Here is a 115343-nt window from a genome sequence, read left to right as displayed (position 1 = left end):
TTAAATAAAGAGGATTATGAAATCGAATTTGAGGCGGCTGACTGGAATGAAGGCAAATTGGCCTTTGAAAAGCTGCTTCAGAAATTCAGTATTCCTCTGCGAGAAACCAAAAATAAAATTCAGCGTTTTTATGAAGAAAAACGAAAGTCTATATAAGGTGGAATGACATAGTGAACGTAACGAATTGGGCGGCTCTCCTTCAGCTTCAGGCATTACAGTCTATATCAAATGCAAGCAGCACGGGCAGTCAGAGCACTGAGAGCCCGCTGTCAAACTTCAGCTCCTTGCTCAGCCAATATACAAATGGACTGTCCCAGCAAACACCTGTGTCAACAGCATCTTCAAGCCCGATCAGCCAGGTGAACAGCGCTTACGGGACATCGCCGTCACTGCTTTCAGCTTACGGGCTTAACTCCTATTCAAACGACAATGTCGGCCAATTTACAAAAGCGAGTGAAAGCACTGAAACAGCTGCTGTTGATGCCTCCTCAAACAAACAAGAGGATAAAAACATCAGCTCGGGTGACTTCTCAATCGACAGCGCTATAAAAAAAGCCTCTGACAAATACGGAGTCGATGAAAAACTAATCCGCGCTGTCATCAAACAGGAATCCGGCTTTAATGCAAAAGCCGTCAGCGGTGCAGGCGCAATGGGTTTAATGCAGCTGATGCCGTCAACAGCAACCTCACTTGGCGTTTCCAATCCGCTTAATCCGCAGCAAAACGTTGAGGGCGGAACGAAATATTTAAAACAAATGCTGGATAAATACGATGGCAATGTATCCATGGCGTTAGCAGCTTATAACGCCGGCCCGGGAAACGTTGATCGATACGGAGGCATTCCGCCTTTCAGAGAAACTCAAAACTATGTAAAAAAAATAACAGCAACCTATTACGCGTAACCGGAGCGGCACTTGCCCTCCGGTTTTTTTGCGGAGTGAAATCTTACACATTCATGATTTGTATGTGATATGATATGAAATACAAACCCGGCGCTCAGCCGAACCCTGTCTTCAAGCGCATAAAAAGCGCTTAAAAGGCAGTTTGTTTGTAGAAATGATGCCTTGTTGCTAAAATAATTCATAGATGAATTGAAATAAATACAGAAAATAACTTTTTGCAATAGGAATTATGATTCCTATTAGCCATATTTAAAGGAGTAGTCAACATGGGACAATCGTTTAACGCACCTTATGAAGCGATTGGAGAAGAACTTCTATCGCAACTTGTTGATACTTTTTATGAGCGTGTCGCGTCTCATCCTTTGCTTAAGCCCATATTTCCGAGCGATTTAACAGAAACGGCCAGAAAACAGAAGCAATTTTTGACACAGTATTTAGGCGGGCCTCCCCTTTATACCGAGGAACACGGCCATCCCATGCTCAGGGCAAGGCATCTTCCCTTTCCGATTACAAACGAGAGGGCCGATGCGTGGCTCAGCTGTATGAAAGACGCAATGGACCATGTAGGACTAGAGGGCGACATTCGTGAGTTTTTGTTTGGCCGGCTGGAGTTGACAGCAAGGCATATGGTGAATCAAACAGAAGCGGAGGATCGATCATATTGACAAACTATCAGCATGAGCAATACTTCGCCCATTGCCACGGCCATCCAAAAAAACCGCTGGAAATCTACATGTTTGTTGACCCTTTATGTCCCGAATGCTGGTCCTTAGAGCCTGTCATAAAAAAAATGAAAATTAGATACGGACGTTTTTTTACCTTACGCATCATAGCTTCCGCAAGCCTTACAGCGTTAAATAAGAAACGTAAAAAGCATCTTCTGGCAGAAGCCTGGGAAAAGATCGCAAGCCGCTCTGGTATGCCGTGTGACGGCAGTCTATGGTTTGAGCAAGATCAGCCGCTCTCTTCTCCATATATGGCTGCTCTCGCATTTAAGGCAGCAGAACTTCAAGGAAGAAGAGCCGGTATGCAATTTCTTCGGAATATGCAGGAGAGTCTGTTCGTTTCGAAGAAGAACATTACGGATGAAAACGTGCTTTTGGAAATAGCGTCAAAAACAAGCCTGGATCTAGAGGAATTTCAAAAAGACCTCCATTCCCAAAGCGCTGTCAAGGCGCTTCAATGCGACATGAAAATCGCGGCTGAGATGGATGTTACAGCCACTCCGACGCTGACGTTCTTTAATACGCAACATGACGACGAAGGACTTAAAGTCCCCGGCAGCTATTCATACCATGTGTATGAAGAAATCTTATTTGAGATGCTTGGCGACGAGCCTAAGCCCTCGGAAACACCGCCTCTGGAATGTTTTATTGAATATTTCCGTTTCGTTGCCTCTAAGGAAATCGCTCTTGTATATGATTTGAGTCTTGAAGAGGTAGAAAAGGAAATGAAAAAATTGGCGTTTGCTAAAAAAGTTGCCAAAGTAGAGGCCAAGCACGGAATGTTTTGGCAGTCCCTCACCAGCAGTTCTGATGAATACCAATCATGTGAAAAATAGCCGCAGGCATGTATATGCTTGAGGCTATTTTTTTGCACAAAAATCAAACATATGTTCTGCACAAAGCACTAAAGAAACCGCGCCGGGATAAGCGCGGTTTCATATGTCTTAACGACAACAAAGGGGATGGGAGAAATTTTTCACGGTCAAACAAAGGGGTAATGTTTGTTTGTGATCAATTTCACATCCTTATCATATCAAAAGTTGTCGACTGTTGACAACCATTAAGTTTAATGTTCATATTTTTGTCACAAAACATAACTGACAGGTTTCATTCATATGCTTGTAAGGAACAAGGACGAGGAGGATCGCCATGCTGTTTAATGTGATCTCAATTGTATGCATTGTTGTTTTTTTCTGTTTAAATTTATTAGCTATGATGCATATGCTGCCTCTTTACATTACGTCCCCTCTGCTGTTTCTGTCTATTCTGTTTACCTTGTACCGTCTGAATCATCGGAAAACCTTTAAAGGATTTTAAAAAGCCTGTGCATCATTTATGCACAGGCCATTTTTTATTAAGACTGCTTTACTTTCAGCAGCAGTTCTTCCATTTCATCAAGCTTTTCCTCAAACATTTTGCACGCAGCTTCAATCGGTTCTGGTGACGTCATATCAACGCCGGCTTTTTTCAGGATGTCGATCGGATATTGTGAGCTGCCCGCTTTCAGGAAGTCAATATAACGGTCAACCGCAGGCTTGCCTTCCTTCAAAATTTGGCTGCTTAACGCCTGTGCAGCACTGTACCCTGTCGCATACTGATACACATAGTAGTTGTAATAGAAATGCGGAATCCGTGACCATTCGAGTCCGATTTCTTTATCAATCACCATGTCGTTTCCGAAATACTTTTTATTCAGATCATAATATACATTGGTCAGAAGCTCAGGTGTCAGCGGCTCCCCTTCTTGCGCTTTTATATGGATAAGATGTTCAAATTCTGCAAACATCGTTTGTCTGAAGACGGTTCCTCTAAAGCCCTCAAGCATGTGGTTGAGAATATATAAACGCTGTTTTTCATCCTCTAAATTGTTCAGCAAATATTCACCAAGCAGTGCTTCGTTTGTCGTAGAAGCAACTTCCGCGACAAAGATGCTGTAATTGCCGTAAGGATATGGCTGGTGTTTTCTCGTATAATAGCTGTGAACAGAGTGGCCGAACTCATGCACTAGCGTAAAGAGATTATTGACGTTATCATGCCAGTTCATTAAAATATACGGATTTGTGCCGTATGTTCCTGAAGAATAAGCGCCGTTGCGTTTCCCTTTATTCTCATAAACATCAACCCAGCGGTTTTCAAGCCCCTCTTTTAAGATAGAGTGATATTCCTCTCCTAAAGGTGCAAGCCCCTTTAGCATATAATCCTTAGCTTGCTCGTACGTAACCTTCATTCCCGCATCCTTCACAAGCGGTGTATACAGATCATAGATATGCACTTCATCCAGCTCAAGCACTTTCTTTCTCAGTGCAATATAACGATGCAGCAGCGGAAGATGCTTGTTAATCGTTTTGATGAGATTGTCGTATACCTCTTCAGGAATACTGTTGTTAGAAAGCGCAGCTTCACGTGCTGACTTGTATTTTTTCATTCTTGCGTAGAAGTTGTCTTTTTTCACAGTCCCGCTCAAGGTAGTCGCCATTGTATTTTTATATTGGCCGTATGTTTTATATACAGCGTCAAACGCATTTTTGCGGACTTCACGGTTTTCACTTTCTAAGAAATTAATAAAATTGCCGTGAGTGATCTGTTTTTCATTTCCCTCTTCATCTTTAATAGATGGGAATGTAATATCGGCATTATTTAACACGCTGAACGTATTTGACGACGATGACAGCACCTCAGAAGCTTCAGCCAGCAGCGCTTCTTCCTTCTCGCTCAGCACGTGCGGGCGTTCCTTTGTGATTTCTTCAATGGCATGTGAGTAAAGCTTCAGCTCTTCTTTTTCAAGAATAAACTGCTGCAGTTTGTCTTCCTCTATGGATAAAATTTCCGGAACAAGATAAGCTGTTGCGCTTGCGGCCTGTGTATACAGATTTCCAGCCTTATCATTAAGTCCCTGATAAAAGGAGTTCCCTGTATCTTGGTCTGAGCGCATATGCGCGTATGTGTAAAGTTTGCCCAAACGCTCCATCACCTTATCCTGGTAAGTAAGGGCTTCGTATAAATGATCGGCTGAATCAGCCAGCTTGCCTTTATACTTAGATAAATCCGGTATTAATTCTTTAACAGCTTGAAATTCTTTATTCCAGGCCTCATCACTAGGAAAAATATCCTCAAGTCTCCATGTGTCCTCTACCTTTACCTCACTTCGGTCAGGCAGTTGATTTGCTTTTTTTTCCTCAGCCATGGTGATCCCCCTCGTTTTCTTTAATTCAAGCCAATTGAAAAAACGGTTGTTTCTCAATAAACTTGTGTTGTGAATATCTTCCGGTTTTTCACTACCATTTGTCAAATCATATGCAGTTATGAAGAGAACGAATGCCAAAAAAGCAGTAAAAACACGAAAAACCTTTCCTTTTGTGCTTTTCACAACCAGCCCACCACCTTTGTCTTAGGGTGAGCCAAATCAGGAAAACTCATTCGATAAAACAGCTTCTGTCTTTTTCAATGAGATCCTGTAATGATTGGCTGCGCTTTGCGGGCTGATTCAGCACATATACTTCTTTCTGAGTCTCTCTTAAAAATCCCTTCTTGCACAAAAATTCAATGTACTGTTTAACAGCCTCACTGAGACCCTGATCGCTGTATTCTCCTCTGAGTAGAATGTTCTTTTTATGAATGTGTAGTTTGCAGTGCTGCAAAATGGCTGAAAAGCGAATGGGCGCATGTTTATACCCCAGATCCGTAATAAACAGATAAAGATAACCCTGCCATACAAAAACGGGACTCTTGAAAACGGCTCCTTTCTGTACAGGAACAAACACCTCTGTCGGAAGAAAAGAGAGAGGCGTTTGCCGTTTTTCATAAAACAAAAGCCTAAGCCGATTTATATCTTTAGAGAGAAACCGATGAGTTTTGCGGCGAAAACGGAGAATGGCTCCTGTCCAATCTGTGTGCTTAAACGATGAATCCGATTCAGTGAAAAAGAGATCTTCTGCCGCTGCCTGACGGACTGGAATCGTTTGGACGGAGCAGTAAAAATGGGTTGTGTAAAACGGGATCATGTGGCTGAGCCTCAGGAAAGAATGTGTTTTGGGGCAGTAACATAACAGATCGCTGTTCTGACTGGTATTGATAAACTGCCAATGGAAAGCGGACAGCTGGTAAAAGGATGAAGATGTCCGTTTTAAGCGGCTGCCCCCAAGAATCCACCGCGGTATCATTCCTGCTTGTTTGAAACCGGCTGTTCTTTTTTGAAAGACATCAGGAGGGAGAGTCGCGCATTGGTATTCAACAGCAAGCGTATTCCCCTTAACTTTCGCCAAGATGTCGGGCCTTTGTTTAATCTCTCGGACATACGGCTCTAAGAGCGGTGAAGCCTTTTGCGTTTTCAGCCATACATATAGCTGCCGTTTTCCTTCTAAGTGATAGGCGCTCTCAGGTTCTATGTCTATCGTGCAGGACTTGTTCTGTTTATGGGCAAAATGCGGCGCTTTCTGAGACCCTAGCTTCACATCGAGCTCCTCTGCACACACCGGGCAAAAAAACCTGGTCTGCTTTAATTTTTCTCTGCTCTGCCTGCCTATGAGGTGAAAAACTTGACCGTCTTCTGTCACAGCACTAAACAATTGTCATCTCTCCTTTCCAGATTCATCACTCTTTCTGGAAATGACCGATGAACTCCTGTTTGCTGATGTTTTGCCTATATGTATGTTTTTGATTTTCCAGCTTCAATATGTTGTTTTGAAATAGAAAAAAACCGATTTCCGGCAAGAAATCGGTCTGCTATGATGCAAAGTGTTTTTTTATCGTTTCAAGAGCCTGCTCTGACACAACCAGCTTGCCGTATTCTTCAAGTCGGTGTATGCTGATTGAGGATTCAGACGCATACTCCAACAGGATGCTTAGCTGATTTTCAACCTCTTCATCAGTCAAATTGTAAAAATCCACATATAAATAATATCGGTTCTCAAACGAATATAAAGTCGTTTTACTTCCGTTAACGTTTAATTTAGATAGAGAAATTACATCTTCGAAGTCATCAAACCGCAAGACAAATTGTAGCTTTTGTTCCTTCTCTTCCTGATTGACTTCTTGCTCTTCTTTTTGGAAATCATCCAGCAAGGCGTCAAGATCCTCAGATGCTGGTTCTTGCTTTTTATCCTCAGGAATCGGCAGTTCGAGCTTTTGTCCGTCTTTGGAAAGCTGGGCTTTGGTGACGATAATTTCTAATCCTTTGTCCATTGCCTGAACTTGAATCCAAAGAGGGCCTTCAACAGCGAATTCCTCTTCCTCATGAACTTCATCCATAACTTCCCAGAACAGTTCTTCACTGCGCTCACGGTTATACCAAATTTCTTCTCTGTCAAAACCGCGATCTTCAATATCTCCATAAGACATATAAAATTTTACTGTATGCTCGTTTATTCTTTCAATTTCCATTTGCCAACCTTCCCTTCTATATAAGATGTTGAAGGGACATCTAAGCTCCCGATTAATAGTACTTTACTACACTTTACCCATTCCGTCCACATCTTAACCTTGAACCAAGGCAAGTGTGAATTCCTTTGTATTTCTATTTTATGATAAATCAGTCACAAAAGAAATAAAAATGCATCTTCGCCCAAAAAATGGCTTGTCTTCCGGCACCGCTATCATAAATTGCATCCCGCTTCATATATTAGTGGTACAAGCGATGGAACGAAAGCGAGGTGCCGATGCATGGAGCATGACTATCTGATTTCACTGCTGCTTATCGTCGGAATTGATCTGATTCTCGGCGGCGATAATGCAGTCGTGATCGCCATGGCCAGCCGAAATTTGCCGGACAAGCAAAGACAGCAAGCCATTATTCTCGGAACATTTATCGCCGTTGCGATGAGAATCGGATTAACAAGTGCAGCGGTTTATCTTTTGAATATTCCTTTCCTGCAATGTACCGGGGGAATATTCCTTCTATATTTGGGATACCAGCTATTAATTGAAAAAAAAGACGCCCAGCACGTCAAAAGCAGCACCTCTCTATGGAAAGCCATACGAACGATTGTACTCGCAGACCTGTTTATGTCATTGGACAATGTTATTGCTGTCGCAGGAGCGTCGCACGGTGAGCTTTCTCTCGTAATGATAGGTCTGTGTGTATCGGTGCCGGTTATAATTTGGGGCAGCAAACTCATCCACATCGCGCTTGAGAAAATACCGTTATTAATTTATGCGGGAAGCGGATTATTGGCTTATACAGGCGGAGAAATGATTGTCCGGGATCAAAAGCTGTCTGTTTTTATGGCTCAGCACGGCACCGTTGAAGCGCTTCTCCCCATTTTAACTGTCGTCTTTGTGATCCTTGCCAGCATTTATTATCAGCAGGTTGAAAAATAAAAGAAGGCTGATGTCTCAGCCTTCTTTTTAACGTGCGATCTATTAGTTTGCCAAACGCTGTGCTTCTCTTAATTGGAAAGAGCGGACTTTTCTTGGCAAGAAACGTCTGATTTCGTCTTCGTTGTATCCGACCTGCAAACGTTTTTCATCGATGATGATCGGACGGCGAAGCAAACCTGGGTGCTCGTTGATCAAGAGGTACAAGTCTTGCAACGGCATTGATTCAACGTTCACATTCAATTTTTGGAATACTTTTGAACGGGTTGAGATGATCTCATCTGTTCCGTCCTCAGTCATTCTTAAGATTTGTTTTATTTCATCAATTGATAAAGGTTCAGAGAAAATGTTTCTTTCTACGTACGGAATCTCATGCTCCTCGAGCCACGCTCTCGCCTTTCTGCATGAAGTACAGCTTGGTGATGTGTATAATGTAACCATTCATCTTCACTCCTCTAATTAGTAGGATGAACATCTATTTTATTCTTAAATTGAAATTACTCTAAAAAAGGAATCTTTATAGGTATTATACTATAAAAAAGTAAGTGTGAACAGTGTCCTAAGAAAAAAATGTGTCAATCCAGCAAATTTTATTTTATTCATGTGTTTGCATTCTCAATTAGCTTAACTCATCGAAAATATTTTTTTGCTTTTCTTCATCAATGAGTGTCAGGACTTCATCCGTTTTTTCGTATGATTCCCCGTACCATTTCTCATCTTTATAAGTATGAATGTTTTCATATGTCTGTTTCATGGCTTCAAGAATCTCTTCTTCTGATTCTGTTTTCGGTGACCAGTACAGAATCTCCATCTTATTGACTTCATTCGTAGCCAATGACCGGCGCCGGTACCCAATTGACTGAGCATGCTTAAAATGCTCTCTTTGATAGAATCTCAGGCGTTTTTCTGTATCAGCATCATCTTCATCCACAGGCTCCACCTCAAGCAATATCGGCTTATTTTTCTTTTTCAGCTTGGCAATCAGTTTGCCGCCAAGCCCTTGCCCTCTTGCATCTTTTGACACATACAGATAATCAACGAAGATAAAAGATTCAAATTCCGCAAACATTAAAATATGATGCTTGCCTTCATCTTTATGATAAATATCGCTTCGCTCTTTCAAAAGAGCTTCCATATGCGCTTTTGATTTCAATTCTTCAATTGGAAAGTACTCGCTAAGCTTTTCGTACCAGTTCATTGATTTGCTCCTTATGAGTTCGTTGTCTTCATACTTTTAGATATACCCCATTTCTTCTTGTTTAAACAGCCTTACATCTATAAAGACGTACGAACTTTCCGCATGGTTTCATTTTTTTTCAGCAAGTAAGGCAATTCGTCGTTCCAACGGAGATGTTTGATCATGCTCAATTCGCGTGTCTCTCCCGTTTGTAATGACACAGGCCGGGCTGCGCCAACGCAATCAAAAAAGTCATGCCATATAATACAGCCGCCGAAATAAAAGCTGTTTTTGCACCGGCAGCATCAGTCAGCAGCCCCATGATGGAATAGGTAACACCAGACCAAGGAGTCAACAGCGCGTTTTTGGCAGCCATTATCCCGATGCGCTTATGTGCCGGAATGACCTCCTGCAATACAGTTTCCTGACAAATATCTCTGACTTGATAAAAAGGCCCCATCGCCGCGCAAGCCAGGGCGCATAAAAACGGCAAGGGAGAAACCGCAAAGAGGAATGTCAGCACTGCCATCACAAGTGAGCTGAATATAATCGCGTACCCCATATTTTGCTCAAAACATGCAGAAAAATGGATGGCGATGACACTGCCGATCATAGCACCAATAAAATAACAAGCGTTAAAGATTCCCCACCACACTTCTGTTTCATGCAGAACCGCCACTGTAAAAGCCAATAGAATAGCGGATGACCAAACTGAGCCGGCAAGAGCTTCTATCATGTCCATTGCAGTGATGTCTCTTACAATCGGGGTTGTCATCAAATCCTTCCATACACTTCTTGCAGATGCTGTTTCAGCTGTTCTTTTCGTTCTTGCATCGTTCACATGAAGCAGGCTGATGACAGCTCCGGAAAAGACAAACAGGCAAATGGCACTCCCGACAACAAACTCAAAAGGTGCAGCAAATGTCAGAAGACCTCCAAGTCCCCAGCCAGCTGTTAAAAACAATTGATTAGCGAGTGAAATCACACTGTTTGCTTCCATGTAATGCTCTTTTGAAACAATAACAGGCAGCAGCGCGAACCTTGCCGGCTGAAAAAAGGCGCCAGAAAATGAAAAACAAAAAACAAACAGCAGCGTCATGATATAGAAGGCAATTCCATCTTGGCTGACACTGTATGCGATTAGCAATGCAAAGACCGCTCTCAGCAGACTTGCACCGGCAAGCACCTTTTTAAAACCAAGCTTATGGAGTACACCCGAAATGCAAAAGCTTGCCGCAACACTTGCAAACGACATGAAGGATAAAATAAGACCCGAAAAAAAGACAGAGTCGGTCATTTGATAGACCCTTACCATTAAAACGATTGTCACCAGGACTCCAGCTAAAGATTGCAGAGATTGCGACAGAAGCAGTGCAAAGACATTTTTCTGACGAAGAATTTGAATAGTGTCCGCCTCCGTTTTTCCTCTAATTGTAAAAGATGTGACTCTTACTTTCTATCATCCTATAAAAAAAATCCTTCAAAACATTTGTTTTGAAGGATTTTCAACTTATGAATAGGCTTTAAATTCCTCTTCCGTGCACATAACAAAATGACCTGGTTTTACTTCACGGAATTCCATCTTTTCTCCATCCTTTAACCGATGCACGGATACATCGTATTTTTGGCGGACACGATTTCTCTCATAATCCGGATCAGGAAGCGGAATGGCAGAAAGCAATGATTTTGTATACGGGTGTAGCGGGTTTTCGTAAAGTTCATCTGCCGGCGCAAGCTCAACCAGCTTACCGAAATACATCACTCCGATACGGTCGCTGATGTATTTGACCATCGATAAATCATGGGCAATAAACAGGTATGTGAGCCCTTTTTCTTTTTGCAGTTCTTTCATTAAATTCACGACCTGCGCTTGAATGGATACATCCAAAGCGGAAATTGGCTCATCTGCAATAATGAATTCCGGATCTACAGCAAGAGCTCTCGCAATCCCGATTCTTTGCCGCTGACCGCCGGAAAATTCATGCGGATAACGGTTGGCATGCTCCTTGTTTAAACCGACTGTTTGCAGGAGCTCATGAACCCGCTGCATACGCTCTTTCTTCGTTTTCGTCAGCTTATGAATATCAAGGCCTTCTGCAATAATGTCTGCGACTGTCATTCTCGGATTCAGCGATGCATATGGGTCCTGGAAAATCATTTGCATTTTGCGGTTGAATTCGAGCAGCTTTTTACGGGATTTTTTACCGTGAACATTTTCACCGTTAAACAGCACCTCGCCATCGGTTGCTTCGTATAGCCGAATGATACTTCGGCCTGTTGTCGATTTACCGCAGCCGGATTCACCAACCAGACCTAATGTTTCGCCCCTATAGATATCAAACGACAGGTCATCTACGGCTTTAACCGTTCCTCTCGGCGTAACAAAGTGCTGTTTTAAATGTTTGATTTCTAATAGTTTCTCAGTCAATTTATTCACCTTCTCTCACTAAGACAGGTTTTTGATACGTATTCGCCAGCGTCCGCATTTTCGCTTTAACCGCTTCAGGCGGCTCTACCTTTGGCGCATCAGGATGAAGCAGCCACGATTTCACATAATGAGTATCGGAAACCTTAAACATTGGCGGCTCCTGTTCAAAATCAATTTTCATCGCATATGGACTCCGGAGCGCAAAGGCATCTCCTTTTGGAGGATTTGTCAAATCAGGCGGCGTGCCAGGGATTGCTGTCAGCTGTTCGTCTCCTGAGCTTTCAAGTGTCGGCATGGACGCCAGTAGCCCCCAAGTATACGGATGTCTCGGATCGTAGAAAATTTCGTCTACCGTTCCGGTTTCTACAATCTGTCCCGCGTACATGACAGCGACCCGGTCAGCAACGTTAGCCACAACACCGAGATCGTGAGTGATAAAGATAATGGAGGTGTCAATTTTCTTTTGCAATTCTTTCATCAATTCAAGAATCTGCGCTTGGATGGTCACGTCAAGAGCAGTTGTCGGCTCATCGGCAATTAACAGCTTCGGATTCGCCGCAAGTGCCATCGCAATGACGACACGCTGTCTCATCCCGCCTGAAAACTCGTGTGGAAATTGGTTGACCCGTTTTTCCGGCATTGGGATACCTACTAAATCCAGCAGCTCAACAGCACGCTTTTTCGCAGCTTCCTTTGAAATGTTTTCGTGTTTAAAAAGCACTTCTGTAATTTGCTTGCCGACTTTCATTGTCGGATTTAAAGAGGTCATCGGATCTTGGAATATCATTCCGATCTCTTTCCCCCGTACATTTTGCATCTCTTTTTCGGAAAGCGGCACTAAATCCTTGCCGTCAAATAAAATCTCACCGCGTTTAAAATAACCCGGAGGCATCGGAATCAGCTTCATGATTGCTTGAGATGTCACACTTTTTCCAGAGCCTGACTCCCCGACGATTGCCAATGTTTCTCCTTTATCCAGATGGAAATTCACTCCGCGGATCGCCTGGACCTCTCCGCCGTATGTTTTAAATGAAATCGCTAAATCTTTTACTTCTAATAGGCGTGTCACCCGTATCACTCCCTTATTTACGTAACTTAGGATCCAATGCGTCTCTTAATCCGTCGCCGACAACGTTAAAACCAAACATGGTAATGCAGATAAAACCGGCAGGGAAAAACAAACGCCACGGATAATAGGTCAATGCAGGCAATCCGTCAGAAGCCATCGTTCCCCAGCTTGCAAGAGGAGCCGGAACACCAAGTCCTAAATAGCTTAAAAAGGCTTCTGTAAAAATTGCGGTTGGAACAGTTAGTGTCATCGTGACTAAAATAGAGCCCATTGCGTTCGGGACGATATGTTTAAACAGCAGACGGGATGTTTTCGCCCCGAGTGTCTGCGACGCAAGCACGTATTCCTGATTCTTCAGCTGCAGCACTTGGCCGCGGACGATTCTGGCCATGTTAATCCAGCCCGTAATCGTCATGGCAATAATAATCGTTAACAGCCCTTTCGGAAGAACAACCATCAGCAGGATAACCATTAATAATGAAGGAACAGCCCAAAGGATATCTGCGATACGCATCATAATCTCATCTGTTCTGCCTCCGCGGAACCCTGAAATACTGCCCCAAATCACGCCAATCAGCAAGTCAAGAACAGCGGCTGCGACACCGATAAAGATTGAAATTCGGGCACCTACCCATGTACGGACGAAAATGTCCCTTCCAAGATCATCAGTCCCGAACCAGTGATCTTTTGAAGGCGGCTTATCCGCATTTAAGAGATTGGTAGTCGAATAATCATATTTTGAGAAAATAGGTGCAAAAATCGCCATTAGAATAATGAGAATAATAATAACAAGCCCGACCATCGCAAGCTTATTGCTGCGGAAACGTAGCATCGCATCTTTCCAGAGGGAAAGGCTCTTTTTACTTATTTTCTCAGCATCGCCGGCATTCGCTGCGGCTGGTTCAAACATGTTTTTTGGAATGTTCTGCATGGCCTAGGCTCCTTTCTTTGCTTTGGAAAGCTTAATTCTTGGATCAATAATGCCGTATAACACGTCTACGATTAATACACATAAAAGCAGGATGACACTGAAGAACACCGTTACACCCATAATGACTGTATAATCACGGTTTGTAATACTGTTAACAAAGTGTGCACCAAGCCCCGGGATACCAAAAATGGTTTCAATGATAAAGCTTCCGGTTAAAACTTGAGCGGCCATAGGGCCCATATATGTAACGACTGGCAACAGCGCGTTTCGGATGGCGTGCCGCACTGTAACTGCTGGACGCGACAGCCCTTTCGCTTTTGCTGTGCGAATATAATCACTGTTTAATACTTCGATCATGCTTGAACGGGAAAGTCTGGCAATAAACGCCATCGGCATGGAAGCAAGAGCGATGGAAGGCAGAAAGGTGTATGCCCAGGACTCCCACCCCGCGACCGGAAACAGCCCAAGCTTCATGGAGAACACATATTGCAGCACAGCCGCCATGATAAAGCTCGGAACTGAAATACCAAAGATCGTTAAAATCGCGACGGTATAATCCTGCCACTTATTATGGTAAAGGGCTGCAATGACCCCAAACAATACACCTAATGCTAAAGCGAGGAGAATAGCTTCTGCTCCAAGAGTGAATGAAACGGGGAAACCTGAACTGATCAGGTCATTGACACTCTGACCTTTATATTTAAATGACGGTCCGAAATCCCACATTGCAACTGATTTCAAATAACTTACATATTGTACAAACAGCGGCTTGTCCAAGCCATAATGCGCATTTAAGTTTGCTTCAATTTCAGGCGGAAGCTTTTTCTCACCTGAAAATGGCCCGCCCGGTGCTGCTTGCATTAAGAAGAATGTCACGGTTACAATCACAAATAATGTGATGATCATATAGACTAAACGTCTTCCGATATATTTTAGCAAGGGGGAACACCTCCATGGTTTTTACTTTTTTTATACTCCATCAGTAAGAAAGAAAGGTATATGGGGCTTTTTTCCCCATATACCTTGAGGTCTTTGATTTTCAGATAAAGCCTTATTTAAAATATGCGTTTCTGAAATAAACCTCACCAGTACCTGGCATGATAACACCTTTTAGGTTTTCATCCTGTACCCATGTATCAGTGTAGAAATAGATTGGAGCAACTGGCATTTCATCAATGAAAATATTCTCTGCTTTTTTCAGCAGCTCTGCACGTTTTGTTTTATCTGTTTCAGTTTGTGACTGGTTCAGAAGCTTTTTGAATTCTGGATTTTCCCAGCCGGTATCGTTATTTCCTCCGTCTTTGTCACGGAACAGCTCAAGGAAGTTAATCGGATCGTTGAAGTCGCCAAGCCAGCCCATACGGCCGACTTGATAATCTTGGCTGTGAAGCTTATCAATATATACATTCCATTCTGAGTTATCAAGCTCAATATTAACGCCTAAATTTTTCTTCCACATTTCTTGCACTGCTTGAGCGATTTTTGCATGTGCATCATCCGTGTTATAAGATAATTTGATTTTCGGCAGGTCAGATGCCTTGCTTAAGCCCATTTCTTTCAGGCCTTTTTCAAGGTATTCTTTTGCCGTTTTGACATCGTTGTCTTTGAAGTAGCCTTCTTTGTTATCTTCAAATCCTTTCATTGTCGGCGGAACCGCGGCCATAGCCGGGATTTGCTCACCTTGTGTAACGTTTTTAACAATCGATTGGCGGTCAATTGCATATGTTAAAGCTTTACGGATATTTATGTTGTCTAACGGCTTCGCTTCAGTGTTAAATTTGTACCAATACACACCTGCAATCGGCTCAACATGTAAAGAACCGTCTTTTTTCAAGCTAGGCAGAGATTCAGTCGGAAGCTGTCCGAGCGGCATACCGGCCCAATCAAGTTCACCAGCTTGGAATTTTTTCAGTTCAGTATTGTTGTTGTTGATCATAACCATATTGATTTTCTTCAGTTTGACTTTGTCTTTATCCCAGTATTGATCATTCTTTTCAAGATCGATAGATCCGCTGTGTTTCCATGCCGTCATCTTAAATGGTCCGTTTGACACGTAATCATCTCCGGCATCTGTGTTCCACTTTTTGTTTTTCTCTGCAATTTTTTTGTTAATCGGCATATAAGTATAAAATGCTGTTAATTCAGTGAAGTATGGAGTCGGGTTGTTTAGCTCAACCTTTAATGTTTTATCGTTTTCAGCTTTCACTGCCACATCATCAAGGCTGCCTTTACCGGTATTTGCCGCCTCAGCACCTTTTATGTAGTAGAGCTGGTAAGCGTATTGTGATTCGTTATTAGGATCAAGCGCCCATTTCCATGCATATTCAAAATCTTGCGCTGTGACAGGGTCGCCATTTGACCACTTTGCACCATCACGAATCGTAAACGTATAGGTTTTTCCATCTTTGCTTGTTTCAATTTTAGAGGCTGCACCTTCTTCGGGCTCACCATCTGCATTAATACGTGTCAATCCTTCAAAAGTCTGACGGATAACACCGCCTGATACCGAGTCATTTGCCAATCCCGGATGTAAGGAGAACGGCTCAGTTTTAATATTAATGTTAAGAGTTGTCTTCCCTTTGCTGTCTTTTTTCCCATCACCGTTTGAACCGCTGCCGCCAAAGCCGCATGCGCTCAGTACGAGAGTGAAAATGAGCATTAACGTGACAATCGACCAACGTTTTTTCATATCCACAAACCCCCTAATAATCATTTTTCAGCTCCTTACGGCTAAATCCTCAGAAATATCAGACAAATGAACCTGAATTTGCATAACTTTTATTCTGTTCCGTCTTTTCTGATTATTTTTGTAAAAAAGCTGTAACAATAGAGTGAACAAGTTCATTATAATGAAACAAATTCTTTATTGCAATATTATTTTATCAATTTAAAATTTTTAAACTTCGTTAGTTTTTCTGCCAATAACGCGATATCCTTCTACCGTTTAAAGCATAAATTGATTAAAAACTATTGTAGGAGTTTCCAATCCATATTGCTTTATACATATAATATCTAGCTGTTTAACCGCTGAGAGCAGTTATCATTTGGGCGATTTACGGCTGTTCTATTATTTATATCATTACAATTTTCATGCAAAAAGAATGTTTTTTCAGGATGACAATTGGTTATAATTGATTTATAATGAAGCAATCAAAAGAAAAGCTTGCTATGAAAAAGAGTAGTACACATTTCACCCGTTTGAAGAGAGTCTGCGGTGCTGGGAGCAGATAACGGGCAATGTGGAATGGACTTTGGAGCAGCTGACCGAACCAAAAAGTAGGCTCAGCCGGAGCAGTCTCCGTTACAAACGCCAGAGTGATTCCATTTTAATGGAATAATCAGGGTGGTACCACGGTTCATTCGTCCCTTTTTTACAGGGGAAGAATGAGCCTTTTTTATTATGTTTTAAGAAATGAGGTTGATTTTCCAATGAAACAGACGATTTTTTCAGGCATCCAGCCGAGCGGTTCCGTTACACTCGGCAACTACATCGGTGCAATGAAGCAGTTTGTCGAACTGCAGCATGATTATAACAGCTATTTTTGCATCGTAGACCAGCATGCAATCACAGTTCCTCAGGATCGGCTTCAGCTGAGAAAAAATATCCGCAGTTTGGCGGCGCTTTATCTAGCTGTCGGTCTCGACCCTGAAAAGGCAACGCTGTTTATTCAATCAGAGGTTCCCGCACATGCACAGGCCGGTTGGATGATGCAGTGCGTCGCTTATATCGGCGAGCTTGAGCGAATGACTCAATTTAAGGACAAGTCAAATGGAAAAGAAGCAGTTGTCTCGGGCCTGTTAACATACCCGCCGCTGATGGCTGCAGATATTCTGCTGTACGGTACAGATCTTGTGCCTGTCGGCGAGGATCAAAAGCAGCACCTTGAGCTGACACGAAACCTTGCAGAGCGATTTAACAAAAAATATAACGACATCTTTACAATTCCGGAAGTGAAGATTCCAAAAGTAGGCGCTCGGATCATGTCTTTGACTGACCCGCTGAAGAAAATGAGTAAATCTGATCCGAACCAGAAATCTTTTATTACATTGCTGGATGAACCAAAGCTGCTTGAAAAGAAAATCAAAAGCGCTGTGACTGATTCTGAAGGCATTGTAAAATTTGACAAAGAAAACAAACCTGGCGTTTCCAATCTACTTACGATTTATTCAATTCTCGGCAATACGACGATTGAAGAGCTTGAAGCGAAATACGAAGGAAAAGGCTATGGCGAGTTCAAAGGTGATTTGGCAGAAGTGGTAGTCGGTGCATTGAAGCCAATTCAAGACCGTTATCATGAACTGATTGAATCCGAAGAATTAGACCGGATTCTTGATGAAGGCGCTGAGCGGGCGAACCGGACAGCGCACAAAATGCTCAAAAAAATGGAAAACGCCATGGGTCTTGGCCGAAAAAGACGCTAATCAAAAACCGCTCTTGCGATTTGCAAAGAGCGGCTTTTTTTAGTTTACCTTTGATTCATTTTCCATTTCCCAAAGCTTCTCGAAAAAAGGCTGTCCTTTGATCAGATTTTCGCAAAAAGCCAAATGCTTGTCCGACCAGCCTTCAATGGTTTCGTTATACAGCATGTCCCAAATCTCTTCAAAGCTCATCCGTTTGATTTGTTCATACATGTGCGGGTTCCACTCTGTGTACCAGTAGCCGATCTCCGCACGGTTTTTCAGCCCTTTTAATTGATCCAGCGCCATAAACATAAGCTGCTTAATTTGCCGCTCTTTTCTCGTTAATCCTCTGACGTGCTCTGGTGCCAATGATAAGATATGATATTCTTTTGAGGACTCCAGCTTCTTCGGCTCAAATTCATACGTTTCCGGCTCTACATCTTTCACCATTTCATACACGAGCTGCTCCTGCCGCGGGATAAGGCGGCTTTTTCTGACAGGGATCGTGTAGCCGATTGTATCAACAGCCAAAATGCCGATTCCGTCTGTCACAACAAAACAATACTCCAGTTTTGTACGTTCATGATTTTTGCGAATGTACGATTTTTGATGAACCTCTTCAAGCAAATCTTTCGGAAGCTCTGACAAATCATTTTCTATGTAATGAAACAGTACTGACGGCACCCTTAAGAGAGGCACCTGATCCAAAAGCTCAACCGTATCTTCCTTGCGCCATTCATGAAAGTGGCATACATTGTAGCCATTTTCTTCCCCTTCAAACCAATTGACCCACACATCATGAAGAAATAACATCTCTAACCCCTCACTTTATAAAAACTGTTGTCCACAGTATAGGCAAGGTGCAGAGAAATTATTCCATAGAGATTGAGGAAATCTGGAATAACTGGGTTTTTGTTATGAACACAAAAAGCAGACTTCCTCGTATATTTTCTGACAAAGGAAATCTGCTTTCTTTAGGAATTCGTTACATTTTCTACCGAACAAGATTTTCATTTTATTTAATATTTTTAGGATCAAGAGCATCCCGCAAGCCATCTCCGACAAAGTTAAAGCACAGCACGGTAATTAAAATAAATAGCCCGGGAAATAATGGGTACCACCATGCTTGAATCATCACTGTGAAATTTTGTGCGTCTTGAAGCATATTTCCCCAGCTTGCGATTGGCGGCTGAATCCCGAAGCCTAAGTAGCTCAGCGCGGACTCAGCGAGAATAACTGAACCTACCTTTAATGTTGCTGACACAATAATCGGTCCTAACGCATTGGGGAGAATATGTGAAAAGATAATTTTGTGCGTCTTCGTTCCGATTGTTTTAGCAGCCAGAACGTATTCCCTTGAACGAAGTGATAGAAACTCTCCTCTTACCAATCGTGCCGTTGTTGTCCAGCCGGTAAGACAGAAAATTAAAATTAGTTTGTCCACGCCAGGCTTGAAAATGGTAACCAGCGTGATCAGCAAGAAAATATCCGGAATGGATAATACAATGTCGACTAAACGCATAATGACAGCGTCGACAATTCCTCTGAAATAACCTGCTAACGCCCCTAATACAGTTCCGATTAAAATAGAACCGACTACAGAAGCAAAACCGACCAATAAAGAGACGCGCGCTCCATACAAAATCCGGCTGAAAATATCGCGGCCGAATTTATCCGTTCCCATCAGATGTTCAAGGCCCGGCGCTTTATACTTGTCAAGCAGGCTTTGCTGCTCTTGGGGGTAAGGTGCAATCAAAGGAGCGAAAACAGCCGACATAACAATGATAAATAGAATGACGGCACCTAGAATGGCCAGCTTGTTTTTCGAGAATTTCTCCCAGAAGATCTTGGTCATCGTCTCTGGTTTTTTCGAAATGTTTTCTTTTAGTCTGATCTCCGGCGAGGGAGTTGTTTGCAGCTCTGACATCTCTGTTTCCCTCCTCTTAATATTCGATCCGCGGATCAACAATCGCGTAAAGGATGTCTGCAATGAGGTTTCCGATCACGACAAGCACTGCCGAAATTACGGTCATTGCCATAATAACCGGATAATCACGCTGGAATGCTGAATCGACAAACAGTTTTCCCAGCCCCGGCCAAGTGAAAATCTGCTCTACAACAACCGCTCCGCCGATAAATGAGGGAATCATTAAACCGAAGATCGTAATAACAGGCAATAGCGCATTCCGCAAGCCATGCTTAAATAGCACGCGATTTTCTTTAAAGCCTTTTGATCTGGCTGTTCGGATATAGTCTTGATTTAACACATCAAGCATGTTTGACCTTGTATATCTCGTTAAGCCAGCCATATCTGCCGTAGCTAACACAAATGCGGGTAATAACAAATGATGAATCCGGTCTAATAAGCTAAAATCTGTGTTAAGAGTAGCGACTCCCCCAGTTGGGAACCAGCCGAGGTTCACAGCAAACACCATAATTAAAATCAGACCGAACCAAAAGTTCGGAATGGCTAAACCGATAAATGAAGTAAATGTAATGCCATAATCCAGTTTTGAATAAGGTTTTTTTGCAGAAATCACACCAAATGGGATTGAAATGATCAGCGCCAAAATCGTCGACACCAGCATAAGGAGGAGTGTGTTAGGCAGCCTTGCTATAATCAGCTCTGAGACAGGCGTTCCTTTTCTGATAATGGACGTCCCGAAATCCCCTTGAACCATATTGCCGAGCCATTTTAAATATTGAACGTATTCCGGGTCATTCAGGCCATATTTTTCAATAAACTGCTCTCTGTCTGCCTGGCTGATGGTAGGGTCCATCATAAGCGTCATCGGATCTCCGGGAGCCGCTTTCATAATGACAAAAGACAAAATTGTAATTCCTAATAAGATAGGAATTGAAGCTAATGTTCTTCGAATGATATATGTAACCATATTCTTGTCCCCTTTGTGGTTCTTTTTCAATATAGAAGGGGAAGGAAATTCGCTCCCTCCCCTTCAAGGGAAAATTATTGGGCAAGCCACCATTTTTCAATCTGATATAGTTCACGTTTCGGATGATACACATAACCCTCTAAGTTAGCTGGCATCGCCATATGGTTGTTCGGATAATAAAGGAAGGTGTACGGCTGATCTTCAGCAAGCTTTTGGTAAATCTCCTCATAGGCTTTAGAGTATTCCTCACGGTCACTGATCGATTTTGCAGCTTTCAGAAGTTTATCGACCTCTGGATTTTTATACCACATGTTATTTAAGCCTTTTTCAGACTGGCTTGAATGGAAAATATCGTAATGATCCGGGAATGTGGACAGGCTCCAGCCTAATACCATTGCATCATAGTCCCAATTAGGGGCGCTGGTTTGCTCAACAAGCGCACTCCATTCCACGATTTGCGGCGTTACTTTAATACCGACTTTCTTCAGCTGCTCTTGAACAACAACTGCAATATCTTCACGCACCTTATTTCCTTGGTTCGTTTTCAGGGTAAACTCGAATTTTTTGCCGTCTTTATCTAAGATGCCGTCACCGTCAGTATCTTCCCAGCCGGCTTCTTTCAGCATCTTCTTCGCTTTTTTCACATTGTATTTAAATTTAGGCACTTCTACGTCTTTCGGATAGTTCCAGGAAGCCGGACTTTCCGGGATATAAGCGACCTCTCCGTCGCCATCCAATACAGTTTCAACCATCGTTTCACGGTCTAACGCAGTGGTAAGCGCCTGGCGCACTTTTTTGTCTTTAAAGAGCTCGTTTTTCTCATTCCAGCCGATATATGAATAGCTCAGCGCCAAGTCTGTTACAACCTTGACATTATTAAACGATTCAGCTGTCTTATAATCAGTTGACGGAACGTTAAAGAAATCAATATCCCCCGCTTGAAGCTGGGCAACCGCAGCATTGGCATCAGGAATGATTTTATACGTGACACTGTCTAAATACGGACGCCCGTCATAGTAATCATCATTGGCAACGAGCTTCACGTATTGTCCATCTTTCCATTCTTTAAATTTGAAAGGCCCTGAGCCGATCGGATTTTTTCTGTTAAATTCATTATCTTCAAGCTGCGCAACCGGTACATCTTTTAAAATATGCTCCGGAAGAATGCCGTAGCTGTCCAACGTATTGTTATAGAAGTTAGGGTCTTTGTATTTCAGGGTAAATAAAACCTCGTAATCTCCCTTTTTCTCTACTGATTTCAGCATCTCAAAGTTAGAGCCGCGCTCACCTTTGTAATCCTTGTTCAGCGGGATGTTAAACGTAAATACTACATCGTCGGCAGTAAGTTCTTCTCCGTCATGGAACTTCACGCCTTTTTTGATTTTCACATCATATTTCAGTCCGCCATCCAGCTCTTTGACACTCTCAGCCAATGACATTTTGACATTTAATTTTTCATCTGTTTTTGTTAAAAAGCTATAAATCATTTGTTCAATATCCGTACTCGATTCATCAGTTGAATATAATGAGTTGAAAAGTGTCGGAGCACCGATTGAACCCACAACCAAATCCCCGCCTTGCTGCGGTTTTCCGTTTGATTTTTTCTCACTGCTGCTGCTCGATTTTGATCCCGAGCAGGCCGATAAAAAGATGGCCATCACCATCAATACACTTAGCATCATCAGTGCGGTTTTACGTCTTTTCATTCCATATTCCCCCTCTTGAAATGGTCGTTCTTCTTAGCTGCTGTTTATGTAGTATGCATACCCCCTCTCAAAGCTGTGCGGGCGACAAGTTAGCTATAAAGGTGACAAGCCACAAAATGGCTGGGAGCAGCTTCTTTGAATTCTGGTATTTGTTCCTTGCATATTGGTTTTGCAACGGGACATCTCGTATGGAAAACACAGCCTTTTGGCGGATTGGCCGGGCTGGGCAGTTCTCCTTTCAGGACGATGCGTTCGCGTTTGACAGATCCTTTTTTTCTTGTAACCGGGACAGATGATAAAAGTGCTTGGGTGTATGGGTGGAGCGGATTGTCATATAACTCGTGCTTATCGGTCAGTTCCATCATTTTGCCAAGGTACATTACCCCGACTCTGTCGCTGATATGGCGGACGACACTTAAATCGTGAGAGATAAATAGATACGTCAGATTAAATTCTTCCTGCAATTCTTCCATTAAGTTGATGACCTGGGCCTGAATCGATACATCAAGTGCAGAAACCGGTTCGTCTGCAATGATAAGCTCCGGATTCAGCGTGAGGGCTCTCGCAATGCCGATCCGCTGACGCTGTCCGCCGGAAAATTCATGAGGATAGCGGGAGGCAAACGACGGATGAAGACCTACTCTCGCAAGCAGTTCTTCGACTTTCTCATTTCGTTCTCGCATCGTGTACATATGGTGCGTGTTAAAAGGCTCCTTAATAATAGAACGCAGCGTTTTTCTTGGATTCAGCGAAGCGAATGGATCTTGAAAGACCATCTGGATATTTTTGCGGACGTTTTTTCGTAAATTCTCCTCTGACAGATTGGAAATATCCTGCCCCTTAAAGAAAATTTGGCCTTCAGTCGGTTTGTACAGCCTAATCATCGTCCGGCCGGCAGTCGATTTTCCGCAACCCGATTCTCCAACAATTCCGAGTGTTTCTCCTTTTTTTAAGGAAAACGAAACACCGTCCACCGCTTTTACATCACCAACTTTTCTTTGAAAAAAGCCTGAGCGGATCGGGAAATATTTTTTCACGTCCCGAAGTTCTAAAATTGTTTCCTGATTAGCTGCTGTCATGATTGTTCGGCACCTTCTTCCTCATATAAAAAGCATCTCACTGACCTTCCGCTTTTGTGTGTCAAAAGCGAAGGCTGATGGGTCCAGCATTTATCCATGGCCTTTGGGCACCTTGGAGCAAAACGGCACCCCGGCGGCAGATTATCTGGTGTCGGCACGCTGCCTTTAATCGCATTTAATTTATCAATCTCTCCATCTATGACGGGAATCGACATAAGCAGTCCTTCTGTATAAGGATGAAGGGGCTCTAAAAATAACTCATCGACTGAGGCATTTTCTACGACTTGTCCGCAGTACATGACAATCACTTTGTCGGCTGCTTCCGATACAACACCTAAGTCATGTGTAATCAGCAAAATTGACGTATCAAACTTCTGGCAGAGATCCTTCATTAGCTCCAGCACTTGGGCTTGTATCGTCACGTCTAACGCCGTTGTCGGTTCATCGGCAATCAGCAGTTTTGGATTACAGCTGAGCGCGATGGCGATCATTACCCTCTGTCTCATTCCGCCAGATAGACGGTGCGGATATTCCTTCATAATTTGCTCCGCTCTTGAGAACCCAACCATCTTCAAGAGTTCGACGGCTCTTTGATACGCTTCTTTTTTCTTCATGTTTTTATGGTAAATCAGCACTTCGGTAATTTGTTCTCCGATCGTTAACACCGGATTAAGGGAGGTCATTGGTTCTTGAAAGATCATGGATACTTCGTTTCCGCGGATTTTGCAATAGTCATTTTCAGTGAATGAGGTGAGGTCCTTGTCTTCGAGTTTAATCGTACCGTCCATGATTTTTCCGCCTGAGCTCTGGACAAGACCCATAATAGACAATGAAGTAATACTTTTGCCGGAGCCGGATTCGCCTACAAGCGCGACGGTTTCGCCTTTTTTGATGTAGAAATCGACTCCGTCCACCGCAGGGATCCGCTCCTTTTTTCTAAAAAAATAAGTCTTTAAATTATTCACTTCTAAAAGTGTGCTCATGCTAGCTCCCCTTTCCCCCTCTTGTCGTCAAACGTTTTCAAGAGAAAGTAATCCCTTTATTCAGAAATAATAAATAATATTGAATTATCGAAAAATTTTATAGTTGTATATTATTACAATCATTTTGCAAAATCAAGAATTTTTTAGGATAAATGTAATATTATTAACGAAATTCCATTATTTTATTCTATTAAAGCGTTGCTTTCAAAAAGGTTTCAGGAGAGATGGACAGCCCGTCTGCTGTATTGGCTTTGTTCTCTGATAAATATTTTTTTACAATATTGAATCCGACTGCATATCCAAGCATTTTCGGCTGGTATCCTTTGCCGTATAAAAGCTGATCGAACAATCGATGTTGCCGTTTAATGTTCAGATGGGGCGCAATCTTTTTTTCGTAAAAAACCTCAAGCTGCAGAGGGGTATACCAGTTGGTCCATTCAGCCGTTTGGCTCTGGCCTAACCTCTCATAAACAGCATATTCTGCCAGCCCCTCCATGATGATTGTATCAAGTAATGTGACGTCTTTTTCCTCTTTAGTCATATGATCTAACCGGCAAACATGATGATATTCATGTGTCATAAGGGCTGACACCGAGGATAATTCGATATCTGACGAGAGAAAGAGAAACATTTTATCTGGAAAGGCGAGCCCTGATTTTGATCCGAATTCTAAACGGATTCTTCTGTTTCGTTCATCAACCGGCAGTGCTACGATTGGCACGTCAGGTCCTTGCCACTTCTTTTTGAGATACTGCTCCTCTTTTTGTATATGCTGGAAAATTCCTTTTTCTTTCAGAATGGAAGACGTGCTTATTCCCTCTTCTATGTTTTTAAACATTCCGTGATGCTGCAAATGTCTCAAGATGCGTTTCCAGTCTTCTTTCTCCGTTCCTGAAAAGTGCGGGACAATGTAATGCGCCAGATCATCTATTGAAGCGGCTTTTTCAAACCATTTGTATGTTTGTTCCACGCTCATGCTATCGCCTCCTCTTTTTTATCCTATGCGCACGAAAAAAACCGGCTACCCTTTTAGGGCAGCCGGTTTGGCGTCATGATTACTGATATTTTTTGAAGATGAGCGTTGCATTATGTCCGCCGAATCCCAGTGAGTTGCTGAGAACATAGCTGAGATCTTGTCTGCGTGCTTCACCAGGCACATAATCTAAATCGCATTCTTCGTCAGGCGTTTCAATATTGATTGTTGGCGGGATCATGCCTTCTTTAATGGCAAGGATAGAGAAAATGGCTTCAATACCGCCCGCCGCGCCTAGAAGGTGGCCCGTCATAGATTTTGTAGAGCTTACCGCAAGTTTGTAGGCATGCTCGCCAAAAACAGTCTTAATCGCCATTGTTTCGTATTTGTCATTGTAATATGTGCTTGTGCCGTGAGCATTGATATAGTCAATCTCTTCAGGCGCAATGCCCGCATCTTTAATGGCTTCTTGCATCGCTCTCGCTCCGCCTTCGCCGTCTTGGGCAGGCGCTGTGATATGATAAGCGTCTCCCGTCGAGCCGTAACCGACGATTTCTCCGTAAATTTTAGCGCCGCGTGCAAGTGCGTGCTCAAGTTCCTCAAGAACGATAATTCCCGCACCTTCACCCATGACGAATCCATCACGGTTTTTATCAAACGGACGGCTTGCTGTTTTCGGATCCGGATTTGTAGAAAGCGCTTTGTTGGCACTGAAGCCAGCGAATGACATTCTAGTCAGCGGCGCTTCTGTTCCGCCTGTGATCATAGCGTCTGCATCGCCGCGCTGAATGACTTTAAACGCGTCACCGATAGAGTTTGTCCCTGTTGCACATGCAGTTACCGTACAAGAGTTAACTCCCTTTGCTCCTAAAGCAATAGAAATTTGGCCTGTCGCCATATCAGGAATCATCATCGGCACAAAAAACGGGCTTACCCGTCTTGGGCCTTTTGTTAAGAAGATTTCAAATTGAGACTCAAGCGTTTCAAGTCCTCCGATTCCGGAACCAACCCAAACACCGACTCTCGGCGCGATTTCATCAGTAATTTTAAGACCTGCGTCTTCAACCGCCATTTTCGCAGCGACAACAGCATATTGAGTGAAACGGTCCATTTTTCTTGCTTCTTTTTTGTCCATGTAATCTTCAACATTAAAGTCTTTTAATTCAGCGGCTACTTTAGCCGGATATTCTTCAGCATCAACACGAGTGATCGGACCAATTCCGGACACACCGTTGATTGCGTTATTCCAACTTGTATCAACGTCGTTGCCAAGCGGAGACAATGCTCCGAGTCCTGTAACAACTACTCTTTTTTTACTCATCTTGTGTGCACCTCACCTTTTTTTATCGGCCCCAGCGGATTGCAATGGCGCCCCAAGTTAATCCTCCGCCGAATCCTACCATGACGATCACATCGCCATCTTTGATTTTACCGGCTTCCAATTCTTCTACAAGAGAAATAGGAATGGATGCGGCAGAAGTGTTTCCATATTTATGAACTGTTTTAGACATCTTTTCGACAGGAAGCTCTAAACGCTCACGTGCAGCTTCCATGATGCGGATGTTCGCCTGATGCGGAATCAAAAAGTCGACGTCCTCTTTTGAGAGCCCTGCTTTTTCAATGACATTTACGCATGATTCACCCATTTGGCGGACCGCAAATTTGAAAACTTCACGTCCATTCATGATTGTATGTCCTTTTTCATTCAGATACAAGTGCTGACCGCCTGTGCCGTCTGCTCCTAGTTCAAATGAAAGAATTCCTCTGTCATCACTGACTGGCCCGACTACCGCAGCGCCCGCTCCGTCGCCAAACAGAACGGCTGTGTTGCGGTCTTCCCAGTCTGTAATGCTTGAGAGCTTTTCTACACCGACAACAAGGACATGCTTATAGGTTCCGGATTCAATAAATTGTTTGCCGGTTACAACCCCGTACATAAAGCCTGCACAAGCCGCGCTGATATCCATGGCACATGCTTTCTTTGCGCCGAGCTGCTCTTGAATCATACAAGAAACTGTAGGAAATGACTGATCAGGTGTGACAGTCGCAACGAGAATCATATCGAGATCCTCAGCGGACACTTCAGCTTGTTCCAGCGCTTTTTTCGCTGCTGCAACAGCCATATGTGATGAATATACGTCATCTGCGGCAATTCTTCTTTCTTCTATTCCTGTTCTTGTACGAATCCACTCGTCAGAAGTTTCAACCATTTTTTCTAAATCATGATTTGTTAAAACCTTCTCAGGGATATAACGTCCAACTCCAAGTATTCCAGCTTTCATAAGGGAAGACTCCTTTATATAGTTAATTTAGAAGATCAATCAGGTTATGATCAATTATTAGTATCAGGTACTAATTCTATCCTATTTTTTTTCACATGGCAATATATTCGTCTAAACTATCAGTTCAACTTACTCATAGAGTATGGTATATGGAAAAGGAGGCGTATGCAGGTGGATGTGTTTTCAAAAATGATGTTCGGCGATAACACCAAACAAAAAACAGAAAAAGAAGAAGTGCAGGAGGAGGAGGTTTCCCCGACAAACGAAGAAGAGACGATTGATTACATGTATATCATGAACCAAATCGGTTCGATTATGAACTCTCTCGATCAAATCAAGCCCGCTCTGAAGGAGCTCGCACCTATGGTATCCGCTATTAAAAAGAAAATCATGTGAAAAGCCACTTTCGAGAAAGTGGCTTCTTCTTATTCGGTTTCAGATTTCGCGTCGGATTTACCTAGCTCGTAGGCTTCCGCCATTACCGTTGTAAATAAATTCATAAACGGCTGAATGGCCTCCATCGACAGTTCTATTCCCGATTTTTCTAGCTGCTCTTTCGCTTCAGGCAGATATTTCATTGCAATTTGCAAAAACTCAAGTGATTTTTCGTGCTGCATGTGACGTCACCCCGTTACTCGTTTTTTGGCAGTTCACCTGTTTTGTTATACATTTTGACCAGTTTGGCGATTTTTTTCTGAAAGTCTTTGTCCACAAGCGGACTGAAGGTTCCCATTTCGACAACTCGGCTTTTCAGATCGTAATAGTGATCGCCGCCTTTTAAAGTGCCTTTGTCGAATTGCTCAGCTATGATTTCATAGGCCTTGTCCACATTTTGCACCGTGCTGGTTAACACGGTGTTCTCGCCAAGATCGGATTGATCTGTGACATAGCCGATCGCATATAGGCCGTCTTTTTTGATTTGCTGAATGACAGGAACATTATACCCGTCTCCGGCAGGATACACAACATCCGCGCCTTCGTTCTTCATTTTTTGATAAAGGTTAACCGCAGTCGAATCATCATCCCAGTGATCCGTATATTTTGTATTCACTTCTATATTAGGATCTTCATACTTAGCCCCTTTTATAAACCCGTCAACCTCTGGCTGCCATGTAAAAGAAGCGATAACACCGACCTGATTGGTTTTTGACATATGGGCAGCGGTCATTCCGCCGAAAAAGCCGATTGCTTCCCCGCTGAGATGGACGCTTGTGACATTGTCCGCTTTTGCTTTTGCATTTGAAATCACAAACTGCATATCCGGATAGTCTTCACTGACCAAGTTAAATACTTCTTCAAACTCACTTCCATGGCCAAAGAGGAGATTGACGCCGCGCTTATGAAAATCTTCAATCGCATTTATAATATCTTCATCTGTTTTTACGCCTTCTTTATAGTAGACGTCCACATTGTATTTAGACTGTATATTCAATAATCCTTTATACCCTTTTGTGCCCCATACGAGGTCATTAATCGTATCAGGAAAGAGCATGCCGACCTTCTCAATTTTTCCTTTAAACGGAGTTTGTCCACATCCGCTTAATAAAAGGAGGACAGAAAAGATCATGACAAGCCTTGTGATCAAGTCATGTTCAACTCCTTTTTGACAAGCTATAACATGTATTAAAATGATATGTTTATTGTATCTAGAAAACTCGAAACATGGAAGGTTTTTCTTAATATTTGTCGAAAATTGATGGAAATTGTCTTTTCCACTCGAGAATTTTTGTTTTCGCTTCATCTTTGGAGGTTTTTTTAGTGATTTGCAAATCAAAAATGGAACTTTCGCCGGGATCACGGCCGGGGTCTAGCAGGAATCTCAACAGCTCGTCAGCTACATCTTCTGTATAAAAGCCCTCTTCCTCCTGTTCTTCTTTCCACGGCCCATACATTTTCGGAAGAATCACCGCTTTTTCTGAACCTGTCTTTTCACGTTTCTCCCACTCTTTTCGGTCTTGTTCATATACCAAAACATAAGCTGATTTATATTGATCCAAAGGCAAAAAGCCGCTACCATATTGGATACAAATTGTATCATATAATTGATCCTCAATGTGCTCGAGCTTCCGAAAGTGCTCATTTCTCCCAAGCCACATGAGTCTTTCCTCTAAGTACATTTGTCTGCTTTCATCATCTGTTTCAGCCAAAACGACATCGACGTATATGCCTTCATCCATCATTCGCTCGCATAAAGAAAGGCCGAAAAATTCATCTGCCCCTACAATCAGCGTTGATTTCATTTCATCTGCCGCCCTTCCGGTTTTTCATTTTATCCAAAGCAAAACAGCCTCCGCAAAAGAGAAGGCTATTGTTATTGTATTCTTTATAGCTCTATTTCATGACTGTGAAAGAATTTGCAGATTGATGCATAGATCCTGCTTGGGTGCTCAAATAAATGAAACGTTATGTCAACCGGACAGCCTTGTTTTCGCTGCTGTTTTTCCTTAAATACCTCCGCATGCAGGCTGTACGGATACGGAGATCCGGTCATCCTCTGCCATATATGAACCGGTACGCGGCTCGGATAGGTTTCGATTGTTTTATAACGAAGTGAAGCCGCTTCTTTTTCGGGGATTTCGTAGCTTTCCGATACTTCTTTCAAAAATTGCTTATAGAAAAATTTATTTTCTTTTTCTGATTCATAATGTGCCTGAAGATCGAGACAAGGATTCAACATCGCGGCTGATCGGATATGATCCGGGGAAAAACGAAGCAGTTCATCGGCCACGAGAGCGCCCATTCCTTCTGCTAAAATATGAATCTTCGGATTGAGTATTTCCTGCTTCAACACGAAATGTATCAGCTGCTTGGCATAGGTGACCGCTTTTTCCGCGCCCCAGTGCCTTCCGAACAGATTGCTGTTAAAAATGGTATAGCCTTCGTCCCTTAGCATATTTAAAAGCTGATTTCTGCCGTAATGCTGAAGCCAAAAGCTCGAATCATTACCGACAAAGTGGGTTCTGTCTCCGAGGACGAAGATACCGAAGCCGTTCGGACGATAGGGCAGATGAATCACGTTATGCTCCGTTCCCAATTGAAAATACCTTTCCGTTATTCCCATCGCTTGCCCGCCTCCTTTCACACTTCATCTCACGCTATCTTATGTAAAAAGAAAAGAAACGAATAAGGTAAAGTCCTAGCCTTTCTATGTTTTGGCTATTATACCAATTGACGATATTTATTTTTTATATTTTACCATTAAAAATGTGACGAATCAGACTCTTTTGTCACCTCACTTTCTTCTAAAATTAGATTCCCCCTTGGCTTTATGTATGGTATGATAACTTCTAGAATAGAATGAGAAGGACGAGGTGGAAACGTGCGATTTATTATTGCTTTTATTTGGACGTTCCTTTTATCGCATATGGCATGCTATTTGATTGCCAGCATGAACAGTGTAGCGTATAACTTCACAACATCATCCGTAATTGCTGTCGTTTTATATGTGCTGATCATGGCGCTAGCAGCAATCATGCCTATGAACAACAATGCCAGCCAGCATTAATAAGCCAAAAACCCAAAACATATATTGTTTTGGGTTTTTTCGTGATCACGGTTTTCTTTTATACGTCCACAGGCGGTTGTGATTAGATGTTTCAGGAAACATATCTCCTGCTGACAGTTGGACCTTTTGCGGGTTTTTGACCATACTCCCCGTCTCGCCGATTTCTACGTAGACGCCGTTGTTGGGCGCTTTCTGCCCGGGCCGGAATTGATGCTGCTGTCCCACTGTTTTTCCTCCTTTTCCTTTTTCGTGTAGTATGCGCCTAAGCGGGTGTGAATATGTTTCCATAAAAAAACTGCTGAGAGCCGGCTCAGCAGTTTTTTTGGTTATTCTCCGTTGTATAGGATCGCCTTTAACAGCGCTTTTTGCACATGGAGGCGGTTTTCGGCCTGCTGGAATACAGCGGAATTCGGACCGTCAATAATCTCCGCCGTCACTTCTTCTTCACGGTGTGCAGGAAGACAGTGCAAAAATGTATAGTCAGGTTTAGCATGGCTGACAAGCGATGCATTCACTTGGTAAGGCGAAAAGACTGCGAGACGCTTTTGCTCTTCCGCTTCCTGTCCCATGCTAGTGAATACATCTGAATAAATGACGTCCGCATTTTTTACGGCTTCAATCGGATCAGCTGTAAGTGTAATGGAAGCACCTGATTGAAGGGCCGCTGCCTTGGCTGCTTCCGCCGCTTCGTCTAACACTTCGTATCCCTCAGGTGAAGCAATCGAAATATCACAGCCCATTTTTGCGCAGCCGATCATCAGGGAGTGCGCCACATTATTTCCGTCACCGATATATGCGACTTTCACACCTTTGAGATCGCCTTTGATTTCCTTGATCGTCAATAGATCCGCAAGCGCCTGGCAAGGATGATATTTATCGGTAAGCCCGTTGATAACTGGAATATCAGCGTGTTCAGCAAGCTCCTCCACCTTTTCATGCTCGAAGGTCCGGATCATGATCGCATCTACATAGCCTGAGAGCACTTTTGCCGTATCAGCCACCGTTTCACCGCGGCCCAGCTGCAGATCTTTCTGGCTTAAAAAGAGGGCATTTCCGCCAAGCTGCGCCATTCCGGCTTCAAATGAAACACGAGTCCGCGTGGATGATTTTTCAAAAATCATCGCAAGGGTTTTGCCTTGAAAAATAGGCTGAATTTTGTTTTGTTTCAGTTCACTGGCTTCAGCAAGCAACGCGCTGATATCTTGTTCACTGAGATCTTTTAGCGTTAATAGGTCTTTTCCGAATAGACTGGTTTGCGTTTCTCCCATATTCACTGTGTGCATGATGCCACTTCCTTTTTATAAAGATCTCTGAGGGAAACAGGGTGCGGACTGCCTGATCCGCTTTGCAAAAACGCCCGTACGGTTTCCTCTTCAGTAAAGACGGTAATGCCGTGTGTCATGGCTTCCAGACGCTCTTTGCGTGCTTCTTCAGAGCCGTTTAAATTGATATGAAGAGCTTTTTCATCCTGTTCCATCCATGAGGCGAATGTACCTTCATGAACTGTAAAACCGGCGTTTTCCGCTAATGTCTTCAAATCTTCCGGTCCGTTTTGCAAATAAATGCTTCCTTTTTGATTCCAAACACGCGTGTAGATTTTTTTCAAGGCGCTGTCGGTGTCGTATGCAACACACATGCCTTCTCCCGTCGATTTCATTTCCGGTCCAAGCTTCACATCTACATCTTGAATGGCATGTGTTGAAAAGACCGGGAACTTTACAGCAACGCCGTGGTGATTTTGAACTGCCGGGTTTACATCTTTTAGAGATGCCCCCGCCAGAAGCCGTGTGGCGAGCGGAATCATCGGAACCCCCATGACTTTGCTGACAACCGGAACTGTACGGCTCGCTCTCGGATTCACTTCAAGGACGAGAATGTTTTCGTTATCGATCACAAATTGGATGTTCATAATGCCTTTAAACGAAAGCTTTCGGGCAATTTTTTGTGCAGCATCTTTCATTCCTTGCTGCAATTTGTTTGTGACGGAAGGCCCCGGGAGAATGGCAAAGCTGTCCCCTGAGTGGACGCCCGCCCGCTCAATATGTTCGGTATATGTCGGGATAAAGACTTCTTCACCGTCGGAAATCAAATCAATTTCGACTTCTTTTCCTGACACGTACTGATCAATTAAAATGGGGTACGGCATGCTGTCTTCTCCGTCCAGCAGCTGAGAAAGCGCAGCTTCCGACTCAACGATAATCATACCCATCCCGCCAATGACATAAGAAGGACGGATTAATACCGGATAGCCGATGCCGTTAGCTTTCTCTGCAGCCTCTTCTTTTGTATAGGCAATTTCTCCTTTAGCATGCTGCAATCCGAGTTCATCAAGAAGCTGATAAAATTGATCGCGATCCTCTAACACGTCAAGCGTTTTAAACGATGTGCCGAGAAGCGTGATTCCGGCTTTTTCGAGCGCTTCAGCAGCATTGATCGCGGTTTGGCCGCCGAACTGCACGATCGCAAAGTCAATGCTTTCCTGCTCCGCCACGTTTAATATGTGCTCCGTTGTCAGCGGTTCAAAATACAGGCGATCCGCAATTTCATAATCTGTGCTCACGGTTTCCGGGTTGTTGTTAATCATAATCGTTTCGAACCCAAGCTTTTGCAGCGTTAACACTCCATGAACAGCACTGTAATCGAATTCAACGCCCTGGCCGATGCGGATCGGTCCTGATCCGATAATCAGCGCGCGCTTTTTCTCTTTGCGGCTGATGTCTCCATCGGTTTCTCCGTAATACGTGGAGTAAAAATAGTTGGTTTTCGCATCAAACTCAGCTGCGCAAGTATCAACAATTTTGAAGGAAGGCGTAATCCCCTTCTCCTTGCGAAGAACGCGCACTTCTTCCTCTGTCTTGCCGATAAGCGAGGCAATCGTTGCATCTGAAAACCCTTTTTCCTTTGCCTTTTTTAATAAATCATAAGAGAGGTCGCTCCCCGCTTCCATGATCTGATTTTCCAGCTTGATGATATTGTTAAAGGTATGAAGGAAAAACGGGTCAATTTTTGTTTTTGCATGGATTTCTTTTATCGATATCCTTCGGCTTAACAGCTCCATCACAACGAAAAATCTTCGATCGTCAGGTGTGATTGCCAGTTCCCAGAGCGCTTCAATTGATAAGCCGCCGAGCTCGGGCAGATGCGTGCCGACGTTTTTCAGCTCAAGGGAGGCTGCCGCCTTTTGAATTGCCGCTTCTATATTACGTTCAATCGCCATCACTTCTCCGGTGGCTTTCATTTTCGTGCCGAGCTTGCGGTCCGCGTTTTTGAATTTATCAAACGGCCAGCGCGGAAACTTGACGATGACATAGTCCAATGCCGGTTCAAAGCTCGCATAAGTGGAGCCTGTAAGCGGGTTTTTTAATTCGTCAAGCGTGTATCCAACCGCCAATTTCGCAGCCATTTTCGCAATGGGATAACCTGTTGCTTTTGACGCGAGAGCAGATGAACGGCTCACACGCGGATTCACTTCTATGACGTAGTATTGCTTGCTGAACGGATCAAGCGCAAACTGAATGTTGCAGCCGCCTACGACATCAAGTGCCGAAATGATCGTCAGACTTGCCGTCCGGAGCATTTGATAGTCTTCATCAGTTAAGGTTTGTGAAGGCGCCACTACGATTGAATCGCCTGTATGCACACCGACAGGATCGATATTTTCCATATTACAGACGGTAATGCATGTGTTGTTGCTGTCACGCATCACTTCATATTCAATTTCTTTAAAGCCAGCAATGCTCTTTTCTACCAGACATTGATTGATCGGGCTAGCCAAAAGGGCTTGCTTGATCATGGCGGTAAATGCTTCTTTCGTAGGCGCGATACCCCCGCCTTTTCCGCCTAACGTGTAAGCAGGCCGGATAATGACCGGAAAGCCGATCGATTCCGCAAAGCGAATGGCGTCGGTTTCGTTATCGACAATTTCGCTCTCTGGAACTGGCTGATTCAGCTCGTTCATTAAAGAACGAAATTTCTCCCGGTCCTCTCCTTTTTGGATTGTATCCACGGATGTACCTAGAAGTTTGACGCCGTGCGCCTTTAGGATACCCGCCTCTTCAAGTTCAACCGCTAGATTCAGTGCAGTCTGCCCGCCTAAATTGGCCAAAAGTCCGTCGGGCTTTTCTTTCTTAATAATATCTGTTAAGCTTTCCGCCGTGAGCGGTTCAAAATAAATGTCATCCGCGAAAGCTTCATCGGTCATAATTGTGGCCGGGTTGTTGTTGACGAGAATAACCCGATAGCCTTCTTCCTTGAGCGCGATGCACCCTTGAGTGCCTGAATAATCAAATTCTGCCGCCTGGCCGATGATAATCGGGCCTGAGCCGATTACTAATATGCTTGAAATACTGGTGTCTTTAGGCATGGGCGATTTCTCTCCTTGCTGGTATCACATTCTTTAAATAATCATCAAAAATCCATTCGCTTTCCGCCGGCCCGGGATGGGCTTCCGGGTGGAATTGCACACTCATGACTGGCAGCTTTTTATGGGAAAGCCCTTCAACTGACGTGTCATTGACATGGTGGAATCTGATCGTCAGCTCTTCTTGGTTGATGGATTTTTCATCAACCACATAGCTGTGATTTTGGCTGGTCATGAAAACCCGCTTCGTTTCACGGTCGATGACCGGATGGTTTGCGCCTCTGTGTCCGAACGGCAGCTTAAACGTATTTCCGCCAAAAGCGAGCGCAATCAGCTGATGGCCGAGACATATGCCGAGCGTCGGAAAACGGCTGACGATGTTTTTGATTTGTTCCATATACGGTGTAATGGCTTTCGGATCTCCGGGTCCGTTGGATAACACGACACCGTCCGGCTTTATGGCGTAAACAGTTTCCATTTGCTGATACGGTATAACGGTGACCTTGCAGCCTCGTTTCACGAGTGATGATGCAATTGATTTTTTATAGCCAAAGTCAATGAGAGCGATATGTTTATTTCCTTCGCCGATTGTGCTGATGTCCTGTGCTGCCGCCTGTTCTGCGACGTTCTCAGGCTGCAGAGCAATCTCAGCCGCTTCTTTAGAGGCAGTGACAGACGCCCCCATCGTTCCGTTCGCACGGATTTTCTTGACGACAGCCCTCGTATCGACATGGGATAAAAGCGGGATGTTCCATTTTTTCAGATATTCCTTAAGGCTGTATACCGCTTCATGATGGGAAAAATGATCGCATGCCTCGTAAACAACAGCTGCTTTCACTTGCGGTTTTTTGCTTTCAAAGTCGTTTTCATTAATGCCGTAGTTGCCGATCAGCGGATACGTAAATACGATAATCTGTCCTTTGTATGACGGGTCTGTCAGCACTTCCTGATAGCCCGTCATTCCTGTGAAAAACACAGCTTCGCCCGTGCAGTTTTCATGTCCGTCCAGTTCGCCGCTGAACACTGTTCCATCTTCTAATACTAAATAACCTTCCATCTAAAAGCCCACCTCTTGATGAATAATTAATTATAAAAATGAATTTTTATGCTTTTATATCGAAAAAAATTTACAAATTGACAGCGGAATGCTGTGCAATCGCTTGTTTCAGCTTGCTGATGGCTTCTGTTATTTCATCCTTTGTCACGGTGAGCGGCGGCAGCAGACGAATCACGTTCGGTCCGGCCGGCAGTACGAGCAAGCCTAATGTCTGCAATTCAGTAATGATGTCTGCAACCGGCCCATCACACTCAATTCCAAGCATTAATCCTTTGCCGCGAATTTGCCTCACAAAAGGACTCTTCAGTTCAGCCTCCAGCTGTTCTTTCAAAAACGCACCCTTATCAGCAGCCTCTTGCAGAAATTCAGGCTGGAATACAACCTGCAATGTTGCATTGACGGCGGCCATCGCCAGCATATTCCCTCCGAACGTCGTTCCGTGAGACCCAGGAGTAAACGCTGCTCCCAGCTCTTTCTTTCCGATTACCGCACCGACTGGAAAGCCGTTCCCCAATCCTTTTGCAGCCGTGATGATATCAGGTGAGAGGCCGAAGTGTTCGTATGCGAAGCCTTTTCCTGTCCGTCCAATACCCGTCTGAATTTCATCTACGATCAGAAGCGCCTGCTTTTCCTTGCAAAACGACTGTACGGCTGTTAAAAATTCTGCACTGGCCGGATTGACTCCGCCTTCTCCCTGTACGGTCTCAAGCATGACCGCGGCTATGTCGTCTTCCCCCCCAAGAGCGGCAAAAGCGGCTGGATCATTGTACGGGAGGTAGTGAAAGCCTTCCAGCATCGGGCCGAAACCTGTTTTGATTTTATCCTGTCCGGTAGCTGCCATCCCTGCATAGGTGCGGCCGTGGAATGATTGGAGAAACGTGATGATTTTCGTTTTTCCAGTTGCCTTTCGTGCCAGCTTAATCGCGCCTTCATTCGCTTCCGCTCCGCTGTTGCAGAAAAAAACGAGATCTCCGGCACTGTTTGCCGCTAACTGCTGTGCCGCTTGCTCCTGAAGACTGTTTTCAAACAGATTGGATACGTGCCATACGCTGTCGAGCTGTTTTTTAACCGCTTCTGTGACCGCTTCATGGCAGTGGCCCAGGTTGGAAACCGCAATCCCTTGAATGAAATCGAGGTATGTTTTGCCGTTTTGATCCTCAACGCAAGTTCCCTTCGCTTTCTTTATCTCGATGTTCCACCGACCGTAGGTTTGAAACAAGCTGCTCATGAAACAGCCTCCTTTGCTTTGACGATTTTTGTTCCTTCAAATGTTTGATTAGAGAAAAACGATCCTTTTCCGTTTACGATCATCACTTCTGAAACCTGATCCGATAAAGCCGACAAGGCTGAATTGACCTTCGGTATCATCCCGCCTGTGATCACTTCCTGTTTGATGAGAGTCTGAATTTCCTCAGGGGTCAGGATGTCGAGACGCTGTTTTTCCTTCATGATCCCTTCCACGTCTGTGACGAACATCAGCTTATCGGCTTTCAGCGCCCCGGCGACTGCCGAAGCCGCAAGATCAGCATTGACATTCAGTGTTTTATAGTCACTCGTCAAGGACAGGGGCGCGATAACCGGAATGATGCCTTCATCCATCAGCGCATTTACCATAGAGGCATTAACCTTTTTAATTTCTCCGACTTCGCCGTATGTGTCCGGGTCGAGATAGTCTGCTTCGAGAAGGCCTCCATCCTTGCCGGACACTCCCGCAGCCCGCAGCCCGTGTTTGGCAAGCTCGGCAACGAAAAATTTATTGACTGAGCCGGACAGGACCATTTCAGCCACTTCCAATACCGGTTTGGTTGTTTTCCGCTGTCCGCCTGAGAACTCTGTTTTGATGTTTAACCGTTTCAGCATATGTGTAATTTCCGGTCCGCCGCCGTGCACGATTGCCAATTTCCATCCTGATTCCATCAATTCTTTCAGGTTTTGAAAAAATTCTTCCGACAGCTCACGGATGACACTTCCCCCGCATTTAAAAACGATTGTTTTCTTCATTGTGCTCCCCTTTATTACGTGCGATAGCTCGCATTAATTTTGATATAATCATAGGTCAGATCACAGCCCCATGCTCTTCCGTTCCCGTCCCCTTCATGCATCTTGATGACAATGGCAATCTCGTCTTCTTCGAGGTATTCTTTCGCGAGAGATTCAGAGAATGGCTGAGGCTCGTTGTTTTTAAACAGGCATTGGCCCCCGAGATAAACCTCTACTTCTTCAGCCTTCACCTGGGCCGCGCTGTGCCCGATAGCCCCGATAATGCGCCCCCAGTTTGCGTCTGTTCCGTACACAGCTGTTTTTACGAGGTTCGAACCGACAATTTTCTTGGCAATTACGTTTGCATCAAGATTATTTTTTGCCCCTTTTACTTGGGCTTCGATTAGTTTTGTCGCGCCTTCTCCGTCTCTGGCAATCTCCTTAGCCAAATCCTCGCAAGTCATAAGAAGCGCTTTTTTAAAGAGCGGCCAGTCCTTATGATCTTCCGTAAGGCACTCATTTTCCGCGCAGCCATTTGCCATGACCAATACCATGTCATTGGTGGAGGTTTCTCCGTCAACTGTAATTTGATTAAAAGAGACGTCAGTGATGTCGCGAAGCACTTTTTGCAGCGCTTTTTCTTCGATTGCCGCGTCTGTTGTCACAAACCCCAGCATGGTGGCCATGTTTGGGTGAATCATTCCGGAGCCTTTAGCCGCTCCGCCGATGGTGACTTTTTGACCGCCGATTGTCAGTTCATAGCACGTTTGCTTAATGACCGTATCTGTCGTTAAAATCGCTTCCTCGAAATCTCCCGATCCCGCAGGTGTTTGTTTCAGGAGCTCGATGCCCGCCTGAATTTTTTCCATGTCTAAATGTTCGCCGATGACGCCCGTTGATGAAACAGCGACAAACTCCGGCTCAATACCCAGCTGTAAAGCGAGGCTCTCCCGCATTTTGTATGCGTCCTCTAAGCCTTGTTCCCCAGTACAAGCATTGGCAATGGCGCTGTTGACAATGACTGCTTTAAGAGCTGATCCATGCTTTAAGCTGTCCTGTGTGACTTTAATCGGAGCCGCCTGAAAGTGGCTTTGCGTATAAACTGCCGCGCTCACTGCCGGTGTCTCGCTGATAATGACGCCAAGGTCTTTTTTCGAGTAGCGCAGTCCGCAATGCACACCCTTTGCCTGAAATCCTTTCGGCGAGGATATATCACCTTTTACTTTCACTATTTGATCTTCACTCAACTGAATCATGGTTCGATTCTCTCCTGTTCTATGGATAAATTGGTGTCATGGTCAGACCTGTCTCTTCGTTCCAGCCATTCATGATATTCAAATTTTGTACTGCCTGCCCGGCGGCACCCTTCATCAGATTATCAATTACAGAAACGATCGTGACCCTGTTTGTTCTTTCGTCGAGAGTAACGGATACATCGCAGAAATTGCTGCCGAACACTTCCTTCGTTTGCGGATAATGCCCCAAAGGCCTCACTCTCACAAAATATGAATCTTGGTAAAATTCCGAATATAAATCGTGCAGATCTTCTGCAGATAGATCAGATGTTAATTGCGTATACATCGTCGCCATGATTCCCCTTGTCATTGGAACCAAGTGAGCAGAGAATGTAATAGCCTTCATCTCTGGCTGCCATTCTTTTAACGTCTGTTCAATCTCGGGGGTGTGCTGATGTTCATTTACTTTATAAATTTTAAAATTGTCGTTAAGCTCAGAAAAATGAGTTCCCATGGACGCTTTCCTTCCCGCGCCGGAAACGCCTGTTTTCGCATCAACGATAACGAACGATTCATCAAGCAGCTTTTTTTGTGCCAAAGGCGCGAGGCCTAGCAGTACAGCTGTCGGAAAGCAACCTGGATTGGCGATGAGCTTCGCCTGCTGTATGCTTTTTTGATTCAGCTCTGAAAGGCCGTAAACCGCCTCTTGAATTGTTTCTATTGGTGCCGCTGTCCGTTTATACCACTTTTCATATACAGCAGGCTCTTGTATCCTCAGATCACCTGACAGGTCAATAACCGGAATTCCCGCCTCTGCAAGCTGCGGAGTCAGTTCACTTGATACTCCCGGGGGCGCAGCAAGAAACATGACATCGATTTCCTGTTTGATTGTATTCATATCAATGGGCTTCAGCTTCTGCTCAGCCAAGCCGGTTAGATGAGGGTAAACATTACTATAGACCTTTCCTTCCCCGCTGGATGAATAAAGTATACATTCTTCCGCATGAGGATGATGTGTAAGAATCCTGACAAGTTCGGCGCCCCCATAACCCGTAGCACCTACAATTCCTATTTTCAAAACGAATTCACCTTCTTGGTCTTTGTGAAATTATTTAACATTATAACATGAATAAAAATTAATTCAATCGTATATTTAATATTTTTATTCATTTATAAATTTTCTGTTCAACAAAAAAATCCACTCTTAAAAAGCAAACAGAAATCACTTCGAATTGTTGATCCAGCGCCTTTTGCAGCTGCATAAAAAAACAGGCTGACCGTGTCAGCCTGTTTTCATCATCATCAATCCGCTTAGAAAATATAGAATAGAGCTTGTATAAAAAATCATTTGCACCGTGAAAAAGTCGGCGAGAAAACCGCCGAGCATAATAGCAGCCGCTGAAAAAACAGCGGTCCAAAAATGATAATTTCCAATCTTTTTTCCGCGTTCCCCAGTGTCTGTAAAGTCGGCGATTAATACTTTTTCTCCGTGCTTTTGCATCGCCCCAAAGAGACCTAACAGCACTTGCACGATGTACACTTGAAGAACGCTGTTAATATGCGGGACATACAAAAGCAGAACCGCCATGCCCCATGAGTTCGCAAGCAGATAATAGCAGCTGTCGATCCTTTCAGACAGCCGGCCGAGGAGCGGGTAAATGAGCGCTCCGCTCAGTCCGAATAATCCATAGGAAAACCCGAACTGCGTATAGCTTGAGCCGATATTTTTCACAAACAGAATGTAAAATGGAAAAATTAAACTGCTTGCGAAAAACACGCTGCTTTGTGAAAGTGTCAGCCATTTTAATTTGTTTTTCCCCATTATTTATACCTCTGATAAAAGTAATTCATAAACCGCTCATCCGGATCGTACGTGCGTTTTTTCTGAAAAAACGCTTCGGTTTTCGGGTACGCCTGTCTCATTTGCGCTTTTGTCTGATATGTCATATACGGCAGATAATAGCTTCCTCCGTGTTTGAGCGCAACGTCTGTCATGCGCCTGATGATCCGAGCAGTGTCAGCCTGGTCTTCTTTTAAGAAGCCCTCGTTGATTAAGAGCACGAGCGAAAACATATCTTCCTTCGCATAAGACAGGTCGGCCTTTTCGTTTTTTTGCACATATCGGATCGTGATATTAAGCAGATTCAGGTCTTCATGTGACAGCGTTTGTCTCAGGTCATCAATATAGGAAGCGTACTCCTTCACCGGCACAAAGTATTCCTGCAGCACGTCTGTATTTTCATTGTTTTCGTATTCGAGAAATTTTGATTCTGACCGCATGACGTTATTGCGTGAGATCTTTGTTCCATTTTGGCTTAGAAAATAGGATTGCTGGGTGTTCCAGAGCCAGTTTCTGCCCCACTCGTACCGTCTTGACAGGCCGAGCGCGAATTTCGTCACTTGTGTATGCTCGTCTTCTTTGAGATCTCTGTAAGATGTCAGCTGATTCTGCTCCTCTGCTAAAGTGTAATTTGTGACATACATGTCTTTCAGAAATCCTTTTTCTGCTGTTGAGATACGCGCCAGATGCATGCGGACACCGGGATTGCTTTTGACATGCTTTGCAAAATAGTCGGCGTATGTACTGTAGTTCATTTTTTCCGTTTGCATGACGTACAACTCGTCATCCGTTAATTCAAGCTCAACATCGAGAATCACGCCAAAAAGACCGTACCCGCCGATGACTGCTGAAAACAAGTCATCTTTTGGAGTGACGGTGACAATTGAGCCGTCGGCTTTTAATAGACGGAATGATTTGACTGTATCAATCAGAGATCCGTAGCGGATATCACGCCCGTGGGCATTGGCGCTGAGAGAGCCTCCGATTGTAAAAATATTTTGTGACTGCATGACTTTTACCGCAAGCCCGTATGGATTCACGTATTTCTGTATGTCATTCCACGTCGCCCCGCTTTGGACCCTTATGGTTTTTTTCTCTTTATCGAAAGCGAGGATTTTGTTGTAGCCTGTCATGTCGAGAACGATGCCGTCCTCGTAATATGTATGGCCGCCCATCGAATGCTGGGTTCCGGCTATTGAGATTTTTATGTTTTTTCGATTGGCCTCTTTGACTGTGTCAATGAGGTTATTTTCTTCCTGCCCTTTCACTGTCTGCTTAATTTTCACCGGCATCAAACGGCTGACATCCGTCATCTCGCTGGAGTCGTTTTTTTGCTCCGAGTGAACAGAGTACGCAAACAGGGCAGCATACGCACCAGTGCACAGCGCGAATGCAAGCAATTTCTTTTTCATGGCGCTCTCCCTGTTTTTTATGGCCATTATACCATGTTTGCGTCCTCTTTTTTCCAGATTAACGTCTTGCCCGTTTTTCAGCGCGGCGGTCAGCCACGATAAAACAAGCGTGAATGGCGCCCGGCAGCCAAAAGATACATGTCAATATGAGATTGAGCAGTGCCTGAAACGGCTTCCCCGTAAACAAAACAGCAAGCGGCGGGCATAGAACGGCAAGCAGGTACATCATTTCGCTTCACTCCTTTCAGTTTTAAAAAGGACAGCCTCACAGTAAGGCTGTCCTCTTTTGTTTTATTGTATGCCAAGTGCGATTTTTGCATATCTTGACATTTTGTCACGAGTCCAAGGCGGGTTCCACACAATGTGAACTTCCGTCTCTTTCACTTCTGGAAGGTCCGATAACGCTTTTTTCACTTCATCCACGATAATTGGCGCTAAAGGGCAGCCCATTGATGTCAGTGTCATCGTAACGTGCGTTAAGCCGTCTTCATCCATATCAACATCGTATACTAACCCGAGGTTCACGATATCAACGCCAAGCTCAGGATCGACAACCTGTTCCAGGGCGCCCATAATGTTTTCTTTTAATGCTTCTTCCACGTTCCCTCACTCCTTTTTTTATACAGTATAACGCAAATCCGGACAGTGTTAATACCTTTGTGCTTTATAAGTGCTTTTCAAACCATTCAACGGTTTTTAACACAGCTGCCCGCGGCACTTTATGATCCGCTCGTTCATCCGCAATAAACTGGAGACGTTCCGGCTGCTCGCGATAATGAGATTTAATCGTGTCATAAAATTTCCGGGTCGGCGCGTAAGGCACGACTTGATCTTTAACACCATGCCAAAATAAAAGCGGACGCTGCTGCAGTTTCTCCGGCTGGCGGCTGAGATCCCGCATTTTAAGGCGCTCCATGAGTTCCTGCACCCTTTCCTCCGGCACATCGATATCAATGCCCTGAGATTTGATGTGGTCGATCTGCTGCTGGAACAGTTCAACATAATTCGGGCTTCCCATCAGACTGACGCCGGCTTTTACCCAATCATAAACCGTTAAGGCGCCAAGCGTTGTAATGCCACCCATAGATGTACCCGCAAGCCCAATACGGCCGCCGTCTATCAGGCCTTCTTTCTCAAAATGATTCTTAAGTACATCAAGCTCTTCAATCTCGTTTAGCACGATGTCCCAAAAATGGCCGGCCAGCTTTTCAACAGCCATTTGCTCTCCCCGTTCACCATGGTGCAGCGCCTCCGGCAGAACGGCTCTAAAGCCCTTCTCCGCAAGCAGATAAGCAATATGAAGGTTGTGTTCCTTTGCGCTTGTAAAGCCATGTATAAAGAAAACAAGAGGAACGGCACGGTGCCTGTTCTCTTCTTTTACAATATGTAAAAACGGAATGCCGGAAACGGTCTGATTTTCAATTTGAATCACAATGTCCCCTCCTTAGGATAACCCTAATCATAAGTGTAACATGTAGACAATAAAGATGGTAAAAAGCTACACTGTAATTAAGGCAACTCACGCAAAATCTAAGATTAAAGGAGCTTTTCATGGAGACAAAACCCTATGTAATCGCATTAGATTTAGATGGAACATTATTAAAGGACGATAAAACCATATCAGAAAACACCCTTCAAACGATACAGCGCCTAAAAAATGACGGACATTACGTCTGCATCTCCACCGGCCGTCCGTACCGTTCAAGTTCCATGTACTATGAGCAGATGAAGCTGACAACGCCAATTGTCAATTTTAACGGAGCGTTTGTCCATCATCCGAAAGATGACAGCTGGGGACGGTTTCATACCTCACTGCCGCTTCAAGTTGTCAAACAGCTTGTGGATATTAGCGAGACCTACAATGTACATAATATACTTGCTGAAGTCATCGATGATGTGTACTTCCATTATCATGATGAGCATCTGATTGATGCCTTTAACATGAACACAACAAATGTCACCGTCGGCGATTTGCGTGAAAATCTCGGTGAGGATGTCACCTCTGTGCTCATCCATGCGAAAGAGGAAGATGTTTCTTCCATACGCGCTTATTTAACAGATGTGCACGCCGAGGTGATCGATCACAGAAGATGGGCAGCCCCGTGGCATGTGATTGAGATTATTAAAAGCGGCATGAACAAAGCGGTTGGCTTGCAGAAAATCAGCGATTACTACGGCGTGCCGCGAGAACGGATCATCGCTTTTGGCGATGAAGATAACGACTTGGAAATGCTAGAATTCGCAGGCTGCGGCGTCGCCATGGGAAATGGAATTGACGCAGTCAAGCAGATCGCCGACAAAACGACGGTTTCCAATGAAGAAGACGGCGTCGCCCAATTTTTGAAAGAATATTTCTCAATATAAAGAGCGAAGTGTTTTAATTTTTCCCACTTATAAACCTTTACCCGCCCCAGCATACTATAGGAGACGACTCATCTCGTCAAAGTATGGAAGGGGGCAGTCTCACAATGGGTAAACGAAGCAAATCCAGAAGGTTTATTCACCAGGGTAAAGACTCCATCGGGCAACACGCCGCAAGATTTCCATATCGGTCTACTTTAGAAGAAGCTCACCAGCATGCCGCGGCACGAGACTCGGCTGAAAGGCAGTATGAATATTAATGAGAAACGAACTGTTTCAGCAGGCGAAATCATTTGTTCAACAGGCTGTCATGGTGACAAACGGCTTTGAGGAAGGCGATCAGGAGCAAGCGATTCTGAGGGCCAAAAATGCTGTGTCTTCTGCGTATGCCAATTCGACAGATGCGGAACGTCAACAGCTTCATCAATTTCAAGATCAACTGGATAAATTGCAATAAAAAAAGGCTATGGCGAATCGCCATAGCCTCTTATTTGACTTCAAATTGCTGAACAGCCTGAACCTGCTTGAGATTTTCCGCTTTGCCCTTAAATGTTACCTTCACCTCGTAAGTTCCCGGCTCAGGGACTTCCTTCCACTCATCAGTGAAATCATAGGTTTCTCCCGGTTCAAGCGTCAGGTTTTGAAAAGCCTGTGTAAACATTTTGTCTTTTGAATAACGGTATCTTTCTTTGTGATCTGAATCGTACACGACAAGTTCAAATTTTTGTCCCGTGCTGAATTGAAACTCCACACTGCGTTCGCTTTGGTTCTTCAGTGACATGTTAAACTTGATTTGTTCAGGCTCCTGAATTGCGTCAACAGATAAAACAACCTCTTGATTCTCCATTCCGCCTGATACCTCCTTATCGGGTTCTGTCCGCTCATGTTTCCCGCAGCCCATTAAAAGCACCACAGGCAAGAGCATCACAAGCAGCCGTTTCACGACTTCCACCTGCTTTCGTCAGTCTTTTCTAAAGAAACCAAAAATCCCGGTCGTTTGGACAATGTTTGTAAATGCTTTCGGGTCCACTTCTTTTACGATTTTTTCTAAATCGTACAATTCATACCTCGTGATGACGATAATCATCATTTCTTTCGGCTCGTTTGTAAAAGCGCCTTTGGCTGGGACAGTCGTTATGCCCCGCACCATTTTTCCATAAATGGCTTCTTTAATTTCGTCCGCTTTTTTCGTCACAATCATCGCTGTCAGTTTCATATGCCGGGTATGAATCGCGTCGATCACCCTCGTTGTCACATACAAAGTAACAAGGGTATATAAAGCTTTCTCCCAACCTTGCAATAATCCTGCCGTCAGAATGATAATCCCGTTCAGAATAAAGAAATACGTGCCGACGGGTTTATCCTTCCACTTGGCCAGTACCATAGCGACAATATCAAGACCGCCTGTCGAAGCGCCGTACTTTAATGTTAAACCGATGCCGACCGCAGAAATTACGCCGCCGAATACCGCGTTCAGCAGGATGTCATGAGACAGTCTCATTTCCGGCAGGATTCCCATAAACAACGTGGTCAGTGCGACACTCAAAATGCTGTACACCGTAAACGATCTTCCGACCTTCAGCCACCCTAAAATACCGACCGGAATATTTAAGAGGAACAAGAGCGTTCCCGTCGATATGTAGAAGGGGGCATATTGGTCAACGACGCTTGATAAAAGCTGGGCGACACCTGTAAATCCGCTGGCATATACATCTGCTGGAATCAGAAATAAGTTCAGCCCGGCCGCATTGAGTAAAGCCCCGATGATGACGATGAGTAATTTTTTTGTTTGATCTAGTACCATGGCATGTTCCTCCGCTCATTCTTCTTTATTATGTTTTCCCTTAAAACAAATATTTGAACACGATTTTGAGTAATTAATATGATATAGTTGGCTTAAATCACATGATAACGAGCGATAAATGGAAAGAAGGGAAGCAAAATGACAGTTCACCTCATTGCTGACAGCGCGGCTGATCTGCCTCGTTCTTATTTTGAGGAAAACGGCCTTGGCTTTATCCCGCTTAGAGTTTCTCTCGGCGACAAAGAATATGAAGATGCAGTCACGATCCATGCGGAACAAATATTTGAAGCGATGCAAAATGGGGAAGCGCCCAAGACGTCCCAAGCCTCACCGCAAACCATTAAAAATGTATTTTTGCAATATGCCGAAACAGGAGAGCCCGCCCTTTACATTGCTTTTTCCTCAGGGCTCTCCGGCACCTATCAGACAGCCGTCATGATCGCCAATGAAGTGAAGGAAGAATTCCCCGATTTTGATTTGCGGGTGATTGATTCCAAATGCGCTTCATTAGGCTGCGGTCTGGCCGTCCGGCATGCACGCGAACTCTGTATCAACGGAAATACAATACAAGAAATCGAAACGTCTGTAAAGAACTTTTGCGCACAGCTTGAACACATTTTTACAGTCGATGATTTAACGTACCTCGCCCGGGGCGGCCGAATTTCAAAAACGTCCGCTTTTGTCGGCGGTCTGCTCAATATTAAACCACTGCTTCATATGGAGGGCGGCAAGCTTGTGCCGCTTGAAAAAATCCGCGGACAGAAAAAGCTGTTCAAACGGATTATCGAATTAATGAAAGATCGAGGAGACAATTGGAGCGATCAAACCGTCGGAATCAGCTATGCCGCTAACGAAGGAACAGCCAATGAAATGAAACAATTGATCGAAGACGCCTTCAAGCCGAAAGACATCATCATGCACTCCATCGGCTCTGCTGTCGGATCCCATTCCGGCCCCGGCACACTGGCGATATTTTTTCTGGGAAGGTCATAAAAAAACAGCCAGGCTGAAAAGCCCTGGCTGTTTTTTCATTTTTATTGGATTCCGACTGCGTCATATGCCTTTTCGACAGAAGCTGATTGCTTCGAGCCCTCACCGTATAAATCCTTGGCAGCTTCGATTGCCGCTTGCCTCATCATGCTGAAGTCTGAAGAAGGCGTGACGTAATATGTCAAAGCCCGATAATAAATTTGCTCACAAGCTTCACGCCCGATCCCCTCTACCCGCACATCATGGTGCACGCCGCCTTCCGCGAGAAGATATGCCGCTTTATTGTGGATCGACGAATTGATATGCACCCCGCCGTAATCCTCTGTGCCCGTATAACGGTTTGAATAATGATCCGGATTCCCCTGCTTGGAAGGGTCCGCTAACGAACGTAAAGCATCCCCGCGTACGTCCGGCGTATATACATCCTCGCCGATTTCCCAGTCATCCCGGTCTGTCATCACCGCCATAATATCAGAAATGGATTCGTTTAACGCGCCGGGTTCTCCCTGATATAAAAGGCCGGCGGAATACTGGGTGACCGCGTGTGTCATTTCATGCGCCACAATGTCGAGCGATCCGGAAAGCGGCTTAAACTTTGCGCCGTCACCATCCCCGTACACCATCTGCACACCGTTCCACGCCGCATTGTTCCACTGTTTTCCCACATGTACGGTAGACGTAATTCTTGCTCCGTTTTGATCGAAGGAATGGCGGCCAAACGTGCGGCTGTAATAGTCGTAAACCGTTTGCGCGTTTGCATGGGCATCTACAGCCGCCGGGTCTTTAAATACGGACGTGCCGCTGGCCACTTCTTTGCCTGTATACCCGATCAATTGAGACAAAAGGGTAAATAAGGTTTCGTTCAGGTTCTTTGCGTCAAAAGTATTTATCCCTTTTCCCCTTGTTTCATCAGCCAAATAATAACGCCCATTCTGTTCAGTTACTTCAAAGCTTTTTTCTTCGCCTGATACGCCAATTCCCGTACCTGCTGCTTCATGAATGGCATTGAAAGAATCAATGACCTTTCCGCTTTTGGCATGAATGAAATAATGCCAATATCCAGGCTCAGGTTCAGACGTCGAAAGTCTCACAAGGTAGGCAAGATCATAAGCGCCTTCGTGCGGATAAATATATAATTCGGCTTTTGGTTCCCCGTCAACATACTCGATTTTTCCAATAGATGCCTCAAGCGCACGGCGCGCTGTATGTATAGCTTTTTTCTTGGATACAGACGGTGTGACAGATATGTCATTTAGTTGCGGGTGCACCTTCCCAAAGAAACTTTTCACTTGTTTGTTTCCCTTCATCCCGACCGCCTGTCCAAAGCCGTAAACAGGAATCCCTTTATACACTTCCTCTAATTTAAAATACGTTTGTTTTGTCTTTGGATCCTTTATGGTTTTCGAAATGCGAAAATGGCTGTTCGCATTTCCTTTGAGCTTAAAATGCGTTTGGTGCTTGTCCAGATATGAAAATAGCGCTTCTTTCTGCGTTAGGTTTTGAGCTGGCTGCCATGATGGCTGTGATTTTTCGATGATGTATGAAGGGGTTTGATACGTATGGTCGTATTTGATGCTTTGATCTGCTGAGGCATTTGATGCAAAAACACATTGAGCCGCCGTGCATAAGCCGGCCATGAACAGAGATGTCTTGAACAGTGTAGGCAAAACACCACATCCTTCCTGATTTGGAACTTATTTTTCGTTCATCCTAACAAAAAAACCGAAACTTGTATGTGGTGCTTCGTTCCTATTTTCAGGAAAAAGAAAGAAGGACAGAGATTCGCCCCGTCCTTCAGCTCCTATTCTACCAGTTTTTTATTCACGTAAATAATAACCCCTGCACCATATGCCAAAATAAGCGGCGGAATTAGCTGCTCCTGGCCTTGAAATGAGATAAAGCTGTTCAGCAGAATGAACAAACCGGAATTCAAGAAAAAGTAGCCTGCTATTCTGGCCAGCCGATCCTTATCCCGGATACGTGCCTCATTAAACCCCGCCAGCATCCACGTCTGTTTTTTGATCCCGACCAGATAAGCTACCACAAAGAATAAAAGCGAAATGACAATTAATAGATAATTGATGCTGATTTCCATATTACAGCCTCCTACAACATTACTTGACGTTCAAATAAAGAAAAAAAGCGGCACAGCTAACCACAATCAGCAGAAGGACGACGAATGCATTGATGAGCGGCTGCACAAGAAGCACAACAGCCAAAAACAGCAGATACGCCGCACCGACCCTGGAAATCGTGACAATCTCATGTTGAGAGCGCATTTTGTTCTTTCTTACACCCGCAAACATCATTACCTTCTTCCGCTTCCATACATAGCCTGCGAGCACCGCCAAATAAAGAGCCAATGGCACATATCTGTATGAGGGCGGCAGCAGCGGCAGGAGTATGATTACAGCAATAAGAAAGACCGAAAGTCCGCTTTTTCCTAACACAGAACCCCTCCGTTTCTGTTCCTCCCTTTCACCCATCATCGCTTCGGCAAGCTCTTTCGGATGAGAAAACTCAGTTTCGACAGCTTCCCGCAGATCCTCTACACTATGGCCGGCATTCATTCTGTCTTGTACAAAAGCGGTTAAATGGCCCTTCAATTCGGCTATCGTGTTTTCTCTCTCTACTTCAGGCATATTCGCCAGCTCAGCGTTTAGTTCCTCCGTATAGCGGTCAATGATGTGCTGTGCATTCATAGCAAATCCCCCGATAAGGACAATAAAGCTTGATGGGTTTCCAGGTATTTCTCCAGCCGTTCTTTTAACATCTCTTCTCCTTTTTGCGTCATTTTGTAGTACTTCCTTTTCGGGCCGTCCAAAGAATCTTGCCAAAAAAATTCGACCCAGTCCTTCTCCGTCATCCGTTTCAAAATCGGATAAATCGCACCCTCCGAAATAGCCAGTGCCGGAGTTGTTTTTAAGGACGATGTCAATTCATAACCATACATCGGCTTTGAGCGCAGCAGGGATAAAATGGCCAGCTCGAAAATTCCTTTGCGAAATTGAACAATCCAGCGGTCGTTAATTTGATTCGTTTTCATGGTTTAAATATATCGAAAAAACCACTATATATCAATGACATATAGCAGTGAAAAATGTCCTGTTTTTTCACTTAACAAAAATGGAATTTCTCCTACTTTCTAACCTTTTTATTACAAAAATGTTTTTATATGATGAAAAGTAAGAAAAGTGAATTTCGTCAGTTTAAAAAGGAGCAGTCGAATGCAGAAATCGATATCATTTTTTATCATTTTTTCGGTCCTCTGGGGGTCTTTATTTCTGTTTTCAATCATTGGCAGCTTAGGGACAACCCCGATTCCGCTGACAAAGGACTCCAAATTTCTCATGTCCAGCGTCATTCCTCAGGGCTGGGGCTTTTTCAGCAAAAACCCCCGTGATACCGCCATCGGCTTATATGAGGATGGAAATGCCACCGCCAAGGTCAGATGGCCCAATATGAGGGCTGATAACCTATTCGGCCTGTATCGTTATGGGCGATCGCAGGGTGTAGAAATGGGCGTTATCTACAGCCAAGTCGGCAAGGAACAGTGGACAGAATGTAAAGAAACGGACCTGAGTGCCTGCAAAAGCAAAGCCAAAACCGTTCAGCTGCAAACACCGGCACCCCGCCCGCTGCTTTGCGGCAGCTATTATTTAACGAAAGAGGATATCGTTCCGTGGAGTTATTCTAAATACACCGCTTCGTCTTATCAGATAAAAAGCATAGTCAAGGTTGTGATCTCATGCTCGAAAACATAAAACAGACCATCACCGGATGGGACGAGAGAAACCCGTGGACAAATGTATACGGACTCGCGCGAAGCATCATTGCTTTATCCAGCCTGCTGACGCTGCTCGTCAATCATCCGAGCCTCATTATAAAGCCCGCCAGCGGAATTAGCAGTTATCCTGCTTGTAAAATGAATCTCAGTCTCTTTTGCCTCGGCGAAAATAACTATATGATGTTAAATCTGGTCAGATGGATCTGCATTGCCATTCTGGTGCTTGTTGTGATCGGGTGGCGCCCTAGAATCACCGGGATTCTTCATTGGTATGTCAGTTACAGCCTCCAGTCGTCGTTAATTGTCATCGACGGAGGCGAGCAGGCGGCCGCAGTTATGACATTTTTGCTCATTCCTATCACGCTGACCGATCCGAGAAAATGGCATTGGAGCGGAAGGCCTGATGATGCAGAGGGCCAAAGAACAATTGGAAAAATCACAGCATTTATTTCTTATTTTGTCATCAGGCTCCAAGTGGCAGTGCTTTATTTTCACTCTACTGTTGCTAAGCTGTCTCAGCAGGAATGGGTGGACGGTACAGCCGTCTATTATTTCGCCCAGGAAAAAACCATCGGCTTCAACGGCTTTTTTCAGGCATTAACGAAGCCGTTTGTGACTAGTCCGTTTGTGGTGATTCCGACATGGGGGACGCTTCTCGTCCAGATTGTCATCTTTGCGGCACTGTTCGCGCCGAAGAAGCATTGGAGATTGATTTTAATCATCGCTGTTTTTATGCATGAGATATTCGCGGTTATGCTGGGTTTAATCAGCTTTTCAATCATCATGGCCGGCATTTTGATATTGTATCTCACTCCAATTGATTCCACGTTTCAATTTACATATATTCGCAGACTGAAGTGGAATAAAAAAGAAAAGAAGGGAGAGGTTTCAGTTTGAAGAAGGCGTTTCTCGTATTTTTGTCGGTTGTATTGGTGACGACAGTGTTTATGGTGAAGCAGCAGGAAAGTGTAGCACAGGCAAAGCAGCTTGAGTATTCGGGTGAAGAGATTTTTAAAGGGTTTGTGTTCGCTCAGGGTGAAGTGGGCAAACAGCTTCCAGAGGTATTTAATAAAGCCATGACTGACAAACTCAACACAAAACAGGCAAAGGCTTTTGCCAATCAGGTTGTTGCTGATATTAAAAAAGAGGATGCTGACTTTTTTGACAATCTGAAGAAAGCTGTTTACAGCAAAGATGCAATGAAGGTGGATGAACTGCTGAAAAAAGCGGGTCAAATCGTTGAAGAAAAAGTAGAAGCTGCAAAAGAAATTGCCGCTTCCAAGGATGATACGTCCAGAGTTCAAGCTGAACTCGTCAACACGGTCGAAACCGCTAACTATTTCTATTATGTTTCTTATGTTGCAGCAGCCGGTGCGCTGATTCTTGTCATTCTTGCCATTGATATTACTCCGATCGCGATTTCAGACAATGTGGATCGCGAAATGGCAATCAGAACGCTGGTTGATGAATTAAATTAGAAAATAAAAAACGGCTCGCTCCGCAGTTCTGCTGCAGGCGAGCCATTTTCATGCGCTATTTTTTCTCGTATGTCCAGCCGTCTTCCTGATACACTTTTCCGTTTTTCATTAAGTGGCCGAGCGCCCGTTTAAAGGCGGCCTTGCTCATGTTAAAACGTTCTTTGATATCATCAGGCTGGCTTTTGTCGCTGTACGGCATGGCGCCATTTCTCGTTCTTATATACGTAAGAATATACTCGGCATCAACAGACAGCGCATCCTGCTTTCTCGGAAGTAGCGACATATTCACTGAGCCGTCTTCCTTCACTTGAATCACTCGTCCTGTCACTCTTGAGCCGAGTCTTGGCTCTTCTTTTCTTTCTGTTGAATGAATAAAACCGCGGATTCCGTCATCCGTAATGATGAACGATCCTGAAGCGATCAGCCTGTACACCGTTCCGGTCAGCTCTTTATTCATCAGGTCGTCTGAAGCGTCCGTAAACAGCTCGCTGATGATATCTTCCGGTGCGGGTTTGGCAAACATGCGCCCCCGATTCGTCACCTTCAGCATACAGTAGAGCTTATCCCCTTTTTGCGGCCAAACATCTTCATACGGCGGCAGATGCTCTGTTGCGACAAGCGCGTCTTTCGAGAGGCCGACATCGACGAATACGCCCATATCCTCTACCGTGTCCACTACCTCTACCCAACCGTATTCATCCGCGCTGATGACCGGAATTTTCATCGTTGCTGCGAGCCGTTCCTGCTGGTCAACGTATATAAAGACCTCTACCTCATCTCTGTCTTCTATATCCTCTGTCACTTCACTGTTATGTAAGAGAATCGTATCTTCTCCATCGGTTAAAAAGTAACCGAAGTCCGTTTCGTGATCTATACTCAAGGTTAACTGCTGCCCTGGTCTCATGCTATCGTCCTTCCTCTTCCCGCTGATTTCACTGCGGATCTTGTTAACATTTTTTCCAATCATCACAAATTGATTCTTTGTTCTGTTGGAAGTTTCTCTTTATTCTACTATAATCAACACATAAGTTAAATGTTATGGAGGTTTTCATATGGCAAAAGAAAGTTCTTTTGATATTGTATCCAAGGTGGAGCTCCCTGAGGTGCAAAACGCGATTCAAATCGCACTGAAGGAAATCAGCACACGCTATGACTTCAAAGGGAGCAAAAGCGACATTTCATTAGATAAAGAAGAGCTTGTTCTTGTTTCCGATGATGAATTTAAATTAAGCCAGCTCAAGGATGTGCTTGTCAGCAAATTGATTAAGCGCAACGTGCCGACAAAAAATATTGATTACGCCAAAATTGAGAATGCGTCCGGCGGCACCGTGCGCCAGCGTGCAAAGCTCGTTCAAGGGATTGACAAAGACAACGCAAAAAAAATCAATACGATCATCAAAAACTCCGGACTGAAAGTGAAATCTCAGGTACAGGATGACCAAGTGCGTGTCACCGGAAAAAACAAGGATGATCTTCAGCAGGTTATCACAGCAGTTCGAGGTGCTGATCTGCCAATTGACGTTCAATTTATAAATTTCAGATAAATTTTTCTGATTCCTATTGATTATTGTCTTTATTTTCGGTAAATTTGGAGAAAGGGAAAATGCCAGGCATCTTTTGGCAGCTTCTGAACATTAAAATTTCATATCCGTTCTTATCAAGAGAAGCAGAGGGACTGGCCCGACGAAGCTTCAGCAACCGGTGTAATGGCGCATTTGCCATGACCAAGGTGCTAAATCCAGCAAGCTCGAACAGCTTGGAAGATAAGAAGAGACAATATCACTGACAAAGTCTTCTTCTTAAGAGGACTTTTTTTATTTCTCTTTTTTCCTTGCTGAATGTGAATAAAGGAGGCAGACAATGGGACTTTTAGAAGATTTGAAGAAACAGGTGTTAATCGGTGACGGCGCAATGGGCACGCTGCTTTACTCCTACGGAATAGATAGATGCTTTGAGGAGCTTAATATTTCTAAACCCGAGGAAATTCAGCGTATACATAAAGCTTATGTCGAGGCGGGAGCAAACATCATTCAAACCAACACGTACGGAGCGAATTATATTAAATTATCGAGGCACGGCCTTGAAGATGACATCAAAAAAATGAATCAGGAAGCAGTAAAAATTGCGCGGGCTTCCGCAGACGATGCGTATGTGCTCGGGACAATGGGAGGCATCCGCACGTTTAACAAAAACGCATACAGCCTTGACGAAATCAAACGAAGCTTCCGCGAACAGCTGTATTTACTGCTGCATGAAGAGCCGGACGGGTTGCTGTTAGAAACGTATTATGATTTGGAAGAAGCCCGTGAAGTGCTGAAAATCGCCCGGAAAGAAACCGACCTTCCGATTATGCTGAATGTATCCATGCATGAGCAGGGTGTGCTTCAGGACGGAACGCCGCTTTCTGATGCGCTGCGCTCGATTGCGGATCTCGGTGCCGATATCGTCGGCATGAACTGCCGGCTCGGCCCTTACCACATGATTGAAGCGCTCAGTGAAGTGCCGATTTTTGATGACGTGTTTTTATCTGTCTACCCGAACAGCAGCCTCCCCTCTCTCGAAGAAGGGCGGCTCGTATATGAAACTGACGATACGTATTTTCAAAACAGCGCAACTGAGTTCCGCAAGCAAGGCGCGCGGATTATCGGTGGCTGCTGCGGCACAACGCCAAACCACATCCGGGCCATGGCAGAGGCTGTGGGCGGGCTCGCTCCCATTACGGAAAAGCATGTAAAGGTTCGGGCAAAGGAATTGGTGACTGTCCAGCACAAACGGACAGAGCCGGGGTTGGATGAAATCGCTGCGAAAAAGCGCTCCATTATTGTTGAGCTGGACCCGCCGAAGAAATTGAGCTTTGACAAATTTCTGTCCGCCGCTGCTGAATTAAAAGAAGCGGGAATCGACGCCCTGACGCTCGCCGATAACTCACTGGCAACCCCGCGGATCAGCAATGTTGCCTGCGGCGCCATTGTTAAGCAGCAGCTTGATATGCGGTCTCTTGTCCATCTTACATGCCGGGACCGAAACATCATCGGCCTCCAGTCACATCTAATGGGACTCGACACATTAGGGCTGCATGATGTGCTGGCGATTACCGGCGATCCTTCTAAAATCGGTGATTTCCCGGGTGCAACGTCTGTCTATGACTTAACGTCCTTTGATTTAATCAGGCTGATTAAACAGTTCAATGAAGGGCTGTCTCTGTCCGGAAAACCGCTCGGAAAGAAAACCAATTTCTCAGTGGCAGCTGCTTTTAACCCAAACGTCCGCCATCTCGATAAAGCCGTGAAACGGCTGGAGAAAAAAATGGACTGCGGTGCTGATTATTTTATCTCACAGCCCGTCTATTCAGAGCAGCAGCTTGTCGATATTCATAATGAAACCAAGCATTTGAAGACTCCGATTTATATCGGCGTTATGCCGCTGACAAGCAGCCGGAACGCTGAGTTTATCCATAATGAAATTCCTGGCATCAAACTGTCCGATTCCATACGCGAAAAAATGGCGCGTGCCGGCGAAGATAAAGAGAAACAAAAGGCGGAAGGCCTTGCGATTGCACGCTCCCTGCTGGATACTGCCTGCGAGCTGTTTAACGGCATCTATTTAATAACGCCTTTTCTCAGATCCGACTTAACCTCGGAACTTACTTCTTACATTAAGCAAAAAGATGAACAGCGTCAGAATATTTATTTGCATTAACATCCCTTTCTAAGACTGTCCAAACCAATTGGGCAGTCTTTTTCAAACCCGATTCGTGTTACGATATAGAAAATAAATTACATTAGAGGAGGAACATCATGCTTGAAGTGAAAACCATTCCCGCAGAGGATACTTATGAAATTCGGAACCGCATTTTGCGTCCCCATCAATCAATTGAACAATGCAAATATGATCAGGATCATGCAGAAGGCTCCTTCCATCTCGGCGCTTTTTTTGAAGAAACACTGATCAGCATCGCTTCCTTTTCTCCCGAGAATCAGCCGCTATTGACCGATTCACCCGCATATCGGCTTAGAGGCATGGCAACGCTCGAAGAATACCGTGATCAAAAAGCCGGAAGCACACTGATCAAATACGCGGAGCAGAAGCTGGCCGATATGGGCGTGCAGGCGGTCTGGTGCAACGCAAGATACCATGTGAAAGGCTATTACGAAAAGCTTGGCTGGAAGAAACTTGGCGAGCCGTTTGAGATTTCCGGCATTGGCACCCATATTGTGATGTACAAAAAACCAGAAACAAGCAGGTGATGACATGCATTCAGCGTTTGAGCTGATTCAGCTTACAGAAAAACATGTACCCGGTCTATTGCGTCTCTCCCGGCAAGCCGGGTGGCCGGATTACGACGAGCGAGAGCTGCTGTTGCTCGTAAAACACGGACGATTATTCGGGTATCAAAATAGCCAAGGAGACGTCATCTCCTGCATCGGTTTGTTTTCGTATGGCCGACTTTCTTCTATTGGACTTGTTATCGTCGACAGCGAGTACAAACGGCGGGGCCTGGGGCAGCGGATGATGAACGCGTGTATCAGTCAAGTCGATGAAAACACCGCCATCATGCTTTGCGCCACGAAGGAGGGTTTGCCGCTTTATGAAAAATCGGGTTTTCAAACAGCGGGTTCAATCCGCAAATACAGCTGTCAAAGCTTCAATCCGATTACAAAACAGCATGACATTGAACTGACATCTTTTACAGAAAAGGATTTTCCGGAATTAATAGCGGCTGATCAAGCCGCCTTTGGCGGAGACAGAGCAGCACTCCTGCATCAATTGATCTCTCAATCAGGGGAATGTATAATTGCGAGAAATATGGAAGGCGAATTCATTGGCTATGGCTTATCTGTACAAACACCGGCCAATCTGAAATTAGGCCCGATTATCGCTCCGTCACCGGGTCTCGCTGCCGGATTGACCAACAGGCTGGCCGCAGGAAAACAAGGACCAATGCGAATCGACGTGCCTGGTGACGCCGCATCGTTGCATGACAGCCTGGAAGCAATGGGATTTCATTTAGATGATGAGCCTCCGCTTATGATGTACCAAAAAAAGACGCTGCCTGTACGCAACGGACAATTATTCGCTGTCATCTCACAAGCGCTCGGTTAACCCTTTTTTACCCGAACAGGAAGATTCTGTTCGGTTTTTTTCATGCCTTCAGGGACACTCTAAGCAGAAGAAAAGGAGTGTGCTTTGAGATGGAAACATCAAAACAAAATAACGGAATGACGATTGTAGCTATCGGTTCAATTCCTTTAATATTAACCCTTGGAAACTCTATGCTTATTCCTATATTGCCAAAAATGAAATCTGAACTTCATTTATCCCAATTTCAAGTCAGTCTCGTGATCACGGTGTTTTCCCTGATTGCGGCGTTTGCGATTCCGATTGTCGGCTATCTCGCAGACCGGTTTTCACGAAAAATCATCATTATTCCCTGCTTATTTTTGTATGGAGCAGGCGGATTGCTGGCCGGGTTTGCGGCAGGTTTTTTTGACAATGCTTATCCGTGGGTCATGGCTGGCCGGGCTCTTCAGGGTATCGGAGCAGCCGGAACGGGACCGATTGCGATGGCGCTGTCAGCGGACCTATTTAAAGGCGCGCAGGAAAGCAAAGTGCTCGGCCTTGTTGAAGCGTCAAACGGGATGGGGAAAGTTCTATCGCCGATTATTGGCTCACTTATCGCTCTGATCGTTTGGTATGGCGCATTTTTTGCCTTTCCTGTGTTTTGTATCATTTCAATCGTGCTGACTTGGATTTTTATTAAAGAAAAGAAAAAAGAAGAAGAGCCGCCTCCTATCGGAAAATATGCCAAAGGGCTATTAAGTGTATTTAAGCATGAAGGCAGATGGCTGTTTACCGCTTATTTAGCCGGGGCTACCTGTTTGTTTACCTTATTCGGCATTTTGTTTTACCTATCAGACGTACTGGAAAAAACATACGATACAGACGGCGTCAAAAAAGGACTGATTTTGGCGATTCCGCTTTTGGTCATGTGTGTGACATCTTATACGACGGGCAGCAAAATCGGACAAAAGCAATCGTTAATGAAAAAGCTGATCGTCATCGGTTTAGCGTTTATGACTGTGTCTTACGCGGCACTGTCATTCATTGAAAATCTCGTCCTGTTTATCAGCGTTCTCGTGCTGAGCAGTATCGGTTCGGGCCTTGTCCTTCCTTGTATTAACAGCTTTATCACAGGCGCTGTCGGCAAAGAAAGACGGGGTTTTGTGACATCGCTGTACGGATCAGTGCGTTTTCTCGGGGTGGCGATCGGACCTCCTATTTTCGGGCGCTTGATGCAGTGGTCAAGACCCGGCATGTTTTTAAGCATTGCGGGCCTAACGCTGGTTGTCGGCATTCTTGTGCTGACGCTGATTCATGTCAAACAAAATAAAGAAGATACAAATGAAAAAGAAGAGCCTAAAATGAATGGCAATCGGCTGCAGCCGGCTGAGGAAAGGTAGCATCCGGTTTGAAAATCGAACGAATTGAGACCTTCCCGCTTCTTTACCGATTAGAGAAGCCTTACGGAGATGCAAACGGATTTAAACAATATCGGACATGCTATCTGATCAGAATTATCACAGAAAGCGGCATTGACGGCTGGGGAGAGTGCGTGGATTGGCTCCCGGCCCTGCATGTCGGTTTTACAAAACGAATCATTCCCTATCTCTTGGGTAAACAGGCAGGCAGCCGCCTGCCTTTAGTGCGCACAATCAAAAAATGGCATCAGCGGGCGGCATCGGCTGTGAGTATGGCACTGACGGAGATTGCTGCGAAAGCAGCAGGTTGTTCCGTATTCGACATGTGGGGCGGACGGTACAGAGAAGAACTCCCTGTATATGCCTCTTTCCAATCATATTCAGACCATCCTCAGTGGATCAGCAGCTCGCTTACGAATGTTGAAGCGCAATTGAAAAAGGGCTTCAATCAAATCAAAATCAAAATCGGCGGGACAACCTTTGAGGAAGATGTGCGGCATATCACTGCTCTGCAAAACACGGCCGGCAGCTCAGTTTCCATTATTTTGGACGCAAACCAAAGCTACGATACAGCCGCAGCTTTCAAATGGGAGCGCCATTTTTCGAAATGGGACAATATCAGCTGGCTGGAAGAGCCTCTGCCTTTTGACCAGCCGCAGGATTACACTTTGCTGCGGAGCCGTTTATCCGTCCCTGTCGCCGGCGGAGAAAATATGAAAGGTGCGGCGCAATTTGCGCCTCTCCTCTCACAGGGCTGCTTGGATATTATTCAGCCTGACGTCATGCATGTCAATGGAATCGATGAGTTTCGCGACTGCCTCCAGCTCGCGCGTTATTTCGGTGTGAGAGCGTCTGCTCATGCCTATGACGGCGCTCTTTCCCGGCTTTATGCTTTATTTGCTCAGGCCTGCCTGCCTCCGTGGTCAAAAATGGAAAACGACCAAATTGAACCGATTGAGTGGGATGTAATGGAGAATCCTTTTACAGAACTGATCAGCCTTCAGCCTTCAAAAGGAATCGTGCACATCCCGAAAGGAACAGGGATCGGCAGAGAAATCAATATGGAGATCATCAATCGGTATATGTGGGATGGTTCAGCGTTTTAAGCTGTCCCATCCCTTTATTTATAGACATAAATCATGGACAGCCTCATAAAATGGTAACAGCGGACAAGTCTTTTCATAAAGGAGCAAATGACTTAATGGCTGAACTGCTGATGAAAGCAAAACTCACGTTTATGATTGTCACAGGCGGTGTATTACAAGGACTCGGCATGTCCTTATTTTTATTTCCGCATGATATTCCGACAGGCGGGGCGGCAGGTATTGCGGTCTTATTGCACCATTTGTTTCACATTCCCCACGGCTTCTCGGTATGGGCTGTGAATGTGTCGATGCTTTTTACTGCTTTAAAATGGCTGGAGATGAGAACATTCACCGGCACTCTCGCCTCGATTACCGTCACCTCTGTTTCGGTATTGATTTTTGATGTCATTTTTCCGGACATTACATCAAACCTGTGGCTTGATTTGGCAAGCGGCGCCGTTTTATTAGGACTCGGCATCGGACTTTTATACAAATATAAGATTTCTAACGGAGGATTTGGAGCTCTTGCTCTCATGATCTCAATTTACCGGGGCGGAAACCCGGGAACCATCTTGCTCATTATGAATTGCATCATTTTTATGATTACCGCATCAATTATTGCCTGGGGCATTGTGATACAAGCTCTGATTTGCCAAGTGATCTCAACAAGAGTCATCGACTTCATCTATAACATCCGCCTGACCTCTCTTCCCATACTTACGCCTATGTACCGTCATAAAAAGTAATAGGCAAGAGGCTCTCCCGATACCGAGAGCCCCGCAGCCGCTGTTTTACAAATAAAAAGTATCGGATCTTAACCCCAAGCGCAAAGTCTCCAGAGCAATCGCATCGTGAAATGAGATATTCGCCAGATTGACATTCGGCCCGATCCTTTGAATAAACCCTTGCTGGAGCGTTTTATTCGGTGCTTCAAATATCATTCGGCTGATATCAATATCTGACGAAATGATATCATCAACGATTTGAAACCGGACATCTCCGCTGCTGGAACAGATACCTCCTGTTCCGCTTTCCCTTGCTTCCGTAATCACTTTCTCTGCGCCTGCCTCCATATCTTCGAGAATATACTCAAGCCATTCCTCAGAGCACTGGCAGCTTGACACTTCTTCATCCTTGCTGCCCACCTCGCTGAGCACAAGAAATTCATCAGAAAAATCAGCAATGTAAGCCGCTTTTTCTTTATTCGTCATCGGGAGAGTGCCGTTTGAGATCTCAATATATTCACACCCGAAATAGGTGCAGTACCGATGAAATTCATTGACTTTATTCTGGCTTACATATTTCTCAAACAGCGTGCCGCCGAAGAAAAACTTCACGTCATGCTCTTTCAGGGAGCTGATTTTTTCCTCAAGGTCTTTTGTAAGTAATGAAGTGCCCCAGCCGAATTTCACAAAATCAATATAGTCGGACGCCGCGCCTATCACATCTTTGAAAAACAGCAAGGGGTAGCCGTTGTCGATTAAAATGGTCTGTCCGTTTTCTCTCGGTTTACTTGTTCTCACTGGCAATTCTAGTGAAAAATCATTCATATCAGGACCCTCTCTATCGTTGGAACTTCTCTTTCTTGTTTTACTTTCATCACGAAATCGCCCGTTATTTCTTTTGTACAGTACGCAATGTCTTCCGGATCAAATAACGGCTGGCTGCTGTCAAAAAACTTCTCCGCAACGGATGAGGTTTTGATTCTTTCAATCACTTCGGCCGCCGCACCATTCGTCCCTTCTATGATGCTTTTGATATATTCCGCACACGCCATATCATCATCACCTGACGGATGGGAAGCCACAATGTTCAGCACACAATCTTTTGCAGTGAGCTTTTTCACATATTCCGCTGTTGTTCTGGCATTAGAAAATCCGGTCACAAAAAGATGCTTGGCCTTCAGCGCTCCTAACGCCGCTGTGACGCCGTTTGTCGTTTTCTGAATCAGCCGCTTATCCACCATATCCTGCTCAGCCATACGCTTTGGGGAATTATCCAAATCAAACCCCTTGATTCCGACCCCCTTTTCCTCTCCTGTTAATACATAATCCGGATAGGTTTCTTTCAGCTTGAAGGCTTCCTCAGTTGTCCGGACCAAGAGAATTTCTTTCGCCCCGCCGATAAAAGCAAAATGGGCTACGGTAAAGGCTCGAATGACGTCAATAACGATATTGATATCTGCCGGGGCAAGTGAATGATGATGCCCCTGATAAATGGTAATCGGCATAATACCTCTCCTTGGGCATAAAACCATTTTGCTAAAAAGCATATTCAGCTGGTCTCTTATTGGTTCCGCCGCGCCTCCGTCTCCTCATTTTAGGCGGCTACCGCACGAACCTTTATCTCAAAAGTGAATAGTCTGCCTATAACTCGATCAATAGATAAAAAACAGACAGATGCAAAACGGGGGGAAAATATTGAACGAACACATCACGTTTGACACATGGAACGAAACGCTGTCAAAAGAGATAACGGACCAATTGATCGATGAGCTCGATGTATTGAAATGGGCTTACAGGACATACGGGGATAAGATCGTGTATGCATGCAGCTTTGGCGCTGAAGGGATGGTGCTTCTCGACTTAATTTCAAAGATCAACAAACATGCGCACATCATCTTTTTAGATACAGGGCTCCATTTTCAGGAAACATATGAGCTGATCGAAGCCGTCAAACAAAAATACCCGGCATTTACGATCCAGCTGCTTGAACCCGAACTGAACTTAAAGGAACAAGCGGAGCAGTACGGCGATGAATTATGGAAACACAATCCAAATCTTTGCTGCCAATTACGGAAAATCGCACCTCTACAAAAACATTTATCGGGCATGACAGCTTGGATTTCAGGTCTGCGCCGGGAGCAGTCGCCGACGAGAAAGCATATTCAATTCATCAATCAGGATCAGAAATTTAAGCTTATTAAAATCTGTCCGCTCATTTACTGGACATGGGATGATGTTTGGACGTACATCCGGCTCCACAATTTGCCTTACAACAAACTGCACGATCAAAATTATCCGAGCATAGGCTGTGAAATGTGCACATTGCCTTCTTCAAACCCAAATGATGAGAGAGCAGGAAGATGGGCCGGACGCGAGAAAACTGAATGCGGTCTGCACCAGGAATGAAAGAACGCTTGTCCCTAAGAATGGGAGCGCCAGCAGATTTTATTCTTATTCTTGAATGAAGTCTGTATGTTTTACAGTTTCACATTTTCCATTGAAGAAGAAGCCCGTCCAGACTGTTAAAAACAACGTAAATCGCAAAGATGGAGGTTAAGCACGTGAATGCAATCGAGCCCCATGGAGGGGTGTTAATCAACCGCTTCGATCCCGCATGCACTTTTGATGGCTGCACTTGCGAAGCTGAGCTTGATCAGCTGGCACTGAGCGACCTCGAGCTTATCGGGATCGGCGGCTACAGCCCGTTAACAGGTTTTTTGGGAGAAAAAGATTATCATTCCGTTGTGAAAGAGATGAGGCTGGCGAACGGTTTGCCGTGGAGCCTGCCTATTACGCTGCCTGTCAGTGAAGAAACAGCAAAACAGCTGTCTGTCGGAAATCACGTGAAGCTTGTGAAACACGGCGTGACGTACGGCATGATGACAGTGACTGATATCTATCAGCCAGATAAAACACTGGAGGCGCTGTCTGTTTATAAAACAAACGATCCCGCTCACCCCGGAGTGAAAAAGTTGCTGGAGCGGCCGGACTTTTATATTGGAGGGCCTATCCTTGTCAGCCGCTTTCCCGACAAGTCCTTCGAACAGTTTTATGCAGCGCCGGCAGAAACGAGAACGGCCTTTGAAAAGCTCGGCTGGAAAACGATTGTCGGCTTTCAGACCCGAAATCCCGTTCACAGAGCCCATGAATATATTCAAAAAACAGCGTTGGAAACCGTCGACGGTCTGCTGCTTCATCCGCTAGTAGGAGAAACGAAATCAGATGATATTCCGAGTGATATCAGAATGGAAAGCTATCAAGTTTTGCTTGACCAGTATTATCCAAAGGACCGGGTGATGTTATCTGTGTTCCCTGCCGCCATGCGGTATGCCGGACCGCGTGAAGCGATTTTCCATGCGCTCGTCCGCAAAAATTACGGCTGCACCCATTTTATCGTCGGCCGCGATCATGCAGGCGTCGGCAGCTATTACGGAACGTACGACGCACAGACCATTTTCGGATCATTCACCGAGGAAGAGCTGGGTATCAAGCCGTTGTTTTTTGAGCATAGCTTTTACTGCCGGAAATGCGGAAATATGGGCACCTCCAAAACGTGCCCGCACAGCGCCAGAGATCACATCCATTTATCAGGCACCAAAGTGAGGGAGCTTCTCCGCCAAGGCAAAAAGCCCCCGAAAGAATTCAGCCGGCCAGAGGTCGCAAACGTACTGATAAAGGGGCTCCATCAGCAGCCTGTTGCCATTCAGAGAAACAGCGAGGGATCAGAATGACACATAATTCAAATATCGTTTGGCATCCCGCGGCGATCAAAAAATCTGACAGACAAAGTTTAAACGGACATAAAAGCTGCGCCCTTTGGTTTACCGGTCTGTCCGGCTCAGGAAAATCAGTCCTCGCCAATGCAGTAGATGAAAAGCTCTATCGCATGGGAATTCGGAGTTATGTGCTGGACGGCGATAATATCCGCCACGGATTGAATCAAGATCTCGGCTTTCGGACTGAGGACAGAATTGAAAACATCCGCCGGATTGGGGAAGTCGCGAAGCTGTTTGTCGATAGCGGCCAAATGATCTTAACAGCTTTTATTTCTCCGTTCAGAGAGGATCGGGATATGGTCAGAGCGCTGTTTCCCGACGGAGAATTTCTAGAAATTTATGTGAAATGCCCGCTCCAGATTTGTGAACAGCGGGATCCGAAAGGCCTTTATAAAAAAGCGCGCAACGGAGACATTAAACATTTCACGGGGATTGATTCTCCATATGAAGCACCTCTTTCTTCCGATTTGATCATTGAATCTGACCAAACGTCCATTACGGATGGAGCTGATTTGATCATCAAAGAATTGCAGCGCAAAGGCATTATTTAAAAAACCCGACATTGATCGGGTTTTTTTATTTAGCAAACTGCGCAATCAGGCTGTTGATTTTTTCTTTTTCCTCATAAAAGAGCCCGTGTCCATTGTTTTCAAACGGAACCAATTCCGACTGCTTTATGCCGCGTTTTAATTCTCTAGCAAAATCAAACGGAGCGATTTTGTCCTTTCTGCCGTGCAGGATGAGTGTCGGCACCTTGATGTCTGCCAGATCCTTTCTGAGATCCTCGTCTCTTAACGCAATGCCTGAGTGAATCGTTCCGTAAGAGGAAGCATCCTGCAAAAGGTTCTGAAACCATTGCTGGAACTCCGGAGAGACTTGTTTCTCGAAAAACTGCCTTCCCAGGTCAGCAAGCGTCTTCGGCCGATCGCTTTTGAATTGTTCAATCATGTCATCAATGTCCTGTTTCCTCATGCCGTACGGATAGCCCGGGCGCTTTGTAAATGCAGGCGCGGCCGCCGACAATAAAACCAGCTTATCGATATCGGCGCTCTCATGCCTTGCCATGTAGCGGATCGCAATTGCGCCGCCCATCGAAAAACCGGCAAGAACCGCGTTCTCAAGCTGCAGCGTATAAATGACTGCCTTCACGTCATCTGCCATCGTGTCATAATCGTAGCCTTCCCACGGACGGTCGGAATCCCCGTAGCCCCGAAAATCGATACCAATAAAACGGAAACCTCTTTTCGGCAGTTCATTCATTTGATATTCAAACATCTTATGATTCAGCGGCCAGCCATGCAAAAAAATAATCGGCCTTCCCTGCCCGATATCCTCCACAAACAGTGTCACATGCTCCTCGGTTTTTACGTAATGCCCCACTCCACATTCCTCCTGTTCCCTTTTCTTTCCGGTCTTGTAAACGCCTTGACGTGCTGGAAGCTTTGCATTTATGCTTACAAAACAAGCGGGCTTGCAGCACCCAGAAAAGGCCCTTCACGTTTTACTATATGTATCAATTCGCGTAAACGATCTATGAATTTGATCCTGATACTTTAGGTCATTCAGGAATGTAAAGGATGTCAGATGATGAATAAAACTGCGATTCTAAAACCGTACGTACCAGAAAACCTGCAAGTTGCCGATTTTCATGAAACGGCTGCAACAGATGATGTAATCAGCATGCATTTATTTGAAGATTGTTCAATTTCCGGTGAAGACATAGACAGGCTTTGTATTGAAAAAACCGTCTTTCGGAATGTCATGTTTATTGATGTTTCCTTTCGTTTTATTGAGCTGACAGATGTGATTTTCGAAAAATGTGATGTATCGAACGCTGATTTCAGCGGGGCTGTTCTTCACAGAACTTTATTTAAGCAATCGAAGATGGTCGGGATGAACCTGGCGGACTCAACGCTGCGGAATGTGTCGTTCGAGGAATGTCATGGACAATTCAGTTCATTTTATTATTCGAACATGAAACACGTTCTGTTTCATCATTGTGTCCTACTGCAAAGTGAATGCAGCAGCATGGCGCTCCAGCAGACACACTTTGATGCATGCGAACTGGAGGGCGCCAACTTTACCGGTACGTCACTTCAAAACGTGGACATCAGCTCCTGCAGGTTTGAACAGATCCATGTTTCACTAGACAAATTAAAAGGCTGCAAAATTGCTCCGGAGCACGCAATGGCCTTTGCGAGAGCGCTGGGGGCTGTCATCGTCTAGATTAAGCCTGTGTCATCAGGCGGCGGGCTGTCTCTGCAGCCGACTTAATGCCGGTTTTCAGATCCTGAAGAGACGCATAGGAATACGACAGCCGGATGCTGCACCGGTCTTCGCCGTCATAAACGGAACCGGGGTTCACCAGCACATGCTGTTTCAATAATTCCACAAACAGCTGCCTAACAGGCAGTTGTTTGTGGAATGTGACCCATATATAAAAGCCGCCGGCTGGAATGCGCCACTCGGCAATATCCCCTGCATACTGCTGAAGAAACTGAAGTGCCGCGTCTCTCCTTTTCTTCAGTTCCACTCTTACCCAAGCGAGGTGTTCATCATAATAACCTTGTGACAGCCATTGCGCCGCTGCCCATTGAGAGAGGACGCTTGATCCGTAATCCGTCTGCATTTTAATGTCAGCCAGCCGTTCAATAACTGGTTCCGGGCCGACCAGCCAGCCGATTCGAAGACCGGGGCTTACTGTTTTCGAAAACGTGCCGAGATACAGGACATTGCCTTCCTGATCCATCGACTTTAACGGCAGCGGCGGCTGTTCTTCCAACCACAAATCACCGTATGCATTATCCTCAATGACCGGCAGCTGCTCTTTTTTTGACAAATTGACAACCTCTTCCCTTCTCCTCTCTGACATGACGATGCCAGTCGGATTATGAAACGACGGGATCGTGTAAAGCAGCTGGCCCCCGTATTGCTTCCGGTAAGCTGAAATCAGTCCCGGCTGCATTCCTTCTTCATCCATAGGCACGCCGCGAAGCCGCATCCCTGCGGATTGAAACACATGCAAAGAGTGAAGATAGGATGGTTTTTCTGTCAAAATGACTGAGTCCCGCTTTAAAAGCCCAATCGAAATGAGCTGGAGCGCCTGCAGCGCGCCGGATACAATTAAAATGGCGGAAGGTGACACATTGATATGCTTTGTTTTTAAATGCTCAGCCACCGCCTCCCGCAGGTTTATATTTCCTTTCGGCTGTTCGTATCCTAAAGACAGGGCAGGCGGATTGATTTGCTGAAACATCCTGCGCATCGTTTCAGCCGGCAGCAGCTCTGGTGAAAGCTCTCCCGTTCCCAGCCGAATGATATCCGCTCGCACCTCGTTTTTATTAATATCCTGAATGATAGAAGAATTGGGATGATGAATCCCTGAGCGGACATAGGTGCTCCAATCAAGCGGCGGAGCTGACGCAAGCACGCTCCATGTGCTGTTTACTACCTTCGTGCCGCCGCCTCTTCTCCCCTCTAACAGACCTTGAGACGCGAGTTCATCAATCGCCGCTGTCACTGTGCTCCGGTTAACCTGAAACATATCCGCCAGCGTTCTTTGCGACGGAATTTTCGTCCCTACAGCCCACTCGCCATGGAGAATTTTTTCTTTTATATATTGCTCGATTTGCCGATGAAGCGGAATGTCCGATTCACGGCTCGGCTGCCAATGTGACAACGTTACGCCCCCTTTTTTCATCATTATACATTTGGCTGGGTTCAAAACCAACCAAATGGCCGGAGACATGTAAAATCTTCTCTATTATCATGAGAAAAACAGATGTGAAGGGAGTTTTTTCAGCATGAATGCAATGATTCACGGAATCGTGCTGGCCTTCGGCTTAATTTTGCCGCTGGGGGCGCAGAATGTGTTTATTTTTCAGCAGGGAGCGTGGCAAAGGCATATTTGGCGGGCACTCCCCGCCATCATTAGCGCTTCTGTCTGCGATACTCTGTTAATTGTTTTAGCTGTCGCAGGCGTATCTGTCATCGTGCAGCAGCTGCCTATGTTTGAAACCGTCATGATGGCCGGCGGATTTTTGTTTCTTCTCTATATGGGCTGGGTGACTTGGAACAGCCGTCCGAAAGCAAACCAAAATGAGAAACATACGTTCACAGCTAAAAAACAAGCTGCGTTTGCGGCCGCCGTTTCTCTTTTAAACCCACACGCTATTCTGGACACGATCGGCATCATCGGCACGAGCTCGCTCCAATATTCAGGGCTTGAGAAATGGCTCTTTATGGCCGCCTGCATCGCTGTGTCTTGGATTTGGTTTATCAGTCTTGCGATAGCGGGCCGGATGTTTCTGACAATGGATACAAGCGGCAGGCTTATGCTAATCGTAAACAAATGTTCTGCGGTGGTAATGTGGGCTGCCGCCGTCTATTTCTTGTTCTCGATCTTTCGTTAACTGAAGGAAAACACAGCCTAAACATCGAATTCTATTTAGAAAAGGGGGCGATGTTTGTGACTGATGCAAGACAGTTTTATGACTACCATTGCTGGGCGAACAAGCGAGTATTGAACCATATCGAAAACCTGCCGGAGGAAACGGCTTATCAAGAAGTAAAGAGCGTATTCCCTTCTGTCAGCGACGTGCTGCTTCATATGTGCAGGGCTGACTACATATGGCTGAAAACTCTTTCAGGAGCAACCTACAAAGAGGTGATAGACAGCGTCGGCAAATTCGAGGCTGCACACCGTAATATGGCAGCGATTAAAGAGCATGTAGCTGAACTGCAGGCACAGTATCATGATTTCTTCAGCCGCCAGACGGACTTTGAACAGCAAGTCTCATTTCAGCATCCGACACATGGAACACTAGAGACAACTTATGCAGACGTCATCCTCCATGTCGTCAACCATGGCACGTATCACAGAGGGAACGTGACCGCAATGCTGAGGCAGCTTGGCCATACAGGTGTACCAACCGATTATGTCTATTATCTATATGAAAAGACAGAAAGCAAGGGCTAAATTGTCCTTGCTTTTTTGATATGAATTTGCAGGAATACGGAAGCTATAGGTATCATGATAAGGTTGACAAACTAGTGTAAGCACTCTTCTCATCCAACTGTACAGGCCTGCCGCTTCGATACGAATGGGTTGCGGCGATGCCGACTTCTAAATTGATCGTCGCATCGATATCTGTCACAATCGGCGCTTTACCACTCCGGACACACTCGGCAAAATGCTGAAGCTCCAAGCAGTAGGCTTCATGAAAACGAGTTTGAAAGTCTGGGATAATCTCATAGCTGCTCCCTTTAGCGGTCAGGATGGTCACATGTTGATTTCTCAATGTCCCTATGAAAATACTGCCTTCTGTCCCGATAATTTCTGCACGGATGTCATGTCCGTATGGAGAAGTTCTGCTTGCCTCAACGTCCCCAGCTGCGCCGGAATCAAATTCTAAATACGTCAGCGCTTGATCAACATCGCCGTATTGTTCCATAAACGGGTTGTTTAAAATCCGGCCGTGTCCGGAAACAGAAGTAATCTCCGCTCCGAGCAAATAACGGGCAATATCGTAGTCATGGATGGAACAGTCGATAAAGATCCCTCCGCTATGTTTGATAAACTCAGCGGGAGGCGCTCCCTGGTCGCGTGTAAAGCCTTTATAATAAATGGGTTTGCCGATCTCACCCGCATCTATCCGCCGTTTCGCATCCGCATATGCAGGATCAAAACGCCTCATAAAACCGACTTGGCAGATGACACCTGTTTCTTTTATTTTTTCAGAAACCGCCTTTGATTCCTCAAGGCTTAATGTCAGCGGTTTTTCAACGAAAATCTGCTTGCCGTTTTCCGCCGCTTTGATGATCATTTCCCCATGTGTGCTTGTCGGCGTTACGATGACCACTGCATCAATCTCGGGATCTGCTAAAATCTCATGCGGATCCTCCGACCATTTTTCAAGCCCGAATTCTTTAGCGACCTGCTCGGCTTTCCCTTTCATCGGATCACCGACACTGACAAGCTCAGCTCCCGGAACACTGGTCATAAGGTTTCTTGCATGATAGTGTCCCAGTCTCCCTAACCCTAATACCGCGCATCTTACTCGATTCCCCATGTCCTCATCTCCTCATACTCCTTTTTTACCGCCTAATGAAAGCGCTTTACCAAAATGTTTTAAAAAAATAGCGGTTTATCCACTATTTGGCTGATATTTATTGCGCAAGCGCTTTCTCAAAAGGTGATTTCATTTTACAATGTCCTTTGTTCCCATGCAATATCTTTTTCGTCTTCTCTGTCAAAAAGAAAAGAACCCGCTGCATTATCGGATTCTTTTCTTGAACGGTGATGTAGAATGTCTGATCACTAGCTCAGGTGATAACACTATTTTTTGTTTTGCCTTTCGTTTTCCTTCGATTTCTTCCGCCAGCAGTTCAATGACGCGCTCCCCCATTTCTTTAATCGGCTGGGCTATTGTAGTCAGGGGCGGATCGACCATTTCAGCGAGTATGGTGTTATCAAAACCGATGATGGACAGGTCATCCGGGACTTTCATGCCTCTTATTCTCGCCGCCTGAATGGCGGCACAGGCCAATACATCGTTAAAAGCGAAAATAGCTGTAGGCGTATCCCTGTCCAGCAATCTTCCAGCCTCTTCTTTTCCGCTTTCCAAAGAGAAGCGTGTCGGAATGATCAGCGACTCATCGACCGGCACATTCGCTTCCTCCATCGCCTGCCGGAATCCTTTGATTCTGTCTTTTTCACCTGTCGTTGACCCATCACCCACAATGCAGGCGATCTTTGTGTGGCCCAGTGATAGAAGATGCTTGGCAGCCTCATACCCGCCGAGCACATCATCCATCACGACGATATCCATCGGAAGAAGAGGCTTATCCTGAGAAATCATGGCGAGCGGGATATGTTCGTTAATGATTTCCTCTAAAGCGGCCATGCTGTCATGATTCTCAATTCCTGTCGCAAAAATGATGCCGTCTACGTTTTTTTGCTTTAAGACAGAAAAATATTTCGTTTCTTTTTTCGGATCGTAATCGGTACTGCAAATGATTATCTGAAAACCAAGCTCATCCGCTCTTTCCTCTATGCTTTTCGCGAGCTCGCCGTAAAACGGATTTGAAATATCAGGCGTCACAAGGCCGATAATATTGGTTCGCTTTCCCGTTAAAGCAGCGGCGTGGACATTGGGCGTGTACTCCATTTCCTTCATTACATTCATGACCCTTTGCCTTGTTTTGTCGCTGATACGGCCCGTATGGTTAATGACGCGCGAAACGGTCGTGATCGAGACACCCGCCTTCCTCGCCACATCGTAAATTGTCGTTTTCATCTTCATCCCTCGTCTGCTTATTGGACTTTCCGGCTGACAATCTTCCGGTATTCAATTGGTGAAATGCCTTCAATTTGCTTAAAGAGCTTTGAAAAGTATGTCGGGTCCTCCATTCCAATCGTTTCCGCGATGACGCCCATTTTATCATTTGTCGAGGATAAAAGGCGCTTGGCCTCGGTCATTCTCACCCGATTTGTGTATTGGCCCGGCGTGACACCAAGCACTTGCTGCATGCAGCGGGTCACATAATCCTGATTATAGTGCAGGGCGAGTGACAGATCCTTGATTGTCGTTTTCTCCTTATAATGCTCCTGTAAGTATCGGGCCGCCTCCCATGCCACCCGCTCTTTTGCAGATGGAATTTGGAACGCCTCTTTTTGCAGGTGCAGCATCAGCTCCTCAAACAAAATTTGTTTTCTGAGCGGCAAATCGGAGTTTTCTGCAGAATAATCAATAAGTCTTTCAAATTGCTGCGCCATAAATTGCGGGCGCTGCACCTTGCCTTTTCTCGGCAATGCAAGTCCGTAGCGGGCCGGTTCCTCGAAGCTCCCCTTTTCCTGCTGAAGCTCTGCCCAATTGCTGCCCCCTTTTGCGGTAAATTCGTATCTATGTTCATCAAAGTGAAGCCAATAATAGGAGGTCGCTTCATCACTGCCCTTTGTCCCATAGTGTTCAAGACCGGGAGAAAGCAAGATATATTCGCCCCCTTCAACGGAGAACGATTTTTCATTTTCAGTGATATATAACGTCCCCTGCTTGACGTATATCAGATCAAATACAGAGAAAACACGTTTGACATGGGTTTCTCCTTTTTTAAAAACACCTTCTCCGGCTGCAATAAACACCGGAAAAGGCGGGACTGTAAACAGGATGCGAGGCAATTTGATCATCCTCCTTTTTAAGTCGGATTTTTGCAAGAAGTATCGTTTCTCTCCCTTTTTATTATAAGGAAATGGAGGTACACTTTAAAACGTTGATTTTATTTACGAAAGGGGTTAGACACTATGAAACAAGCTGTCTTCAAATCAACTGCTTTGAAAAAACCCGCTGACAAATCGTTCTCATTATTTTCGCTTACTTGGCCGATCTTTATTGAGGTCTCATTATATATGTTTATGGGTAATGCTGATACACTGATGCTCAGCCAATACTCAGATAACAGTGTGGCGGCAGTCGGCGTCAGCAACCAGATTTTGAATTTAATTATCGTGATGTTCAGCTTTATCGCAACAGGTACAACTGTTGTCATCTCACAATTTTTAGGATCCCGGCAAAAGAAAGCGGCAATGGAAGTCGCTTATGTGTCAATCGGAGCCAACTTCTTCATCAGCCTTGCCATCAGCGCTCTCATCTTTTTTGCGGCAGTTCCTCTGCTTCATATGATGGGATTATCAAATGAGCTGATGCCTGACGCTAAAGTCTTTTTACAAGTTGTCGGAGGTCTGTCCTTTATTCAGGCTTTAATCATGACATTCAGCGCAATCTTAAAAAGCTACGGCTACACAAAGGATACAATGTTTGTCACAATCGGCATGAACATTTTAAACATTGCCGGAAACTTTGTTGTCATTTTCGGTCTGTTCGGCTTTCCTGTTCTCGGCGTTGCCGGTGTTGCCATGTCCACATCTATCGCACGTGTCATCGGATTAATTGCGATGATTGTCATTGTAAACAAACGCATTCAGCTGAAGATGTCGTTGAAAAAAGTATTTCATATGCATAAAGACCATTTGCGCAAGCTGCTGAAAATCGGCATTCCTTCAGCAGGCGAACAGCTCTCTTATAACCTTTCGCAAATGATTGTCACTTATTTTATTGCCATCATGGGTGCGCAGGCTTTAACAACCAAAGTGTATACGCAAAATATTACGATGTTTATTCTGCTCTTCGGGACTGCGATCAGCCAAGGCACACAAATTTTAATCGGCCGCTATATCGGCGGCAAACAGTTTGACGCCGCATATGAGCGCTGCATGAAAAGCTTGTATTGGGCGATCGGAATCGCTGCGGCCACATCTGTTTTGATGACCATCTTTTCAAAAGACCTTATCGGCATCTTTACGCAAAGCCCTGATATTATTGCCACTGCAAGCCTTTTGATTGCGATGACCATCATCCTTGAACCGGGCCGCTCGTTTAATGTGATTATCATTAACTCCCTGCGCGCCGCGGGGGATGCGAAATTCCCAGTCTACATGGCGATGATTTCCATGTGGGGCATCGGCCTTCCGCTTGCTTATCTATTGGGCATTCATCTCGGCTTCGGGCTTGCCGGCGTATGGATTTCTTTTATCGCGGATGAATGGGTCCGGGGAATCCTCATGTACAGAAGATGGCGCTCACGGATCTGGATTCAAAAAGGTATGGCGTAACACCCGGGCAGAACAAGCCGGGTGTTTTTTTACAGTTTGGACAGAATCAGTTTTACTTCGCTGTCTGTTAAGGCGTGCTTTTGTTCAAAAACGCTGTACTGCTCCGCTCGGACTTTTTCCAGAATGGCTCGGTACAGCTGGGCTGCAGCTTTTACCGCTTTTTGAGAATACTGAGGGAAAAGCGGCAGGGCATCCAGGCACTCTTCAAGGTAAGCCTCCGCTTCAAAAGCGATGTACTCCCACGTCATCGTGAACGCTTTATTGACGGTGCCTTTTTGAAGATCGGCCTCTGTATAGCCGAATTGCTGCATCACCTGGCGGGGAATGCAGTTTTTTTGGTGCTGATCCGTGCCAAGATCGTTTAAAATTTGAATCAGCTGTATGGCCAAGCCGAGAGAGACGGCTGCTTGTTTGAGCTGATCTTGATTTCGGCGCGTCAGCATCGGCAGCAGCATTAACCCCGCGTTTCCGCCCGTCTGATATGCGCCCATGAGCAGTTCATCAAGGGTTTCATGCGTCTTCGGTTCTTCTTTCTTTGCGGCAAGGAATTCCCGAAAAGGCTCGCTGTCTAATCTAAATGTCTGATACGCATGATCAAACGCCTTCCACAAATCGTGTTTCCCGTTACTTGTTCTTTGAAAAACATGTTCAACCTCAGCTTCGAATACAGGTAACGCCTCCTCGTCCGCACTGGCTGTCGTATGACAAAATGCCAACACTGCCCAAACAGCTTGTCTTTGCTTCAGCGGGAGAAAAGAGAATGCCTTAAAACAGGCTGGCGCGTATTCGCTGACAATCTGTCCGCATTGCTGATAAGCTTCTTTTATTTCTTTCATTCCTATTCACTCCTATGTATTCACTTCTTCAAGTCTATTATGTTTTTTCGCAATTGTATATGAAGAAAGGCCGATTCCTTTTTGCAGAATCGGCCTCTCTTTTATGCTTCTTCAATATCAATTCGATACGCCTCAAACCATGTATGAATTTGGGCAAGATGGGCGATCAGCTGCGGTCCTTTCATCAGCTGTCCGTACCATGGGACCTGAAAGGAGGAGCCTTCCGTCTCTAAAAGCTGATCCAATTGTTTTCTGTCCAGCAGGGTATGGAGCACGGAGTCCTTTTGGCTCCTGATCGCTTTCAGCCACTCGCTGACTCCTTTTGTATATTCAGGATGGTGGGTTTTCGGATACGGGCTTTTTTTACGATATAAGATGTCATCAGGCAAAATGCCTTCAAGTGCTTTTCGCAAAATGCCTTTTTCCCGGTTGTCATGCATTTTCATTTCCCATGGGATATTCCAGACGTATTCAACGAGCCGATGATCAGCAAACGGCACCCGCACCTCAAGGCTCGCCCCCATGCTCATGCGATCCTTACGATCCAAAAGATTGGTCATAAACCATAGCATATTCAAATAGAACAGCTGCCTTCTCGCTTTATCCTCACCTGTTTCACCGTCTAATAACGGCGTTTCGGCCAAGGTTTCTTCGTATTTTGCATATACGTATTCTTTCAAATTCAATTTTTTCTGCCACGAATCGGAGAGCAGCTTCATCCGCTCTTCTGTCGATCTCATCCACGGAAAACCGGACTCAACGTCTGCTGTATGGAACCAGGGATAACCGCCGAAAATCTCATCCGCGCATTCTCCTGACAGGCTGACGACAAAATCCTTTTTGATTTCACGGCAAAACCACAATAGAGACGAGTCGACATCAGCCATTCCCGGCAGGTCTTTGACCAGAACGGCTTCCTCCAAATGATCGACGAGATCTTTTTGGCTGATGACACATTTATGGTGCGTCGTGCCGAAGGCCTCTGTCATTTTTTCAATCCACGGCCCGTCGTCATTCGGCTGAAAGGCGCTCGCCTGAAAAAATTTATCGTTTTCTTCGTAATCAATCGAATAAGTATGAAGAGGGGCTTTTCCTTCCTTTTCAAAATGACCTGCGGCAATGGCGGTAATGGCACTCGAATCAAGTCCGCCGGATAGGAACGTACAAACCGGAACATCCGACACAAGCTGCCGCGTCACCGCATCCTGAAACAACGATCTCACATTGGCCACACTGGCTTCAAAGCTGTCCGTATGTTTCTCGCTTTTGACATTCCAATAACGCCATATGTTCAGACCGTCTTTAGAAAACGTCAGCGCGTGGGCCGGCCGGACTTCTTTTATGCCTTTAAACACGCCTGTACCCGGAGTTCTGGACGGTCCAAGCCCGAAAATTTCCGAGAGACCCGTTCTGTCCACCCGCGCTTTCACCTCGGGGTGTGCGAGGATGGCTTTGAGTTCCGATCCGAAGAGAAAAGAAGAGCCTTGCTCCGTATAAAAAAACGGCTTCACGCCAAGACGGTCCCTCGCCGCAAACAGCAAATCACGCTTTTCATCCCACACGGCGAAGGCGAAAATGCCGTTCAAGCGATCTACACAATCCTCCTGCCATTCAATGTAGCTGTGCAGCAACACCTCGGTATCAGACGTCCGCTCGAACTGATGACCCCGTGCCCGCAGCTCTTTGCGCAGATCTTCCGTGTTATACAGCTCACCATTGTAAATAATTGTGTACGTATCCCCTTTATAGGTGCATGCCATCGGCTGGCGTCCGCCTTCAATATCGACAACCGCAAGCCTTTTATGTCCGAATAAAACATGGTGCTCTCCCCAAACGTTAGAATCATCAGGCCCCCGTTTGGAAAGAGTGTCTGTCATTCTGTTCATCGTTTGTTTTTCTTGGACGAGCTGCTTTTTAAAGTCGACCCAACCCGTAATTCCACACATGTGATATCAGCTCCAATCCCGTTTCTATCGGTATCAAATTCGTTTCTTTCAGCACCTTAGTAAGTTTATGCATCTATAGACAGATAGTTGATTTGTCCACAAAAGAGTTGTATGGGACAGGCTTGTATTGGAAAGAAAAGAGAGGAACGAAGAAAAAAGGAGAGCACTTCATTTATGAAACGAAAACAATTTCTATATAAAGATGAACAGAAATGGGAATACGGCACCATACTGATCGAAGACGGCATATGCTTAATTGAAAACGAGGAAGGTGATGTGCTGCTGGCGGAAAGTCTTCAAAACAGACCGATCTGGATTCAGCGTGAAGGGAAGTGGGCACAGGCCGGCTTCCAGAACAAATTGGTTCTGACATGCTGCGGAGAGGATATCTCCCTTTCCGGCGGCGAATGCATACGCTATGAAAAATCGGTAAAACGTCCGCTCATGGCGCTTCTGGATTCGCTGGATGATGAAACCTTTCTCGCTTTTTTGCAGCATTTGCACAGCTTTGGTTTATCGGTATTCGATTGCGTGTTTTCTTATAATAAAGAGGTCTTTTCAGATATCTCAGAGGAACAGGGCGTTTCCTTTTATCACTTCTCAAACGACACCGCCCAATGCGCGCTGCAGCACCATTACAGCAAAGGAGCGGCTGGCGACCGGTTCGAATGGACAGCTTCCGATGGAAAGCGCTCCATTATGTATTCAGCGGTCCAGCGGGGACGCAAATAAAAAAGCGGTGCTTCGGCACCGCTTTTTCTTTATTTTTCTACAACAACCTTTACAGCCTTGCTTTCTTTTTTATCCGTATCAGCTGCCGTGACGTACAGCACCGTCCCGGCTTTTTGTTTTTTGATTTTTACCGTAAAGGCCCCTTTGGCGTCAGCTTTACCAGAAGCGATCACTTTTTTCGATTTGTCTTTCACTTTGATCACCGCTTTGCTGTTCGCCGCGCCTTTTACTGCTGTGTCTTTCGTTTTGACAGCCTTTACTTTTGGTGTGCCGGATGGTTTTCCTTTCACGACAACCACTTGTAAGGATGTTTTTGCATCGCCTTTAGAGGCTTTCACATGCAGGACTTTATCTTGTTTCTGAGTCGGGATGCTGACTTTGAATGCACCGTCTTTTCCCGCTTTGGCACTCCCGAGTTTTTTCTTGCCGCTCATCACCTCGATCAGCGTGCCTTCCTTCGCTTTTCCTCTGACGGCTGTTTGCGTGCTTTCCAGCTTATTGACCTTTACCTGTAAATCAACAGCACTGACAGCCTGCATCACATTCAGCCGGCCGTATCCGGAATGCCAGTCAACTCCTGGGATGCGGGGAATTTCAATTGGATCGCCATTATCGTCATACATTTCCTCTTCTCCGCCGTCGGCGCTTTCAAAGGAAATATCATCCGCTGTCTTTTTCAGAATATCCTCCACTTCTGTTCTTTTAAGCTTCGGATTTTGTGCAAACAGCAGTCCTGCCGCAGCCGCCGCATAAGGTGTCGCCATGGACGTTCCGCTCATGTACGTCACATTTCCGTTCGGCACCAAGCTCGGGATATCAGAACCCGGCGCACTGATGTCGAGACCTTTCCCGTAGTTAGAGAAGTCTGCTGTCATATCCATACGGTTCGTCGCTCCGACTGACATGACATATTTAGAGGAAGCTGGGTAAGATAAGGAATTGGCTCCGTCATTTCCGCTGGCTGCCGCAACCAGGACGTTTTTGTCAGCCGCGTATTTCAAAGCAAATTCAAGCACGCGGCTGTAGCCCCCGCCTAAGCTTAAGTTAATGACCTTTGCTCCTTTGTCAGCTGCGTATTTGATGCCGAGTGCAATTTGTTCAGTATCTCCGGAGCCTGTTGAATCAAGCACCTTAACCGGTATAATTTTCGCTTTGGCGTTCAGGCCAGTCATGGAATAGCCGTTATCGCTTTGGGCGGCAATAATGCCGGCGACATGTGTTCCATGTCCCTGATCATCCATTGCATTGTTATTCCGTCCCACAAAATTGTGTCCGAGATCGGTTCTTACTTTCCCTTTTAAATCAGCAAGCGTACTGTCTACACCTGTGTCCACAACCGCAATCAATGTATCGTTCAGCTTTCGCTTGGACAACAATGTGCTGGCAGGCTCGTATTTGACATCCGCATTTTTGATGCCGCCGTTTTCACCATTGTTTCTAAGCGGCCACTGGTAAGAGTACTGAACGTCGTTAGACAGGCTTTTGTATTCCTGAACCGGTTCCGCAAACTCTACGTTAGACATCTTGGATAATGTCGCAGCAGCGCTTTTCACGCGTTTTGCGCTTGCCGTATATGTCCCGCTTTGCTTTTGATCCTTCGGCAGTTCAAAAGAGTACAGGTTGTCAAACAGTTTCTTTGCCTTTTTCACATTAGAAATGTCTTTTTTCGATTGCGCGCTGGCAGTAAAGCCCTTCATTTCGTTATGTACGGATGAGAGGCTTTTATTGTTCTTCACCTTGAAAATGACCTTTGTTGTCTGAACTTCGCTTTTTGCCGCAATCTTGTTTTCTGTTAAAATTGCTCCTGCTGTTTTGCCTTGCAGCTGCTTGATATTTAATCGTTCCGCCTGTTTCTTTATCTCCTCTTTAAGGAAAGACGGGACTGATTGTAAAGCTGTATCGTAAAGCCGATTAATCGCTTTTTGATCCTTTTCAGTCATCTTATATGAAGAAGAAGCTCCGTTTTCTGACACATCCTCAAACAGCGGCTTTAATGTCACAAGGTCCTGATAGATTTCATTTCTCGCTGTTTTATTGAGTGCTAGCTTTGCCACGATAAACGGCGCCGCTTTGTAGTAAAGGCTTGTCAGTTCTTTGCCTTCTGCTGTTTGGCTCAGCTGCTCATCACGAATCGCTCTCAGCTTGTCCAGGATGCTTTTTCCCGATTTTTTCTGATCGACACTCATTTCCACCGGACAAGCTTCTTCCTGCTCTAAATCTGACGGCTGTTTTTTGGTGCCTGTATATCCAATCGTATATTTGGCTTCCTCAGCTGCTTTGGCCGTTCCGCCGTCCTCTGGTTCTTCTTCTCCGAGGTATTCAACTTTCACATAGTAAGGACCGCTCCACGCGTATGGAAAAACAATTTCACTTTTACCATCCTCAGCTGTGTAGGAACGGTACATGTCAAACGTCTCATCCTTAAGCGCTTTTTCCTTGCTTGGGTAGACAGATACATTCAGAACAGCATCACTCTTAACAGTCAATGCCATATGAGAGTCTTTCTGGATATCTGCCTTTCCCGGATTCACTTGATACCATTTCGCCTGTTCCGGCTCCTTCATGGTTCCTGTTTGTTCCTTGCCTTTTTCCAGCACACCGGCTACATCAATGGTTCCGGCAGCTGCTGCTTTGATTCCCGGAGAAAAAAGGCTGAAGATCAGTGCGAAAATTAGCACTGTCGCCAAAAAAGAGCTGAATTTTCTTCGTTTCATGTTATCCCTCCTGTAAAATAATGAATCTTTTTGAAATGTATCATAATTTCATAGGCCGAGATACCGCTTACAGGGAATTTTAAGGTTATTTTAAATGATTTGGAATATCAGGGGGGAACCATACAAAAAAACCCGACTCTCTTAGAACCGGGTTCAAGTTTTTCTATTAAAATAATCGGAATCCAATCGGCAGATGAAGACCGAGCAGCACTGTCAGCACAAGGACAATGATAAAGCCGATCCATAGGCCGCCAGTTGATTTTTCTTTTTTCTTGCGGATGAGGAGCATTTCCATCAGGCCGATGGTGATAATGCCAAGAATCATTTTCCCGGCGTATTCTCCGTTCCAGTTGGCGAAACGGACAAACAGCTCAGCTCCTGTCAAAATAATAAGGATATAGAATAGCCGCAGAATCATATGAGTGATTTTTGCGCCCTTCGCACTTCCTGACGAATAGAGCGAGTAGCTGACGAAAAGCAGTATCAGCGCCACCACCCATGTCGTAATATGTAGATGTGTCATACAGGTTCCCCCTATCAGATAAATTACCCCACTTATAGTACCATGAACTTGTCCTTTGCCACAAAGATGATCCACAGAAAAAGCGGGCGGTTCCTGTGCCGCCCTCCTTATGGTTAGCCGATTTGATTTGACAGCGTTCCGATGGGTTCAATCGTGATGTCGATTTGATCGCCTCGCCGCAGAAATTTCGGCGGTGTAAAGCCTTTTCCTACACCAGACGGCGTGCCGGTCGCAATGATGTCTCCCGCTTCAAGCGTCATCCCCATTGAAAGGGTTTCGATTAATTCCGCGACAGAGAAAATCATATCGCTTGCCGAGCCGGATTGGCGCAGCTCGCCGTTGACCCTCGTTTCAACCTTAAGGCGCTCCGGATCGGGAATTAACGATTTATGTACAAGCACAGGTCCCATCGGACATGTCGTATCCAAACTTTTTCCGATAAAAAACTGCTTATGCCTTTTTTGCAGATCCCGCGCCGTGATGTCATTCACAATCGTATATCCGAAAATATGGTCATATGCGTCTGCTTTTGATATGCGGGTGCCGCTTTTTCCGATGACGACAGCAAGCTCTCCTTCATAATCAAGCTGAGATGTGATTTCTTCATGGCTGTTCACCGTATCACCATGGCCTGTGATTGTTACAGGCGATTTGGTAAATACCATCGGATGCTCCGGAATGTCAGCCTCACTGCCCATTTCAATTGCGTGATCCCTATAGTTTTTGCCGATGCACATGATATTTTTTGACGGCTTAGGAATAGGTGCATGGAGCTTCACGTCAGATAATGAGTAAATAAATGATCCAAGCTCATCATTCGGTTTCTTCGCCCACTCTGCCAGCTGCCTTGCATGCGCAACAAATTTATCCCCTTCTGCGATACATTCAATCAGCGATCCCGGAATCGTCTCAAGTTCAAACAGTTTTTTTTCAGCCCTTTGCAAATCCATAATTTTATCATCTTCAATGATCAGGCCGACAAACATTCGGTTGTAAAGTTCCCCTGTCGCAAATTTCATGTTATTCCTCCATCATCTTTTAAATCAGAGTTCTACTTCAGTTATTCTCTGTCGAATGCTGAAATTCCTTTTTATCAAATGCGTGTTTTCATTCCCGTTTCGGGACTGGCTCGCTGTACATATCATACAAATGGCGTCTGAAGAGGAGGAAAGAATATGGAAAGCATACATTTATTTTTTCGTCGGCAGCAGCTTAACAGAACGGGGACTGCCAAGGGACTGATGTTGACAGACAGAACCGTTTCTCCCATTCTTCTCACACAGCGTGACACCCTGCAAAAGGCGTCCTATGAAATAAACTGTGAACAATCGCCGCTCAGCGAAAAAAAGTTTTATCTGAATGCAGAACAAGATGATCCTTCACTGATGCGGCGCAGGCTTGCTTATTGTTTTTTTCATCAACTTGGCATCGCTTCCCAGGATGCTTCCTACATCTTCCTGATCATCAATGGTCAAAGAGAAGGCATTTATTTAAAAATTGATGCGCTCGATATGAATCACCGGCTTCCGAAAGGAGCCATTTATGAAGTGAAGGATACCGATCCGAGGGTTCCGCTGTCTGTTTTCAAACACGAAGCTTCCATTGAAAACAGACAACGGACCGCATACTTACGTGAATTTCTCACGCTGATCTGCACAGCGGAGGATGAAGAATTTGCCGAACGAATTAAAATGTATCTTGATGTAAAGCTGTTCTTTCTGTGGCTGATCGGCAGCGTCTGCACCCGCCAAGCCTTTTATTACGGCTTTTGTTTGAACGAGTCCGGCCGCTTTCACATCACTCCCATGGAAACAAAAGCGCTTGCCGCATACGGATTTACTGAAGAGGACCCTCTATTGACAAACGGCCGTACACTTGCGTCAAGACTTCTCTCCATTCCAGCTTTCCGGGCACAATATCACACACTCATGAAAAATGTGCTGAGCCGGGAATTTACGATCGACCGTCTGTCTCCGTTTATCAGAGACTGGCATTTTGACATTTGTCAAAGAGCAGGCGATGATCCTCACATAAAAAAAAGCCCCTTACAGTTAGAAAAGGAACAAGCAAATATCCTGCGCGAAATCGAAGAGCGGCAGGACTTTTTACAAGTACATCTGGCAAGACTATAGTCCTTTCTCAACCAAAGCAAGTCAAAAAGACCGCAGCAAAAATTGTCGCTTTTTTAGTCAAATTGACGAAAGGCAACCTTTTCAGCCAAAATAGGTTATACTATCTATATCCTGTATGCACCACAATAAAAATCTAGAATTGGAGATTGTTTCATGAACAGAAAAATTGAAGAACTGAGAGTTATGCTAATTAAAACAGCACAAAAATACGGTATGAATTCAAAAGAAACAATTCAATGCAGCCAAGAGCTCGACAACCTGCTCAATATTCGAATTAAAGAAGAAATCACCTCTTGGGGGCAAAACGCCCGTGTGTGATCATATGATATGTATTCAAAGGCTTCCTGCATCACCCGCCGCATATTGCTGAGCAACATCCTGAGACATGCCTCTGGGCGAGAATTTGCCGCCTGAAAACAGATTTTGAACAATTCAGCAGATCCTTTCTGGATCAGCATGAAACATCACGGCCGATATCACTCCAGCAGCACGAATTACTCCGAAAGACATTTCCTGTACCTCTATTGCCCATACACCAACGCAAAACAATATACAATCACGCAGGCGGACAGCGGCAGCATCGCCGCATTTCCGCTTGGCCCTATACAATAACCAGCTTCTGAAATGTTTAAGCCTTCACCTGAAAAAAATAAACAGATTTTTTTATCAATCTCTCCGACATGTCCCCATTTAATTTTCTCTCACACAAATGTGCGTTTGTCATAAGCTATCGTGAATAGCCCAGCAGAAACAAATCTTGTCCTTATTTCACCTGCCTTTTTTCAATTTAACAACAAAGGATGTGCTCGTATGCCGGCAATTGTCGGAGCGTTTAAAATTAATGCGGTCGGTACGAGCGGAGTCGTTCACATCGGAGACTGCATTACCATTTCTCCTCATGCTGAGGTCAGAACGTTTGCCGGGGCAGGCAGCTTTAATACCGGTGACAGCCTTAAGGTGATGAATTATAAAAACGCAACGAATGTGTACGACAATGATGTGGTTGATCAGCCGATCGCAGGCAATGCGTAAAGGAGTGATGCTTCATGAATTTTTATATCAATCAAACCATTCAAATTAACTATCTCCGGCTGGAATCCATCAGCAACTCCTCCATACTGCAAATCGGGAGCGCCGGGTCTATTAAATCGCTTTCTAACCTGTACAATACAGGCAGCTATGTAGAAGCGGCTCCCGAGGTTTCCGCTCAGGGGCAGCCAGTCGAATTACAGGAGCCCGATACAGGTTCATTGGTTCCGCTCCAGCCTCCTGGCCGTTAATCATATGAAAGAGGTGAAAGACATGTATGATCAATCTGTTTCCTCTTACTTGCAAAACTTGAATTCCTTCGTTCAGCAGCAGGCGCTGCATATTCAGCAGCTCGAACGGCAGCTGAAAGAGATGCAAACTGAAATGAATACCATGAAACAGCGGCCGGCCACAACTATTGAGCGTGTGGAATATAAATTTGATCAGCTAAAAATCGAACGGCTCGACGGCACGCTGAATATCGGTTTAAATCCGACAGACCCAAACAGCGTTCAAAACTTTGAAGTGAGCCAGACTACACCAGAAATCGGAATGATGCAGCAGGAAGAGAGCGCCCAGCTCATGCAGCAAATCCGGCAGAACGTCGACATGTACTTAACCGAGGAAATCCCGGCTGTTTTGGAGCAGCTAGAAAACCAATATGACAGCAGGCTTGACGATACAAATCGGCATCATGTCATTGAGGACATCAGAAAACAAATAGACAGCCGGATTCACTATTATATGTCCCATATTAAAAAAGAAGAAAACACGCCGCCCAAACAATATGCGGAGCATATCGCTGAGCATGTGAAGCGTGATGTGATCCGTGCTGTGGAACATTTTCTCGAACATATCCCCTCCGAGATGAAAGGAGATGAGCAAGCATGATCTTTACCGTCGTCAACCGCAGCCTCGAAGTCGGAGATATCCGAATGAATGGTGTATCCAGTTCCTCTGTTTTCCACATTGGAGACGCAGAATCCATCTATTTATCTTCCATTTTCGATACGCCGCCTGAATCTCTTATTATCGGTCCGTTTGCTCCGCTGCCGTCGAATCATGCTTAAGCGTCTATCCCACATCAGACAGATTAAATTTAACTCTCTCGGTATAGCAAGCGTATTTCAAGCAGGCGATACAAACGAAATCGATATGAAAATAAAAGTGCTCGCTGTTCAGCGCTCGCTTTCAACATTTTATGAAAATGAAGGCTCATTTAAGAGAAAGGATTATCCTATTTTTGAGCAGCACGCTGTGAAGCTTCTTCCGGAAACGGGCGTGCAAACCGCTTTTTGCCATGAGGTGCCTGTCATTCATGTCCGCAACATCAAAATTCAAGGGGTCTCATCCTCTTCCGTTTTTCATGCAGGCTCAGCTTCGGTCGTACGCGGTGACGCGCGGATTAAACATATCCGCCAGATTATTCCCCCAAACTCACAATCGTCCGGCACGGGCATATAATAAACAGAGACTTCTATAAAGGGTGTCGTCTATGCCAGCAATTGTCGGGCCTATAGCTATCAATTCCATATCGGGCGGAGTCGTAAACTTTGGTGATTCCTTTTACCTTTCTCCGAAAAGCTCTTCAAAATCTGCGCTCGGTTCGGGAGCAGGAAACACAGGAGATTTCCTTCTTTTAAACAACGCAGTCAACGCGACAAATTATATAGACCCCGATGTCAGCGATCAGGATATGGTTGGAAACGGATAAAAAGCAGCCGCTCTGCAAGGAGAGGGCTGCTTTTTATTTTTTCTTTTTCCGTTCATTGGACTTCTTTGTTTTAATCAGCTTTTCAGGCGGCTGTTTTCTGATCCATTTGACAAACCGGGCAAGCTTTGGATCGCTTCTGAGCTCTTCTATACCGGACAGTCGAACTGCCAGTTCCTGATTTGTATACAAGGCATGGATCTGTTTATGGCAAGGGATGCAAAGCATCGCAGTCGGCAGGAACGTACCGCCTTCTTCCTTCGGTGTGAGATGGTGCTCTGTCAGCTGGACATCGCTCCGGCCGCATAGCTCACATATCCCGACAGTCTGTTTTGCCACATCCGCGTCCCCCTTACATCATCTCGAGTGTTACCCTTGTGCCGCGTCCGCTAGGTTCAGCCGGATGTACGATCAGCTTTTTCGGAAGCCGTGCCCGCAGTTCCTGCACATGGCTGATCACGCCGACAGACAGATTGTCTGACTGCAGTTTTTCCAAGGCAGTGACAACCGTATCTAGCAGATCTTGGTCAAGCGTTCCAAACCCTTCATCCAAGAAAAAGAACTGCAGCGGGTATTCACCGCGGAGCTGGATCTGAGCAGAAAGTGCGAGAGCAAGAGATAGCGAGGTAAGGAAGGTCTCCCCTCCCGACAAGCTTGATACCGGGCGCTTGACGCCTCCATTGGCATCATCCCGCATCACAAATCCGCCTTCTGAATCCACTTCAATGGCGTAACGCTGCCTTGTCAGCACGCCGAGCCGTGCTGACGCATCCCTTGCAACACTTTCAAGCTGTTCCTCAGCTAAAAATTCGACGAACGTGTTGCCTTTAAACACTGCTTGAAGCTTGTCCAGCCTGTCGATATGGGTCTGCCATTTCTTCAGCTCAGCCTCAATTTCATTGAAACGTTTGTGCTGGTCGCGGATCACAGCCAGTGCTTTAGCCGCTGCCCCTTTTTCTTCCAGTGCAGTCCCAAATGCCTCCTCGGCTTCTTTTAATGACGTGACGGTTTCGTTCCATTCACTCTCGGATAAGGATCTGCCGGCGAGCTTATCAGATACACGTTTTAAGTTTGCGGCATTTTGCTTACATTTATCCAAAAACTGGTCAATACTGCCTTTGATCTTTTCAAGCTCATCGGCTGGGATGAGGCTGTGTTCTACCTCGTCAGCCCGGACAAAGCGGCTGCTTTTCGCATGTTCAAGCCAATCCGCTTCCGCTTTTTTCAACCTATCTTCCGCTTCCTTAAGCGTATGCTCGCTTGCTGAAGCGCGGCTTTTTGCCTGATTGAGCATCATTTGGGCGCTTTGCAGCTCTTCATATAGAGATTGCTCTTTTTCTTTTAAACACTTCAGGTCCTGCTGAACTAAGCGGAGCTTCGTTTGGATGGAATCCTCTTTTATATAGTCCCCGAGTTCCTTCTTATAATCTGCTATGGCGCTCTTCGCCCGTTCTGCGGCATAGTGAAGCTCCAGTTTTTCCCTTTCAAGCTGATGGCTCGATTCACGCATCTGTTCCTTCTGTGACTCATGCTCAGAAAGAAAAGCGATGCTTCGTTCAATTCGTTTTTCGCATTCTTCTGCGGCCCGGTCCTTTTCTTCAATGTCTTGCTGCCATTTTTCAGCTTCATCCAGAGAGTGGCCTTCAAATGATTCATGAAACATCTTCTGCTGGCTGTCCATCGAGGACTGAAGCTCTGCTATTATGCTGCCAATACGGTCAGCCTCTCGTTTTTCATAACTCATTCTTTCGTTTAGCTGCTCGGCTTTTTTTAATGATTCCTGATATGTGCCGATCATTTGGGTCATTCGTGTTTTGACTGACAGGATGTCCTGTTTGATTTGCTTCCATTCTATTTTCGCTGCATGAAATGCTTCCTGCACCGGCTGATTCTCGCAGGAAGCAGCTGCCTCAAGGGTCGGCGCTTGAATCGATTTCAAAAACGGACACTGCTCGAGAAAGCGGGCGGACTGCTCTTCAAGTGTGATTTTGGCAGAAAGAATCTCCTGACTGAGCGCCGCCGTTGCTGACAGCAAATCTTCTGTCTGTTTGATTTCTGCTTCAACATTGTGATCCGGCTCATATGTCCCATGTGCTGAGGCAGACGGATCATGTTCAGTTGAACCGCAGACTGGGCAAGGTTTTCCGGCCATCAGTTTTTCCGATAACTCCTTGGTAAGTGCCGCCATTCTTGCTATCTCACGCTGAGTGTGAAGTGTGTGTTGTCTCTGTTTTGCCTGATCAGCAGTTCGCGTGAGTGATCGTTCCGTCTCACAGACCATATGATACACGGCTTGAACAGCCTCATATGCCTGTATGATTTTATTTTCTTCCGCTTCAGCCTTTTGTACGAGTGTGTTCTTTTCCTCGTTCATCTTCTGTAATACAAGGTTCAAGGCATCCATGCGTTTTTTCTCTTTTGCCAGCTGCTCCTCAGTCTGTCTGATCCGCAAAGCCATTTCAGCGGCCTGCTGGCATCTTTTCCGCTCATCAGTGGTTACCTGCAAGGTTTTGAGCTGCTGCTTTAATTCAGCCTGTCTGTTTTGTCCCCTTGTAAGACGGTCTGTTACGGTTTCTAATTCCCTCATAACAGATTGAAGATTTTCGGCCTTCTGCTGAAGTTCAGCCTGTTTGCGCTCTGCCTCGTGCTGGGCCTCTCTCCATTTGATTTCGATCTCCTGCAAGCGGAAGAGCTGTTCCTGCTCAGCTAAACGCTCTGGCTCTTTCTCGCTTTTATGCCGGCGCCACGCTTCATATTCTTCATTCTTTTGCTGAAAGAAAGCGGTGCGCTCTGTTAAATCCTTTTGGGCAAGCACTTCTTCCCTCGCAGCCTTCTCCTCATGCTGTATCGCTTCCAAGTACCGGTCCGCATACGGCTTTAGAGCGGCTGCTGTTTCCGCTTCCGCCAAGCGTTTTTGCATGCTGTCGACATGCGGCTTTTCCTCTTCAAGCCGCTTTTTCTCTGCTTCATAAACGTTTTTTTCCTTTTGGTCATTCCAAATCTCTTGATGCTCAGCAAACCGGTCTTTTACTAGATCACGATTCTTCCGCACTGATTCCAGTTTGGCTTCCGCTTGTCCAAGCGCTTGTTCCGCTTGTTCAACCGCTTCTGAACTCGCCTCGCCGAGACCCGATTGCTCTGCAAGCATTTCGTTCTTTCTCGCATTGGCTTCCTGCGCCTGCCGTCTCAGCTTTTTCACAAGGCGGTCTCCATACTGCTCCAAATTGAATAAACGCTGAAGCATATGCCTGCGTTCCGCCCCTTTTAAAGACAGAAATTCAGCAAACTTCCCTTGCGGCAGCACAACCGCTCTTGTAAAGTCATCGATGGTCAGCCCCAAGAGCTCCTCGACTCTTTTATTCACTTCATTGGCCTTATCAGCAAGCACGGTTTGTTCATTCTTGATCTCGATAAAACGGCAAAGCGCTGTTTTCACCTTCATTTCATCCGTTCTCTTAAACACACGCTCGACTTTGTAAGAGGTTTGATGATTCGTCTGAAGCGCAAAGGTAAAGGAAACAGTCAGCGAATCTTCCGCATGGTTTAAGATCCCGTGCGTATTGTTCGCCGCCCGCTCTACCTTTCCGTATAAAGCAAGGGTCATCGCATCAAGGATCGAGGATTTACCGCTTCCTGTCGGCCCGAAAATACCGAAGACACCTGCACCGGAAAGGCTGTCAAAATCTATCGTCTGCTCCTCCCTAAAGCTGTGGAGCCCTTTTATCGTTAAGGCGATCGGCTTCATCTTGCTTCCTCCTCATCTTCTGCGCCTGATGCAAGCTCTAAAAACAGCTTTACCATTTCAGCATCCGGCACTGCGCCGCCTGTCTGTTTTTCATAAAATTTCTTAAAACGGTCTTCGATGGACACATGCTTAACCTCGATCCGTTCGCGCTCAATGTTTTGTTCTTCAAAGACCGGCCTGATATGGACAAAACCCGGATGTGCTTTTCTGAGCCTGTGAATGTCTTCAAGTGACAGCTGGTCCGTTACACTGATTTCAAGATCAATCCAGGCATTCTGATCCCTGCCTTCATCGAGCCAGCTGTATACCTCGCTTAGTCCATTTTCCGCTTTCCATTTTACAAGAGACTTGCCGCTTGATAATAAAACCTCATGCCAAGAGGCTTCTTCGCCCGGCTTTGCGTCTACAATGGTCACCGATTTGGCGTAGCCTGCCTCAGAAAAGCTATAGGCCAGCGGAGATCCAGAATACCGCGCGAGCGTCCTCGCCCGTTTGATTGTTTGCGGGCGATGCAAATGGCCGAGCGCCACGTAAGCGGCCTCCGCCGGCAGGCTTTCAGCGGCCACCGTATAAGCGCCGCCGACTTCAATCGGCCGCTCCGAGTCCGTTTGGTTGCCGCCCGCAACATAAATATGGCTGGCGGCAATCTTTACGGCGTCTTTTCGGAAGCGGCTTGTGATCTGCTCAAATGCCTGCCTGATTTTCACATCATAGTGATCACGGAGAAGTTTCTCCTCAAATGTATCGGAAAGAACTTCATTTAACCTTGCCTCAGACGGGTATGCCAGCGCTCCGACAGCCAAAAGCTCCCCTGCTGAGGGCACTTCTATATGAAGCGGTTCAGTTGTCGGATAGCCGATTAAATAAATGCCGTTCTCATGTGTCAGCGGTGAAGCAGCGGACAACCTGTCAGGATTATCATGGTTTCCGGCAATGACAACGATCGGGCGCTTTCCTCTGTCACTGAGAGCGGACAGGCTTTCATAGAATAACTGCTCGGCTAAAGCCGGCGGGTTCACGGTATCAAACGCGTCACCCGCCATCACAATGGCGTCAATCTGCTCTTCCTTTACGATTGTATTCAGTTCATCCAATACATCCGCCTGTTCACTCAGCCTGCTTCTTCCTTCAAGGGTTTTTCCAAGATGCCAGTCAGCCGTATGTAAAATCCGCAATTGTGTTCACCTCTCTTTTGTATAGAAAACGAGATCCGCTCCGTCTGAATCCCCGGAGCCTATGGATCTCGTTATAAAGTCAGAATATGCCCTCCGTCAAAGAAATAAAGCGCACACCCTTTTACCTTCGTTTGAGCAATTTGTTCAACGGCCCTTGTGTACAGCTGAATTTGCGTTTCATACCTCTTTTTCAGGATCGGGGCTGCTCCTTCAAAGCCGTGCTGGAATTTCCCCTCAATTCGGTCTGTTTTATAGTCCAGCAAATATAAGCCATCCTCTGTTTCGTAGAGACAATCGATGATCCCCTGCACCAATAGCGGCTCATCCGCCTCTTTCGCATCAGGACAAATCTCTTTTGCCGGAAGCGCCAAACTGAATGGAACTTCACGGTCCTTCCATTTAGCGCCGATCAGTTTTTCGCCAATTTCGGTATGGAAAAATTGAACAATTTCCTCAATATCGATAGCGGATTGCTGTTCTTCGGTGAGCAGCTCTTTTTCATAAAGGTGCCGCACTGTCCGTTCCGCTTCTTCTGTCGTCGGCACATGTGTCAGCGGAATATGCTGCATGACCGTATGCATAGCTGTTCCTTTCTCTGCTGCTGTCAGGCCTTTTTTCATCATGAAAGCCGGGCGTCTGTACAGAATGCTTCCATCAGCCGGTGTAACGGGGGCCCGTCCGCTGTATTCGTCCTCGTACTCTCTTCTTCTCTTAATCTCAGACACAGACTGCTTCGTGCGAATTTGTGTCACCTCGTGATGGGAATACTTCCAGGCCAGCCGCTCGCGAGCTTTTTCCTCATATGCAAACGGGCCGGGAACCGGTTCCCCGCGGCGGATTGCTTCAAGACGTTCGCTTTTTTCTTCCAGTCTCTCTTCCAGCTCATCATCAAGCAGATCATATGAATGAATCATTTGAATAGCAAAGCGGGCCGGATGGCCTGATATATCAGAAGCCGCTGCCGCACCGCCCTCAGCCAAAGGCTCCAAGTCTCTGTGTCTGACAAGAGCAGGTCCGATGAAATCCAAATACGTTTTCGCCTGATAGCGATCAAATTCCGGCAGGAGCCAGTCAGCTTGGGATGCCGATGCCTGCCATTTTGCCAGCTGTTTCTGGTGATCCTTGCATGAGCCTACAAGAAACAGCTTCTCCTTTGCCCGCGTTAAAGCAACATAGAGCACACGCAATTCCTCAGACAGCAGTTCCCTGCGCATTTTTTTCTTCATCGCGATGAGCGGAAGCGTCGGATAGCTGATGCGCCATTCAGGATGGATAAATTTCGTGCCAAACCCAAGCTCCTTGTCCAGCAGATAGGATTTGTTGAGATCCATCATGTTGAAATTCCGGCCAAGTCCCGCTGTGAAGACGACTGGAAATTCGAGCCCTTTGCTGCTGTGAATGGTCATTAAGCGGACAACATCTTCCTGTTCGCTTAACGCTCTCGCCGTTCCCAGATCATCACCGCGTTCCTGCATGCGTTCGATAAACCTCAAGAAACGAAACAGGCCGCGAAATGCCGTCGATTCATATTGGCGTGCCCGGTCATAGAGGACGCGCAAGTTAGCCTGCCGCTGTTTTCCGCCCGGCATTCCGCCAACATAATCCATATACTTTGTGTCGCGGTACACTTCCCAGATCAGCTCGGACACCGAATGGTTTTTCGAAAATGCGCGCCATTTTTGCAAATGTCCGTAAAACGTTTGCAGCTTTTGATAAAGCTCATCGTTTCGGTCGCCGGCTGCCAGATAGTCTTTCATTGCTTCATAGTACGGCGCCTTTTTGTTTTCAAGCCGGATCAAAGACAGTTCGTTCTCGTCAGCACCGACAATCGGTGAACGCAGAACGGAAGCAAGCGGAATATCCTGATACGGGTTATCAATCACCTTCAGGACAGAAAGCACCACAGACACTTCCACCGCATCAAAGTAGCCTGATGTTAAATTGGCGTAAACCGGTATGCCCTGAGCTCTCAGCTCTTCCATGATTTGCGGCGCCCACGGCATGGATCGCAGCAAAACCACGATATCGCGGTATTGAATATTGCGGTGTGTCTTCGTTTTTCCGTCATATACCTTAAATGGCGATGAGATCAGCTTGCGTATTTCCTTAGCGATCGCTTTTGCCTCGAACTGTACCGTTTCCAGCTCTTCCGCTTCCTCTCCTGCGTCCGTCTCCTCGGACTTGTCAATCAGCAGCAGCTCGGTTTCCGTTTCATTGTTTTCCGGATACGCCGCGCCGAGTTTCAGCTCAGCCTGTTCATCATAATCGACCTCGCCGATTTTGCCGCCCATCAGCTGTTTGAACAAAAAGTTTGTGCTGTCTAAAATATCAGCCCTGCTTCGAAAGTTTTTGTTCAAGTCGATTTTCCGGCCCGTACCTTCTCCGCTCTCTGTAAACCGTTTGTACTTAGACAGAAAAAGGAGCGGCTCCGCAAGCCTGAATCGATAAATCGACTGCTTGACATCTCCTACCATAAACAGGTTTCCTGTCTCTTCCGGCCCGCTTGTGACGAGCTGAAGAATGGATTCCTGCACCAGGTTGGTATCCTGATATTCATCGACGAGCACCTCATGAAACTGCTCCTGATAAAATCTTGCCGCCTCACTTGGTTCACGTTCACCTTTTTCGTTCACAGCGGTCAAGATGGACAGGCAATAATGCTCTAAATCAGAAAAATCAATGAGCGATTTCTCCTGCTTTGCGGCTTCAAACCGTTTCCCGTAGCTGATGACAAGCTGTACGAGTGTTTCAATGACAGGCTTCATGTCAGCCAAACTCTTTAAATGCTGCTCCGGGCTTCTGGTGAAGTAATCGGTTTTGAGTTTTTCAAGGAGTTTTTTGGCGCCATTTCTCAAGTCTGTCGCTTCATCAAGCAAGACGGGGTCAAACTCGTCCCCTTTCACCGCTTTTGCACGCTTAAAGGAGACAGCGGGCACGCGCTTATAAAGTTCATTGAAGTCATCCTGATGCTGAATCAGGTCATCAATCTGCGCGAGATCATCGAGAAAATTTTCAGCGCGCGGCGCAGGTCCGCCCGGCGCTTTTGTCAGCTCAAGAGCACGCTGAAGCTTTTCCTTTGCTCCCTCCAGCACCATCGCAATATCTTCTTTGGCATATGGATAAAACGGCAGTTCCCCGATCGGGCTCTTTTCTGTTACATCATACAAATGAACAAAGCTTTTCAGCCATGTTTCCGGATCTGGGTGGGAACGGGAATACTCATACACCTGTTTCACGAGATATTGCAGATCTAAGTCATGCCGGTCAGTTGTGTATCGGTCGACAAGTTCAAAAAACGCCTTATCGCCCTTTGCATATTCATCCTCAAACAGCTCATCAAGCACCTCATCCCCAAGAAGTTCGCCTTCTGTCTGATCAGCAATCCGAAAGCCCGGATCAAGATCAATCAGGTAGTAATATTTTTTCAGCACCTGCAGGCAAAACGAATGAAGCGTTGAAATGCTGGCCCGGTTTAATAGAGACAGCTGGCGACGGATATGCAGCGAACCTGGGCGTTTTACCAGCTCTTTTTCCAGCGCATCCGCAATTCGGTGTTTCATCTCTGCTGCTGAGGCGTTTGTAAAGGTGACAACAAGAAGCCGGTCTACATCGATCGGATGTTCTTCCGCCGTGATTTTTCGGATCATTCTTTCCACAAGAACAGCGGTTTTACCGGATCCTGCCGCCGCTGCCACAAGGATATCCTGGCCGGTTGAGACGATGGCATTCCACTGGTCATCTGTCCATGTGCTGTCTGCCGGTTTAGGAATGTTCATTGCCATCAGCCTCCTTCTTTATCCAATCAAGTACCGTCTTGTCCTTTTCGGCCTTTAACTGACGATACTCGTTTTCTTCTAATGATTCATCAAATTGGCATACTGATTTAAACGCACAGTATGTGCAAGGTGTCTTGTTCTTCATTTTATACGGCTCAATGGATACGCGCCCGTCAGTGATTTGCTCGCCTGCTTCTTGGAAGGTGCGGCGCACATGCTTCGTCAACAGCTCAAATTCTTTTTCACCGACTGCTGCTGAATCCGATCTGAGAGAGCCGTCTTTCTTCAAGCCCGCATTGATGATATTTGATCTTCCTTCTTGAAGGGTTGTATCCATGAGGCGAATTGCCTCCTGATCACCGAGGAGGAGGCCCTTCATCTTAAATTTCTTAAAAATTTCCTGTTCAATCTCATCAAGTCCAAGCGGAAGATTCGATTGTATCATCGGGTCATGAATATGGAAGTACAGAACCCCGGCCGGCGTGGCTTTCATTCCTAGCCAGTCTAATGAATGTGTAATCGATAAATCCAGATACGTCAGCATTTGCAGCGCAAGTCCGTAATACACTTCCGCCAAGTCAAGGCCTTTATCACTGGATTTATAATCGACAATTCGGAGGAGCAGGCCTTTAGAGCTTTCCGCTTTATCCACGCGGTCAATCCGCCCGACGAGCTCCATCGTACAGCCGTTTTTCAGCTTAAAGGTAAGCGGCGGGAGCGGGCCCTTTCCGCCAAAGCCCAACTCAAGGCCGATCGGCACAAATCCGCTCGCTTTCGCATGCTCGCTTAAAATGCCGGACACTCGTGTCACAATTTTCTGCAGTTTTTCCTTCACGTAATAATGCCGGTTTGAACTGAGCAGAATTTCTTTTTGCAGCTTCGGTGCCAGCCGCTCGACCGCGTCATAAGAAAACAGCTCGCACTGCTCCTTCGTTAGGTCGCGCCAATCTATTTTTTGCTCACGAAGCCGGTCTGAAATCAGTTTTAAACTGGAATGAAAGAGCTGCCCGATATCCGGCGCTTCAAGCTTGAAAAATTGACGTTCCTTCAGATGCAGCCCGTGGGACGCAAAATGAGAGAACGGACAAGCGTTAAAAGTTTCCATCCTCGACACGCTCCCTTGAATACGTTCACCATAGAGCTGTCTCGATACAGAACGTTCAAGCTGCTTGACTTCATTGCGGAAAAACAGGCTTGAGAAAAGCTTTTTCGACTCCAGCCTGTCAGGTTCATTCATCAGCGCATTGTACGCGCTCCACCAGACATCGCTGATCTCATATTCCCTCGTCCATAATCTGAGCTGGCTAGCGGTGTATGATTGGGCCACGCTTTTATTGACAAGGTACATTAGCTGTTCCTCATCGCTGACCTGCTCCGGTTCATTTGTCAATAGACGCTCGCGATGCTGCGGAAACAGTTCTTCCAGCCGCTTGATGACAATCGACGGCAAAAGCGTTTTTCCTTCCGCATCAGCAATCGGATACGTCACATAAAGGCGGTCAGATGGGCTAGAAAGCGCCATATAGATCAGGAAATGCTCATCAAGCAGACGCTCCCGCCCGCCGGAGGAAAGCTCAATACCTATCGTCTTCAGCCACTCACGATCATCATCCGACAGCACGCCATTTTCATCAGGGCGAGCCGGCAGGACGCCGTCGTTTGCCCCAACCACAAAGGTACATGAGGTACCGTATATTCTGGACAAATCCATATTGCCGACAAACACCTGATCAAGCGCCGGAGGAATGAGAGAGAATGTCAGTGACTCTGCACCGGTTTCCATCATCTGCTGAAACAAATCAAGAGAAATTTCATCTTCGCCCATCATTTCCACAAACTCCTCAAGCAGCTGAATGACAGCGTCCCATGCCTGCTGATGCTGCTGTGCTTCAATGATTCTGCCGTCTTCCTCAGCCCGCTGTCTTTCCTGATCCAGCTTCAGCGGCACATCCGTCTCTTCTAAATAACGGTAAAGCGCCTCCGCCTTCTCTTGAACCGTTTTTGCTTTTTTCATTCGTTTCTGCAGCTGGAACAGCGGCGGAACAATCCAATCGCGCGTGTCATTCAGCATGTTTTCCATTTCAATTTCTTGATCGGTCTGCGCAAATTCATCATCTAGCGACACAAAACGTCTGTAATGGAAACGGTCGCCCTTTGTCCAGCGATCGCCTTTGATGCCGTAAGCGATACAGTAATTCTCCAGCTGATCAACCTGCTCTCTTACCTTGGCCTTCGGCTGGTTAAGCGGGAATAACAGTTCGGTTTTCACGCAGCGGAACACTGCTTCATAACGCCAATTCCCCTTTAATACGTCAAGGCTTGACCGGATAAACTCCACTAACGGGTGGTTCAGCATAGACGTTTTCCCGTCAATAAAATAAGGAATCTCGTAATCTGCAAATACTTCCTTGACCATATCCTTGTAGTCTTCCGGCTGACGCGCTAAAATCGCCACATCCTTGTAACGGTAGCCCTTCTCTCTGACAAGACTATGGATTTCCCGGGCAATACCTTCCAGCTCTGCCCGTCTGTTTGTGGCCTGCATCACGGTAAAAGCCTCTTGTTTCTCAGCAAACGGAATAACCGGACGCGCTTCATACTGTGCTTCCAAATGGGCTAATTCCGGTACGTACTTGTGCCGCTTTAATCCATCAAGCTCTTTATAGGTGATGTCCAGATTCAGTTCCTTTGCCGTCTGGTGCAGGCGATAATACGTTTTTCCCGTCATTCTGAACAAATCAAGTTCCTGCGGCTCCCTCTCATGTGACGGCTTGTCCGCTGTGAGTGAAAACGTGATATGCTCTGCCTGAAGCATAAGCTGCTCTAACACCCTGAATTCCTGCGGTGTAAACTGATAAAAGCCGTCTACATAGACATGTGCCCCTTTCAAATCTTCCGCCTGCGGGATATGCTCTGCCAATAGTGTCAAATAATCCTCAGAATGAAGATACTGACCTTCAAGGCTTTTTTCCATCTGCTGGTACAGGATCGATAAATCATGAAGCTTTTCAGATAAAACACGTTCCCCTCGATACTCGGAAGCTGTTCCGCTATCCGCCATCCGGCGAATATCTTCCGGTTCCAGACAGTATCTCTTAAACTCAGTCAGCATCCGTTCCACCTGTGCGGTAAAACCGCTTTTGTCACTTGCTTTTTGATAGACTTTAAACTCCTGTTTATGCTCTTCAATGAGCTTCCGCAGGAGCATCTGTACGCCCGTGCTCGTAAGAAACGGCCTGCTCATTCCTCCCGTATGCTGGAGGACGCGCCAGGCCAGTCGTGAAAAGCTGAAGACTTGAGCACGAATCATGCCGCCCGTATCAGGCGTTTTAGCAAGCTCGTATTCCATTAAAAACGTCATTTGATCCGGGACTAGAAAAATGATCGGTTTCCCGAATGGAGCCCGGCGCAGTTCATCTTGAATGCTGTCGATGATCAGCTTCGTTTTTCCACTCCCGGACCTGCCTACTAAAAACTCTGCTCCCAAATTAGAAGACCCCTCTCTTTTTATCTGTTTATATTTTATCGAACATTGACGAAAATGACCAATCTGATCTATTGGTAAAAACGGCCTTTTCACTTATAAGAAGCTGATTTTCTCCACCATGTGTCCTGGCCTCACATATACTTTTACAGAAGCCCAATATCTTAAGAATGAAGCTGAACCCTCTTGTATTACAGCTATTTTCCTTATCCAGCGCAATCTCGGGAAGACCCTGTTTTCATTTAAAATCTCAGAAGGCCCTCAACGGAGAATTCAGCGCGGTTCATTGCTACCTCAGGCTTGCTGAACTGGCCCACCCTGCTTAGGACAGAAAACAAATTGAAGAAATCAGGCGCGTTGAGATCCGACATCTACGTAATATACGGAGCCATTACGCAAACATATCATGCCGAAACAAACAGAGGAATGCGTGGACACTTTTACAAAAGGACTTGATGCCGCTTTTAAAGATGATCAGGAAACCATTGACTTTTCCTTACGCGCAGCTGAGGAACCTCAAATATAAAGGCAAAGGGTATCTTTACGCGCGCCGCACGGGATGAACAAAATCACGATGTTTGGTTTCTATAATCTGATGAAACGTTAGATTTACCCAATCAGGGTACATATACATACCCCTTCCCCGAAAACACACTCCACTGTTTTTCTTGCCATCAGCCGGGAAACATAAAATCATACACGAACATATGAGGAGGAATCAAGCATGCAGCAAACCATTGAAGCTTGTATCACATGTATGGAAGCTTGCAACCATTGTTTCACAAAATGTTTGGCAGAAAGTGCACACCACGATCTGAGCGGCTGCATCCGGCTTGACAGGGAATGTGCGGATATTTGCGTGCTGGCAGTGAAAGCCATGCAAACGGACAGCCCCTTTATGAAAGAAATTTGCGCACTTTGCGCCGATATTTGTGAAGCCTGCGGCACTGAATGCGAAAAGCATGATCATGATCATTGCCAAGCGTGTGCGAAGTCTTGCTTTGCCTGCGCTGAGCTCTGCCGCAGCATGGCTGCGTAACAGAAGCATGAGAGGGGTCAAATGAGAGCCCTCTTCACTCCTTTGACAGCCATACAGAGTAAAAATCAATCCACCCCTCTTCATCCAGCATGAGATCCTCAACAGTCTCACTCGATGCTACCTCAAGCACATTTTGATACAGCGGTATCGCGCTAAAACTCCCTATAAGCTGACGGTCAATTTGTTTTACTATATTCATTCTGGAAGACCGGTCGGGTAATGAGAAAAACCGTTCTATCATTTCTGAAAATGTCTGTTTCTGGTCACCTGAAAGATGCTGATGCAAAAAGCTGTTCTCCGAAAGCAGCAAATGTAAAAAACCAAACTCACCTTCTTCATAAAACGTTGCGCTGTCATGAATGATGTCAGCCATTTGTACGATTTCCGGTCGGCGCAAATCGGCAGCAGTACAAAATTCCAGATTAAGCCTAATGCCGCTCCGTTCACAAATCTCTTGAATCCATGCTGCGTCCTCGCGATGATCCGTTTCAGAAAAAGTGAATAGTGACAACGTCTCTCCCGCATATCCGCTTTTTTTCATTAATTCCGCAGGTGAAGCATCTCCCCAATCAAAAGGCGCCCGGTGGAAAAAAGATGATACAGGAATGCTTCTGTGTCCTCCCGCCTCACGAACGAGCTGTTCAGATGAAATCAGCAGCCGAAGGGCTTTTCTCAAGCTTGGATGCTGAAGCGGCCCTTTCTTTCTGAGGTTTAGTGACAAATATTGAACATGCCGTTCTTCAAAAACAGTTTGCCGCTCAGGAGGTTTCTGTTTTTCTCGAAGAGTAAAACCGTACATATCATCTGCTTGCTCAGAAAACACAAACTCAATACGATCTAAGAATGCCCGGCCCTTAAAGTAACGCTCGTTGGCTTGAAGAATGAGCATGTGTTCGTCATGCTGAACAAGGCAAAAAGGTCCCGTCCCATTCACCTCGCCGTTCATTTCTGCCGGCAGGATAGACAGCCGTTCATCACAAAGAATATATGGCAAAAGCTCATTCGGCTGATCGAGCTCAATGTCCACACAAAAAGGCCCTTTCTCTGAAATCCGTTCAACACCTTTCAGCAGCCATTTATATGGATTTTCATCATGATCCATAAAACGCTGAAACGTAAATACCACATCCCTTGACGTCAATGGCTTTCCATTATGAAAAGAAACGCCTTTCCGAAGAAAAAATCTCCACCGTTTTTTCCCCGCCTTATTCCATCCGTGGATTAAATGCGGCTGCGGCTCTCTCTTTTCCCGATCAAATCGGAGCAGTGTATCATAAATCTGCTTGACAAAATGGCCCTCTGACCGCAGAAAAATCCTGCACGGATCAAAATTGCTTACCGCTGCTGGGGCTATAAACAAGCGCAGCACATCCTGTTCACCATCCTGTCCGGTTTCTGTTACAAAACCGAACACCTCAGAAAACCACATGTCATACACATTTTGAATCCCAGGAAACACCGGCTGATAATATTCAAGCAGTTCTTTTGCTTTTTTAAGCTTTCCGGCTGTTGTATATTCCTTGGCAGTTTGAAGCAGCAAATCTTCCGGCTGACGGAGAAAAGCGATTTTTGATTTATGGCCGCGCCCCGATCCGCTCTCACGAATGATCCATTTTTTGCTCTCCATCTTATGTAAAATCAGCTTCGCATTTCTCTCTGTACAATATAAACAAGCCGCAATCTCACTGAGCGGCATTTCCTTCATCTGTCCCGGTTCGCCGCTCTCAGCTTTTGCGAGCGCCACATAATGGTCAATCAGCTTCAATCCCTGCACCTCCTGACAAAAAAGGGGAATTTTTTTCTCTAATTTTCTTCTCTTTTTGGCCCGCCGCCCCTTTTATACACTACTACTATATCAAACATCGAAAGGCGGAAATCACATGTTTCTCCTCTTCCATTCAATGAAATCCCGCTACACAGCACCCGTTTGGCTCCGGTTTTTCGGCGAAATGCTGACAAGCCTGACAGGTGCCATGATGGGGCCGTTTATGGTGCTGTATCTGCATGAGCAATTAAACGGAAGCGTGATGCTTCCCATGCTTATCATCAGCCTTCAGCCCTTCGCTGATATTTGCCTGACACTCATAGCGGGGCGTGTGACAGATCAGCTCGGACGGCGAACAGCGATCCTTACTGCCCTGCTTCTGCAAACAGCGTCAATGGCGGGTTTTATTTTTGCTCATGATGCATATTTTTTCGCTTTCCTTTATATCCTCAACGGCATCGGCAGATCCCTGTACATTCCTGCATCACGCGCACAGATCGCCGAAAGCACGCCGGAAAGCAGACGTTCGGAAGTTTTTGCCGTCATCAATGCCATCTACTCAGCAGGATTGACGGCAGGTCCGCTGCTTGGGCTGCTGCTGTACGCTCATGATCCCGTTTGGATATTTGCATTAGATGCCGCGGCCCTGTTCGTTTATTTTCTTATCGCCGCCTTTAAATTACCAGAAACAAAGCCGCTAAAAGCCGATCATCCCGCAGCATTATCCGTGCGTTTCACAAGATATCGGCCTGTGATGATCCTTTTGCTGCTTTCTCTCCCAATCAGCATGTTATACGCGCAAACAGAAACGACATACAGGCTGTTCAGCAAAAGTGTGTTTCCTGATTACCTGTCCATGCTGGCAATCTATTCAGCGGCAAAAGCGTTATTAAGCTTTGTTCTTCAAGTTCCTCTAGTAAAATGGACAGAAAAGTTTTCGATGAAAACGATTCTTCTCATCACCTATATCAGCTACTCACTTGCGGCCGCCGGCTTTGCATTCTCAACATCTTTGACGCTGCTTATGCTGACTGCTGCCGTGATGACGGTTGGAGAAAGCATCGGACTCACTCATATCCAGACCTTTATTTCCCGGCTGGCGCCGCCGCATATGCTCGGCCGTTTCTATGCGATATACGGCTTGCATTGGGATATTTCACGGTCAATCGGACCGCTGGCCGGCGGACTGATCCTGACTTCGTTTGGCGGAGAAATCATGTTCTACAGTCTTTCCGCTTGTCTTCTCGCCGCCGGTTTCTTGCAGTCTCATATCATGGAGAGGAGTGAATATAAGGTCATAAGAAAAGTGAATGGCTGACAGAAAAAAATTCATAATTTCATTATCAACAAAAATATACTATAGTAATGATACATTCACTACATGAACAATTGGAGCTGTAAGTTAATAGGAAGAAGGGTTTTATATTGAAGAAAGACAAAAATCTCCTCACAGATGTATGGTTTATCGCAATCAGTGCAGCCGGGGGGTTTATTCTTTCGTTAACCGGAATATCGATCGGATGGATGATCGGAACGCTGATTGTCGCCTGCTGTCTCGCTATGCTACGGCCGGCTTGGCTGATGATGGCGCCAGACCAAAAAGGAATTAACCGCCAGTGGCTCGCTCTCGGGCAGATGATCCTCGGCATTGAATTGGGCCAAAAGCTGAACCTATCCGTTCTGTCTGTCCTCAAAGATCATTGGTTTTCGGTCGGCATCATGCTGATTTTATCGATACTTCTTGCCATGCTGTCAGGCTATGTGCTGTGGCGTTTCAGCAAAACGGATATGATGACCAGCTTTGTCGGCACGGCTCCCGGCGGACTGTCCGCCATGCCGAGTATTGCTCAGGAGGTCGGTGCCAATACCGCTATTGTCAGTCTCGTTCAAATGATGAGGGTGCTGCTCGTGGTCCTGTCTATTCCGTTTTTGGTTATCCTGATTTACGCTAAACAAGATGGCCCTGCAAGTGCCGCAACCCAAACGGTATCCGCTGCCACGACAGAAATCGGGCTCGCTCCCGTACTGTGGACCGGCGTTCTCATTTTCGTTGCCTGGGGAGCTTGCAAAGCGGCAAAATATTTAAAATTTCCCGCTCCGTGGCTGCTCGGCAGTATGCTCGGTGTAGCGGCCGTGCACATAGGCGGCGCTTCAATAACAGGCCATGACATGCTTGCATGGTGGCCGTCACAGGCAAACCATCTTTCGCAGATATTTCTAGGGGCTACAATCGGTTCTAAGATGTACAAAAGCATGTTTGCCGGCGTTACACGTATCATGATCGTCGGTTTCATTTCATCAGTCGGCTTAATTGCCGCTATGCTTTTAAGCGCGGTGATCGTTTCCAAACTGACAGGGATTTCGCTGATCACCTCTGTTTTGGCATTTGCACCCGGCGGCATTGCAGAAATGGCGACGACGTCTGTTACATTGCATGCCGATTCCACCTTTGTCGTTGCGGTTCAGGTCATACGCGTCATCCTTGTCATCGCCCTCTTGCCGCCGTTTTATCGTCTGCTTCACCATCTTCATGGAGAAAAAAAAGGCAAAGAGAGTTCGATAAGCGGCAGCAATGCCTAGTTGAAAAAAAGGAAGACTTAGGCATAAAAGGGGGAGTCACTCTATTCTGCAGAGTATGGAGACTTCAAAATGGGGCAGGAAAGTGAAATTTCCTGATAGAAAAAGAGGTTATATATAAATAACCTCTTTTTTCTATACACAGTTATAAAATGATAAGGAAGTGAAAATCTATAGTTAAGTTGATTCTCTTATAATAAGTTTTGTTGGCAATTTAATAATTCTTCTGTTTAAAGAAGTGTTACCCGAAATATACTCGATCATTTTCAACACAGCCTGTTGCCCTAATTCTATTATGGGAATATCAATTGTTGTGATGGTCGGAGTCACTACTTGGCAAATCGATTGGTTGTCAAAACCAATTACAGCTAAGTCTTCTGGAACGTTAAAGCCATTTTTTATCGCCTGTTTAATAATCCCTGCGGCGACTTGATCATTTCCTGTAAATATTGCTGAGGGTCTGTCCTTTAGATCCTTTATCTTATGAAAAATACGAAAGCCATCCTCGATATTAAACAATTCACCGAATATCCATTCGTTTCTATGATGTAAATTGTAATCTCGTAAAGCTTTCAAGTAACCCTCTTTCCTCTGACATTGAGCTTCGCTGTATGGAGTATCAAAACAAAATCCAATTTTTTCATGTCCTCTTTCAATTAAATGTACTACCCCCATGTATGTCGCTTCAAATTCATCATACCCAATGATCGTGATGTCCGCTGAGTGATGATATTCATTACATAATAAGATAGGACCATACTTTAAGAAAGGAGATATCTTATCCCATTCATTTTCTAGAGTTCCAAGAATAATACCATCCACTTCTTTGTGTTTCAATAACTCTAATAGCTCCAGCTCTGTCTGTTTGTCATAAAAGGTTTGAAATACAATGACCTTGTAATTCTTAAACAGTGCTTCATGAGAAACCCCTTTTATTAATCGAGCAAAAAATGGATGGTCGATACTTGGAACCGATAAAGCTATCGTTTGTGTTTTATTTCTCCTAAAATTTCGAGCCAAATAATTGGGAGTGTAGTCAAGTTCGTTAATAGCCTTTAAGATCGTATCTCTTTTTTCTTTCGACACATAAGGGTGATTATTCAACACTCTTGAGACTGTGGTTTTAGACACATTGCATAATCTTGCTATTTCATCAATTGTAGGCATATTTTCCCTTCCTCAAAAAAGTTATTGACATGTTATCGGTTTCAGAAATTAGGATAAATTTGTATCAAATTTTCCAGATTATAAATCATTGGAGGTACTGTTCATGCAAAAACAGGTTAGAGTTTCAGGTAAAAGTAAAGAAAACATGTTACTGCTAAAACACTTAAAAGGTGACGTACAAGGAAAAGAACTTGTTATTGAAGACAGTATTGTAAACGAGCGATTGAGACAAGTATTAAAAGAAAATACAGATATTGAAAATGACCTTTTCAACTACCAAAAAAATCGCGAAATCAATAAAGTCCCTTTTATGCCTGTAGACAGATTAATAACCAATGATGAAGTGGATGATATCTTAAATACATTATCTAAAGTTTTGCCAACTGGAAAATTTACGAGTGGTTCCTATTTAGAGCAATTCGAGAAAGTTTTATCTACATATTTACATAAAAGGTATGTAATTGCAACCAGCAGTGGAACAGATGCTATTATGATAGGATTATTGGCTTTAGGGTTAAACCGAGGGGACGAAGTGATCATGCCAGCTAATAGCTTTTCAGCTACTGAAAATGCTGTGTTAGCCTTGGGAGGCGTTCCTATCTATGTAGATAGTAACCCACAAACATTCTGCATCGATCCTAACAAAATTGAGGAAGCAATAACTCCTTCTACAAAGTTTATTCTACCTGTGCATTTGTACGGAAAACATTCAGAAATGAAGCATATCCGTCAAATAGCAAATCGTTATCAATTGAAAGTAATTGAAGATGCTTGCCAAGGAATTGGACTGACAGACTTAGGAAAGGATGCAGACATCACTACATTAAGTTTTAATCCATATAAGAATTTTGGTGTATGCGGTAAGGCTGGGGCAATAGCAACTGATGATGAAGAACTCGCTAAAACATGCATTCAATTTAGTTATCATGGTTTTGAAGTAAATGTAAAAAATAAGAAAGTCATCAATTTTGGATTAAATTCAAAAATGGACAATTTACAGGCAGCAATTGGTTTAGAGAGAATGAAGTATCTTTCATTAAACAATTTCAAAAGACTATTTTTGGCGGATAGATACATTACTCAATTAGCAGAATTACAGAATAAAGGCCTCATTGAATTACCAGAATTAAGCGAAGATCATGTGTGGCATCTGTTTCCTATTAAGGTAAGAACAGAAGACAGGACAGATATCATGACTAAATTAAATGAAGAGTTTGGTGTTCAAACAGATGTATATTATCCAATACTGTCTCATATGCAAAAAACTCCATTAGTACAGGACAAGTATACAAAACTCCAATTGGTTCATACGGAAAAGGCTCATAGTCAGGTACTGCATTTGCCATTATATCCGTCATTTACTTTAGAAGAACAAGACAGAGTAATGGAGGGACTGTTTCATGTTATTAAGCAAGAAGTCAGAGTATAAAACGTTATCCAAGGTCGAACATCCTAAGTATATTGTTTTTTGTGATTTTGATGAAACGTATTTTCCGCATACAATCGATGGTCAAAAACAACAAGACATATATGAACTCGAAGACTATCTAGAACAAAAAAGTAAAGCTGGGGAACTACTAATCGGATGGGTTACTGGGAGTAGTATAGAATCTATTCTCGATAAAATGGGAAGAGGAAAATTTAGATATTTCCCGCATTTTATAGCTAGTGATCTTGGAACTGAAATTACGTACTTTTCAGAGCATAACTTCGGACAGCAAGATAATGAGTGGAACAGTCGTATAAATGAAGAGTTTAGTAAAGAAAAGATTGAGATACTTGTAAAACAGTTACATGAAAATCATAACATTCTTTTGAATCCTCAAACTCAATTAGGAACGTCACGGTATAAGCATAATTTCTATTATCAGGAACAAGATGAAATAAACGACAAGAAAAACCTATTAGCAATTGAAAAAATGTGCAAGGAATACGGAGTTTCAGTAAATATAAATCGGTGTAATCCCTTAGCGGGTGATCCAGAAGACAGCTATGATGTCGATTTTATACCCATGGGAACAGGAAAGAATGAAATTGTAAAGTTTATGTTAGAGAAATACAACCTAAATACTGAAAAAGCTATCGCATTTGGAGATAGTGGAAATGATGTTCGGATGTTACAGGCAGTAGGAAATGGATATCTACTAAAAAATGCAACACAAGAAGCAAAAAACCTGCACCAATTGATAACTGATAGTGAGTACTCAAAAGGAATTACTCATACCTTAAAAAAATTAATTGGATAATGAGGAGGAAATAGATATGAAGAAGATTGGTATCATAGGTGCAGGCGGTATTGCAAAAGCGCACGCAACTGCTTTATCTACAATAAAAAATGCAGAGTTAGTAGGAGTGTATGACATAAATCAACAAAATGCGGAAAGCTTTGTGAAAACTTTCGGTGGGAAGACATATGAAAATGTAGATGAACTCATAGATGTCTCAGAAGGTTTAATTGTAGCATCACCAAACTTTTGCCATAAAGAACATGCTTTGCAAGCATTAGAAAAACATAAGCATGTATTGTGCGAAAAGCCTATGGCTATTTCTCTTGAGGAAGCAAGCATAATGAAAGATACTGCTCAAAGGTTAGGCGTAAGAGCTAGTATGGGATTTAATTATAGATATTTGTCTTACGTAAATATCTTAAAAAGCTTAATTATCAATAATGAACTAGGTAACATACTGTCCATAAAAGTACACTTCAAGAAAAATAGTGCGCTTAGACGTAAGAAATTTACTTGGAGAGATGACGCTAATAGTAAGAAGACTAGTGGATCATTGGGAGATCTGGGTATTCACCTTATCGACATGGTATGGTATTTGTTTGAGAGTGATTTCATCACAGAATCAGTAATGGCAAAGATGAACACAAATGTAAAAACAAAAGAGGATAAACAGGTACTTGTAGATGACTATGCAGAAATTTATGGACAACTGAAGAACAAGGTATTTGTAAATATCATCACATCAAAATGTTCTGTACCTGAAGACTGCGGTTTTAGCATTGAGGTAGTTGGACACAAAAAAGAGTTTAAATACCACACTGGTAACCCTCACATTTACAAGCTTATAGATGGCTTGAACGTGGTAGACTGCCCAGTACCGCAAAGTCTATTAAACGATCCGCCAAACGAATTTTACGGTTGGGCTGATTCTTTTAGAAGCGAGTTGATCAACTGGATTGCTTCAACTCAGAAAGATTGGGTTGAGATCCCTTCTTTTAATGATGGTTTTAGATCACAGGAAGTATTAGAAATGTTCTTTGAGAAAGATAGCAACTCTCAAACAATGTCTGTTTTAGCAGTCAACTAGTATTTCGAAGAGATAAGTTACTGAAAAAGCAGGAATTTATTTTCCTGCTTTTTCATATAGGGGTGTAATGAATGGTAAGAGGGACATATTTATTTGGATATGCTTTCTTTTTCACAGTGGGTATTATCCATATATCAACAGGAAGTTTGACACCATTTCTTTTAGAGTCTTTTAACAAGACAACAGATGATATTTCGATCATCATTTTCTTTCAGTTTAGCGGATTCCTAAGCGGGGTATTAATCGCACCGTTAATGATTAAGAAATACAGTCACTTTAGGACACTTACTTTAGCTTTGACAATAATGCTTGTAGCGTTAAGTATCTTTTTTCTCACTAAGGATTGGTATTATATTGTTGTAATGGCTTTTCTCTTAGGATATGGAGCAGGTACATTAGAAACGACAGTTGGTTCCTTTGTTATTGCTAATTTCGAAAGTAATGCAGAAAAAATGAGTAAGCTGGAAGTCCTCTTTGGATTAGGCGCTTTATCTTTCCCATTATTCATTAATTCCTTCATCGATATCAATAACTGGTATTTACCGTATTACTGCATATTGACCTTTTTGTTCGTCCTATTAGCAGGGTGGCTCATTTTCTTATCCAAGAACCGAAAGGACGCCAAGCATGCTAACCAGCAAGTGGCCTTGCCAGATGTAGGAGCGTTTCAATACTTTATAGGAGATAGAAAGAAATCAAAGCAATTAGGCTTTTTTGTATTTTTTGCTTTCCTATATGCCGGGATTGAAACAAATTTCGCCAACTTTTTACCTTCCATCATGATAAACCAAGGCAATGAACAAATTAGTCTTATCAGTGTCTCCTTTTTTTGGGTAGGAATCATAATAGGAAGAATACTGATTGGTTTAGTAAGCAGAAGGCTTGATTTTTCTAAGTACCTCCTATTCAGTTGTAGTTGTTTAATTGTTTTGTTGATTGCCTTCCCTTATATAAGTCACCCCATACTTCAATTGGGTGGTACATTTTTGATTGGTTTAAGTATAGCGGGCATATTTCCCATTGCTTTAACACTAGCATCCATCATTATTCAGAAGTACGTGGACGAAGTTACAAGTTTATTTATTGCTTCGGCCAGTTTCGGAGGAGCAATCATCTCTTTCTTAATTGGATGGAGTTTAAATCAAGACACAATCTTATTAACCATGGGAATATTTACAACGATGGCGGTCATTCTAGTAGGTATTTCTGTAAAGATTAGGCGAACTAAAACAGATAACCCTATTTCACTTGAAAGCAAAGCTTCAAAGACACAGTGAAAAACGTGTAAATTAAATCATATCGTAAGGAAGAAGAGGACTTAATGTCCTCTTTTTTATCAGGAGAAAACAGTGTTTTTGCAAGGGAGATAGAAGTGATGATGATTCTGTACCTGTCAGAGATACGTTCAGGTCACGCAGCAAAGGTATTTACAGAATTGTTTTATGATCCGAAGCAACAAAAGAAATTTTGAGATGAACCGAAGATGCATGTAAACTAAAGGAGAAATCATAAAATTAATAGGGGCGTTATAATGAAAAAGATTTTTAAAGGAAGTTTGCTGCGCGACAACCCCGAAAAAGCAATGCACTTATATTATGGAATATGTTTAGGAATCTGGCTGATTTATAATTTGGTGACATCCAGCTCCCCTGGACTGCCGCTTATCATTTTAGCCGGAGGAAATCTGATTTACCTTACAATCTTGAAAAAGAAAGAAGAAACGTGAAAAACACGCACCTCAGTGCGTGTCTTTTATTTAAAAACGTTGTGAAGCCCCTCTTCCATTTCTTCTGAGGATGGATACCATTTTGTCACCAAATCCCGCAACAGCCTTTCCGCAAACAGAATCTCTTCCTCTGTATAACGGTCAAAAAAGGAAAGAAAACGCTGCTCGACCTTTTGATGATAGTATTGATGCAAGCTGTGCAGCTTCTTCCCTGCCGGCGTCAAACGGAAGTAGACCTCCTTCTTATTATCGCTGAGCTGTGTTCTGTGGAGGAAGCCGGCGCCAAGCAATTTTGTGCTGATGCGTGACACCGTCGCTTTCGTCGTATTCATTTTGGCGGCAATCGAAGTGACATTGATCGGCTCACCCTCCCCCACACAGGAAAGAACATGAATTTCTGTCATCGTCAATTGAGATTTTTGTCCGTGCTCCTGATCCAGCTTCTTCATTTCATCAGCCAAAAAGGCTTTTATGAGCCCCTCCCATTTCTCCTGCTGATGAATGAGTTCCGTATATAATTCAAAAAGTGATCGCTTAGTATGTTCTGTATCCATACGGCTCTTCCATCCTTTATTAATCAATTGTTTCTTATATCATAACGTTTTGTTACAGATGAAACAATCGATTTGTGTTACACACGGCTGGCAATCGGGAGCCAGCGTCTGATACCCGATTGAATCACTTCTGCCGCATCTGGCCCGGCGGCATCGACTGCCCAGGCGGCATGACCATCAGGCCGAACCAATACAGTATGCACGTCTCTCCACTCTTCACGCGGCTCTGCAAGAGAAGCACACACTGTGTGTAAGCCATTAAATGGGATATGGTCATTATCAGCTCCTTGTTTCAGTGACAGCAAAACGTATGCCCCGTTATGCAGGCAGTTATAGAGGCGTTCCATACTGCCATCAGGAAGCCGCAGTTCCACATCCGGAAGTCTTTTGCCGTTCAACCGATGCGGCGGCATGTTTTGGTCAACTTCATACCCGACATCGATTGCAGAAATTTGGCCCGCTACAAAGCGATTCACATCGGGAAAAGCAAGCATATCGGACACCATGCTTCGCAAATGAAGACCGGCCTTCGTGAAATCCATCAGCCTCGTCTGCGTCTCTGTGTTCCGAAGAAGATCTTCCGCCACCGGATGCCGCTCAGCGTGATAGCTGTCCAAAAGCCATGAAGGTGCAGAGCCGCCGACAGCCGCCGCAAGCTTCCATCCAAGGTTCATGGCATCCTGAAGACCGACATTCAGCCCTTGGCCGCCAGCAGGAAAATGAATATGTGCTGCATCGCCCGCAAGAAAGAGTCTGCCGCTCCGATACTGCTTCGCTTGACGGGAAGCATTCCCGAATCGGGACATCCACGTAGGCTCGTTTAAGCCAAAATCAGTTCCGCACATCCGGATGAGATCTGTTTTCAGCTCCTCTTCTGTGACAGGAGCATCTTTCGGCGTCTGCGTGCGGTAAGGGCTGATCAACACAACACGGTATCGGTCGGGAGAAAGCGGAACAATCATGACTCCCCCCTCTTTCGTACAAAGCGACAAGACACCTGATGGCGGCGGAGAAAGCAGCTTCACATCACCAAGAGCTGCGGTGACGGTGCTGTCTGTTCCAGGAAACGCAATTCCCGCCTGTTTCCGAACAACGCTCCCTGCTCCGTCAGCGCCAACGGCAAACAGGCTGCTCAGCGTCCGCACACTGCCTTCCCGATCCTTGAAAATGGTTTGCACTCCCTCTTCGTTTTGCGTTACCGTTAGCGCCTCTGCCCCTCGTAACACCTCTGCCCCCAGGCTTCGCGCACGTTCCTCAAGCAGCTGTTCAGTCTCGGTCTGAGGAAGCAATAGCGTATAAGGACAACTCGTATCTAGGCTGGAAAAATCAAGACGGGTATCGAGCATTGAAAAATGTCCAGAAGATGTCTTTTTCCCACGAGACGCAAAACGCTCAAGCGTGCGGGGATGCAGCGTCAACGCCTTCGAATACGGCATTGGCTGTTCAAGCCGCTCAAGCACGCATGTTTTTACCCCTGCCAATGCCAGCTCAGAAGCCAGCATCAATCCAACCGGTCCGCCTCCGATAATGACTGTTTCGTAATCCATCATGAGCTCCACTCCTTTTGTTTCACTTGCAACTTAATAAAACCCTGATAAACAGTGACGATAAAGAACACATTTTTTATTTTCGTTACATACGTAACAAAAATGATTATATCGGCTGACAAATGATCTTGCAACACATTTTTCCAATCAGCACAAAAAGACGCCTTTCAAATGGCGCCTTTTTCTCAGTGTACAGCTTCCTAATCCGAAATGACTCCGACAATGTCTTTTTCCCTGATCGGACCGAAATGCCGGCTGTCAAAGCTATATATACGGTTATCTCCGATTACAAAATATTGCCTCTTCGATAACGTCTTTTTCCCTGTCGTCTCTTTCAGAGAAAAATCTCCCGTTACATGGCTTCCGGCAGATACAGATTTCAATGGTTTCAAAAATGGTTCAGCCACCTGTTTTCCGTTCACATACAGCTGATCGTCCTTATATTTGATCGATTCACCGGGCAGCCCAATGACTCGCTTTATCAGCACTTTTTGATCAGGGCCTTTAAACAAAACAATATCAAAACGATGGATGGTTTTGAATCGATGTGAAAATTTATTGACCAACAGTTCGTTCCCTTCCTGAAAAGTCGGGTTCATGCTTATGCCTTCTACTTTGTAATCAATAAAGACGGCATTTTTGACTTGAATGGCGAGAACGACGGAAACAACACCGGCAAGAAACCAAAACCGTTTTTTCATGTTACTGTCTCCCTCCATCATGCTCACGCTGGCTGGCTCTCACATGCAGATGCCGTTCCACCCTTTTGCCGACATACCATAAGACAGCAATTACCACAACGGCAATAACTGTGCGAATCGGCTGCGTGATCAGCGCGTGAAGATCATATCCGATGAAGCTGATCATAAAAATCATGACGAGCTTTCCCGAGGCTGCCGCCAAAACAAACGGCCGCGTCCCGATCCTTGACAAACCGGCGACAACATTCACCGCGGCAGACGGTGTAAATGGAAAACAAAGCAGAAGAAACATCGGGCCAAAACCGTGTCTTTCCACCCATAACATAAGCTTTCTGACAGACGGATGCCTGCGGATGAATCCAAGAGCTCTTCTTTGTCCATAATGACGGACAATGAAAAACACGAGAATGGACCCCGCTGTTGATCCGGCCCATGACAGGATGAAGCCTTCCCACAATCCAAACGAATTGGTATTCGCCACCACAAAAACGATAAGCGGCAAAAACGGGAGAAATGCTTCAACTAAAGGCAGCAGCACAGCAATAAGCGGACCGAAAGCCCTATAGCTTTGAAATAATTCAGTTAAACGATCCTCTGTCAAATAGGATAAAAATTGCTCCAACGTTTATACTCCTCACCGGGTTTGTCTATCCTTATTCTACACATTCTCGGCGAAAAACTAAAAAGTTTTGGCGATTTTTTCTGTCTTGAAATATTTCACCAGCCGATATAGAATACGATTAGAACAAACGTTCCCTTAAGAAAGAAGGAGTTACCATGCCTCATTTGCAGCCAGAAGGATACGAATTGATAGAGCGGGCTCTTTTTTTGCCTATGGTCATTACCATTTTAAACCGTGATCTCAACGGAATTGAAAAAAGCACATTAAAATTAAAACACCCTTATATACAACTTATCAACGAATCATTAAAAATAGCACAAAAGGATCTGATTGAGGTCAGAAAAGAGCTGAGGAAAAGAAAAATTGCCATCCACGAGGCTGAGCGTGATGAAGCCTTTACACTTTATTTATTTGTCATTGATGGCTACGAAGAAAAACACCGCTATTTTAACCCGCGAATCCGTGAGCAAGTAAGCAGTTTGTTAACATTCTATTTATTTGCGCCGGACGCGCCATGAGTCTTTCGGATCATTCTGATCTCTCCTCCTTGCGCCCGTCCACTCTCCGGGCGCCTCACCAATAAATTTCTGACAATTCACACTATACAAACAAAATAAATTTATTTATAATTCGTACCACAGCCTTTTACTCCCCAAAAAGTGACATGTGCCGCCAAATTAACGACATGATTTGCAGCCTGCACATGACACGCACCGCCCAACTTTTAATCAAAGGAGGACTCTATGAAACTGATTCACATTCTTGCTGCTCTGCCCTTCATCGGACTTTTGCTTGGCATCCCTTTTGCAAACAAAGTGACACCCTATCTGTTTGGCATGCCATTCATTCTCGCCTATGTCGTCATGTGGGCTTTGCTGACCTCTGTCCTGATGGCGATCGTGTATGTCCTTGACAAAGAAAATAAAAGGGAGGAAGCAGAATGAACGCAGCTCTCATCATCATTTTCGGCGTCTTGCTATTCAGCATGTTTCTCGGCGTACGCGCCCAAAAAGGGAAAGACATGAATCTTGAGCAGTGGACGGTCGGAGGCCGCGGCTTCGGAACCTTGTTCGTGTTCTTATTGATGGCAGGCGAAATTTATACCACATTTACGTTTCTCG

The 115343-nt window shown here is 45.1% G+C and carries 115 protein-coding genes, 4 pseudogenes, 1 riboswitch and 1 other annotated feature (2 of these 121 running past the window's edge); of the genes and pseudogenes, 51 read left to right on the top strand and 68 right to left on the bottom strand.

What is annotated here, in order from left to right; translation table 11 throughout:
* From LJF29_RS07535 to LJF29_RS07515, 5 genes are all read left to right on the top strand, one after another.
* Positions 1 to 156: the 3' end of a CYTH domain-containing protein gene (locus LJF29_RS07535; protein WP_229147850.1), read on the top strand. The gene continues 417 nt to the left of window position 1, outside the view; the window shows 156 of its 573 coding nt (coding positions 418-573); its start codon lies beyond the left edge, outside the window; the stop codon is at positions 154 to 156.
* A gap of 14 nt (positions 157 to 170) precedes the next feature.
* Entirely contained in the window at positions 171 to 902 is a 732-nt protein-coding gene (locus tag LJF29_RS07530) for a lytic transglycosylase domain-containing protein (protein ID WP_324255115.1), read from the top strand.
* 266 nt (positions 903 to 1168) lie between these two features.
* Positions 1169 to 1567, top strand: coding sequence for a thiol management oxidoreductase (locus LJF29_RS07525; protein ID WP_010333756.1), 399 nt, complete (start codon positions 1169 to 1171; stop codon positions 1565 to 1567).
* A complete protein-coding gene (gene spxH, locus LJF29_RS07520; protein WP_229147849.1) occupies positions 1564 to 2463 on the top strand; it encodes a protease adaptor protein SpxH in 900 nt (299 codons plus the stop codon). Before LJF29_RS07525 ends, spxH begins: the two co-directional genes overlap by 4 nt.
* Before the next feature lie 313 nt (positions 2464 to 2776).
* Positions 2777 to 2944 (top strand): hypothetical protein, encoded by a 168-nt coding sequence (locus LJF29_RS07515; RefSeq protein ID WP_010333753.1) that lies wholly within the window; start codon positions 2777 to 2779, stop codon positions 2942 to 2944.
* Between the two features lie 37 nt (positions 2945 to 2981).
* Here the strand turns inward: LJF29_RS07515 and pepF are convergent, their stop codons facing one another.
* The 4 genes from pepF to LJF29_RS07495 form a co-directional block, all read right to left on the bottom strand.
* Positions 2982 to 4811: an oligoendopeptidase F gene (gene pepF, locus LJF29_RS07510; protein ID WP_229147848.1), complete on the bottom strand. Its 1830-nt coding sequence runs from the start codon at positions 4809 to 4811 to the stop codon at positions 2982 to 2984.
* A 229-nt stretch (positions 4812 to 5040) separates the two neighbouring features.
* The gene (locus LJF29_RS07505; protein WP_229147847.1) at positions 5041 to 6192 is read right to left on the bottom strand and encodes a competence protein CoiA family protein; all 1152 of its coding nucleotides are present in this window, start codon (positions 6190 to 6192) and stop codon (positions 5041 to 5043) included.
* A 157-nt stretch (positions 6193 to 6349) separates the two neighbouring features.
* The gene (gene mecA / locus LJF29_RS07500; RefSeq protein WP_229147846.1) at positions 6350 to 7006 is read right to left on the bottom strand and encodes an adaptor protein MecA; all 657 of its coding nucleotides are present in this window, start codon (positions 7004 to 7006) and stop codon (positions 6350 to 6352) included.
* Positions 6988 to 7098, bottom strand: a complete 111-nt coding sequence (locus LJF29_RS07495) for a hypothetical protein (RefSeq protein WP_128568472.1) — start codon at positions 7096 to 7098, stop codon at positions 6988 to 6990. Before LJF29_RS07495 ends, mecA begins: the two co-directional genes overlap by 19 nt.
* Positions 7099 to 7285: 187 nt before the next feature.
* Here LJF29_RS07495 and LJF29_RS07490 point away from each other — a divergent pair, with 187 nt between their 5' ends.
* Complete coding sequence (locus LJF29_RS07490; RefSeq protein WP_229147845.1) at positions 7286 to 7942, top strand: TerC family protein; 657 nt, start codon at positions 7286 to 7288, stop codon at positions 7940 to 7942.
* Between the two features lie 42 nt (positions 7943 to 7984).
* On the opposite strand, the gene spx is transcribed toward LJF29_RS07490, so the two are convergent.
* The 8 genes from spx to oppA form a co-directional block, all read right to left on the bottom strand.
* Complete coding sequence (gene spx, locus LJF29_RS07485; protein ID WP_010333748.1) at positions 7985 to 8380, bottom strand: transcriptional regulator Spx; 396 nt, start codon at positions 8378 to 8380, stop codon at positions 7985 to 7987.
* A 178-nt stretch (positions 8381 to 8558) separates the two neighbouring features.
* The gene (locus LJF29_RS07480) at positions 8559 to 9137 is read right to left on the bottom strand and encodes a GNAT family N-acetyltransferase (RefSeq protein WP_010333747.1); all 579 of its coding nucleotides are present in this window, start codon (positions 9135 to 9137) and stop codon (positions 8559 to 8561) included.
* Between the two features lie 166 nt (positions 9138 to 9303).
* Positions 9304 to 10521: an MFS transporter gene (locus LJF29_RS07475; RefSeq protein ID WP_229148171.1), complete on the bottom strand. Its 1218-nt coding sequence runs from the start codon at positions 10519 to 10521 to the stop codon at positions 9304 to 9306.
* A 105-nt stretch (positions 10522 to 10626) separates the two neighbouring features.
* Positions 10627 to 11544 carry an oligopeptide ABC transporter ATP-binding protein OppF gene (gene oppF, locus LJF29_RS07470; RefSeq protein WP_010333745.1) on the bottom strand — a complete coding sequence of 306 codons (918 nt, stop codon included), beginning with the start codon at positions 11542 to 11544 and terminating at the stop codon, positions 10627 to 10629.
* 1 nt (position 11545) lies between these two features.
* Positions 11546 to 12622, bottom strand: coding sequence for an oligopeptide ABC transporter ATP-binding protein OppD (gene oppD / locus LJF29_RS07465; protein WP_229147844.1), 1077 nt, complete (start codon positions 12620 to 12622; stop codon positions 11546 to 11548).
* Positions 12623 to 12626: 4 nt separating this feature from the next.
* Entirely contained in the window at positions 12627 to 13544 is a 918-nt protein-coding gene (gene oppC / locus LJF29_RS07460) for an oligopeptide ABC transporter permease OppC (RefSeq protein ID WP_010333743.1), read from the bottom strand.
* A gap of 3 nt (positions 13545 to 13547) precedes the next feature.
* Positions 13548 to 14483 carry an oligopeptide ABC transporter permease OppB gene (gene oppB, locus LJF29_RS07455; protein WP_003239289.1) on the bottom strand — a complete coding sequence of 312 codons (936 nt, stop codon included), beginning with the start codon at positions 14481 to 14483 and terminating at the stop codon, positions 13548 to 13550.
* A 112-nt stretch (positions 14484 to 14595) separates the two neighbouring features.
* Entirely contained in the window at positions 14596 to 16233 is a 1638-nt protein-coding gene (gene oppA, locus LJF29_RS07450; protein WP_010333742.1) for an oligopeptide ABC transporter substrate-binding protein OppA, read from the bottom strand.
* Positions 16234 to 16703: 470 nt separating this feature from the next.
* Positions 16704 to 16915 (top strand) — a binding site (T-box leader).
* A gap of 58 nt (positions 16916 to 16973) precedes the next feature.
* On the opposite strand from oppA, the gene trpS reads away from it, so the two are divergent.
* On the top strand, positions 16974 to 17966 hold the full coding sequence (gene trpS / locus LJF29_RS07445; protein WP_229147843.1) for a tryptophan--tRNA ligase: 993 nt from the start codon (positions 16974 to 16976) through the stop codon (positions 17964 to 17966).
* Between the two features lie 39 nt (positions 17967 to 18005).
* Here trpS and LJF29_RS07440 read toward each other — a convergent pair whose 3' ends face one another.
* The 9 genes from LJF29_RS07440 to fabH all read right to left on the bottom strand — a co-directional run bounded on the left by LJF29_RS07440 (position 18006) and on the right by fabH (position 27862).
* The gene (locus LJF29_RS07440) at positions 18006 to 18758 is read right to left on the bottom strand and encodes a YjbA family protein (RefSeq protein WP_029441208.1); all 753 of its coding nucleotides are present in this window, start codon (positions 18756 to 18758) and stop codon (positions 18006 to 18008) included.
* Positions 18759 to 18960: 202 nt separating this feature from the next.
* The gene (gene appC / locus LJF29_RS07435) at positions 18961 to 19872 is read right to left on the bottom strand and encodes an oligopeptide ABC transporter permease AppC (RefSeq protein ID WP_024120911.1); all 912 of its coding nucleotides are present in this window, start codon (positions 19870 to 19872) and stop codon (positions 18961 to 18963) included.
* 16 nt (positions 19873 to 19888) lie between these two features.
* Entirely contained in the window at positions 19889 to 20839 is a 951-nt protein-coding gene (locus LJF29_RS07430; protein WP_229147842.1) for an ABC transporter permease, read from the bottom strand.
* Positions 20840 to 20913: 74 nt separating this feature from the next.
* Positions 20914 to 22545, bottom strand: coding sequence for a peptide-binding protein (locus LJF29_RS07425; protein ID WP_229147841.1), 1632 nt, complete (start codon positions 22543 to 22545; stop codon positions 20914 to 20916).
* A gap of 89 nt (positions 22546 to 22634) precedes the next feature.
* Positions 22635 to 23624 carry an oligopeptide ABC transporter ATP-binding protein AppF gene (appF, locus tag LJF29_RS07420; RefSeq protein WP_029441207.1) on the bottom strand — a complete coding sequence of 330 codons (990 nt, stop codon included), beginning with the start codon at positions 23622 to 23624 and terminating at the stop codon, positions 22635 to 22637.
* A complete protein-coding gene (gene appD / locus LJF29_RS07415) occupies positions 23621 to 24607 on the bottom strand; it encodes an oligopeptide ABC transporter ATP-binding protein AppD (RefSeq protein WP_229147840.1) in 987 nt (328 codons plus the stop codon). The genes appF and appD overlap by 4 nt, the downstream gene beginning before the upstream one ends.
* Before the next feature lie 190 nt (positions 24608 to 24797).
* Positions 24798 to 25583, bottom strand: a complete 786-nt coding sequence (locus tag LJF29_RS07410) for a DUF2268 domain-containing protein (RefSeq protein ID WP_229147839.1) — start codon at positions 25581 to 25583, stop codon at positions 24798 to 24800.
* A 79-nt stretch (positions 25584 to 25662) separates the two neighbouring features.
* Entirely contained in the window at positions 25663 to 26901 is a 1239-nt protein-coding gene (gene fabF, locus LJF29_RS07405; RefSeq protein WP_106022352.1) for a beta-ketoacyl-ACP synthase II, read from the bottom strand.
* Positions 26902 to 26923: 22 nt separating this feature from the next.
* Positions 26924 to 27862, bottom strand: a complete 939-nt coding sequence (gene fabH, locus LJF29_RS07400; protein WP_010333732.1) for a beta-ketoacyl-ACP synthase III — start codon at positions 27860 to 27862, stop codon at positions 26924 to 26926.
* Between the two features lie 165 nt (positions 27863 to 28027).
* Between fabH and LJF29_RS07395 the strand changes: the two genes are divergently transcribed.
* On the top strand, positions 28028 to 28258 hold the full coding sequence (locus LJF29_RS07395; RefSeq protein ID WP_229147837.1) for a hypothetical protein: 231 nt from the start codon (positions 28028 to 28030) through the stop codon (positions 28256 to 28258).
* A 29-nt stretch (positions 28259 to 28287) separates the two neighbouring features.
* Here LJF29_RS07395 and comZ read toward each other — a convergent pair whose 3' ends face one another.
* The 4 genes from comZ to LJF29_RS07375 all read right to left on the bottom strand — a co-directional run bounded on the left by comZ (position 28288) and on the right by LJF29_RS07375 (position 30923).
* Entirely contained in the window at positions 28288 to 28479 is a 192-nt protein-coding gene (comZ, locus tag LJF29_RS07390) for a ComG operon transcriptional repressor ComZ (RefSeq protein WP_003224559.1), read from the bottom strand.
* Between the two features lie 14 nt (positions 28480 to 28493).
* The gene (locus LJF29_RS07385; RefSeq protein ID WP_010333730.1) at positions 28494 to 29447 is read right to left on the bottom strand and encodes a BMP family ABC transporter substrate-binding protein; all 954 of its coding nucleotides are present in this window, start codon (positions 29445 to 29447) and stop codon (positions 28494 to 28496) included.
* Positions 29448 to 29538: 91 nt separating this feature from the next.
* Positions 29539 to 30102 carry a hypothetical protein gene (locus LJF29_RS07380; protein WP_229147835.1) on the bottom strand — a complete coding sequence of 188 codons (564 nt, stop codon included), beginning with the start codon at positions 30100 to 30102 and terminating at the stop codon, positions 29539 to 29541.
* Positions 30103 to 30185: 83 nt separating this feature from the next.
* The gene (locus tag LJF29_RS07375) at positions 30186 to 30923 is read right to left on the bottom strand and encodes a hypothetical protein (protein WP_229147834.1); all 738 of its coding nucleotides are present in this window, start codon (positions 30921 to 30923) and stop codon (positions 30186 to 30188) included.
* A 258-nt stretch (positions 30924 to 31181) separates the two neighbouring features.
* Between LJF29_RS07375 and LJF29_RS07370 the strand changes: the two genes are divergently transcribed.
* Positions 31182 to 31367 carry a YjzD family protein gene (locus LJF29_RS07370; protein WP_010333727.1) on the top strand — a complete coding sequence of 62 codons (186 nt, stop codon included), beginning with the start codon at positions 31182 to 31184 and terminating at the stop codon, positions 31365 to 31367.
* 45 nt (positions 31368 to 31412) lie between these two features.
* Here the strand turns inward: LJF29_RS07370 and LJF29_RS07365 are convergent, their stop codons facing one another.
* The 13 genes and pseudogenes from LJF29_RS07365 to LJF29_RS07305 all read right to left on the bottom strand — a co-directional run bounded on the left by LJF29_RS07365 (position 31413) and on the right by LJF29_RS07305 (position 44683).
* Positions 31413 to 31592, bottom strand: coding sequence for a YjzC family protein (locus LJF29_RS07365; protein ID WP_229147832.1), 180 nt, complete (start codon positions 31590 to 31592; stop codon positions 31413 to 31415).
* A gap of 85 nt (positions 31593 to 31677) precedes the next feature.
* Positions 31678 to 32650 (bottom strand): annotated as a pseudogene (argF, locus tag LJF29_RS07360) (ornithine carbamoyltransferase).
* The gene (locus LJF29_RS07355; protein ID WP_229147828.1) at positions 32638 to 35730 is read right to left on the bottom strand and encodes a carbamoyl phosphate synthase large subunit; all 3093 of its coding nucleotides are present in this window, start codon (positions 35728 to 35730) and stop codon (positions 32638 to 32640) included. The pseudogene argF and the gene LJF29_RS07355 overlap by 13 nt, the downstream one beginning before the upstream one ends.
* A complete protein-coding gene (locus tag LJF29_RS07350; protein WP_229147827.1) occupies positions 35723 to 36784 on the bottom strand; it encodes a carbamoyl phosphate synthase small subunit in 1062 nt (353 codons plus the stop codon). The genes LJF29_RS07355 and LJF29_RS07350 overlap by 8 nt, the downstream gene beginning before the upstream one ends.
* A gap of 70 nt (positions 36785 to 36854) precedes the next feature.
* Entirely contained in the window at positions 36855 to 38012 is a 1158-nt protein-coding gene (locus LJF29_RS07345; RefSeq protein WP_229147826.1) for an acetylornithine transaminase, read from the bottom strand.
* Positions 38009 to 38785, bottom strand: coding sequence for an acetylglutamate kinase (gene argB, locus LJF29_RS07340; protein ID WP_229147824.1), 777 nt, complete (start codon positions 38783 to 38785; stop codon positions 38009 to 38011). Before argB ends, LJF29_RS07345 begins: the two co-directional genes overlap by 4 nt.
* A gap of 14 nt (positions 38786 to 38799) precedes the next feature.
* A complete protein-coding gene (argJ, locus tag LJF29_RS07335; protein WP_229147823.1) occupies positions 38800 to 40020 on the bottom strand; it encodes a bifunctional ornithine acetyltransferase/N-acetylglutamate synthase in 1221 nt (406 codons plus the stop codon).
* 19 nt (positions 40021 to 40039) lie between these two features.
* Positions 40040 to 41077 carry an N-acetyl-gamma-glutamyl-phosphate reductase gene (argC, locus tag LJF29_RS07330; protein WP_229147822.1) on the bottom strand — a complete coding sequence of 346 codons (1038 nt, stop codon included), beginning with the start codon at positions 41075 to 41077 and terminating at the stop codon, positions 40040 to 40042.
* Between the two features lie 204 nt (positions 41078 to 41281).
* Entirely contained in the window at positions 41282 to 41821 is a 540-nt protein-coding gene (locus tag LJF29_RS07325; protein WP_267495989.1) for an MFS transporter, read from the bottom strand.
* Positions 41821 to 43251, bottom strand: coding sequence for an FAD-binding oxidoreductase (locus LJF29_RS07320; RefSeq protein WP_229147821.1), 1431 nt, complete (start codon positions 43249 to 43251; stop codon positions 41821 to 41823). Before LJF29_RS07320 ends, LJF29_RS07325 begins: the two co-directional genes overlap by 1 nt.
* A gap of 58 nt (positions 43252 to 43309) precedes the next feature.
* Entirely contained in the window at positions 43310 to 43480 is a 171-nt protein-coding gene (locus LJF29_RS07315; RefSeq protein WP_003224527.1) for a YqaE/Pmp3 family membrane protein, read from the bottom strand.
* A gap of 62 nt (positions 43481 to 43542) precedes the next feature.
* Positions 43543 to 43851 carry a metal-sulfur cluster assembly factor gene (locus LJF29_RS07310; RefSeq protein ID WP_185848089.1) on the bottom strand — a complete coding sequence of 103 codons (309 nt, stop codon included), beginning with the start codon at positions 43849 to 43851 and terminating at the stop codon, positions 43543 to 43545.
* Between the two features lie 64 nt (positions 43852 to 43915).
* Positions 43916 to 44683 (bottom strand): prolyl oligopeptidase family serine peptidase, encoded by a 768-nt coding sequence (locus LJF29_RS07305; protein ID WP_229147820.1) that lies wholly within the window; start codon positions 44681 to 44683, stop codon positions 43916 to 43918.
* 119 nt (positions 44684 to 44802) lie between these two features.
* On the opposite strand from LJF29_RS07305, the gene LJF29_RS07300 reads away from it, so the two are divergent.
* The 3 genes from LJF29_RS07300 to LJF29_RS07290 all read left to right on the top strand — a co-directional run bounded on the left by LJF29_RS07300 (position 44803) and on the right by LJF29_RS07290 (position 46069).
* Positions 44803 to 45615, top strand: coding sequence for a Cof-type HAD-IIB family hydrolase (locus tag LJF29_RS07300; protein WP_229147819.1), 813 nt, complete (start codon positions 44803 to 44805; stop codon positions 45613 to 45615).
* A gap of 104 nt (positions 45616 to 45719) precedes the next feature.
* Positions 45720 to 45872 carry a hypothetical protein gene (locus LJF29_RS07295; protein WP_010329347.1) on the top strand — a complete coding sequence of 51 codons (153 nt, stop codon included), beginning with the start codon at positions 45720 to 45722 and terminating at the stop codon, positions 45870 to 45872.
* Positions 45872 to 46069, top strand: coding sequence for a DUF3813 domain-containing protein (locus LJF29_RS07290; RefSeq protein WP_003224518.1), 198 nt, complete (start codon positions 45872 to 45874; stop codon positions 46067 to 46069). The genes LJF29_RS07295 and LJF29_RS07290 overlap by 1 nt, the downstream gene beginning before the upstream one ends.
* 30 nt (positions 46070 to 46099) lie before the next feature.
* Here LJF29_RS07290 and LJF29_RS07285 read toward each other — a convergent pair whose 3' ends face one another.
* Positions 46100 to 46555 (bottom strand): BsuPI-related putative proteinase inhibitor, encoded by a 456-nt coding sequence (locus tag LJF29_RS07285; RefSeq protein ID WP_010333713.1) that lies wholly within the window; start codon positions 46553 to 46555, stop codon positions 46100 to 46102.
* An 18-nt stretch (positions 46556 to 46573) separates the two neighbouring features.
* A complete protein-coding gene (locus LJF29_RS07280) occupies positions 46574 to 47416 on the bottom strand; it encodes a YitT family protein (RefSeq protein ID WP_010333712.1) in 843 nt (280 codons plus the stop codon).
* A 138-nt stretch (positions 47417 to 47554) separates the two neighbouring features.
* Here LJF29_RS07280 and LJF29_RS07275 point away from each other — a divergent pair, with 138 nt between their 5' ends.
* The gene (locus LJF29_RS07275) at positions 47555 to 48409 is read left to right on the top strand and encodes a DegV family protein (protein WP_229147817.1); all 855 of its coding nucleotides are present in this window, start codon (positions 47555 to 47557) and stop codon (positions 48407 to 48409) included.
* A gap of 41 nt (positions 48410 to 48450) precedes the next feature.
* On the opposite strand, the gene LJF29_RS07270 is transcribed toward LJF29_RS07275, so the two are convergent.
* The 4 genes from LJF29_RS07270 to LJF29_RS07255 all read right to left on the bottom strand — a co-directional run bounded on the left by LJF29_RS07270 (position 48451) and on the right by LJF29_RS07255 (position 51452).
* Entirely contained in the window at positions 48451 to 50073 is a 1623-nt protein-coding gene (locus LJF29_RS07270) for a M4 family metallopeptidase (RefSeq protein ID WP_229147816.1), read from the bottom strand.
* Positions 50074 to 50207: 134 nt separating this feature from the next.
* Positions 50208 to 50501 (bottom strand): DUF3784 domain-containing protein, encoded by a 294-nt coding sequence (locus LJF29_RS07265; RefSeq protein WP_010333709.1) that lies wholly within the window; start codon positions 50499 to 50501, stop codon positions 50208 to 50210.
* 19 nt (positions 50502 to 50520) lie between these two features.
* Positions 50521 to 51108 (bottom strand): HAAS signaling domain-containing protein, encoded by a 588-nt coding sequence (locus tag LJF29_RS07260; protein WP_229147815.1) that lies wholly within the window; start codon positions 51106 to 51108, stop codon positions 50521 to 50523.
* Positions 51105 to 51452 (bottom strand): PadR family transcriptional regulator, encoded by a 348-nt coding sequence (locus LJF29_RS07255; protein ID WP_010333707.1) that lies wholly within the window; start codon positions 51450 to 51452, stop codon positions 51105 to 51107. Before LJF29_RS07255 ends, LJF29_RS07260 begins: the two co-directional genes overlap by 4 nt.
* A gap of 181 nt (positions 51453 to 51633) precedes the next feature.
* On the opposite strand from LJF29_RS07255, the gene LJF29_RS07250 reads away from it, so the two are divergent.
* From LJF29_RS07250 to LJF29_RS07240, 3 genes are read left to right on the top strand one after another with little or no spacing between them, the layout of a single operon-like run.
* Positions 51634 to 52170 carry an SdpA family antimicrobial peptide system protein gene (locus tag LJF29_RS07250; protein WP_229147813.1) on the top strand — a complete coding sequence of 179 codons (537 nt, stop codon included), beginning with the start codon at positions 51634 to 51636 and terminating at the stop codon, positions 52168 to 52170.
* On the top strand, positions 52155 to 53090 hold the full coding sequence (locus LJF29_RS07245) for a sporulation-delaying protein SdpB family protein (RefSeq protein ID WP_229147812.1): 936 nt from the start codon (positions 52155 to 52157) through the stop codon (positions 53088 to 53090). The genes LJF29_RS07250 and LJF29_RS07245 overlap by 16 nt, the downstream gene beginning before the upstream one ends.
* Positions 53087 to 53671: a sporulation delaying protein family toxin gene (locus LJF29_RS07240; protein ID WP_010333704.1), complete on the top strand. Its 585-nt coding sequence runs from the start codon at positions 53087 to 53089 to the stop codon at positions 53669 to 53671. The genes LJF29_RS07245 and LJF29_RS07240 overlap by 4 nt, the downstream gene beginning before the upstream one ends.
* A 55-nt stretch (positions 53672 to 53726) precedes the next feature.
* On the opposite strand, the pseudogene LJF29_RS07235 reads toward LJF29_RS07240, so the two are convergent.
* A pseudogene (locus tag LJF29_RS07235) lies at positions 53727 to 54625 on the bottom strand (S1 RNA-binding domain-containing protein).
* A gap of 98 nt (positions 54626 to 54723) precedes the next feature.
* Here LJF29_RS07235 and LJF29_RS07230 point away from each other — a divergent pair.
* From LJF29_RS07230 to LJF29_RS07200, 7 genes are all read left to right on the top strand, one after another.
* Entirely contained in the window at positions 54724 to 55215 is a 492-nt protein-coding gene (locus LJF29_RS07230; protein WP_229147808.1) for a YajQ family cyclic di-GMP-binding protein, read from the top strand.
* A 107-nt stretch (positions 55216 to 55322) separates the two neighbouring features.
* Positions 55323 to 55441, top strand: a riboswitch (SAM riboswitch).
* 90 nt (positions 55442 to 55531) lie between these two features.
* Entirely contained in the window at positions 55532 to 57370 is a 1839-nt protein-coding gene (locus LJF29_RS07225; protein ID WP_229147806.1) for a bifunctional homocysteine S-methyltransferase/methylenetetrahydrofolate reductase, read from the top strand.
* A gap of 98 nt (positions 57371 to 57468) precedes the next feature.
* Positions 57469 to 57918, top strand: coding sequence for a GNAT family N-acetyltransferase (locus tag LJF29_RS07220; protein WP_229147805.1), 450 nt, complete (start codon positions 57469 to 57471; stop codon positions 57916 to 57918).
* Positions 57919 to 57922: 4 nt separating this feature from the next.
* Positions 57923 to 58774: a GNAT family N-acetyltransferase gene (locus LJF29_RS07215; RefSeq protein ID WP_229147804.1), complete on the top strand. Its 852-nt coding sequence runs from the start codon at positions 57923 to 57925 to the stop codon at positions 58772 to 58774.
* An 89-nt stretch (positions 58775 to 58863) separates the two neighbouring features.
* A complete protein-coding gene (locus tag LJF29_RS07210) occupies positions 58864 to 60132 on the top strand; it encodes an MFS transporter (RefSeq protein WP_229147802.1) in 1269 nt (422 codons plus the stop codon).
* An 8-nt stretch (positions 60133 to 60140) separates the two neighbouring features.
* Positions 60141 to 61256 carry a mandelate racemase/muconate lactonizing enzyme family protein gene (locus LJF29_RS07205; RefSeq protein WP_229147801.1) on the top strand — a complete coding sequence of 372 codons (1116 nt, stop codon included), beginning with the start codon at positions 60141 to 60143 and terminating at the stop codon, positions 61254 to 61256.
* A gap of 95 nt (positions 61257 to 61351) precedes the next feature.
* The gene (locus LJF29_RS07200; protein ID WP_010333695.1) at positions 61352 to 61981 is read left to right on the top strand and encodes a YitT family protein; all 630 of its coding nucleotides are present in this window, start codon (positions 61352 to 61354) and stop codon (positions 61979 to 61981) included.
* Between the two features lie 45 nt (positions 61982 to 62026).
* Here the strand turns inward: LJF29_RS07200 and LJF29_RS07195 are convergent, their stop codons facing one another.
* Positions 62027 to 62785, bottom strand: a complete 759-nt coding sequence (locus LJF29_RS07195; protein WP_229147800.1) for a phosphosulfolactate synthase — start codon at positions 62783 to 62785, stop codon at positions 62027 to 62029.
* Positions 62782 to 63465, bottom strand: coding sequence for a 2-phosphosulfolactate phosphatase (locus tag LJF29_RS07190; protein WP_229147798.1), 684 nt, complete (start codon positions 63463 to 63465; stop codon positions 62782 to 62784). The genes LJF29_RS07195 and LJF29_RS07190 overlap by 4 nt, the downstream gene beginning before the upstream one ends.
* A 190-nt stretch (positions 63466 to 63655) precedes the next feature.
* On the opposite strand from LJF29_RS07190, the gene LJF29_RS07185 reads away from it, so the two are divergent.
* The 3 genes from LJF29_RS07185 (at position 63656) to cysC (ending at position 66287) form a co-directional block, all read left to right on the top strand.
* Positions 63656 to 64366: a phosphoadenylyl-sulfate reductase gene (locus LJF29_RS07185; RefSeq protein WP_229147796.1), complete on the top strand. Its 711-nt coding sequence runs from the start codon at positions 63656 to 63658 to the stop codon at positions 64364 to 64366.
* A 155-nt stretch (positions 64367 to 64521) separates the two neighbouring features.
* Positions 64522 to 65691, top strand: a complete 1170-nt coding sequence (gene sat, locus LJF29_RS07180) for a sulfate adenylyltransferase (protein WP_168747387.1) — start codon at positions 64522 to 64524, stop codon at positions 65689 to 65691.
* Positions 65688 to 66287, top strand: a complete 600-nt coding sequence (gene cysC / locus LJF29_RS07175; RefSeq protein WP_229147795.1) for an adenylyl-sulfate kinase — start codon at positions 65688 to 65690, stop codon at positions 66285 to 66287. Before sat ends, cysC begins: the two co-directional genes overlap by 4 nt.
* Before the next feature lie 25 nt (positions 66288 to 66312).
* Here cysC and LJF29_RS07170 read toward each other — a convergent pair whose 3' ends face one another.
* Positions 66313 to 67116, bottom strand: a complete 804-nt coding sequence (locus LJF29_RS07170) for an alpha/beta fold hydrolase (RefSeq protein WP_229147794.1) — start codon at positions 67114 to 67116, stop codon at positions 66313 to 66315.
* A 207-nt stretch (positions 67117 to 67323) separates the two neighbouring features.
* Between LJF29_RS07170 and LJF29_RS07165 the strand changes: the two genes are divergently transcribed.
* Positions 67324 to 67962 (top strand): pentapeptide repeat-containing protein, encoded by a 639-nt coding sequence (locus LJF29_RS07165; RefSeq protein WP_229147793.1) that lies wholly within the window; start codon positions 67324 to 67326, stop codon positions 67960 to 67962.
* A 1-nt stretch (position 67963) separates the two neighbouring features.
* Here the strand turns inward: LJF29_RS07165 and LJF29_RS07160 are convergent, their stop codons facing one another.
* Positions 67964 to 69436, bottom strand: coding sequence for a PLP-dependent aminotransferase family protein (locus tag LJF29_RS07160; RefSeq protein WP_229148169.1), 1473 nt, complete (start codon positions 69434 to 69436; stop codon positions 67964 to 67966).
* 103 nt (positions 69437 to 69539) lie between these two features.
* Here LJF29_RS07160 and LJF29_RS07155 point away from each other — a divergent pair, with 103 nt between their 5' ends.
* Together LJF29_RS07155 and LJF29_RS07150 are read left to right on the top strand one after the other, a co-directional pair.
* Positions 69540 to 70148, top strand: coding sequence for a LysE family transporter (locus LJF29_RS07155; RefSeq protein ID WP_229147791.1), 609 nt, complete (start codon positions 69540 to 69542; stop codon positions 70146 to 70148).
* A 56-nt stretch (positions 70149 to 70204) separates the two neighbouring features.
* On the top strand, positions 70205 to 70714 hold the full coding sequence (locus tag LJF29_RS07150; RefSeq protein WP_026014686.1) for a DinB family protein: 510 nt from the start codon (positions 70205 to 70207) through the stop codon (positions 70712 to 70714).
* 52 nt (positions 70715 to 70766) lie between these two features.
* Here the strand turns inward: LJF29_RS07150 and LJF29_RS07145 are convergent, their stop codons facing one another.
* The 3 genes from LJF29_RS07145 to LJF29_RS07135 form a co-directional block, all read right to left on the bottom strand.
* Positions 70767 to 71807 (bottom strand): Gfo/Idh/MocA family oxidoreductase, encoded by a 1041-nt coding sequence (locus LJF29_RS07145; protein ID WP_010333684.1) that lies wholly within the window; start codon positions 71805 to 71807, stop codon positions 70767 to 70769.
* A gap of 204 nt (positions 71808 to 72011) precedes the next feature.
* Positions 72012 to 73034, bottom strand: coding sequence for a LacI family DNA-binding transcriptional regulator (locus tag LJF29_RS07140; RefSeq protein ID WP_229147790.1), 1023 nt, complete (start codon positions 73032 to 73034; stop codon positions 72012 to 72014).
* 17 nt (positions 73035 to 73051) lie between these two features.
* On the bottom strand, positions 73052 to 73915 hold the full coding sequence (locus tag LJF29_RS07135) for an AraC family transcriptional regulator (RefSeq protein WP_010333682.1): 864 nt from the start codon (positions 73913 to 73915) through the stop codon (positions 73052 to 73054).
* 123 nt (positions 73916 to 74038) lie between these two features.
* On the opposite strand from LJF29_RS07135, the gene LJF29_RS07130 reads away from it, so the two are divergent.
* Positions 74039 to 75406 carry an MATE family efflux transporter gene (locus tag LJF29_RS07130; protein WP_229147789.1) on the top strand — a complete coding sequence of 456 codons (1368 nt, stop codon included), beginning with the start codon at positions 74039 to 74041 and terminating at the stop codon, positions 75404 to 75406.
* Between the two features lie 29 nt (positions 75407 to 75435).
* On the opposite strand, the pseudogene LJF29_RS07125 reads toward LJF29_RS07130, so the two are convergent.
* Together LJF29_RS07125 and asnB are read right to left on the bottom strand one after the other, a co-directional pair.
* Positions 75436 to 76262, bottom strand: a pseudogene (locus tag LJF29_RS07125) (phytoene/squalene synthase family protein).
* Positions 76263 to 76343: 81 nt separating this feature from the next.
* The gene (gene asnB / locus LJF29_RS07120) at positions 76344 to 78188 is read right to left on the bottom strand and encodes an asparagine synthase (glutamine-hydrolyzing) (protein WP_229147787.1); all 1845 of its coding nucleotides are present in this window, start codon (positions 78186 to 78188) and stop codon (positions 76344 to 76346) included.
* Positions 78189 to 78362: 174 nt separating this feature from the next.
* Here asnB and LJF29_RS07115 point away from each other — a divergent pair, with 174 nt between their 5' ends.
* A complete protein-coding gene (locus tag LJF29_RS07115; RefSeq protein ID WP_168747376.1) occupies positions 78363 to 78920 on the top strand; it encodes a DUF2777 domain-containing protein in 558 nt (185 codons plus the stop codon).
* 29 nt (positions 78921 to 78949) lie between these two features.
* On the opposite strand, the gene LJF29_RS07110 is transcribed toward LJF29_RS07115, so the two are convergent.
* From LJF29_RS07110 to LJF29_RS07100, 3 genes are all read right to left on the bottom strand, one after another.
* Complete coding sequence (locus LJF29_RS07110) at positions 78950 to 81634, bottom strand: S8 family peptidase (RefSeq protein ID WP_229147784.1); 2685 nt, start codon at positions 81632 to 81634, stop codon at positions 78950 to 78952.
* 166 nt (positions 81635 to 81800) lie between these two features.
* The gene (locus tag LJF29_RS07105) at positions 81801 to 82157 is read right to left on the bottom strand and encodes a YisL family protein (protein WP_010333676.1); all 357 of its coding nucleotides are present in this window, start codon (positions 82155 to 82157) and stop codon (positions 81801 to 81803) included.
* Positions 82158 to 82270: 113 nt separating this feature from the next.
* Positions 82271 to 83176: a fumarylacetoacetate hydrolase family protein gene (locus LJF29_RS07100; protein WP_010333675.1), complete on the bottom strand. Its 906-nt coding sequence runs from the start codon at positions 83174 to 83176 to the stop codon at positions 82271 to 82273.
* Between the two features lie 156 nt (positions 83177 to 83332).
* On the opposite strand from LJF29_RS07100, the gene LJF29_RS07095 reads away from it, so the two are divergent.
* The 8 genes from LJF29_RS07095 to LJF29_RS07060 all read left to right on the top strand — a co-directional run bounded on the left by LJF29_RS07095 (position 83333) and on the right by LJF29_RS07060 (position 87032).
* On the top strand, positions 83333 to 84289 hold the full coding sequence (locus LJF29_RS07095) for a CotH kinase family protein (protein ID WP_229147783.1): 957 nt from the start codon (positions 83333 to 83335) through the stop codon (positions 84287 to 84289).
* 153 nt (positions 84290 to 84442) lie between these two features.
* Positions 84443 to 84607, top strand: a complete 165-nt coding sequence (locus LJF29_RS07090; protein ID WP_229147781.1) for an aspartyl-phosphate phosphatase Spo0E family protein — start codon at positions 84443 to 84445, stop codon at positions 84605 to 84607.
* 492 nt (positions 84608 to 85099) lie between these two features.
* Entirely contained in the window at positions 85100 to 85321 is a 222-nt protein-coding gene (locus LJF29_RS07085) for a spore germination protein (protein WP_229147780.1), read from the top strand.
* A 14-nt stretch (positions 85322 to 85335) separates the two neighbouring features.
* On the top strand, positions 85336 to 85569 hold the full coding sequence (locus tag LJF29_RS07080) for a spore germination protein GerPB (protein ID WP_003224438.1): 234 nt from the start codon (positions 85336 to 85338) through the stop codon (positions 85567 to 85569).
* A gap of 22 nt (positions 85570 to 85591) precedes the next feature.
* Positions 85592 to 86209: a spore germination protein GerPC gene (locus LJF29_RS07075; RefSeq protein WP_168747371.1), complete on the top strand. Its 618-nt coding sequence runs from the start codon at positions 85592 to 85594 to the stop codon at positions 86207 to 86209.
* Positions 86206 to 86388, top strand: coding sequence for a spore germination protein GerPD (gene gerPD, locus LJF29_RS07070; RefSeq protein WP_010333669.1), 183 nt, complete (start codon positions 86206 to 86208; stop codon positions 86386 to 86388). The genes LJF29_RS07075 and gerPD overlap by 4 nt, the downstream gene beginning before the upstream one ends.
* Positions 86381 to 86782 carry a spore germination protein GerPE gene (locus LJF29_RS07065; protein ID WP_026014685.1) on the top strand — a complete coding sequence of 134 codons (402 nt, stop codon included), beginning with the start codon at positions 86381 to 86383 and terminating at the stop codon, positions 86780 to 86782. Before gerPD ends, LJF29_RS07065 begins: the two co-directional genes overlap by 8 nt.
* A gap of 31 nt (positions 86783 to 86813) precedes the next feature.
* Complete coding sequence (locus tag LJF29_RS07060; RefSeq protein WP_010333667.1) at positions 86814 to 87032, top strand: spore germination protein; 219 nt, start codon at positions 86814 to 86816, stop codon at positions 87030 to 87032.
* A 33-nt stretch (positions 87033 to 87065) separates the two neighbouring features.
* Here LJF29_RS07060 and hlpB read toward each other — a convergent pair whose 3' ends face one another.
* From hlpB to addB, 5 genes are all read right to left on the bottom strand, one after another.
* Positions 87066 to 87368: an HNH nuclease-like protein HlpB gene (hlpB, locus tag LJF29_RS07055; RefSeq protein WP_229147779.1), complete on the bottom strand. Its 303-nt coding sequence runs from the start codon at positions 87366 to 87368 to the stop codon at positions 87066 to 87068.
* 13 nt (positions 87369 to 87381) lie between these two features.
* Positions 87382 to 90774, bottom strand: a complete 3393-nt coding sequence (gene sbcC, locus LJF29_RS07050; RefSeq protein ID WP_229147774.1) for an exonuclease subunit SbcC — start codon at positions 90772 to 90774, stop codon at positions 87382 to 87384.
* Positions 90771 to 91949, bottom strand: a complete 1179-nt coding sequence (gene sbcD / locus LJF29_RS07045) for an exonuclease subunit SbcD (RefSeq protein ID WP_229147772.1) — start codon at positions 91947 to 91949, stop codon at positions 90771 to 90773. The genes sbcC and sbcD overlap by 4 nt, the downstream gene beginning before the upstream one ends.
* A gap of 71 nt (positions 91950 to 92020) precedes the next feature.
* A complete protein-coding gene (gene addA, locus LJF29_RS07040; protein WP_229147770.1) occupies positions 92021 to 95725 on the bottom strand; it encodes a helicase-exonuclease AddAB subunit AddA in 3705 nt (1234 codons plus the stop codon).
* Positions 95712 to 99212, bottom strand: a complete 3501-nt coding sequence (addB, locus tag LJF29_RS07035) for a helicase-exonuclease AddAB subunit AddB (RefSeq protein ID WP_229147769.1) — start codon at positions 99210 to 99212, stop codon at positions 95712 to 95714. Before addB ends, addA begins: the two co-directional genes overlap by 14 nt.
* A gap of 183 nt (positions 99213 to 99395) precedes the next feature.
* Between addB and LJF29_RS21230 the strand changes: the two are divergent.
* Together LJF29_RS21230 and LJF29_RS07030 are read left to right on the top strand one after the other, a co-directional pair.
* Positions 99396 to 99800 (top strand): annotated as a pseudogene (locus LJF29_RS21230) (ferritin-like domain-containing protein).
* A 133-nt stretch (positions 99801 to 99933) separates the two neighbouring features.
* A complete protein-coding gene (locus LJF29_RS07030) occupies positions 99934 to 100248 on the top strand; it encodes a four-helix bundle copper-binding protein (RefSeq protein ID WP_229147768.1) in 315 nt (104 codons plus the stop codon).
* Between the two features lie 34 nt (positions 100249 to 100282).
* Here LJF29_RS07030 and LJF29_RS07025 read toward each other — a convergent pair whose 3' ends face one another.
* Positions 100283 to 102013, bottom strand: coding sequence for an SgrR family transcriptional regulator (locus LJF29_RS07025; RefSeq protein ID WP_229147766.1), 1731 nt, complete (start codon positions 102011 to 102013; stop codon positions 100283 to 100285).
* A 115-nt stretch (positions 102014 to 102128) separates the two neighbouring features.
* On the opposite strand from LJF29_RS07025, the gene LJF29_RS07020 reads away from it, so the two are divergent.
* Complete coding sequence (locus LJF29_RS07020; RefSeq protein WP_229147765.1) at positions 102129 to 103331, top strand: MDR family MFS transporter; 1203 nt, start codon at positions 102129 to 102131, stop codon at positions 103329 to 103331.
* Between the two features lie 107 nt (positions 103332 to 103438).
* A complete protein-coding gene (locus LJF29_RS07015; protein ID WP_229147764.1) occupies positions 103439 to 104593 on the top strand; it encodes an AbrB family transcriptional regulator in 1155 nt (384 codons plus the stop codon).
* Positions 104594 to 104767: 174 nt separating this feature from the next.
* Here the strand turns inward: LJF29_RS07015 and ntdR are convergent, their stop codons facing one another.
* Positions 104768 to 105757, bottom strand: a complete 990-nt coding sequence (gene ntdR / locus LJF29_RS07010) for an NTD biosynthesis operon transcriptional regulator NtdR (RefSeq protein WP_229147762.1) — start codon at positions 105755 to 105757, stop codon at positions 104768 to 104770.
* A gap of 103 nt (positions 105758 to 105860) precedes the next feature.
* Here ntdR and LJF29_RS07005 point away from each other — a divergent pair, with 103 nt between their 5' ends.
* From LJF29_RS07005 to LJF29_RS06985, 5 genes are all read left to right on the top strand, one after another.
* On the top strand, positions 105861 to 107186 hold the full coding sequence (locus LJF29_RS07005; RefSeq protein WP_229147759.1) for a DegT/DnrJ/EryC1/StrS family aminotransferase: 1326 nt from the start codon (positions 105861 to 105863) through the stop codon (positions 107184 to 107186).
* Positions 107158 to 108003 carry an HAD-IIB family hydrolase gene (locus LJF29_RS07000; RefSeq protein WP_229147757.1) on the top strand — a complete coding sequence of 282 codons (846 nt, stop codon included), beginning with the start codon at positions 107158 to 107160 and terminating at the stop codon, positions 108001 to 108003. Before LJF29_RS07005 ends, LJF29_RS07000 begins: the two co-directional genes overlap by 29 nt.
* A gap of 16 nt (positions 108004 to 108019) precedes the next feature.
* Complete coding sequence (ntdC, locus tag LJF29_RS06995) at positions 108020 to 109072, top strand: glucose-6-phosphate 3-dehydrogenase NdtC (protein WP_168747358.1); 1053 nt, start codon at positions 108020 to 108022, stop codon at positions 109070 to 109072.
* Positions 109073 to 109143: 71 nt separating this feature from the next.
* Entirely contained in the window at positions 109144 to 110349 is a 1206-nt protein-coding gene (glcP, locus tag LJF29_RS06990; RefSeq protein ID WP_229147756.1) for a glucose/mannose transporter GlcP, read from the top strand.
* A gap of 254 nt (positions 110350 to 110603) precedes the next feature.
* Complete coding sequence (locus LJF29_RS06985; protein ID WP_010333648.1) at positions 110604 to 110798, top strand: hypothetical protein; 195 nt, start codon at positions 110604 to 110606, stop codon at positions 110796 to 110798.
* A gap of 26 nt (positions 110799 to 110824) precedes the next feature.
* Here the strand turns inward: LJF29_RS06985 and LJF29_RS06980 are convergent, their stop codons facing one another.
* The 4 genes from LJF29_RS06980 to LJF29_RS06965 all read right to left on the bottom strand — a co-directional run bounded on the left by LJF29_RS06980 (position 110825) and on the right by LJF29_RS06965 (position 114222).
* On the bottom strand, positions 110825 to 111352 hold the full coding sequence (locus LJF29_RS06980) for a MarR family transcriptional regulator (RefSeq protein WP_010333647.1): 528 nt from the start codon (positions 111350 to 111352) through the stop codon (positions 110825 to 110827).
* A 77-nt stretch (positions 111353 to 111429) separates the two neighbouring features.
* Positions 111430 to 112902 carry a monooxygenase gene (locus LJF29_RS06975; RefSeq protein WP_229147754.1) on the bottom strand — a complete coding sequence of 491 codons (1473 nt, stop codon included), beginning with the start codon at positions 112900 to 112902 and terminating at the stop codon, positions 111430 to 111432.
* Between the two features lie 197 nt (positions 112903 to 113099).
* The gene (gene lepB, locus LJF29_RS06970; protein WP_010333645.1) at positions 113100 to 113600 is read right to left on the bottom strand and encodes a signal peptidase I; all 501 of its coding nucleotides are present in this window, start codon (positions 113598 to 113600) and stop codon (positions 113100 to 113102) included.
* Position 113601: 1 nt separating this feature from the next.
* Positions 113602 to 114222, bottom strand: a complete 621-nt coding sequence (locus LJF29_RS06965; RefSeq protein ID WP_010333644.1) for a TVP38/TMEM64 family protein — start codon at positions 114220 to 114222, stop codon at positions 113602 to 113604.
* A 155-nt stretch (positions 114223 to 114377) separates the two neighbouring features.
* On the opposite strand from LJF29_RS06965, the gene LJF29_RS06960 reads away from it, so the two are divergent.
* From LJF29_RS06960 to LJF29_RS06950, 3 genes are all read left to right on the top strand, one after another.
* Positions 114378 to 114740 carry a hypothetical protein gene (locus LJF29_RS06960; protein WP_010333643.1) on the top strand — a complete coding sequence of 121 codons (363 nt, stop codon included), beginning with the start codon at positions 114378 to 114380 and terminating at the stop codon, positions 114738 to 114740.
* 225 nt (positions 114741 to 114965) lie between these two features.
* Positions 114966 to 115166, top strand: a complete 201-nt coding sequence (locus tag LJF29_RS06955) for a DUF3311 domain-containing protein (protein ID WP_010333642.1) — start codon at positions 114966 to 114968, stop codon at positions 115164 to 115166.
* Positions 115163 to 115343, top strand: the start of a protein-coding gene (locus LJF29_RS06950; RefSeq protein WP_229147753.1) for a sodium:solute symporter family protein. The gene runs 1289 nt beyond the window's last position; the window shows 181 of its 1470 coding nt (coding positions 1-181); its start codon is at positions 115163 to 115165; its stop codon lies off the right edge, out of view. The genes LJF29_RS06955 and LJF29_RS06950 overlap by 4 nt, the downstream gene beginning before the upstream one ends.

This window comes from Bacillus sp. LBG-1-113, from assembly GCF_020708615.1.
Taxonomy (GTDB): Bacteria; Bacillota; Bacilli; order Bacillales; family Bacillaceae; genus Bacillus; species Bacillus mojavensis.
The sequence above is the reverse complement of the archived record's forward strand: the minus strand, read 5'-3'. Positions and strand labels throughout refer to the sequence as shown.

Excerpts from the sequence above, each read along its gene's own strand:
- lepB (WP_010333645.1), bottom strand. The coding sequence starts at position 113,600 with ATGAAAAAACGGTTTTGGTTTCTTGCCGGTGTTGTTTCCGTCGTTCTC.
- LJF29_RS07130 (WP_229147789.1), top strand. The coding sequence starts at position 74,039 with ATGAAACAAGCTGTCTTCAAATCAACTGCTTTGAAAAAACCCGCTGAC.
- addA (WP_229147770.1), bottom strand. The coding sequence starts at position 95,725 with ATGAACATTCCTAAACCGGCAGACAGCACATGGACAGATGACCAGTGG.
- trpS (WP_229147843.1), top strand. The coding sequence starts at position 16,974 with ATGAAACAGACGATTTTTTCAGGCATCCAGCCGAGCGGTTCCGTTACA.
- LJF29_RS07280 (WP_010333712.1), bottom strand. The coding sequence starts at position 47,416 with ATGGTACTAGATCAAACAAAAAAATTACTCATCGTCATCATCGGGGCT.
- glcP (WP_229147756.1), top strand. The coding sequence starts at position 109,144 with ATGGTAAGAGGGACATATTTATTTGGATATGCTTTCTTTTTCACAGTG.
- LJF29_RS07160 (WP_229148169.1), bottom strand. The coding sequence starts at position 69,436 with ATGAAAAAAGGGGGCGTAACGTTGTCACATTGGCAGCCGAGCCGTGAA.
- LJF29_RS06975 (WP_229147754.1), bottom strand. The coding sequence starts at position 112,902 with ATGATGGATTACGAAACAGTCATTATCGGAGGCGGACCGGTTGGATTG.
- LJF29_RS07300 (WP_229147819.1), top strand. The coding sequence starts at position 44,803 with ATGGAGACAAAACCCTATGTAATCGCATTAGATTTAGATGGAACATTA.
- LJF29_RS07165 (WP_229147793.1), top strand. The coding sequence starts at position 67,324 with ATGAATAAAACTGCGATTCTAAAACCGTACGTACCAGAAAACCTGCAA.
- LJF29_RS07145 (WP_010333684.1), bottom strand. The coding sequence starts at position 71,807 with ATGGGGAATCGAGTAAGATGCGCGGTATTAGGGTTAGGGAGACTGGGA.
- LJF29_RS07140 (WP_229147790.1), bottom strand. The coding sequence starts at position 73,034 with ATGAAAACGACAATTTACGATGTGGCGAGGAAGGCGGGTGTCTCGATC.
- LJF29_RS07110 (WP_229147784.1), bottom strand. The coding sequence starts at position 81,634 with ATGAAACGAAGAAAATTCAGCTCTTTTTTGGCGACAGTGCTAATTTTC.
- LJF29_RS07440 (WP_029441208.1), bottom strand. The coding sequence starts at position 18,758 with ATGTTATTTCTTCATGATGTGTGGGTCAATTGGTTTGAAGGGGAAGAA.
- gerPD (WP_010333669.1), top strand. The coding sequence starts at position 86,206 with ATGATCTTTACCGTCGTCAACCGCAGCCTCGAAGTCGGAGATATCCGA.
- LJF29_RS07155 (WP_229147791.1), top strand. The coding sequence starts at position 69,540 with ATGAATGCAATGATTCACGGAATCGTGCTGGCCTTCGGCTTAATTTTG.
- LJF29_RS07410 (WP_229147839.1), bottom strand. The coding sequence starts at position 25,583 with ATGAGCGTGGAACAAACATACAAATGGTTTGAAAAAGCCGCTTCAATA.
- LJF29_RS07425 (WP_229147841.1), bottom strand. The coding sequence starts at position 22,545 with ATGAAAAGACGTAAAACCGCACTGATGATGCTAAGTGTATTGATGGTG.
- appF (WP_029441207.1), bottom strand. The coding sequence starts at position 23,624 with ATGACAGCAGCTAATCAGGAAACAATTTTAGAACTTCGGGACGTGAAA.
- LJF29_RS07345 (WP_229147826.1), bottom strand. The coding sequence starts at position 38,012 with ATGAGCAGCTTGTTTCAAACCTACGGTCGGTGGAACATCGAGATAAAG.
- LJF29_RS07380 (WP_229147835.1), bottom strand. The coding sequence starts at position 30,102 with ATGAAATCAACGCTGATTGTAGGGGCAGATGAATTTTTCGGCCTTTCT.
- LJF29_RS07525 (WP_010333756.1), top strand. The coding sequence starts at position 1,169 with ATGGGACAATCGTTTAACGCACCTTATGAAGCGATTGGAGAAGAACTT.
- LJF29_RS07090 (WP_229147781.1), top strand. The coding sequence starts at position 84,443 with ATGAACAGAAAAATTGAAGAACTGAGAGTTATGCTAATTAAAACAGCA.
- sbcC (WP_229147774.1), bottom strand. The coding sequence starts at position 90,774 with ATGAAGCCGATCGCCTTAACGATAAAAGGGCTCCACAGCTTTAGGGAG.
- LJF29_RS07005 (WP_229147759.1), top strand. The coding sequence starts at position 105,861 with ATGCAAAAACAGGTTAGAGTTTCAGGTAAAAGTAAAGAAAACATGTTA.
- cysC (WP_229147795.1), top strand. The coding sequence starts at position 65,688 with ATGACACATAATTCAAATATCGTTTGGCATCCCGCGGCGATCAAAAAA.
- LJF29_RS07220 (WP_229147805.1), top strand. The coding sequence starts at position 57,469 with ATGCTTGAAGTGAAAACCATTCCCGCAGAGGATACTTATGAAATTCGG.
- LJF29_RS07225 (WP_229147806.1), top strand. The coding sequence starts at position 55,532 with ATGGGACTTTTAGAAGATTTGAAGAAACAGGTGTTAATCGGTGACGGC.
- LJF29_RS07115 (WP_168747376.1), top strand. The coding sequence starts at position 78,363 with ATGAAACGAAAACAATTTCTATATAAAGATGAACAGAAATGGGAATAC.
- LJF29_RS07480 (WP_010333747.1), bottom strand. The coding sequence starts at position 9,137 with ATGAACTGGTACGAAAAGCTTAGCGAGTACTTTCCAATTGAAGAATTG.
- argB (WP_229147824.1), bottom strand. The coding sequence starts at position 38,785 with ATGAAGAAAACAATCGTTTTTAAATGCGGGGGAAGTGTCATCCGTGAG.
- LJF29_RS07195 (WP_229147800.1), bottom strand. The coding sequence starts at position 62,785 with ATGAATGATTTTTCACTAGAATTGCCAGTGAGAACAAGTAAACCGAGA.
- LJF29_RS07430 (WP_229147842.1), bottom strand. The coding sequence starts at position 20,839 with ATGGTTACATATATCATTCGAAGAACATTAGCTTCAATTCCTATCTTA.
- LJF29_RS07265 (WP_010333709.1), bottom strand. The coding sequence starts at position 50,501 with ATGGAAATCAGCATCAATTATCTATTAATTGTCATTTCGCTTTTATTC.
- LJF29_RS07060 (WP_010333667.1), top strand. The coding sequence starts at position 86,814 with ATGCCAGCAATTGTCGGGCCTATAGCTATCAATTCCATATCGGGCGGA.
- LJF29_RS06955 (WP_010333642.1), top strand. The coding sequence starts at position 114,966 with ATGAAACTGATTCACATTCTTGCTGCTCTGCCCTTCATCGGACTTTTG.
- LJF29_RS07320 (WP_229147821.1), bottom strand. The coding sequence starts at position 43,251 with ATGAAAAAGAAATTGCTTGCATTCGCGCTGTGCACTGGTGCGTATGCT.
- pepF (WP_229147848.1), bottom strand. The coding sequence starts at position 4,811 with ATGGCTGAGGAAAAAAAAGCAAATCAACTGCCTGACCGAAGTGAGGTA.
- appC (WP_024120911.1), bottom strand. The coding sequence starts at position 19,872 with ATGTCAGAGCTGCAAACAACTCCCTCGCCGGAGATCAGACTAAAAGAA.
- oppA (WP_010333742.1), bottom strand. The coding sequence starts at position 16,233 with ATGAAAAAACGTTGGTCGATTGTCACGTTAATGCTCATTTTCACTCTC.
- comZ (WP_003224559.1), bottom strand. The coding sequence starts at position 28,479 with ATGCAGCACGAAAAATCACTTGAGTTTTTGCAAATTGCAATGAAATAT.
- LJF29_RS07355 (WP_229147828.1), bottom strand. The coding sequence starts at position 35,730 with ATGCCTAAAGACACCAGTATTTCAAGCATATTAGTAATCGGCTCAGGC.
- LJF29_RS07065 (WP_026014685.1), top strand. The coding sequence starts at position 86,381 with ATGCTTAAGCGTCTATCCCACATCAGACAGATTAAATTTAACTCTCTC.
- LJF29_RS06985 (WP_010333648.1), top strand. The coding sequence starts at position 110,604 with ATGAAAAAGATTTTTAAAGGAAGTTTGCTGCGCGACAACCCCGAAAAA.
- fabH (WP_010333732.1), bottom strand. The coding sequence starts at position 27,862 with ATGAAAGCTGGAATACTTGGAGTTGGACGTTATATCCCTGAGAAGGTT.
- LJF29_RS07210 (WP_229147802.1), top strand. The coding sequence starts at position 58,864 with ATGGAAACATCAAAACAAAATAACGGAATGACGATTGTAGCTATCGGT.
- LJF29_RS07515 (WP_010333753.1), top strand. The coding sequence starts at position 2,777 with ATGCTGTTTAATGTGATCTCAATTGTATGCATTGTTGTTTTTTTCTGT.
- LJF29_RS07215 (WP_229147804.1), top strand. The coding sequence starts at position 57,923 with ATGCATTCAGCGTTTGAGCTGATTCAGCTTACAGAAAAACATGTACCC.
- LJF29_RS07325 (WP_267495989.1), bottom strand. The coding sequence starts at position 41,821 with ATGGGGAAAAACAAATTAAAATGGCTGACACTTTCACAAAGCAGCGTG.
- LJF29_RS07020 (WP_229147765.1), top strand. The coding sequence starts at position 102,129 with ATGTTTCTCCTCTTCCATTCAATGAAATCCCGCTACACAGCACCCGTT.
- LJF29_RS07395 (WP_229147837.1), top strand. The coding sequence starts at position 28,028 with ATGCAGGTGGATGTGTTTTCAAAAATGATGTTCGGCGATAACACCAAA.
- LJF29_RS07105 (WP_010333676.1), bottom strand. The coding sequence starts at position 82,157 with ATGACACATCTACATATTACGACATGGGTGGTGGCGCTGATACTGCTT.
- LJF29_RS07250 (WP_229147813.1), top strand. The coding sequence starts at position 51,634 with ATGCAGAAATCGATATCATTTTTTATCATTTTTTCGGTCCTCTGGGGG.
- fabF (WP_106022352.1), bottom strand. The coding sequence starts at position 26,901 with ATGAGTAAAAAAAGAGTAGTTGTTACAGGACTCGGAGCATTGTCTCCG.
- asnB (WP_229147787.1), bottom strand. The coding sequence starts at position 78,188 with ATGTGTGGAATTACGGGTTGGGTCGACTTTAAAAAGCAGCTCGTCCAA.
- LJF29_RS07030 (WP_229147768.1), top strand. The coding sequence starts at position 99,934 with ATGCAGCAAACCATTGAAGCTTGTATCACATGTATGGAAGCTTGCAAC.
- LJF29_RS07495 (WP_128568472.1), bottom strand. The coding sequence starts at position 7,098 with ATGTGGACGGAATGGGTAAAGTGTAGTAAAGTACTATTAATCGGGAGC.
- LJF29_RS07275 (WP_229147817.1), top strand. The coding sequence starts at position 47,555 with ATGACAGTTCACCTCATTGCTGACAGCGCGGCTGATCTGCCTCGTTCT.
- ntdR (WP_229147762.1), bottom strand. The coding sequence starts at position 105,757 with ATGCCTACAATTGATGAAATAGCAAGATTATGCAATGTGTCTAAAACC.
- LJF29_RS06980 (WP_010333647.1), bottom strand. The coding sequence starts at position 111,352 with ATGGATACAGAACATACTAAGCGATCACTTTTTGAATTATATACGGAA.
- mecA (WP_229147846.1), bottom strand. The coding sequence starts at position 7,006 with ATGGAAATTGAAAGAATAAACGAGCATACAGTAAAATTTTATATGTCT.
- LJF29_RS07085 (WP_229147780.1), top strand. The coding sequence starts at position 85,100 with ATGCCGGCAATTGTCGGAGCGTTTAAAATTAATGCGGTCGGTACGAGC.
- oppC (WP_010333743.1), bottom strand. The coding sequence starts at position 13,544 with ATGCAGAACATTCCAAAAAACATGTTTGAACCAGCCGCAGCGAATGCC.
- ntdC (WP_168747358.1), top strand. The coding sequence starts at position 108,020 with ATGAAGAAGATTGGTATCATAGGTGCAGGCGGTATTGCAAAAGCGCAC.
- LJF29_RS07080 (WP_003224438.1), top strand. The coding sequence starts at position 85,336 with ATGAATTTTTATATCAATCAAACCATTCAAATTAACTATCTCCGGCTG.
- argJ (WP_229147823.1), bottom strand. The coding sequence starts at position 40,020 with ATGATTCAGTTGAGTGAAGATCAAATAGTGAAAGTAAAAGGTGATATA.
- LJF29_RS07245 (WP_229147812.1), top strand. The coding sequence starts at position 52,155 with ATGCTCGAAAACATAAAACAGACCATCACCGGATGGGACGAGAGAAAC.
- LJF29_RS07075 (WP_168747371.1), top strand. The coding sequence starts at position 85,592 with ATGTATGATCAATCTGTTTCCTCTTACTTGCAAAACTTGAATTCCTTC.
- LJF29_RS07290 (WP_003224518.1), top strand. The coding sequence starts at position 45,872 with ATGAGAAACGAACTGTTTCAGCAGGCGAAATCATTTGTTCAACAGGCT.
- LJF29_RS06960 (WP_010333643.1), top strand. The coding sequence starts at position 114,378 with ATGCCTCATTTGCAGCCAGAAGGATACGAATTGATAGAGCGGGCTCTT.
- LJF29_RS07100 (WP_010333675.1), bottom strand. The coding sequence starts at position 83,176 with ATGAAATTTGCGACAGGGGAACTTTACAACCGAATGTTTGTCGGCCTG.
- LJF29_RS07260 (WP_229147815.1), bottom strand. The coding sequence starts at position 51,108 with ATGAATGCACAGCACATCATTGACCGCTATACGGAGGAACTAAACGCT.
- LJF29_RS07255 (WP_010333707.1), bottom strand. The coding sequence starts at position 51,452 with ATGAAAACGAATCAAATTAACGACCGCTGGATTGTTCAATTTCGCAAA.
- LJF29_RS07490 (WP_229147845.1), top strand. The coding sequence starts at position 7,286 with ATGGAGCATGACTATCTGATTTCACTGCTGCTTATCGTCGGAATTGAT.
- LJF29_RS07200 (WP_010333695.1), top strand. The coding sequence starts at position 61,352 with ATGGCTGAACTGCTGATGAAAGCAAAACTCACGTTTATGATTGTCACA.
- LJF29_RS07375 (WP_229147834.1), bottom strand. The coding sequence starts at position 30,923 with ATGGGAATAACGGAAAGGTATTTTCAATTGGGAACGGAGCATAACGTG.
- LJF29_RS07350 (WP_229147827.1), bottom strand. The coding sequence starts at position 36,784 with ATGGAAGGTTATTTAGTATTAGAAGATGGAACAGTGTTCAGCGGCGAA.
- LJF29_RS07295 (WP_010329347.1), top strand. The coding sequence starts at position 45,720 with ATGGGTAAACGAAGCAAATCCAGAAGGTTTATTCACCAGGGTAAAGAC.
- LJF29_RS07190 (WP_229147798.1), bottom strand. The coding sequence starts at position 63,465 with ATGCCGATTACCATTTATCAGGGGCATCATCATTCACTTGCCCCGGCA.
- LJF29_RS07230 (WP_229147808.1), top strand. The coding sequence starts at position 54,724 with ATGGCAAAAGAAAGTTCTTTTGATATTGTATCCAAGGTGGAGCTCCCT.
- LJF29_RS07000 (WP_229147757.1), top strand. The coding sequence starts at position 107,158 with ATGTTATTAAGCAAGAAGTCAGAGTATAAAACGTTATCCAAGGTCGAA.
- spx (WP_010333748.1), bottom strand. The coding sequence starts at position 8,380 with ATGGTTACATTATACACATCACCAAGCTGTACTTCATGCAGAAAGGCG.
- appD (WP_229147840.1), bottom strand. The coding sequence starts at position 24,607 with ATGAGCACACTTTTAGAAGTGAATAATTTAAAGACTTATTTTTTTAGA.
- LJF29_RS07315 (WP_003224527.1), bottom strand. The coding sequence starts at position 43,480 with ATGATGTACCTGCTTGCCGTTCTATGCCCGCCGCTTGCTGTTTTGTTT.
- LJF29_RS07095 (WP_229147783.1), top strand. The coding sequence starts at position 83,333 with ATGGAAAGCATACATTTATTTTTTCGTCGGCAGCAGCTTAACAGAACG.